Source organism: Caballeronia sp. LZ062, from assembly GCF_031450785.1.
GTDB lineage: Bacteria > Pseudomonadota > Gammaproteobacteria > Burkholderiales > Burkholderiaceae > Caballeronia.
Genome location: NZ_JARTWB010000002.1, coordinates 1,479,740 through 1,595,082 on the forward strand (window position 1 = coordinate 1,479,740; position 115,343 = coordinate 1,595,082).

87 protein-coding genes, 1 tRNA gene, 1 pseudogene and 1 riboswitch (2 of these 90 running past the window's edge) are annotated in these 115,343 nt (G+C 64.2%); of the genes and pseudogenes, 38 read left to right on the forward strand and 51 right to left on the reverse strand.

Annotated elements, in window-relative coordinates; all coding sequences use genetic code 11:
• Both P9239_RS13085 and uvrB read right to left on the reverse strand, forming a co-directional pair.
• Positions 1–93 carry the 5' end (the start) of an iron transporter gene (locus tag P9239_RS13085; RefSeq protein ID WP_404980012.1) on the reverse strand. The gene continues 453 nt to the left of window position 1, outside the view, so 93 of the gene's 546 nt are visible here — the first part of the coding sequence; the start codon lies at positions 91–93; the stop codon falls past the left edge of the window.
• A 279-nt stretch (positions 94–372) separates the two neighbouring features.
• Positions 373–2,469, reverse strand: a complete 2,097-nt coding sequence (uvrB, locus tag P9239_RS13090; RefSeq protein ID WP_309751455.1) for an excinuclease ABC subunit UvrB — start codon at positions 2,467–2,469, stop codon at positions 373–375.
• 409 nt (positions 2,470–2,878) lie between these two features.
• Between uvrB and P9239_RS13095 the strand changes: the two genes are divergently transcribed.
• On the forward strand, positions 2,879–4,078 hold the full coding sequence (locus P9239_RS13095) for an amino acid aminotransferase (protein ID WP_309751458.1): 1,200 nt from the start codon (positions 2,879–2,881) through the stop codon (positions 4,076–4,078).
• A gap of 98 nt (positions 4,079–4,176) precedes the next feature.
• Here P9239_RS13095 and P9239_RS13100 read toward each other — a convergent pair whose 3' ends face one another.
• Positions 4,177–4,395 carry a hypothetical protein gene (locus P9239_RS13100; protein WP_309751460.1) on the reverse strand — a complete coding sequence of 73 codons (219 nt, stop codon included), beginning with the start codon at positions 4,393–4,395 and terminating at the stop codon, positions 4,177–4,179.
• Positions 4,396–4,653: 258 nt separating this feature from the next.
• Between P9239_RS13100 and P9239_RS13105 the strand changes: the two genes are divergently transcribed.
• On the forward strand, positions 4,654–5,154 hold the full coding sequence (locus tag P9239_RS13105) for a hypothetical protein (protein ID WP_309751462.1): 501 nt from the start codon (positions 4,654–4,656) through the stop codon (positions 5,152–5,154).
• An 89-nt stretch (positions 5,155–5,243) separates the two neighbouring features.
• Here P9239_RS13105 and P9239_RS13110 read toward each other — a convergent pair whose 3' ends face one another.
• Positions 5,244–6,656 (reverse strand): lactate utilization protein B, encoded by a 1,413-nt coding sequence (locus tag P9239_RS13110; RefSeq protein ID WP_309751465.1) that lies wholly within the window; start codon positions 6,654–6,656, stop codon positions 5,244–5,246.
• Between the two features lie 31 nt (positions 6,657–6,687).
• Positions 6,688–7,422 (reverse strand): (Fe-S)-binding protein, encoded by a 735-nt coding sequence (locus tag P9239_RS13115; protein ID WP_309751467.1) that lies wholly within the window; start codon positions 7,420–7,422, stop codon positions 6,688–6,690.
• A 134-nt stretch (positions 7,423–7,556) separates the two neighbouring features.
• Here P9239_RS13115 and P9239_RS13120 point away from each other — a divergent pair, with 134 nt between their 5' ends.
• Positions 7,557–8,348, forward strand: a complete 792-nt coding sequence (locus P9239_RS13120; RefSeq protein WP_309751470.1) for an IclR family transcriptional regulator — start codon at positions 7,557–7,559, stop codon at positions 8,346–8,348.
• 87 nt (positions 8,349–8,435) lie between these two features.
• Here the strand turns inward: P9239_RS13120 and pbpG are convergent, their stop codons facing one another.
• Positions 8,436–9,614, reverse strand: coding sequence for a D-alanyl-D-alanine endopeptidase (gene pbpG, locus P9239_RS13125; RefSeq protein ID WP_309751472.1), 1,179 nt, complete (start codon positions 9,612–9,614; stop codon positions 8,436–8,438).
• 724 nt (positions 9,615–10,338) lie between these two features.
• Between pbpG and P9239_RS13130 the strand changes: the two genes are divergently transcribed.
• Complete coding sequence (locus P9239_RS13130; protein ID WP_309751474.1) at positions 10,339–10,917, forward strand: phasin family protein; 579 nt, start codon at positions 10,339–10,341, stop codon at positions 10,915–10,917.
• A gap of 171 nt (positions 10,918–11,088) precedes the next feature.
• Here P9239_RS13130 and lpdA read toward each other — a convergent pair whose 3' ends face one another.
• From lpdA to aceE, 4 genes and pseudogenes are all read right to left on the reverse strand, one after another.
• Positions 11,089–12,831, reverse strand: a complete 1,743-nt coding sequence (gene lpdA, locus P9239_RS13135; RefSeq protein ID WP_404980094.1) for a dihydrolipoyl dehydrogenase — start codon at positions 12,829–12,831, stop codon at positions 11,089–11,091.
• 153 nt (positions 12,832–12,984) lie between these two features.
• Positions 12,985–13,176 (reverse strand): annotated as a pseudogene (locus P9239_RS23395) (biotin/lipoyl-containing protein); the annotation flags it as partial.
• A gap of 110 nt (positions 13,177–13,286) precedes the next feature.
• Complete coding sequence (gene aceF, locus P9239_RS13140; RefSeq protein WP_309751478.1) at positions 13,287–14,951, reverse strand: dihydrolipoyllysine-residue acetyltransferase; 1,665 nt, start codon at positions 14,949–14,951, stop codon at positions 13,287–13,289.
• Between the two features lie 79 nt (positions 14,952–15,030).
• Positions 15,031–17,724 (reverse strand): pyruvate dehydrogenase (acetyl-transferring), homodimeric type, encoded by a 2,694-nt coding sequence (aceE, locus tag P9239_RS13145; protein WP_309751480.1) that lies wholly within the window; start codon positions 17,722–17,724, stop codon positions 15,031–15,033.
• Positions 17,725–18,006: 282 nt separating this feature from the next.
• Here aceE and fixL point away from each other — a divergent pair, with 282 nt between their 5' ends.
• The 6 genes from fixL (at position 18,007) to P9239_RS13175 (ending at position 27,210) form a co-directional block, all read left to right on the forward strand.
• Complete coding sequence (gene fixL / locus P9239_RS13150; protein ID WP_309751482.1) at positions 18,007–20,544, forward strand: oxygen sensor histidine kinase FixL; 2,538 nt, start codon at positions 18,007–18,009, stop codon at positions 20,542–20,544.
• Entirely contained in the window at positions 20,541–21,179 is a 639-nt protein-coding gene (gene fixJ / locus P9239_RS13155) for an oxygen response regulator transcription factor FixJ (RefSeq protein ID WP_159835767.1), read from the forward strand. Before fixL ends, fixJ begins: the two co-directional genes overlap by 4 nt.
• A gap of 466 nt (positions 21,180–21,645) precedes the next feature.
• A complete protein-coding gene (locus tag P9239_RS13160) occupies positions 21,646–22,929 on the forward strand; it encodes a DUF3300 domain-containing protein (protein WP_404980093.1) in 1,284 nt (427 codons plus the stop codon).
• A 55-nt stretch (positions 22,930–22,984) separates the two neighbouring features.
• A complete protein-coding gene (locus P9239_RS13165) occupies positions 22,985–23,899 on the forward strand; it encodes a DUF2950 domain-containing protein (protein ID WP_309751486.1) in 915 nt (304 codons plus the stop codon).
• A gap of 173 nt (positions 23,900–24,072) precedes the next feature.
• Positions 24,073–24,927, forward strand: coding sequence for a bifunctional methylenetetrahydrofolate dehydrogenase/methenyltetrahydrofolate cyclohydrolase FolD (gene folD / locus P9239_RS13170; RefSeq protein ID WP_309751488.1), 855 nt, complete (start codon positions 24,073–24,075; stop codon positions 24,925–24,927).
• A gap of 156 nt (positions 24,928–25,083) precedes the next feature.
• Positions 25,084–27,210, forward strand: coding sequence for a M3 family metallopeptidase (locus P9239_RS13175; RefSeq protein ID WP_309751490.1), 2,127 nt, complete (start codon positions 25,084–25,086; stop codon positions 27,208–27,210).
• Between the two features lie 44 nt (positions 27,211–27,254).
• On the opposite strand, the gene P9239_RS13180 is transcribed toward P9239_RS13175, so the two are convergent.
• Positions 27,255–28,529, reverse strand: a complete 1,275-nt coding sequence (locus P9239_RS13180; protein WP_309751492.1) for an amidohydrolase family protein — start codon at positions 28,527–28,529, stop codon at positions 27,255–27,257.
• Between the two features lie 210 nt (positions 28,530–28,739).
• On the opposite strand from P9239_RS13180, the gene P9239_RS13185 reads away from it, so the two are divergent.
• Positions 28,740–29,186 (forward strand): hypothetical protein, encoded by a 447-nt coding sequence (locus P9239_RS13185; protein ID WP_309751494.1) that lies wholly within the window; start codon positions 28,740–28,742, stop codon positions 29,184–29,186.
• 314 nt (positions 29,187–29,500) lie between these two features.
• On the forward strand, positions 29,501–30,850 hold the full coding sequence (locus tag P9239_RS13190; RefSeq protein ID WP_309751496.1) for an O-antigen ligase family protein: 1,350 nt from the start codon (positions 29,501–29,503) through the stop codon (positions 30,848–30,850).
• Here the strand turns inward: P9239_RS13190 and P9239_RS13195 are convergent.
• The 6 genes from P9239_RS13195 to kdpF all read right to left on the reverse strand — a co-directional run bounded on the left by P9239_RS13195 (position 30,803) and on the right by kdpF (position 39,516).
• Positions 30,803–32,041, reverse strand: coding sequence for a hypothetical protein (locus P9239_RS13195; RefSeq protein WP_309751498.1), 1,239 nt, complete (start codon positions 32,039–32,041; stop codon positions 30,803–30,805). The two genes, P9239_RS13190 and P9239_RS13195, sit on opposite strands and share 48 nt — an antisense overlap.
• A gap of 71 nt (positions 32,042–32,112) precedes the next feature.
• Positions 32,113–34,836, reverse strand: a complete 2,724-nt coding sequence (locus tag P9239_RS13200) for a sensor histidine kinase KdpD (protein ID WP_309751501.1) — start codon at positions 34,834–34,836, stop codon at positions 32,113–32,115.
• A gap of 49 nt (positions 34,837–34,885) precedes the next feature.
• Positions 34,886–35,464, reverse strand: a complete 579-nt coding sequence (gene kdpC / locus P9239_RS13205) for a potassium-transporting ATPase subunit KdpC (RefSeq protein WP_309751503.1) — start codon at positions 35,462–35,464, stop codon at positions 34,886–34,888.
• 11 nt (positions 35,465–35,475) lie between these two features.
• Positions 35,476–37,605, reverse strand: a complete 2,130-nt coding sequence (kdpB, locus tag P9239_RS13210; RefSeq protein WP_309751504.1) for a potassium-transporting ATPase subunit KdpB — start codon at positions 37,603–37,605, stop codon at positions 35,476–35,478.
• 13 nt (positions 37,606–37,618) lie between these two features.
• Positions 37,619–39,424, reverse strand: a complete 1,806-nt coding sequence (kdpA, locus tag P9239_RS13215) for a potassium-transporting ATPase subunit KdpA (protein WP_309751507.1) — start codon at positions 39,422–39,424, stop codon at positions 37,619–37,621.
• Positions 39,421–39,516, reverse strand: a complete 96-nt coding sequence (gene kdpF / locus P9239_RS13220; protein ID WP_244848349.1) for a K(+)-transporting ATPase subunit F — start codon at positions 39,514–39,516, stop codon at positions 39,421–39,423. Before kdpF ends, kdpA begins: the two co-directional genes overlap by 4 nt.
• A gap of 289 nt (positions 39,517–39,805) precedes the next feature.
• On the opposite strand from kdpF, the gene xth reads away from it, so the two are divergent.
• Positions 39,806–40,585 (forward strand): exodeoxyribonuclease III, encoded by a 780-nt coding sequence (xth, locus tag P9239_RS13225; RefSeq protein ID WP_309751511.1) that lies wholly within the window; start codon positions 39,806–39,808, stop codon positions 40,583–40,585.
• Positions 40,586–40,599: 14 nt separating this feature from the next.
• On the opposite strand, the gene ntrC is transcribed toward xth, so the two are convergent.
• The 3 genes from ntrC to glnA form a co-directional block, all read right to left on the reverse strand.
• Positions 40,600–42,084, reverse strand: coding sequence for a nitrogen regulation protein NR(I) (gene ntrC / locus P9239_RS13230; protein WP_309751513.1), 1,485 nt, complete (start codon positions 42,082–42,084; stop codon positions 40,600–40,602).
• 136 nt (positions 42,085–42,220) lie between these two features.
• Positions 42,221–43,363 (reverse strand): nitrogen regulation protein NR(II), encoded by a 1,143-nt coding sequence (gene glnL, locus P9239_RS13235; protein ID WP_309751515.1) that lies wholly within the window; start codon positions 43,361–43,363, stop codon positions 42,221–42,223.
• 168 nt (positions 43,364–43,531) lie between these two features.
• Complete coding sequence (gene glnA / locus P9239_RS13240) at positions 43,532–44,947, reverse strand: type I glutamate--ammonia ligase (protein WP_175939973.1); 1,416 nt, start codon at positions 44,945–44,947, stop codon at positions 43,532–43,534.
• A gap of 359 nt (positions 44,948–45,306) precedes the next feature.
• On the opposite strand from glnA, the gene P9239_RS13245 reads away from it, so the two are divergent.
• Positions 45,307–45,771: a rhodanese-like domain-containing protein gene (locus P9239_RS13245; RefSeq protein ID WP_309751519.1), complete on the forward strand. Its 465-nt coding sequence runs from the start codon at positions 45,307–45,309 to the stop codon at positions 45,769–45,771.
• 16 nt (positions 45,772–45,787) lie between these two features.
• Here the strand turns inward: P9239_RS13245 and P9239_RS13250 are convergent, their stop codons facing one another.
• The 6 genes from P9239_RS13250 to hrpA form a co-directional block, all read right to left on the reverse strand.
• Positions 45,788–46,477: a copper homeostasis protein CutC gene (locus tag P9239_RS13250; RefSeq protein WP_309751522.1), complete on the reverse strand. Its 690-nt coding sequence runs from the start codon at positions 46,475–46,477 to the stop codon at positions 45,788–45,790.
• A complete protein-coding gene (locus P9239_RS13255) occupies positions 46,474–47,286 on the reverse strand; it encodes a molybdopterin-binding protein (RefSeq protein ID WP_309751523.1) in 813 nt (270 codons plus the stop codon). The genes P9239_RS13250 and P9239_RS13255 overlap by 4 nt, the downstream gene beginning before the upstream one ends.
• A gap of 30 nt (positions 47,287–47,316) precedes the next feature.
• Complete coding sequence (locus P9239_RS13260) at positions 47,317–48,153, reverse strand: EI24 domain-containing protein (protein ID WP_309751525.1); 837 nt, start codon at positions 48,151–48,153, stop codon at positions 47,317–47,319.
• Between the two features lie 86 nt (positions 48,154–48,239).
• Entirely contained in the window at positions 48,240–49,256 is a 1,017-nt protein-coding gene (locus P9239_RS13265; RefSeq protein ID WP_309751527.1) for a sterol desaturase family protein, read from the reverse strand.
• A gap of 109 nt (positions 49,257–49,365) precedes the next feature.
• Positions 49,366–50,388 carry a beta-propeller fold lactonase family protein gene (locus tag P9239_RS13270; RefSeq protein ID WP_309751529.1) on the reverse strand — a complete coding sequence of 341 codons (1,023 nt, stop codon included), beginning with the start codon at positions 50,386–50,388 and terminating at the stop codon, positions 49,366–49,368.
• A 157-nt stretch (positions 50,389–50,545) separates the two neighbouring features.
• Positions 50,546–54,988, reverse strand: coding sequence for an ATP-dependent RNA helicase HrpA (gene hrpA, locus P9239_RS13275; protein WP_309751531.1), 4,443 nt, complete (start codon positions 54,986–54,988; stop codon positions 50,546–50,548).
• A gap of 934 nt (positions 54,989–55,922) precedes the next feature.
• Here hrpA and argA point away from each other — a divergent pair.
• The 3 genes from argA to proP all read left to right on the forward strand — a co-directional run bounded on the left by argA (position 55,923) and on the right by proP (position 59,727).
• Complete coding sequence (gene argA, locus P9239_RS13280; RefSeq protein ID WP_309751533.1) at positions 55,923–57,293, forward strand: amino-acid N-acetyltransferase; 1,371 nt, start codon at positions 55,923–55,925, stop codon at positions 57,291–57,293.
• Between the two features lie 88 nt (positions 57,294–57,381).
• Complete coding sequence (locus P9239_RS13285) at positions 57,382–57,654, forward strand: oxidative damage protection protein (RefSeq protein WP_040048806.1); 273 nt, start codon at positions 57,382–57,384, stop codon at positions 57,652–57,654.
• Between the two features lie 597 nt (positions 57,655–58,251).
• Positions 58,252–59,727, forward strand: a complete 1,476-nt coding sequence (gene proP, locus P9239_RS13290; RefSeq protein ID WP_309751538.1) for a glycine betaine/L-proline transporter ProP — start codon at positions 58,252–58,254, stop codon at positions 59,725–59,727.
• Between the two features lie 57 nt (positions 59,728–59,784).
• On the opposite strand, the gene P9239_RS13295 is transcribed toward proP, so the two are convergent.
• Complete coding sequence (locus P9239_RS13295) at positions 59,785–60,246, reverse strand: metallophosphoesterase family protein (RefSeq protein ID WP_309751540.1); 462 nt, start codon at positions 60,244–60,246, stop codon at positions 59,785–59,787.
• Positions 60,247–60,250: 4 nt separating this feature from the next.
• The gene (locus P9239_RS13300) at positions 60,251–60,835 is read right to left on the reverse strand and encodes a TMEM175 family protein (protein ID WP_309751541.1); all 585 of its coding nucleotides are present in this window, start codon (positions 60,833–60,835) and stop codon (positions 60,251–60,253) included.
• Positions 60,836–61,020: 185 nt separating this feature from the next.
• Between P9239_RS13300 and P9239_RS13305 the strand changes: the two genes are divergently transcribed.
• Together P9239_RS13305 and P9239_RS13310 are read left to right on the forward strand one after the other, a co-directional pair.
• Positions 61,021–61,105: transfer RNA gene (locus P9239_RS13305), tRNA-Leu, on the forward strand.
• Positions 61,106–62,387: 1,282 nt separating this feature from the next.
• A complete protein-coding gene (locus tag P9239_RS13310) occupies positions 62,388–63,257 on the forward strand; it encodes a phytanoyl-CoA dioxygenase family protein (protein WP_309751543.1) in 870 nt (289 codons plus the stop codon).
• Between the two features lie 220 nt (positions 63,258–63,477).
• Here the strand turns inward: P9239_RS13310 and P9239_RS13315 are convergent, their stop codons facing one another.
• Positions 63,478–63,663 carry a hypothetical protein gene (locus P9239_RS13315; protein WP_309751545.1) on the reverse strand — a complete coding sequence of 62 codons (186 nt, stop codon included), beginning with the start codon at positions 63,661–63,663 and terminating at the stop codon, positions 63,478–63,480.
• A gap of 645 nt (positions 63,664–64,308) precedes the next feature.
• Between P9239_RS13315 and P9239_RS13320 the strand changes: the two genes are divergently transcribed.
• Positions 64,309–66,291 (forward strand): hypothetical protein, encoded by a 1,983-nt coding sequence (locus tag P9239_RS13320; RefSeq protein ID WP_309751547.1) that lies wholly within the window; start codon positions 64,309–64,311, stop codon positions 66,289–66,291.
• Positions 66,292–66,442: 151 nt separating this feature from the next.
• Here P9239_RS13320 and P9239_RS13325 read toward each other — a convergent pair whose 3' ends face one another.
• The 3 genes from P9239_RS13325 to P9239_RS13335 form a co-directional block, all read right to left on the reverse strand.
• On the reverse strand, positions 66,443–68,410 hold the full coding sequence (locus P9239_RS13325) for an acyltransferase family protein (protein ID WP_309751549.1): 1,968 nt from the start codon (positions 68,408–68,410) through the stop codon (positions 66,443–66,445).
• 214 nt (positions 68,411–68,624) lie between these two features.
• On the reverse strand, positions 68,625–68,891 hold the full coding sequence (locus tag P9239_RS13330) for a hypothetical protein (RefSeq protein ID WP_309751550.1): 267 nt from the start codon (positions 68,889–68,891) through the stop codon (positions 68,625–68,627).
• A 479-nt stretch (positions 68,892–69,370) separates the two neighbouring features.
• The gene (locus P9239_RS13335) at positions 69,371–69,562 is read right to left on the reverse strand and encodes a hypothetical protein (RefSeq protein ID WP_309751552.1); all 192 of its coding nucleotides are present in this window, start codon (positions 69,560–69,562) and stop codon (positions 69,371–69,373) included.
• A gap of 74 nt (positions 69,563–69,636) precedes the next feature.
• On the opposite strand from P9239_RS13335, the gene P9239_RS13340 reads away from it, so the two are divergent.
• On the forward strand, positions 69,637–69,984 hold the full coding sequence (locus P9239_RS13340) for a hypothetical protein (RefSeq protein WP_309751553.1): 348 nt from the start codon (positions 69,637–69,639) through the stop codon (positions 69,982–69,984).
• 101 nt (positions 69,985–70,085) lie between these two features.
• Complete coding sequence (locus P9239_RS13345) at positions 70,086–71,357, forward strand: MFS transporter (RefSeq protein WP_309751556.1); 1,272 nt, start codon at positions 70,086–70,088, stop codon at positions 71,355–71,357.
• Between the two features lie 847 nt (positions 71,358–72,204).
• On the opposite strand, the gene P9239_RS13350 is transcribed toward P9239_RS13345, so the two are convergent.
• The 5 genes from P9239_RS13350 to P9239_RS13370 all read right to left on the reverse strand — a co-directional run bounded on the left by P9239_RS13350 (position 72,205) and on the right by P9239_RS13370 (position 74,577).
• On the reverse strand, positions 72,205–72,648 hold the full coding sequence (locus tag P9239_RS13350; RefSeq protein ID WP_309751558.1) for a response regulator: 444 nt from the start codon (positions 72,646–72,648) through the stop codon (positions 72,205–72,207).
• A 20-nt stretch (positions 72,649–72,668) separates the two neighbouring features.
• The gene (locus tag P9239_RS13355) at positions 72,669–73,301 is read right to left on the reverse strand and encodes a response regulator transcription factor (protein ID WP_309751560.1); all 633 of its coding nucleotides are present in this window, start codon (positions 73,299–73,301) and stop codon (positions 72,669–72,671) included.
• Between the two features lie 103 nt (positions 73,302–73,404).
• Positions 73,405–73,980 (reverse strand): ferritin-like domain-containing protein, encoded by a 576-nt coding sequence (locus tag P9239_RS13360; protein ID WP_309751562.1) that lies wholly within the window; start codon positions 73,978–73,980, stop codon positions 73,405–73,407.
• Positions 73,981–74,147: 167 nt separating this feature from the next.
• Positions 74,148–74,309 (reverse strand): DUF1328 domain-containing protein, encoded by a 162-nt coding sequence (locus P9239_RS13365; protein ID WP_040048814.1) that lies wholly within the window; start codon positions 74,307–74,309, stop codon positions 74,148–74,150.
• 91 nt (positions 74,310–74,400) lie between these two features.
• Complete coding sequence (locus tag P9239_RS13370; protein ID WP_159835737.1) at positions 74,401–74,577, reverse strand: DUF1328 domain-containing protein; 177 nt, start codon at positions 74,575–74,577, stop codon at positions 74,401–74,403.
• A 161-nt stretch (positions 74,578–74,738) separates the two neighbouring features.
• On the opposite strand from P9239_RS13370, the gene P9239_RS13375 reads away from it, so the two are divergent.
• Complete coding sequence (locus tag P9239_RS13375; protein ID WP_309751567.1) at positions 74,739–76,202, forward strand: sensor histidine kinase; 1,464 nt, start codon at positions 74,739–74,741, stop codon at positions 76,200–76,202.
• 155 nt (positions 76,203–76,357) lie between these two features.
• Positions 76,358–76,492, forward strand: a complete 135-nt coding sequence (locus P9239_RS13380; protein WP_040048920.1) for an entericidin A/B family lipoprotein — start codon at positions 76,358–76,360, stop codon at positions 76,490–76,492.
• A 137-nt stretch (positions 76,493–76,629) separates the two neighbouring features.
• Here P9239_RS13380 and P9239_RS13385 read toward each other — a convergent pair whose 3' ends face one another.
• Positions 76,630–77,412 (reverse strand): DUF4397 domain-containing protein, encoded by a 783-nt coding sequence (locus tag P9239_RS13385; protein ID WP_309751571.1) that lies wholly within the window; start codon positions 77,410–77,412, stop codon positions 76,630–76,632.
• 318 nt (positions 77,413–77,730) lie between these two features.
• A complete protein-coding gene (locus P9239_RS13390; protein WP_309751573.1) occupies positions 77,731–78,678 on the reverse strand; it encodes an EamA family transporter in 948 nt (315 codons plus the stop codon).
• A 305-nt stretch (positions 78,679–78,983) separates the two neighbouring features.
• Positions 78,984–79,126, forward strand: a riboswitch (TPP riboswitch).
• Between the two features lie 126 nt (positions 79,127–79,252).
• Between P9239_RS13390 and thiC the strand changes: the two genes are divergently transcribed.
• The 6 genes from thiC (at position 79,253) to P9239_RS13420 (ending at position 85,690) form a co-directional block, all read left to right on the forward strand.
• On the forward strand, positions 79,253–81,184 hold the full coding sequence (thiC, locus tag P9239_RS13395; RefSeq protein ID WP_309751575.1) for a phosphomethylpyrimidine synthase ThiC: 1,932 nt from the start codon (positions 79,253–79,255) through the stop codon (positions 81,182–81,184).
• Between the two features lie 254 nt (positions 81,185–81,438).
• Positions 81,439–81,651 carry a glycine zipper 2TM domain-containing protein gene (locus P9239_RS13400; protein WP_309751577.1) on the forward strand — a complete coding sequence of 71 codons (213 nt, stop codon included), beginning with the start codon at positions 81,439–81,441 and terminating at the stop codon, positions 81,649–81,651.
• A gap of 207 nt (positions 81,652–81,858) precedes the next feature.
• Complete coding sequence (locus tag P9239_RS13405) at positions 81,859–82,398, forward strand: hypothetical protein (protein ID WP_309751579.1); 540 nt, start codon at positions 81,859–81,861, stop codon at positions 82,396–82,398.
• Positions 82,399–82,666: 268 nt separating this feature from the next.
• Positions 82,667–82,810 (forward strand): hypothetical protein, encoded by a 144-nt coding sequence (locus P9239_RS13410; RefSeq protein ID WP_309751582.1) that lies wholly within the window; start codon positions 82,667–82,669, stop codon positions 82,808–82,810.
• 205 nt (positions 82,811–83,015) lie between these two features.
• Positions 83,016–84,617, forward strand: coding sequence for an L-lactate permease (locus P9239_RS13415; RefSeq protein ID WP_309751584.1), 1,602 nt, complete (start codon positions 83,016–83,018; stop codon positions 84,615–84,617).
• Positions 84,618–84,751: 134 nt separating this feature from the next.
• On the forward strand, positions 84,752–85,690 hold the full coding sequence (locus P9239_RS13420; RefSeq protein ID WP_309751586.1) for a DMT family transporter: 939 nt from the start codon (positions 84,752–84,754) through the stop codon (positions 85,688–85,690).
• A 43-nt stretch (positions 85,691–85,733) separates the two neighbouring features.
• On the opposite strand, the gene arfB is transcribed toward P9239_RS13420, so the two are convergent.
• Genes arfB through recC form a run of 6 tightly spaced genes read right to left on the reverse strand, consistent with a single transcriptional unit; the run spans position 85,734 to position 96,133 of the window.
• Positions 85,734–86,141 (reverse strand): alternative ribosome rescue aminoacyl-tRNA hydrolase ArfB, encoded by a 408-nt coding sequence (arfB, locus tag P9239_RS13425; RefSeq protein WP_309751588.1) that lies wholly within the window; start codon positions 86,139–86,141, stop codon positions 85,734–85,736.
• A 30-nt stretch (positions 86,142–86,171) separates the two neighbouring features.
• Positions 86,172–88,670 carry an AAA family ATPase gene (locus P9239_RS13430; protein ID WP_309751591.1) on the reverse strand — a complete coding sequence of 833 codons (2,499 nt, stop codon included), beginning with the start codon at positions 88,668–88,670 and terminating at the stop codon, positions 86,172–86,174.
• Positions 88,667–88,840 (reverse strand): hypothetical protein, encoded by a 174-nt coding sequence (locus tag P9239_RS13435; RefSeq protein ID WP_309751593.1) that lies wholly within the window; start codon positions 88,838–88,840, stop codon positions 88,667–88,669. Before P9239_RS13435 ends, P9239_RS13430 begins: the two co-directional genes overlap by 4 nt.
• The gene (locus tag P9239_RS13440) at positions 88,837–89,010 is read right to left on the reverse strand and encodes a hypothetical protein (protein WP_309751595.1); all 174 of its coding nucleotides are present in this window, start codon (positions 89,008–89,010) and stop codon (positions 88,837–88,839) included. The genes P9239_RS13435 and P9239_RS13440 overlap by 4 nt, the downstream gene beginning before the upstream one ends.
• A complete protein-coding gene (recB, locus tag P9239_RS13445; RefSeq protein ID WP_404980092.1) occupies positions 89,007–92,735 on the reverse strand; it encodes an exodeoxyribonuclease V subunit beta in 3,729 nt (1,242 codons plus the stop codon). The genes P9239_RS13440 and recB overlap by 4 nt, the downstream gene beginning before the upstream one ends.
• Positions 92,736–92,740: 5 nt before the next feature.
• Positions 92,741–96,133 carry an exodeoxyribonuclease V subunit gamma gene (gene recC / locus P9239_RS13450; protein ID WP_309751599.1) on the reverse strand — a complete coding sequence of 1,131 codons (3,393 nt, stop codon included), beginning with the start codon at positions 96,131–96,133 and terminating at the stop codon, positions 92,741–92,743.
• 184 nt (positions 96,134–96,317) lie between these two features.
• Between recC and P9239_RS13455 the strand changes: the two genes are divergently transcribed.
• Positions 96,318–98,873 carry an FUSC family membrane protein gene (locus P9239_RS13455; protein ID WP_309751601.1) on the forward strand — a complete coding sequence of 852 codons (2,556 nt, stop codon included), beginning with the start codon at positions 96,318–96,320 and terminating at the stop codon, positions 98,871–98,873.
• Between the two features lie 11 nt (positions 98,874–98,884).
• On the opposite strand, the gene P9239_RS13460 is transcribed toward P9239_RS13455, so the two are convergent.
• Both P9239_RS13460 and P9239_RS13465 read right to left on the reverse strand, forming a co-directional pair.
• A complete protein-coding gene (locus tag P9239_RS13460) occupies positions 98,885–99,103 on the reverse strand; it encodes a hypothetical protein (protein ID WP_206468213.1) in 219 nt (72 codons plus the stop codon).
• A gap of 298 nt (positions 99,104–99,401) precedes the next feature.
• Positions 99,402–99,869, reverse strand: a complete 468-nt coding sequence (locus P9239_RS13465) for an Lrp/AsnC family transcriptional regulator (protein WP_309751604.1) — start codon at positions 99,867–99,869, stop codon at positions 99,402–99,404.
• A gap of 125 nt (positions 99,870–99,994) precedes the next feature.
• Between P9239_RS13465 and P9239_RS13470 the strand changes: the two genes are divergently transcribed.
• The gene (locus P9239_RS13470) at positions 99,995–100,573 is read left to right on the forward strand and encodes a cysteine dioxygenase family protein (protein WP_309751606.1); all 579 of its coding nucleotides are present in this window, start codon (positions 99,995–99,997) and stop codon (positions 100,571–100,573) included.
• Positions 100,574–100,587: 14 nt separating this feature from the next.
• Here P9239_RS13470 and P9239_RS13475 read toward each other — a convergent pair whose 3' ends face one another.
• On the reverse strand, positions 100,588–103,233 hold the full coding sequence (locus P9239_RS13475) for a mechanosensitive ion channel family protein (protein ID WP_309751609.1): 2,646 nt from the start codon (positions 103,231–103,233) through the stop codon (positions 100,588–100,590).
• A 103-nt stretch (positions 103,234–103,336) separates the two neighbouring features.
• Positions 103,337–103,807 carry a hypothetical protein gene (locus P9239_RS13480; protein WP_309751611.1) on the reverse strand — a complete coding sequence of 157 codons (471 nt, stop codon included), beginning with the start codon at positions 103,805–103,807 and terminating at the stop codon, positions 103,337–103,339.
• A 264-nt stretch (positions 103,808–104,071) separates the two neighbouring features.
• Here P9239_RS13480 and P9239_RS13485 point away from each other — a divergent pair, with 264 nt between their 5' ends.
• The 6 genes from P9239_RS13485 to P9239_RS13510 all read left to right on the forward strand — a co-directional run bounded on the left by P9239_RS13485 (position 104,072) and on the right by P9239_RS13510 (position 114,519).
• Positions 104,072–104,380: a hypothetical protein gene (locus P9239_RS13485; RefSeq protein WP_309751613.1), complete on the forward strand. Its 309-nt coding sequence runs from the start codon at positions 104,072–104,074 to the stop codon at positions 104,378–104,380.
• A 428-nt stretch (positions 104,381–104,808) separates the two neighbouring features.
• On the forward strand, positions 104,809–105,651 hold the full coding sequence (locus P9239_RS13490; RefSeq protein ID WP_404980011.1) for an IclR family transcriptional regulator: 843 nt from the start codon (positions 104,809–104,811) through the stop codon (positions 105,649–105,651).
• Positions 105,652–105,942: 291 nt separating this feature from the next.
• The gene (locus tag P9239_RS13495) at positions 105,943–107,310 is read left to right on the forward strand and encodes an MdtA/MuxA family multidrug efflux RND transporter periplasmic adaptor subunit (RefSeq protein WP_309751616.1); all 1,368 of its coding nucleotides are present in this window, start codon (positions 105,943–105,945) and stop codon (positions 107,308–107,310) included.
• Between the two features lie 16 nt (positions 107,311–107,326).
• Complete coding sequence (locus P9239_RS13500) at positions 107,327–110,452, forward strand: MdtB/MuxB family multidrug efflux RND transporter permease subunit (protein WP_309751618.1); 3,126 nt, start codon at positions 107,327–107,329, stop codon at positions 110,450–110,452.
• A gap of 3 nt (positions 110,453–110,455) precedes the next feature.
• On the forward strand, positions 110,456–113,791 hold the full coding sequence (locus tag P9239_RS13505; protein ID WP_309751620.1) for an efflux RND transporter permease subunit: 3,336 nt from the start codon (positions 110,456–110,458) through the stop codon (positions 113,789–113,791).
• Positions 113,792–113,859: 68 nt separating this feature from the next.
• A complete protein-coding gene (locus P9239_RS13510) occupies positions 113,860–114,519 on the forward strand; it encodes an SDR family oxidoreductase (RefSeq protein ID WP_309751622.1) in 660 nt (219 codons plus the stop codon).
• Between the two features lie 6 nt (positions 114,520–114,525).
• Here P9239_RS13510 and kdpE read toward each other — a convergent pair whose 3' ends face one another.
• Positions 114,526–115,224 carry a two-component system response regulator KdpE gene (gene kdpE / locus P9239_RS13515; protein WP_309751624.1) on the reverse strand — a complete coding sequence of 233 codons (699 nt, stop codon included), beginning with the start codon at positions 115,222–115,224 and terminating at the stop codon, positions 114,526–114,528.
• Between the two features lie 50 nt (positions 115,225–115,274).
• Positions 115,275–115,343: the end of a quinone oxidoreductase gene (locus P9239_RS13520; RefSeq protein WP_309751626.1), read on the reverse strand. 906 nt of this gene lie beyond the right edge of the window; 69 of the gene's 975 nt are visible here — the last part of the coding sequence; the start codon falls outside the window, past its right edge; the stop codon is at positions 115,275–115,277.

Sequence of the window (115,343 nt, forward strand, 5' to 3'; positions counted from 1 at the left end):
CTGTTTGCCGATCGGATATTCGGCAGCCGAGGCCGCCATCATCGCCGTGAGACCAGCGGCGGCGACGAGGCCGCGCATCAACGTTGAAACCATCAAACACACTCCTTCTTGTTATCGGTCGGCGCGTGCGGCGTTGCTTCGCGCTGCCATGCCACGAGACAGTCGCATCGGCGTTTTCCGTGAACCCGCTGGGTCACGGCGTAACGTTAATGCGAACCATTCTCAATGTTTGTCAGTTTAGCATCGTTTGATGCGGCGAACAATTTGACGGAGTGAATGGGACTAACGCTGGTAAGGGTTTTCGGCTGTCGGGCGGCTTTCACGGACGGTGATGAACGGCGGCGACTTTCCCGTCCGCCGCCTTCCGCACGGTCACTTGCCGCCGATTCCGCTCACCTGATCGCTTACGCTCGCGCCGAACACGCGCTGGCGAAGGAGCGCCAATTGGTCGCGGGTCTGCGCCGCCTTTTCGAATTCGAGATTCTTGGCGTGGTCCATCATCTGCTTTTCGAGGCGCTTGATTTCCTTCGCGATCTGCTTCTCGCTCATGTCCTCGAACTTGGCGCGCGCCTGCGCTTCCTTCAGCTCGGCGCGCGCTTCGTCGGCGCTGTAGACGCCGTCGATGATGTCCTTGATGCGCTTTTCCACGCCGCGCGGCGTGATGCCCATCGCCTGGTTATGCGCGATCTGCTTCGCGCGCCGCCGCTCGGTTTCGTCGATGGCGCGCTTCATCGAATCGGTCATGTTGTCGGCATAAAGAATCGCCTTGCCGTTCACATTGCGCGCCGCCCGGCCGATGGTCTGGATCAGCGAACGCTCGGCCCGCAGGAAACCTTCCTTGTCGGCGTCGAGAATCGCGACGAGTGACACTTCCGGGATATCCAGGCCTTCGCGCAGCAAGTTGATGCCGACGAGCACGTCGAACGTGCCGAGGCGCAAGTCGCGGATGATTTCGACGCGCTCGACCGTATCGATATCGCTGTGCAAATAGCGCACCTTCACGCCGTGATCCGAGAGGAATTCGGTGAGCTGCTCTGCCATGCGCTTGGTCAGCACGGTGACGAGCACGCGCTCCTGTGCGGCCACGCGCGCGTTGATTTCCGAGAGCACGTCGTCCACCTGCGAGCGCGCGGGACGCACTTCGATTTCCGGATCGACGAGACCGGTCGGGCGCACGAGCTGTTCGGCGACCTGCCCTGCTTTCTTTTGCTCGTAATCGGCGGGCGTCGCGGACACGAAGATCGCCTGACGCATCTTGCGCTCGAACTCGTTGAACTTGAGCGGCCGGTTGTCGAGCGCCGACGGCATGCGAAAGCCGTAATCGACGAGATTTTCCTTGCGCGCGCGGTCGCCGTTGTACATGCCGTTCAACTGGCCGATCAGCACGTGCGATTCGTCGAGCAGCATCAGCGCGTCGGGCGGCAAGTAATCGACGAGCGTCGGCGGCGGCTCGCCGGGCGCCGCGCCCGAAAAGTGCCGCGAGTAGTTCTCGATGCCCTTGCAGAAGCCGAGTTCCTGCAGCATTTCCAGGTCGAAACGCGTGCGCTGCTCCAGGCGCTGCGCCTCGACCAGCTTGCCCTCACTATGAAAGAACTCGAGGCGGTCGCGCAGTTCTCCCTTGATCGTCTCGATGGCGCGCATGACGGTGTCGCGCGGCGTCACGTAATGCGACGACGGATACACGGTGAAGCGCGGAATCTTATTGCGCACGCGTCCGGTGAGCGGATCGAAGAGTTGCATCGCCTCGATCTCGTCGTCGAAAAGCTCGACGCGCACCGCCATCTCGGCATGTTCCGCCGGAAAGATGTCGATGGTGTCGCCGCGCACGCGGAACGTGCCGCGCTGGAAGTCCGCTTCGTTACGGTTGTACTGCATCGCGATCAGCCGCGCGATGATGTCGCGCTGGCCGAGCTTGTCGCCCGTGCGCAGCGTCAGAATCATCTTGTGATACTCCGACGGATTGCCGATACCGTAGATCGCCGACACGGTCGCCACGATCACCACGTCGCGCCGCTCCAAGAGGCTCTTCGTGGCCGAAAGCCGCATCTGCTCGATGTGCTCGTTGATCGACGAATCCTTCTCGATGAACAGATCGCGCTGCGGCACGTACGCTTCCGGCTGGTAGTAGTCGTAGTACGAGACGAAGTACTCGACCGCGTTACGCGGAAAGAACTCGCGGAATTCGGCGTAAAGCTGCGCGGCGAGCGTCTTGTTCGGCGCAAAGACGATGGCCGGCCGGCCGAGCCGCGCGATGACGTTGGCCATCGTGAACGTCTTGCCGGAGCCCGTGACGCCGAGCAGCGTCTGGAACGACAAACCGTCCTCGACGCCTTCGACGAGCGTCGCGATCGCGCCCGGCTGGTCGCCTGCGGGCGGATACGGTTGATAGAGCTGAAACGGCGAGCCGTCGAAGGTGACGAACTTCGACTCGTCCAGTGCGTCGGGCGCTTCGATGAGGGTATCGGACATGGGAAACGGAGTCTTCGCCGGGACAAACACTTATTCTAGCGGCTGCCGGAAAACCGGCGCTGCGCCCGGACGGGTGCGGAATCGGGCGTCGGGATGACGCGCATGGAAAAACACATTGGGTTCGCGCGGCCTATCTCAAGCGCCATTTGCGGCGCAGTCGCCGTCCCTCTCAGGCGAACCGGTAAAAAGCACGCGCGTGCAAGCAATGGCGTGTGATCGCACGCCGAAAAAATGCGACGGATTCGATACAATGTGCGACTGGGCCGAACGCCACGCGAGGGTTTCAATCCACGCCGCGCCATCGAAGCCCGCGCGCCGCGCCGCTTTTCGTCACCGGGGCGCGACCAAGCTCCGCACGTTAGCCGTCCGCTTTTGCCGCAGCCTGTCCTTTCAACACTGCCGATAGATCATGTCCCTATTCTCTGCCGTCGAACTCGCCCCCCGCGACCCGATTCTGGGCCTCAACGAAGCCTTCAACGCCGATCCGCGCCCGACCAAGGTCAATCTCGGCGTCGGCGTCTACACGAATGAAGAAGGCAAGATTCCGCTGCTGCGCGCCGTGCGCGAAGCGGAAAAAGCTCGCGTTGAGGCTGCGCTGCCGCGTGGTTATCTGCCGATCGACGGCATCGCCGCCTATGACGCCGCCGTGCAGTCGCTCCTGCTCGGCAAGGAATCGCCGCTCGTGGCCGCCGGCCGCGTCGTCACGGCGCAGGCGCTCGGCGGCACGGGCGCGCTCAAGATCGGCGCGGACTTCCTGAAGCGCGTGAACCCGAACGCGGTCGTCGCGATCAGCGATCCGAGCTGGGAAAACCATCGCGCGCTGTTCGAAGGCGCGGGCTTCGAGGTCGTCAACTATCCGTACTACGATGCCGCGACGCACGGTGTGAATTTCGAAGGCATGCTGGCCGCGCTGAACGGCTACGCGGCGGGCACGGTCGTCGTCCTGCACGCGTGCTGTCACAACCCGACCGGCGTGGACCTGACGGATGCGCAATGGGCGCAGGTCGTCGAAGTCGTGAAATCGCGCAACCTGGTGCCGTTCCTCGACATCGCCTATCAGGGTTTCGGCGAGAGCATCGAGGCCGACGCCGCTGCCGTGCGCCTTTTCGCCGCGGCCGATCTGAACGTGTTCGTGTCGTCGTCGTTCTCGAAGTCGTTTTCGCTCTACGGCGAGCGCGTCGGCGCATTGACGATCATCACGGCGAGCAAGGAAGAGTCGGCGCGCGTACTGTCGCAACTCAAGCGCGTGATCCGCACGAATTACTCGAACCCGCCGACGCACGGTGGCTCGATCGTCGCAGCGGTGCTGGCGTCGCCCGAATTGCGCGCGACGTGGGAGCAGGAACTCGGCGAAATGCGCGACCGCATCCGCGCGATGCGCAATGGCCTCGTGCAGCGTCTGAAGTCAGCGGGCGTCGACCGTGATTTCTCTTTCGTCGACAAGCAGCGCGGCATGTTCTCCTACTCGGGCCTGACCGCCGCTCAGGTCGACCGCCTGCGTGAAGAGTTCGGCATCTATGCGGTGAGCACGGGCCGTATCTGCGTGGCTGCGCTCAACACGCGCAATCTGGATGTCGTGGCAAATGCTGTCGCGAGCGTGCTGAAGTAAGCGTAAGACGTACTCGCGCGCATCTCTGCAAATGAAAATGGCGTCTTTCGGCTGAAAGACGCCATTTTTCTTGTGCGCAAGTTTGCTGCTGCGGACGACTACAGCGCGCGGGACGCGGTTCCCACGACAGGCGCGCCCTCGTCCGATTCGACGAGACCATAGGAAATCGCACGCGCCAATTCGGCGCTCACGCTCGCGACGCCCGTCTCTTTATGACGGACGGCAGCGGATTCTCGCTCCTTCGCATGCATGCAGAAGGTCAGCGCGGCCAGCAGTAGGACCGCGAGAGGCCAGTAGGTCGATATTTTGTTTCTCATGGGACTACCTTCGTTGGACGCCGGAGCAAGCGGATCGCCCACTTGTCGACACTCGGGATGTTACGGAATCGGCCATCTCTTAAAAAGCCGCCTGCAAGCGAAAGTCCGTTGCGCAGAGAACAACAAGCAAGGCGCCGGCCTGACTCAAACGCCGACTGAAATTGTGACGGCGGTCATAAAACCTTACAAACTTCTTGGGGACATTGACGTCAAGCTGATGTCTCATGAAACATGCTTGCAACGAAACGCCCAACTGTCATGAAAGTCGCTGGATTGCTCGTTTTCTCCTCTGCGTTGCTGCTCGGCGGCTGCGCAGCCTATCCCGATGGACCCGCATACGGCGGCTATCCCGCGCCCTACGGCGAACCTGGTTACGACGCTTATGGCTATGGCGGTCCGGTGATGCAGCCGGGCGTCGTGATCCAGGGCGGCTACTACGGCGGCGGCGGATACTACCCCGGTCCTGGGCGTTACTGGGACGATGGTCCCGGCTGGCGCCACGCGCCTCCTCGCGGATGGAACGAGGGCCGCCGCGGCGGACCTCCGCCCGGTCATGACGGAGACGGTGGCCGGCCGCAGCATGGCGGAGGGGGAAATCCGCAGGCCGGCGGCCCGCCGCACGGCGGTGGCGGCGGACCGCTGCCACAAGCGGTCGGCGGCGCGCGGCCGCGGCCGCCACAGGCGGCGCCTGCGGGCGGCCACGGCGAAGGCGGTCACGGGGGCGATCAACGGGGCTTTCTCGGGCGCACCGGCGGTTAACGCGCACGCATTCGAATCACGCTGTATCGAAAAGGCCGCGCCGGATCACGCGATCCGGCGCGGCCTTTTTTCGTTTCGCAGGCGATCGATCAGCCGATGTGCGACTGCTGCGCCTTATACAGTTCCCGGAACGTGCGCCCAACCGGCGCCGGCATATCGCGCGTGGCGGTCCATCCCGAGCCGAACGGTAGCCGCGAGATCGCTTTCCGATCGCCGCCCGCCCGCTCCAGCACCCGCACCGCCAGCTTGGTCAACAGCGCGTAGGCTGCGGGCCGCATCGCCAGATAGCCCCAGGCGGCGAGCGCCGCCCGCTCCGTCCAAGGCCGCAGGCGCCGCTCCATTTGCTTCTCTCGCAGCTTCCGAAGCAGGTCGGAAATGGGAATCCCGACTGGGCAGACGCTGTTGCATTCGCCGCAGAGCGTCGCGGCCTGCGGCAGATCGAGCGCCTTGTCGATACCGACATACGCCGGCGTGAGCACCGATCCCATCGGTCCTGGGTACACCCAGCCGTACGCATGTCCGCCGATCTTCTGATAGACGGGGCAATGATTCATGCACGCGCCGCAGCGGATGCAGCGCAGCATCTCCTGAAAGTCGCCGCCGATCAGCCCGGTTCGCCCGCCATCGACGAGCACGAAGTACATGTGTTCCGGCCCGTCCGTCTCGCCGGGCGCACGCGGGCCGGTGAGCAGCGAGAAATAGTTCGAGATGGTCTGGCCGGTCGCGGAACGCGGCAGAAGGCGCATGGCGGTGGCGAGATCCTCCAGCGTGGGCAGGATCTTTTCGATGCCCGTCACCGCCACGTGCACGCGCGGCATGACGGTGCACATGCCTTCGTTGCCTTCGTTCGTCACGACGGCGACCGATCCCGTCTCCGCGATCAGGAAGTTGCCGCCCGTCACGCCCATGTCCGCGGTCATGAAGTGCGGACGCAGGACTTCGCGGGCTTCACGCGTCATCGCGGGAATCTCAGTCAGGCGCGGCTTGCCGTGCGTCTTCGCGAACAGGTCGGCGATCTCGTCCTTATCCTTGTGCACCACCGGCGCGATGATGTGGCTCGGCGGCTCGTTGTCGTTGATTTGCAGAATGTATTCGCCGAGATCCGTCTCGATGGACTGCACGCCCATCTCGCCGAGCACGCGGTTCAACTGCATTTCCTCCGAGACCATCGACTTCGTCTTGATGACCTTCTTCACGCCGTGCTCACGCGCAATCTCGGCGACCAGGCGCGCCGCGTCCTGCGTCGATTCGGCGTAGAGGACGGTCGCACCGCGCCGCGCCGCCTCGCGCTCGAAGGTTTCGAGCCACACGTCGAGGTTCTCCAGCGCGCGGTTGCGCCGTTCCTTGAGCGCCGCTCGCGTGGCGTCGAAGTCGATGTCGCGCACCGCGCTCGCCCGCGCGCTGACGAACTTCGTCGAGAGCTTGGTGAGGTTCTGCTGGAGCCGCTCGTCGGCGAGCTTGCTGCCGGCGCGCGCCTTGAAGTGCATCGTCTGGACTTGCATGGCTTCGTCTCGTGGTTGCGTCGCGTGCGGATCAGGTGCGGCGCTGCGAATCGCCAGCGAGCACCTGCGCGATATGCAGCACGCGCGTCGTCGTGTCGCCTGTGCGGCGCAGACGCCCTTCGATATTCAACATGCAGCCGAGATCGCCGAGCACGACCGCGTTCGCGCCGCTCGCCTTGATATTCGCGCATTTCTCGTCGACGATCGCCGTCGAAATAACGCCGTACTTCACCGCGAACGTGCCGCCAAAGCCGCAACAATGCTCGCAGCCGGGCATCTCCGTGACCGGCACGCCCGCCTGCGCGAGCAGTTCGCGCGGCTGCGACTTCACGCCCAGTTCGCGCAGGCCCGAGCAGGCGTCGTGGTAGGTGACGAGACCGTCGAACACGCCGGGTTCCATGCGCGCTTTCGCGACGGTGACGAGAAAATCGGTCAGTTCGAAGACGCGCGGCTGCATGCGCGAATAGCGGTTCATGAGTTCGGGATCGTCGCGAAACAGATCGCCGTAATGGGCGCGGATCGTGCCGCCGCACGAACCCGACGGCACGACGACATAGTCGAACTGCTCGAATTCACGCAGTGTTTTCTCGGCAAGATCGCGTGCGAGCCGCCGGTCGCCGGAGTTGTACGCAGGCTGGCCGCAGCACGTCTGGGCAGGCGGCACGCTCACCTGAAAGCCGGCGCGTTCGATCAGCTTGATGACCGAGAAGCCGATCTCCGGTCGCATCGTGTCGATGAGACACGTGACAAATAAGCCGACTCGCATGGCGTTCCCTCGTTGTTGTTTGTGCGGAGCGCGTCGATTATCCGCCAAAGCGGAGCCGTTTCGAATGCGCCGGCTTTTCACATTATGAGATACAATCGCCATTCCGCTGTTTGACGCATCAACCGATTCAGACGATGAGCGATACGAACCCGGAATCAAAGACATCCATTCAGGTCATCGAGCGCATGATGAGTCTGCTCGACGCCCTCGCCGATCACACCGATCCGGTCAGCCTGAAAGAACTCTCGCACAATACCGGTCTGCACCCTTCCACCGCGCACCGCATCCTGAACGACATGGTGCTGTGCCGCCTCGTGGATCGCTCGGACCCGGGCACGTACCGGCTCGGTATGCGTCTACTCGAACTCGGCAATCTCGTGAAAGCGCGGCTGTCGGTGCGAGAAGCGGCAATGTCGCCGATGCGCGAGTTGCACCGCCAGACCGGGCAGACGGTGAATCTTTCCGTCCGTCAGGGCGATGAAATCGTGTATATCGAGCGCGCCTATTCGGAACGCTCGGGCATGCAGGTCGTGCGGGCCATCGGCGGGCGCGCGCCGCTGCATCTCACATCGGTCGGCAAATTGTTTCTCGCCGCCGACGAAGCGGCCCGCGTGCGCGCCTACGCCATGCGGACGGGTCTCTCGGGCCACACGCAGAACAGCATCACCGATCTCGCCAAGCTCGAACGGGAGCTGGCGTTCGTGCGCCAGCAGTCGTGCGCCCGTGACAACGAGGAACTGGAGTTGGGCGTGCGCTGCATCGCGGCAGGCATTTACGACGACACCGGGCGGCTCGTCGCGGGTCTGTCGCTTTCCGCGCCGGCCGACCGGCTGCAGGACGCCTGGCTCAAGCAATTGAGCCATACCGCGCTGGAGATTTCGCGTTCGCTCGGCTATCACGAAGAACAGCCGAACGGGGCGCATTAGCCGCAACGTTGAGGGCGCAAAACGAAAAAGCCGGATTCGTCGCTCGACGAATCCGGCTTTTGCTTGCCGGCAACTTCGGGAAGGCGGTTACGGGTTCGCGCCGCCGCCCATGTCGGCGCTCATGATGCGCGGCTCGCCGAGCGTATCGAGATACGTGCGCAGGCGGGTTGCATCCGCGAAACGCGAGTACTTCCCGTACGAATCCAGCAGCACGATGATGACCGGCCGGCCATGCACGTTCGCCTGCATCACGAGGCATTCGCCCGCTTCGTTGATGAAACCCGTCTTTTGCAAGCCGATATCCCACGATGCGTTGCGCACCAGCGCATTCGTGCTGTTGTAGGCGAGCGTGCGCTTGCCCGTGAACACGTCGTAGCTGCGGTCGGTGGAGAACTTGCGGATCAGCGGATACTGATACGCCGCGTTCACCATCTTCACGAGATCACGCGCGCTCGACACGTTGAGGCTCGTGAGTCCGGTCGAATTCTCGAAGTGCGTGTCGGTCATGCCGAGCGCCTTCGCCTTCGCATTCATCGCGGCGATGAACGCGGGGCGGCCGCCGGGGTAATAGCGCGACAGCGCGGCCGCGGCGCGGTTCTCCGATGCCATCAGCGCGATATGCAGCATGTCTTCGCGATTCAGCACCGAGCCGACGGAGAGGCGCGAGCCCGTGTACTTCTCGTAGTCGCGGTCTTCGTCCGTCACCGCGATTTCATCGGTGAGCGGCATGTGCGAGTCGAGCACGACCATGGCCGTCATCAGCTTCGTGATGGACGCGATCGGCACGACGGCGCGCGAATTCTTGTCGAAGAGCGTCTCGGACGTGTCCTGATCGACCACATACGCGACGCTCGAACGCAGCGCGAGGCTGTCCGCGGTCTCATGCAGGCCGAACGCCTGACCGACCGATGTGGCGCGCGGCTGATACGCCACCGCGTGCACCGCCGCGCGACGCGCGTGCGGATCCATCCGGTAGTTCACTCGACGCTTACGCGACGCCTTCGGTGCGTCTTCGTCGTCGGCGGCTGCGGCCACTTTGGCCGGGCGAGCCGCTTTGCCGGCCTTCGCGACGCGAGCAGGCCTGGCGCTCTTCTCTTCGGTATCGGACTTCTTGGCGTGTTTGGTGACGGTGGCGGTTTTGGCAAGGGCTTCAGCCGGAGCCGCTGCAAACGACGTCGCTACAGCCAGTGATACGGCGAAGGACAAAGCCGAGCGCAATGCCACGCCGTGCACCAGCTTTAGCGACGAAAACATTTCGGTTTTCATTAGTGTTCTATTGGGCGGCTGGAGTACCGCCAAGTGTAGTGAAGCTACGAAATTTAAGCAATATTAAGCACTTATCGGCGCTCGTTAAACCGAGTTGTAAGCGTCGATTGGTTGTTTCTGACATGCTGTGCGCAACGATCGGAAAAAACGATCGCTTTTCCGCAGACGGAACGCCGCCGACGGCGCGCTTTTGTACGACACGACTCACGCGTTGTCGGCAAAAAGTTCTGGAACTTAAGTGCTGACTGAAAAAGAGCGAACGTGGCAGTCGCCGCATCGGCCGGGAAAACCGCCGAGCGTCGCGGCGCTGATTGAGTGTGCGTCGGATCAACAGTCGAAATGTTAACGGTTCTTCAACAATTTGGTGTACGGCGATGTCCGAAAAATAGGACGGCCGCAAGAATCGTCCTAATGCGTCACAGTCCGAACGCAGCTTCTTGCGGGCCGCACCATGACTGGACTGCGCTAAACGTCGCGATCCACACCGGTGCAAAGCAACTCATCCCAATGCTTGGGACCGATGCGCTCGATTACTTAAGCCCATGATTAATCGAGCTTTCCAGTTCATTGTGCAATGCACAAAAACTGCTTGACATCACTAAGAATCTCTCTAAAATGGGCTTCATGTTGCGACGCACCAATAGAAGTAGCACCAACTAGCAGCACTTCGCTGCATCAACCAAGCCACGACCCGCCATGATGGGTCGGCAATCAGGAGCCTGAGATGACCCTACTGACCCCCGAACAAATCGCCGCTGCACAGAAAGCCAACTTCGACACGCTGTTCGGTCTGACGAACAAGGCGTTCGAAGGCGTGGAAAAGCTCGTTGAGCTGAACCTGCAAGTCGTCAAGTCGACGCTCGCCGAAGGCCAGGAAAACGCCCAGCGCGCACTGTCCGTGAAGGACGCGCAGGAACTGCTCGCGCTGCAAGCCAGCCTGACGCAGCCGGTCGCGGAAAAGGTGCTGTCGTACGGCCGTCATCTGTATGAAATCGCGTCGGCCACGCAAGCCGAGTTCGCCCGTGTCGCCGAAGTGCAATACGAAGAGCAGAACCGCAAGGTGCAGGCACTCGTCGACAACGTCGCGAAGAACGCGCCCGCTGGTTCGGAAACGGCCGTCGCCGTGATGAAGTCGGCCATCACCGCCGCCAACACGACGTACGAGACGGTTCACAAGGCAACGAAGCAAGCTGTCGAAATCGCGGAAAGCAACTTCAACGCCGCCGCCACGGCCGCGACGAAGGCTGCCACGCAAGCGACGGAACAGGCTGCCCGCGCCACGAAGCGCCCGACGGTCGCCTAAGTCTGAATCGACTGTCCTAAGCTGTACGCGTTGTGCGAAAGCCCGGCTGCGGCCGGGTTTTTCTTTGCGCTCGCTGCGGCCGCGCTTCTCTTCGCTGGCTCGCCGCGCCATGAAAAAAGGCGCGTTTCCCTTGCGGGAAACGCGCCTTTCTCACATCTGCCGCCAGACTGCTTACTTCTTGCGCTGCGGCGGCAGGTCCGTGCAGACCCCTTCGTACAACTCAGCCGCCATACCGATTGACTCGCCGAGCGTCGGGTGCGGGTGGATCGTGCGGCCGATGTCGGTCGCGTCCGCGCCCATCTCGATTGCGAGACACACTTCGCTGATCAGGTCACCCGCATTCAAGCCGACGATACCGCCGCCGATCACGCGGTGCGTTTCTTCGTCGAAGATTAGCTTGGTGAAGCCTTCGTCACGGCCATTGGCGATTGCGCGGCCCGACGCGGCCCAAGGGAACACCGCCTTCCCATACTTGATGCCTTCGGCCTTGCACTGGTCTTCGGTCTTGCCGGCCCACGCGACTTCCGGATCGGTGTACGCCACCGACGGAATCTGCATCGCGTCGAAGTACGCCTTCTCGCCGTGCGCCGCTTCCGCCGCGACGTGGCCTTCGTGCACGGCCTTGTGCGCGAGCATCGGCTGGCCGACGAGATCGCCGATGGCGAAGATGTGCTCGACGTTCGTGCGCATCTGCTTGTCGACGTTGATGAAGCCGCGCTCCGTCACCGCGACGCCCGCCTTGTCCGCGCCGATCTTGCCGCCGTTCGGCGTGCGGCCGACCGACAACAGCACGAGGTCGTAACGTTGCGGTTCCGCCGGCGCCTTTTCGCCTTCGAAGGTCACATAGATGCCGTCTTCCTTCGCTTCGGCCTTCGTGGTCTTCGTCTTTAGCATGACGTTGGCGAAGCGCTTGGCGTTGAACTTCTCCCACGCCTTTACCAAATCGCGGTCCGCGCCCATCATCAGGCCGTCGAGCATTTCGACGACATCGATTTCCGCGCCGAGCGTCGAATAGACGGTCGCCATTTCCAGACCGATGATGCCGCCGCCGACCACCAGCATGCGCTTGGGCAACTGGCGCAACTCGAGCGCGCCGGTGGAATCGACGACGCGCGGGTCAGTCGGGAAGAACGGCAGCTTCACCGCCTGCGAGCCGGCCGCGATGATCGCCTTCTGGAACTTGACGACCTTCTTGCCATCCGCGCCCTGCACTTCCATGTGATGCGGATCGACAAACGTTCCGACGCCCGTCACCACCTGCACCTTGCGCGCCTTCGCCATGCCCGCGAGGCCGCCCGTCAGCTTCTTGACGACGCCTTCCTTGAAGCCGCGCAGCTTGTCGAGATCGATAGTCGGCTTGCCGAAGCTGATGCCGTGTTCGGCCAGCTCGTGCGTTTCATCCATCACGAGCGCCGTATGCAGAAGCGCCTTCGACGGAATGCAGCCGACGTTCAGGCACACGCCGCCAAGCGTCGAATACCGTTCGACGAGCACCGTCTTCATGCCGAGGTCGGCGGAACGGAACGCCGCCGAGTAGCCGCCGGGGCCGGCCCCGAGCACGAGCATCTCGCACTCAATATCGGCCGAGCCGGAATAGCTGCCCGCTTGCGGCGCCGGTGCGGCAGTCGCTTTCTCGGCGGGCTGCGGCGCGGCGGCCGCCGGATTCGTCGGCACATAGGTCGTGCCGCCGCCCTGGCCTTCGAGCGTCAGAATCAGCGTGCCTTCGGAGACGTTGTCGCCGACCTTGACCTTCAATTCCTTGACGGTGCCGGCTGCGGGCGAAGGCACGTCCATCGTGGCCTTGTCGGATTCCAGCGTGATGAGCGACTGTTCCTTTTCGACCGTATCGCCCGCCTTCACGTGAATCTCGATGATCGGGATGTCTGTGAAGTCGCCGATATCCGGCACCTTCACGTCCTGCGTGCCGCCGCCCGACGCAGCGGGCGCTGCTGCAGCGGGTTGCGAAGTGGACGCTTCCTTCGGTGCACCGCTCGGAGGCGCGCCCGAAGCCGCCGCCGCGCCTTCCGTTTCGATCATCGCGATGACCGATCCTTGCGAGACCTTGTCGCCCTGCTTGACCTTCACTTCCTTGATGGTGCCTGCCACATCGGCGGGCACTTCCATCGTCGCCTTGTCGGTTTCGAGCGTGATGACGCCCTGTTCCCTTTCGATGACGTCGCCGGGCTGGATATTGACTTCGATGACATCGACATCGGAGAAGTCGCCGATGTCGGGTACTTTTAGTTCGACGAGACTCATGGTGTCCCCTAAGAGAAGAGCGGATGGAACCGCCGCGCATCACGGCGCGCGCGGCTCCGCCGTCGGCTGGGCTGCGCGTTCGGACTCGCAAGCCCGAACGCGCGCCTCGATCAAAGAATCACGCGACGGAAATCCGCCAGAATCGCCGACAGATAAGCGTTGAAGCGCGCGGCCTCCGCGCCGTCGATCACGCGATGGTCGTACGACAGCGACAGCGGCAGCGTGAGACGCGGCACGAACTGCTTGCCGTCCCACACGGGCTTCTGCTGGCCGCGCGACAACCCCAGGATCGCCACTTCCGGCGCGTTGATGATCGGCGTGAAATGCGTGCCGCCGATGCCGCCCAGCGACGAAATCGAGAAGCAGCCGCCCTGCATCTGGTCCGGCTTCAGCTTGCCTTCGCGCGCGAGCTTCGACAGCTCGGACATTTCCTTCGCGATATCGACGAGGCCCTTCTTGTCCGCATCGCGGATCACGGGAACGACGAGGCCGTTCGGCGTGTCGGCCGCGAAACCGATGTGGTAGTACTTCTTGAAGACGAGGTTGTCGCCGTCGAGGCTCGCGTTGAAGGTCGGGAACTTCTTCAGCGCCGCGACCACGGCCTTGATGACGAACGCGAGCATCGTGAACTTCACGCCCGCTTTCTCGTGCTCCTTGTTCAGCTTGACGCGCAGCTCTTCCAGTTCCGTGATGTCCGCTTCGTCGTTGTTCGTGACGTGCGGGATCATGACCCAGTTGCGGTGCAGGTTAGCGCCCGAGATCTTCTTGATGCGCGAGAGCGGCTTGGGATCGACCGGACCGAACTTCGTGAAATCGACCTTCGGCCACGGCAGCAGTCCCAGCTCGCCGCCGCCACCGCCCGCCGGCGCGGCTGCCGCGGCGGGCGCCTTGGCCTGCCCCGTCATCACGCCCTTCACGAACGCGGTGACGTCCTGCTGCGTGATGCGTCCCTTCGGACCGGTGCCGTTCACGCGCGTCACGTCGACGCCGAGTTCACGCGCGAACTTGCGCACCGAAGGCGATGCGTGGCTCGACGTGCGCGTGCCGTCGCCGGCCGGCATCACCGGCGCCTGCGCGAGCGCGGACGGCGCTTCCTTCGCGGGCGCGGGCTTCGCGGGCGCATCGGGCGGCGCGGCGGTCGGCGACGGCGCTTCCTGCTTCGGCGCCGCTGCCGCTGGCGCTGCGGCAGCACCGCCTTCGCCGCCTTCCAGAATCAGAATCAGCGATCCTTCGGACACCGTATCGCCGATCTTCACCTTCAGTTCCTTGACTGTGCCGGCCGCCGGGCTCGGCACGTCCATGGTCGCCTTGTCGGATTCGAGCGTGACGAGCGACTGTTCCTTTTCGACCTTGTCCCCGACCTTGACGGCGATCTCGATGATCGGAATGTCCGTGAAGTCGCCGATATCCGGCACCTTCACCTCCACCGATCCGCCGCCGCCCGAAGCCTGCGCGGGCTGCGAGTGCGTCTGCGTCTGCGCGGGCGCTTCCTGCTTGGCAGGCGCAGCGGGCGCCGACGGCGCAGCGGCCGCCCCGCCGCCTTCCAGCACGACGATCAGCGTGCCTTCGGAGACGTTGTCGCCCACCTTGACCTTGACTTCTTTCACCGTGCCCGCCGACGAACTCGGCACGTCCATCGTGGCCTTGTCGGATTCCAGCGTGACGAGGGACTGTTCCTGCTCGACGACATCGCCCGGTTTGACCAGCACTTCGATCACCGGAATGTCCTTGAAATCGCCGATGTCCGGCACTTTGACTTCGATCGCTTGACTCATTATTAGTGTCTCCTGGGTTGCACGCGGCCTCTTCCCGCTTCGGAAAGAGGCCGCGTCACAACGCTCGGGGGCGATGCCTTTAGACGGTCATCGGATTGGGTTTGGACGGGTCGAGGTTGTACTTCTTGATCGCCTCAGCGACGACGTTACGCTCGATCGTGCCTTCGTCGGCGAGCGCGTTGAGCGCCGCCAGCGTGACCCAGTAGCGGTCGACTTCGAAGAAGTGGCGCAGCGCTTCACGCGTATCCGAGCGGCCGTAGCCGTCGGTGCCGAGCACCACGAACTTGTTCGGCACGTAGCCGCGAATCTGGTCGACGAGCGCGCGGATGTAGTCCGTCGACGCGATCACCGGACCTTGCGCACCCTTGAGCAGGTTCGTCACGTGCGGCACGCGCTTCTCTTCGGTCGGATGCAGCAGGTTGTAGCGCTCGCACGCCTGACCTTCGCGGGCCAGTTCGGTGAAGCTCGGCACGCTCCAAAGGTCGGCGGACACGCCCCAGTCGTTCTTCAGCAGATCGGCGGCGGCGATGACTTCGTTGAAAATCGTGCCCGCGCCCATCAGCTGGACGTGCGCCTTGCCTGCGCTCTCGGCCTTGTTGAACGCGTACATGCCCTTGATGATGTCGGCCGCAACCGACTCACCTTGCGGAATCGCCGGATGCTCGTAGTTCTCGTTCATCACGGTGATGTAGTAGTACACGTCCTCCTGCTCCTGCACCATGCGGCGCAGGCCGTCTTGCATGATGACGGCGAGTTCGTAGCCGAAGGTCGGGTCGTAGCTCACGCAGTTCGGAATCGACGCCGCCCACAGCAGCGAGTGGCCGTCTTCGTGCTGAAGCCCTTCACCGTTCAGCGTCGTGCGGCCCGCAGTGCCGCCCAGCAGGAAGCCGCGCGAACGCATGTCGCCCGCGGCCCACGCGAGGTCGCCGATGCGCTGGAAGCCGAACATCGAGTAGAAGATGTAGAACGGGATCATGATCTCGCCGTGCGTCGAGTACGACGTCGCGGCCGCGATCCAGTCACACATGCCACCGGCTTCGTTGATGCCTTCCTGCAGGATCTGACCCGTCTCCGATTCCTTGTAGAACATCAGCTGGTCGGAGTCTTCCGGAATGTACTTCTGGCCGTCCTGATTCCAGATGCCGATCTGGCGGAAGAGGCCTTCCATGCCGAAGGTACGCGACTCGTCCGGCACGATCGGCACGACGCGCTTGCCGATGGCCTTGTCCTTCAGCAGGATGTTCAGCACGCGCACGAACGCCATCGTCGTGGAGATTTCGCGGCCTTCGCCCGTGCCCTTCAGCAACGGCTCGAACGCGGACAGCGCCGGCACCGGCAGCGATTCCGCCTTTTCGCGGCGCGCCGGCAGATAGCCGCCCAGATCCATGCGCTTCTGGCGCATGTACTCGAGTTCCTTCGAGCCTTCCTCGAACGTCAGGTACGGCACGTCGACGATCTGTTCATCGGTGATCGGCAGGCGGAACTGGTCGCGGAATTTCTTCAGCGTCTCGATCGGCAGCTTCTTCTGCTGGTGCGTGATGTTCATGGCCTGACCGTGCTCGCCCATGCCATAGCCCTTGATGGTCTTGGCGAGGATGACGGTCGGCGCGCCCTTCGTCTTCGTGGCGGCGTCGAACGCGGCGTAGATCTTGTGCGGGTCGTGGCCGCCGCGGTTCAGGTTCCAGATGTCTTCATCGGACCAGTCGGCGACGAGCGCCTTGAGTTCCGGCGTATTGAAGAAGTGCTCGCGCACGAACGCGCCCGACTCGGACTTGTACGTCTGATATTCGCCGTCCACCACTTCCATCATGCGGCGCATCAGCGCGCCGGTCTTGTCGCGGGCGAAAAGCGCGTCCCAGCGGCTGCCCCAGATGACCTTGATGACGTTCCAGCCCGCGCCGCGGAACTCGCTTTCCAGTTCCTGGATGATCTTGCCGTTGCCGCGCACCGGGCCGTCCAGGCGCTGCAGGTTGCAGTTGATGACGAACACGAGGTTGTCCAGACGCTCGCGGCCGGCCATGCCGATCGCGCCGAGCGATTCCGGCTCATCCGTTTCGCCGTCGCCGAGGAACGCCCAGACCTTGCGGCCCTCCGTCTTCGCGATGCCGCGCGCCTGCATGTACTTCATGAAGCGCGCCTGGTAGATCGCCATGATCGGGCCGAGACCCATCGAGACGGTCGGGAACTGCCAGAAGTCCGGCATCAGCCACGGATGCGGATACGACGAAATGCCCTCGCCGCCCACTTCCTGGCGGAAGTTGTTCAGTTGCTTCTCGGTCAGGCGCCCGAGCAGGAACGCGCGCGAGTACACGCCCGGCGACGAGTGGCCCTGCACGAACACGAGATCGCCGCCATGCTCTTTCGAGGGCGCGTGCCAGAAGTGGTTGAAGCCGACGTCATAGAGCGTCGCGGCCGACGCGAACGAGGCGATGTGCCCGCCGACGTTCGTGTCCTTGCCCGCGCGCAGCACCATGGCGATGGCGTTCCAGCGCGTGTACGAACGGATGCGGTGCTCGATGTCCTGGTCGCCCGGAATCTTCGCCTGCGACGCGACCGGGATCGTATTGATGTACGGGGTGTTCGCCGAAAACGGCAGATGCTCGCCGTGCACGCGAGCGAACTCGATCTGTTTTTCGATCAGGTAATGCGCGCGGTCAGGTCCGACCGCGGAAATCACGCCATCCAGTGCTTCGAGCCATTCGGCGGTTTCCTGCGGATCGTCGTCCTTGGCATTGGCGACATATTTGAGAACTTCGTCGGGTACAGCGGACATGCTCGTCTCCTGATGTGAGGAACGCTCTAAGAACAGCCGAAAACACACGCCCGCACGGATTCGGGCACTGGCCGCGTGCCGGCATTCTAAAGAGGGTCCAGACCTAGTAGCAAGGGATTTTTCGAATCATGGGAGTTCATCTCATGATGTGAAAAAATGCTGCAATGCACCGTCCGGTATCGTTTTTCTCTCAAACGTTTTGCCTCCTTTTCCCGCAAATGAGCCGTCTTTACCGTCTTTTTACGCCAATTAACAATCGGGCGCTGCGTTACAATCGCTTCCATGTTGACTGACCGGCTGATCAAACGCTCGGCGCGAGTCGGTAAGAAACCGACCGACTCTTCGCCCTCCCGCTGGCACCACGGCCCGTGGTGGTCGAACTCCTATTTACTGACGCCGCTCATCTCGATCATCGTGTTTCTGGTGGTCATGAGTCTGATTCTCTGGAGCCTCAACCGGCGCGAGCAGCAGCAGCAGGAAGACACGCTGTATCGCAACGTGGCGTGGGCGCAGCAGCAAATCCGTCTCTCCATGACGGGTGCGCAAGAACAAATCCAGGCCCTTGCGCGCGACATCGCGGGCGGCCACGGCGACTCGCAGAACTTCCAGACCGCGTCCACCGACATCATGCAGGGGCATCCCGAGATCCTCTACATGAACTGGTACACGAGCGAGCACAAGCCGCGCTGGCCCAATTCGCCGCTGCCGGTGCTCGGCTCCCGTCTCGCGAAGCCGAACGACACGCAAATGGACGAAGCCGTACAGGCCGCGTTCGACGAAGCGCGCACCACGCGCCGCCAGGTCTACTCCCCTCTTCTCTACGACGATCTCGGCAACGGTTACATCACGCTGCAAACGCCGGTCTTCCGCGACCGCGAATTCCTCGGCTCGATCGCGGCGGTGTTTTCGATCGAAGGCATTCTGAAGCGCGACATTCCGAGCGAACTGTCGGCGAAGTACAAGATCTCGATTACCGATCTGAACAATCGCGAACTCGCCACCACGTCGAGTCGCCCGCGCCTTCCGCGCGACATGTTCTACGACCTTCCGCTCGATCCGCCCGGGCAGGGGCTGTCGGTGCGCGTCTATTCCTATCCGCAGCTCACGAATTTCACCAATAACACGCTGGTGTGGCTCGTCGCGGGCTTGTCCTGCTTCGTGCTGTGGAGCCTCTGGAGTCTGTGGAAGCACACGCGCCAGCGCTTCGAGGCGCAGCAGGCGCTCTACGCCGAAGCGTTCTTCCGCCGCGCGATGGAAAACTCGGTGCTCATCGGCATGCGCGTGCTCGACATGCACGGCCGCATCACGCACGTGAATCCGGCGTTTTGCCGCATGACGGGCTGGGACGAGAGCGATCTCGTCGGCAAGAACGCGCCGTTTCCGTACTGGCCGCGCGACGCGTATCCGGAAATGCAGCGCCAGCTCGACATGACTTTGCGCGGCAAGGCGCCCTCGTCCGGCTTCGAATTGCGCGTGCGCCGCAAGGACGGCTCGTTCTTCCACGCGCGGCTATATGTTTCGCCGCTCATCGACAGTTCGGGCCGCCAGACGGGCTGGATGTCGTCGATGACTGACATCACGGAGCCGAAGCGCGCCCGCGAGGAACTCGCCGCCGCGCACGAACGCTTCACGACCGTCCTCGAAAGCCTCGACGCGGCCGTGTCCGTGCTCGCCGCCGACGAAGCGGAACTGCTCTTCGCGAACCGCTATTACCGGCATCTCTTCGGCATCCGCCCGGACGGGCATCTGCAACTCGCGGGCGCGGCCTTCGACGGCAACGCGCAGAGTTCGTCCGACACGCTCGACATGATCGACACCTACGCGGGCCTGCCGACCGCCGCGCTCACCGAAAGCTCGGCGGACGCGCAGGAGGTCTACGTCGAAGGCATCCAGAAGTGGTTCGAAGTGCGCCGCCAGTACATTCAGTGGGTGGACGGCCACCTCGCGCAAATGCAGATCGCGACCGACATCACGCAGCGCAAGCAGGCGCAGGAACTCGCGCATCAGCAGGAAGAGAAGCTTCAGTTCACGAGCCGCCTGATGACCATGGGCGAGATGGCCTCGTCGCTCGCGCACGAACTGAATCAGCCGCTCGCGGCCATCAATAACTATTGCTCCGGCTGCGTCGCGCTCGTGAAGTCGGGACGCATGACGCAGGAAACGCTGCTTCCGGTGCTCGAAAAGACCGCTCAGCAGGCCGTGCGCGCGGGCATGATCATCAAGCGCATTCGCGAGTTCGTGAAACGCAGCGAACCCAAGCGTCAGGCCACGCGCGTGGCGGATATCGTCGCCGACGCGGTCGGTCTCGCCGAGATCGAAGCGCGCAAGCGCAAGATCCGCATCGTCACCGAAATCCGTTCGCGCATGCCGGTGATCTACGTCGATCCGGTTTTGATCGAACAAGTGTTGGTCAACCTGTTGAAAAACGCCGCCGAAGCAATGCATGATGCAAAGCCGAACGCCGTCGATCCGGTGATTCGCGTGGTCGTGCAGCGAAACGATGGCGGGTTCGTGTGCATCAGCGTCGTGGATCAGGGTCCGGGCGTCGACGAAGCCACGGCCGAGCGTCTTTTCGAGCCCTTCTACAGCACGAAATCCGACGGCATGGGCATGGGCCTGAACATTTGCCGCTCGATCATCGAATCGCATCGCGGTCGGCTGTGGGTGGTGAACAACGTCGAGGCGGACGGCCACGTGACCGGTGCGACCTTCCACTGCAGCCTGCCTATCGGCGAAGCGGACGGATCGACGGGACCGGGCGCCGACGCGCGCGACGAACATACCAATACGAGACAACATACCGTTACGGGAGAACTATGAGCAGTCCAGTCACCACTCAGGAAACCGTCTTTGTCGTCGACGATGACGAGGCCGTGCGTGATTCTTTGCGCTGGCTGCTCGAAGCGAACGGCTATCGCGTGCAGTGCTTCTCCAGCGCGGAGTCGTTCCTCGACGTTTATCTGCCCATCGCGCATTCCGGCGCCATCGCGTGCCTGATTCTCGACGTGCGCATGGCCGGCATGACCGGCCTCGAATTGCAGGAAAAGCTGATCGCGGACAACTCGGTGCTGCCGATCATCTTCGTCACGGGTCACGGCGACGTGCCGATGGCAGTCTCGACCATGAAGAAAGGCGCGATGGACTTCATCGAGAAGCCGTTCGACGAAGCCGAATTGCGCAAGCTGGTCGAGCGCATGCTGGAAAAGGCGCGCAGCGAGAGCACGAGCGTCCAGCAGCAGCGCGCGGCGGCCGAGCGGCTCGGCAAGTTGACGGCGCGCGAGCATCAAGTGCTCGAGCGCATCATCGCGGGGCGGCTCAACAAGCAGATCGCGGATGACCTCGGCATCAGCATCAAGACGGTCGAAGCGCATCGCGCGAACATCATGGAAAAGCTTTCGGTCAATACCGTCGCCGACCTGCTGCGCCTCGCGCTGTCCAACAAGCCGCAGCAGTAACACGTCTTCGCTGCTTCGTTGCGTGGCCGGCTCTCGTGCCGGCCACGTTCGCATGGACTGCCCGAACGCGCACCGGCCGGTCGAATCGACAAGTGCGAAACGTGAAATTTCGTGTTTCGCGTTGACACCAAAGAGCGCCCGCCCGTAACTTGATCGTGCCCTAACAACGGAGTCGATCATGCGCGACAAGGCAACCGGTGCACGCCCAGGCAAACGTTTCCACAACCACCTCAGACGCGCGCGAACGTCTTCATCCTTTGCCGCTTCGGCCGGCAACGCCGCTTTCTTCCGCAGTTCCTTTTGCACTTCTTCTTGCAGTTCCACGCCCCCGCCTGACTTCTCCGCTTTGCATCCGTCCACTTGGCGATGGGTGACGAAAACGCCGGACACACGCCTCGCGCCTCCAGTTGCAGGCTCCGCGTTGACTCAAACGCTATGCCTGTCGCTCGTCGAGCGCCTGCATGCAATGCGCGTTCTGCTCCTTGCCACCATGCTCGCTGCGCCGCTCGCCGTGCTTCACGCGCCGCCCGCAATCGCTCAGGCGCAGCCTGCCGCAGCCGCCGGCCAGAAGCTCTCGAACCAGCAGATCGATGCACTCGTCGCGCCGGTCGCGCTCTATCCCGATGCACTGCTCGCGCAGGTGCTGATGGCTTCGACGTATCCGCAGGACATTCAGGCGGCCGCGCAGTGGTCGAAGGCGAATCCGAACATCAAGGGCGACGACGCGGTGAAGGCCGTTCAGTCAGAACCGTGGGATCCGAGCGTGCAATCGCTGGTGGCGTTCCCGCAGGCATTGGCGACGATGGCCTCCAAGCCGGACTGGGTCACGCAACTCGGCAACGCATTCATCGCGCAATCCGGCGACGTGATGGATTCCGTGCAGCGGCTGCGGCGCGCGGCACAAAGCGCGGGCAATCTGCAGACGACCGAACAGCAGAAGGTAGTCGTCGAGCAAAGCACTATTCAGATCGTGCCTGCCAATCCGCAAGTGGTGTATGTGCCGACCTATAACCCGACCGTGGTCTACGGCGCGTGGCCGTATCCGGCGTATCCGCCGGTGTACGTGCCGCCGCAGCCCGGTTATGCAATCGCGTCGGGTTTCGCGGCCGGGCTCGCGTTCGGCACGGGCGTCGCGGTCGCCAACGCGCTGTGGGGCAATTGCGACTGGGGCCGCCACGACGTCAACGTCAACGTGAACCGCTACAACAACATCAACGTCAACAACCGCATCAACGCGAACAGCAACAGCGTACGCTGGAATCGCAACGACCCGCAGTTCAACCGGAACAACGTGGCGAACCGGCAGAACTTTGGAAACCAGAATCTCGGCGCGGCGAACCGCGACCAGTTCCGCGGACGCGATCAGGCGCGGGCGCAGGCAGCGCAAACGCTGCAGCAGCGCACGGGGCAGAACCTCAATCAGTCGGCGAGTCAGCGCGTGCAGAACATCCGGCAAGGCGGCGAAGCGCGCGGCGTCGGCAACAACGACTTACATCAGCGCGCGCAGAGCGTGAACCGTGACAACGCGCTGCGCGGCGCAGGCGACGGCAATGCCGCGCGGCAGGACATCCAGCGCGGGCAGGCGAGCCGCGAGTCATTCGCGAGCGCGCATCCGAATGCGGGCGGCGGCGTGCAACGGCAAGGCGGCGGCCTCGGCAGCGGAGGTGGCGGCATTCAGCGCAGCGGCGGGTTCCAAGGCGGCGCGGGCGGCGGGTTCCATAGCGGCGGAGGCGGCTTTCATCGCCGCTGAGCCGCTCAATGCGCAAGCCCATGTCCATTCCATGCCCACGATTCAGGAGTCCGATATGACCTGCAAGAAAACACTCGCCTCGTCCCCCCGCTCGTTCCTTCGCGCGGTCATCGCCAGCGCGTCGCTCTGTCTCGCCGCTCCGCTCGCGCACGCGCAGGCTCTTTACTCGACGCCGGAAGCCGCAGCGCAAGCCCTCACCGACGCCATCGCCTCGAACGACGAAGCCGCGCTCTCTAAGGTGCTCGGCAAGGACCACGCACGCTATGTTCCGACCGACAACATCGGCGCAGAAGACGTCTACGAATACCTCGGCTCGTGGGCGAAGGGACACCGGATCGTCGAGGAGACCGGCGCCGCCGGCGGCCCGAAGCGCGCGCACATCGAAACCGGCGACAGCGGCTGGACCCTGCCGATTCCGCTCGTCGAGACGGGCAAAGGCTGGCGCTTCGACATGCCAGCCGCACGCGACGAAGTGCTGACACGGCACATCGGCCGCAACGAGCGTTCGGTGATGCGCGTCGCGCTCGCCTACGCGGATGCGCAAAACGATTATCGCAAGCTCACGAACCGCTACGCGGACCGCTTCGTGAGCACGCCCGGCAAGCACGACGGCCTCTACTGGGACAGTGCGCCCGGAGAGCCGGAGAGTCCACTCGGCCCGCTCGCGGCGGCCATGCCCAACAAGGCGACAGCGTCGGGCGGCTACTACGGCTATCACTACCGCATCCTCACCGCGCAAGGTCCGCACGCTAAAGGCGGCGCGAAGAATTACATGGCAGGCGGCGCGCTGAAGGACGGCTTCGGCTTGATCGCGTGGCCGGCAAAATACGGCGAAACCGGCGTCATGTCCTTCATGATCGATCAGGACGGGCAGCTTTATCAGAAGAACCTGGGGCCGGCGTCGGCGCGCGTGGCAGCGTCGATCAAGACGTTCGATCCCGATTCGTCCTGGCAGTCGGTCTCGCCGTAGATCAAGCACGAGGAGCACCGTGGCGCAGCGCGCCGCCGGACGCCCGAAAGCGCCCGGCGGTATAATTTCGCCCTTCTTCGAGGGCGCTTCGCGCGCCCTGGCACGCCCGGCAGCAACACGTCTCGCCTGCGCGCCGTCCTCGCCACACCGCCCATTCTCGATTCCGATTCGCCATGACTGCCCAACTCATCGACGGTAACGCCCTTTCCAAGACCCTTCGCGCCGATGTCGCCGCCCGCGCGGCCGCGCTCACCGCTCGCGGACACAAGCCGGGCCTGGCCGTGGTGCTCGTCGGCGACAATCCGGCGAGCGAAGTCTATGTGCGCAACAAGGTGAAGGCGTGCCAGGACAACGGGCTGCATTCGGTATTCGACCGTTTTCCCGCGACGTTCGCCGAAAGCGAACTGCTCGCGCACATCGAGAAGCTCAACGCCGATCCGGCTATCCACGGCATTCTGGTGCAACTGCCGCTGCCCGCGCATATCGACAGCCACAAGGTGATCGAAGCCATCGCGCCGGAGAAAGACGTGGACGGCTTTCATGTCGCGAACGCGGGCGCGTTGATGACGGGCAAGCCGCTCTTTCGCCCATGCACGCCGTATGGCGTGATGAAGATGTTCGAGGCGCACGACATCGACCTTACGGGCGCGAACGCGGTGGTGATCGGCCGCTCGAACATCGTCGGCAAACCGATGGCGCTCCTGCTGCTCGAAGCCGGCGCGACCGTCACGATCTGTCACAGCAAGACGCGCGATATCGCGCGCTATACACGCGACGCGGATGTCGTCGTCGCGGCGACCGGCCGCCGTAACATTCTGACGGCGGACATGGTGAAGCCGGGCGCGACGGTGATCGACGTCGGCATGAATCGCGATGAAGCGGGCAAGCTGTGCGGCGACGTCGACTTCGCGGGCGTGAAGGAAGTCGCGGGCTACATCACGCCGGTGCCGGGCGGCGTCGGCCCGATGACAATCACCATGCTGCTCGTCAATACCATCGAAGCCGCCGAGCGCGCGGCACAGGCGTAAGCCGCCGGGGACGCGCCTGATCGTCCCCTTAGAAACAATCCATTGGATTTTGGCCCTGCCGCCCCAATAATGCTCCAATAGCATTCGCACACGAGCGGCGCGGCCCGGCATGACCGGCCCGTTCCGCGCTTCATTGATCAGAGAACCGGGAGAGTCATGAGCGATACCACCGCAGCCACGCCGACCACGGCAGCATCCAACCCGCTGCTCGATTTTTCCGACCTGCCGCGCTTCGGCGAAATCAAGCCCGAGCACGTCACGCCGGCGCTCGACGTGCTGCTGGCGGCGGCCAAAAGCGCCGTCGATCGCGCGAGTGCGCCCGAGACGCCTGCCACGTGGCAAGACATCGTGGAAACGGTGGAGCGTGAATCGGAGAAGCTCTCGCGTGCGTGGGGCATCGTCGGGCATCTGAACGCCGTGGCAGACACGCCGGAATTGCGCGCCGCCCATGCCGAAAACCTGCCGCGCGTCACCGAGTTTTCGGCAAGCGTCGGCCAGAATCTCGCGCTGTACGAGAAGTACAAAGCGATCGCCGCAGGCGACGAGTTCGCCGGGCTTTCCGCCGAGCGCAAGAAGATTCTGGAAAACGCGCTGCGCGACTTCCGTTTGTCCGGCGCTGAGTTGCCCGAAGACCGCAAGCCGCGCTTCGCGCAGTTGCAGGAAGAACAAGCCGCGCTTGCAAAGGCCTTTTCGGATCACGTGCTGGATGCGACCAACGCGTACTCGTACATCGTCACGCAGCAAAGCGACCTCGCCGGACTTCCCGACGACGTGATCGAAGCCGCCCGCGAAGCCGCGCAAAAAGAAGGCAAGGACGGCTGGAAGTTTACGCTGCACTTCCCTTCGTATTTCCCTGTGCTGCAATACGCACAGCATCGCCCGATGCGCGAGGCCATGTATCGCGCGTACGTCACGCGTGCGTCGGAACTCGGCGAGACCTACGGGCACGGCAAGGCCGAATGGGACAACACCCAGAATATCGTCGAGCAACTGAAGCTGCGTCAGGAAGAAGCGCGCACGCTCGGCTATCAGAACTTCGCGGAAGTCTCGCTTGCGCCGAAGATGGCGGAGTCGCCCGCTCAGGTCATCGCGTTTCTCGAAGACCTCGCGAAGCGCGCGCGCCCCTATGCTGAAAACGACTGGATGGAACTGCGCGCGTTTGCTGCCACCGAACTCGGCATGCCCGAACTTCAGCCGTGGGACATCGCCTACGCGGCCGAAAAGCTGCGCCAGAAACGCTATTCGTTCTCCGAAAACGAAGTGAAGCAATACTTCCCGCAGGAAGCGGTGTTGAAGGGCCTTTTCAAGGTGACCGAAACGTTGTTCAACGTCTCCATTCGCCGCGACGAAGCCGCCGTGTGGAATCCGGACGTGCGCTTCTTCCGCGTCGAGAACAAGGACGGTTCGCTCGTCGCGCAGTTCTATCTGGACCTGTACGCGCGCGAAGGCAAGCGCGGCGGCGCCTGGATGGACGACGCCCGCGCCCGCCACAAGCGCACGCAAGGCGACGTGCAGACGCCGGTCGCGTATCTCACGTGCAATTTCTCCGCGCCGGTCGGCGGCAAGCCGGCGTGCTTCACGCACGACGAAGTCATCACGCTGTTCCACGAGTTCGGGCACGGCCTGCATCACATGCTCACGCGCGTCGAGGAACTCGGCGTGTCGGGCATCAACGGCGTCGAATGGGATGCGGTGGAACTGCCATCGCAATTCATGGAGAACTTCTGCTGGGAGTGGGACGTGCTAACCGACATGTCTGCGCACGTCGAAACGGGCCAGCCGCTGCCGCGCGAACTGTTCGACAAGATGCTCGCCGCGAAGAACTTCCAGAGTGGTTTGGGGACGCTGCGCCAGATCGTTTTCTCGATGTTCGATATGGTGCTGCACACGTCCTACGATCCGGCCAACGGCACGCAGAACGTGAACGATCTCGCCCGCGAGATCAACGAGAAGTTTCACGTCATTCCGCAAACGCCGTTCTCGCGCTGGCCGAATACGTTCAGCCACATATTCGCGGGCGGTTATGCGGCGGGCTACTACAGCTACAAGTGGGCCGAAGTGCTGTCCGCCGATGCCTACGCCGCGTTCGAAGAAGCCGCGAAGGCCGCCAACGGCTCGGTGCTGGATGCGCAAACGGGCATCCGCTATCGCCGCGAGATTCTGGAGGTGGGCGGGAGCCGCCCGGCGATGGACTCGTTCAAAGCGTTTCGTGGACGCGAGCCGAGCATCGACGCGCTATTGCGCCACAACGGCATGAGCGAGCACACACAGACGGTGCACTAATCCACTGATCCGACACCCCGGCCGCCGAGCCGGGGTTTTTATTGTCAGCGCTTGATTCTGAAGTCCACCTCCGCAGGCCGTCCTTCGAGCGCCAGCGTCGCGCGCACGGCCGGGCTGCGGCTCACCACCTTCCCTCTTCTGATCACCGCCGTGCGCGCCGCGCGCAGACGGATCGCTTCGATCGGATCGCGAGCATCGAGCACGACGCAATCCGCATGGCAGCCCACTTCCACGCCGTAGCCTTCGAGCCCGAGAATGCGCGCGGGCGTTGCCGTGACCGCATCGAAGCACGCGCGCATCGCGTCCACGCCGGTCATTTGCGCGACGTGCAGGCCCATATGCGCGACTTCCAGCATGTCGCCGGAACCGAGGCTATACCACGGGTCCATCACGCAGTCGTGGCCGAACGCGACGTCGATGCCCGCCGCCATCAGTTCGGGCACGCGCGTCATTCCGCGCCGCTTCGGGTACGTGTCCGATCGTCCCTGCAGCGTGATATTGATGAGCGGATTCGCAATCGCGGAAACGCCCGCTTCGCGCATCAGCGGAATGAGCTTGCTCACGTAGTAGTTGTCCATCGAATGCATGGACGTGAGATGCGAGCCGGTCACGCGTCCATGCAGTCCCAGCCGATGCGTCTCCGCCGCAAGCGTTTCGATGTGCCGCGACAGCGGATCGTCGGATTCGTCGCAGTGCATGTCCACGCGCAAGCCCTGCTCTGCAGCGTATTCGCACAGCAGGGTGATCGATGCCGCGCCGTCGGCCATGGTGCGCTCGAAGTGCGGAATGCCGCCGACGACATCGACGCCGAGCGCAATCGCACGCTTCAGGTTCTCGAACGCGCCCGCGCTGCGCAATACGCCGTCCTGCGGGAACGCGACAAGTTGCAGGTCGAGATAAGGCTTCACGCGGCGCTTGACCTCGACCAGCGCCTCGACGGCGAGCAACCGCGGATCGCAGACATCGACGTGCGAGCGGATCGCCAGCAGCCCGCGCGCGACGGCCCAGTCGCAATACTGCAGCGCGCGCTCGACGATGGCTTCCTGCGTCAGTTCGGGCTTCAGTTCGCCCCACAACGCAATCCCTTCGAGCAGCGTCCCCGACGCGTTCACGCGCGGCAGCCCGTACGAGAGCGTCGCGTCCATGTGAAAGTGCGCATCGACGAAAGGCGCGGTGACGAGCGAACCGTTGGCATCGATTTCCTCGCGCGCGCTTGCGTTCAGATGCGGCTCGATGGCGACGATGCGGCCCGCTTCCATGCCGATATCGACAAGCTCAGTGGAACGCACGAGCGCGGCGCGACGAATGATGAGATCCATGTGCAAACCCTCGTACTTAAGGCATTCCGACGATTGTAGCGAGTCATAAAAGCGCCGCGCGGTAGGCGCCATACTTATCAAATTGATCAGCAATTGGGAAGAAACGTTTGCTTATCGACAATGGCGGATGCGTCGGCACATTTGGCGGCGTCGCATTAAACGCATCCTTACAATCGGTTGCAACTCAAGCAAAAGATACGGAGACCCCACTTGCTGACCGCAAATCTTGCCTGGCGAAAGAACCTTATGTTGTCTCGGAGGCTTCGGGAATTGGCCGGACGGTTAGTGCGCGGCAGGATTCGACAGAACCGCCAGACCCAGCCGCAGGTCGCCTTGCCGAGCGCCGAGGTGCTGGCCCTCGCACTTGCTGCGGAAGGCGGTTTGCGCCGGCACGCATCGTCGCATTGGGGTGAACGCGGGGCGAGCAACTACTATGATCTCGCCGTCTTCGAGATCGTCGTGGATCAAACGTCTCGCGGCGCTGCACAGGCGAGCGCCACGCGCGGCAAGATCGTCATCGCCGCGACGTCGGAAGCGGGCGCGCTGAGCGTACTGCGCGCGCAACTGCGGGGCGACGCCCGCTGCTATGCGTTCCACTGGAACGGCCGGACCATTCCCGTGCACTATCTGCTCGGCGCATCGGGGCTTTATCTGTAGTCATCTCGCGGGACGGTCTCCAGCCGTCTTCGCGTCCGTCGGGCCTCTAACGCTGCACTGCGGCGTTCGACCCAGGTCCCTGTCGTACCGCTCTATTCAATCTGCCTTCGAAGATGAACGTGACTGGCGTCGCATCGTTGCGCCTCGCTCACGTGCTCATGACGCGCATGAGCCGGCATCGGAAGGACTCCGACGCATCAATCGTTTGCGTCTCGCGGCGCGCTCGCCTGCACGATCCGTAGGTTGGAGCCGTCCGCTGCATTCCCGCGTCGCATAGAAGAAAAACGACTGACAAACCATGCAGAGACCCAACGATGCTTTCCTTCCGAAACCAATTTTCGGTCCGGCGCCTGATCAGCCTCGGGCTCGTGCTGAACCTGTTCGTGATGCGGCCGTCCGCGCTCGGCGAACGCTATACGGCCATCGGCGTGCTGATCGCGCCGCTTCTCACCTGCCTGTATCTGTTCCATACGCATCGCGAGGTTCGCTATACGACGCCGCGCCTGCGCGCGGAAACCGCGTGCCTGCTCGTTCTGATGGCCGTGTACTGGCTCTATGTCGCGCCGATTTCCATCGTGAACGAACGCTCGCAGCTCGAATGGACGCTGTATGAACTCGTGACCACTGGCGTCATCGGCTTGTCGTACAGCGCGTTCCTGCTGGACGTCAACGCGAACCGTGTCTTCTTCCGGCAGCTTTGCACGGCCGTCGCGCTGCTGAGCCTGTCGAGCGTCGTCACCGAGCTGCTGACTGTGTGGCTTGGAAACAAGGACGGCCTCTATCTTTTTAGTCTGCCCGTGAAAGGCTATGCCGATTACACCGACGACCCGCGCGCCGCGACGGGCGCGATCTACTTTCCGTTCTCCATGCTGTACAGCGACTTCGCGTCGGGCACCGTGAAGTTCGACCGCTACTGCGCCTTCTTTCGGGAGGCCGGCATCTATCAGGCGGTGGCGTGCTTCTGCCTGATCTACGAGGCGCTCACGCGGCGCTCGAAGTTCCTGCTCGCGTGCATGGTGGGCGGCATTCTGTGCGCCTTTTCGACACTCGGCGTCGCGCTGCTCGCCATGTCGCTCGGACTCGTGTTCCTGCTCTCCGGCCGCTCGCGCCGCTTGTTCATGCCGCGTTTGCTCGTCACCTGCGCGATCGTGCTGATGGCGTGGCCCATTGCGCTTTATACGCCGTACATCGGGCTCAAGGACAAAGCGCGCACGCACGGCGAATCCATCAGCGACCGCGCGCGCTCCATCGACCGTGGTCTCGCGAACTTCGCCATGCGCCCGCTCGGCGTCGGGCTTTTCAGCGGCAAGGAGCACAACGACGGCATCTCTCTCCTGGCGCAGATCGGCATGATCGGGCTCTTCGGCTTCGCTTGTCAGGTGGTCATGCTGTCTGCATGGCGGCCGGGAACGAAAGCGAACTGGCCGAAGATCGGCGCATGTGCGCCCTTGCTGATCACCGCGCTTTTCGCGCAGCCGATCGCCGGTGCGCCGACCATCTACGTCATTCTGCTGGCCTATTTGCCGCGTCTGCGGCATGCGCCGCGTGCGCTCCCGCCCGCACGCGCTCCCGATCTCGCGCAGCCGTTTGCTCCAGCCGCGATGTCAGCGTCAACGTCAGCCGACGAGGTTCCCCGCCTGCAGACTGTCGCGCGAAACGCGTAGCGGCACGCCGCACGCCGAGATGACGTTGCCCTGCACGAGACAGCGCGACACGACCGTGATGCCCTCGGCGAAGCGGTGAATCGCGTTGTTCGCGATGACGGCATCGACCGTCTCGACATCGGGAATCAGGATACCGGCGCTGTCCTTCGAAGCGCCGCTTCCTTCGATGTGATTCGCGCTGATGACCACTTTGCGTTTTTGCGGCGCGTCGCCGCTCACGCTCGCCCGCGTGCCGACCTGAATGCCGTTGTTGCGCGCGAGCACGCTCACGACATTCCCGTCGATGGTAATCGCGCCGGCCGCGTCTTCGACATGCAGCGTACCGTTGGCGCTGGACACGTTCGACGCCACGGTGTTGCCGGCGACCGCGATATCCGTCACATGCGCGATGTTGAGCGGCAAATCCATGGCAAGGCTGCGTGCGGTGATCGTGTTGCCCTGCACGACCACGTTCGAGCACGCGATATGCGGTGTGTTCACGCCGATGCTCGCGTCGATACACACGTTGCCCGCGATATGAATATGCGACGAGGCGCGTCCGAGCGGCGCGCGCCGCACGTCGCCCGTCATGCCGCGCTGGTTGTTGATCTGCACGCCGTACGAGCAGGACTCGAACTGGTTGTTCAGCACGAAGAGGCCGGTTACGCCCGTGCCCATGAACCACGCGCCGAAAATGTTCGACTGACGCGGCGTCGCGCCGATGGTTCGTCCGACGATGCAGTTGTTCTCGAAACGCTGATTGCGCGCGTCGTCGACGGCGTTGAGCACGCCGTGCATATCCGCCTTGCTCGTGTTCGACAGGTCGAAGGTCACGTCGCGCACGAAGGTGCCGCTGCCGCCCCATTCGAACGCCGCGCCGCCGCGCGCGCCGTCCAGCGTCGCGATGAGCGTCGCGCCCTCGCCGTTCGTCGATATGCCGCGCGCATAGACGCCGCGCGTCACGCGATACGTCGCGCCGCAGAGCGATACCGCCAATATGCGCTGCTGGCGCGCGTGTTCATAGGCGGCGTTGAGGGCGGCGGTGTCGTCGGCGCGGCCATCGCCTTTTGCGCCGAACGCAAACGGAGTCAGGGCGTCGCCATTCGAACGGGTCGCCGGGAATGCCATGCGCGGATACGCATACACGTGCAACGCGCCCAGTCCGAGCGCGGCATCGACAAGAAAGCGTCGGCGGCTGAAGGAGGAAGTCATGCGAGCAAATCTACCGCCCCCGCGCGTTCCCGACCGTGCGATCGCGCATGAATGCCCTACATGCGCTCGCTCTACTCGATTTCCGGCGGCGCTTCATCCGCCGGCAGCGTGAACCAGAAGCGCGCGCCGCATACGCGCCCTTGCGCGTCGACGCGATTCTCCACGCCGATGCGCCCGCCATGCGCCTCCACGATCGCGCGGCAAATCGCCAGCCCGAGCCCGATGCCCGGCTGCGCCGATTCCTTCTCGCCGCGCGTGAACTTCTCGAACAGGCGCGTCTCCATGCCGGCGGGCACGCCCGGCCCTTCATCGTCGATGACGACGCGCACATCGCCCGATGTCTCTTTTTCTGCCGCGATGGTGATCGGCGTTAGCGCGGGCGTGTACTTGGCCGCGTTCTCCAGCAGGTTCGCGAAGAGGCGCTCCATCAGCACGGCGTCGAGGCGCAGCAGCGGCAGGTCATGCGGCACGCGCACGTGTACCGGACGGCCCGCGAGCGTGCGCCGGAGCGTCGCGAGCGCCGCGCCGACGGTTTCTTCGAGCATCGACCATTGCCGGTTCAGGCGGATCGCGCCCGCCTGCAAGCGCGCCATGTCGAGCAGATTCGTCACGAGCCCGCTCATGCGCAGCGCTTCCTCGTGGATCGCGTGCACCAGTTCCTGCGATTCGCCCGGCAGACCGCCGATGCCCCGCGCGTTCTCTTCCAGCACCGACGCGAAGCCGACAATCGACGTCAACGGCGTGCGCAAGTCATGCGATATCGCGGAGAGCAGCGAATTGCGCAGCCGCTCGGACTCCATGTTGACGAGCGCGTCTTGCGCGATATCCACGTAATGCACGCGTTCGAGCGCCAGCGCGATCTGCGCCGCGAAGGTTTCGATCATGCGCCGCTGCTCCGGCACGGCCAGCTCCGCCTCGCGCTCGACGAGGATCGCGAGCACGCCGCGCGTGCGCATCGGCGCGCGCAGCGGCAAGTAGAGCGCGTCGGCGGCGGGCAGCGTGTCGGTGCCGCGGCCCGCGGGTTTCTGCTGCTCGTAGACCCACTGCGCGATATCCAGGTCGATGCGCGCCGTATCCAGCATCGCGTCCGCGTTCGGCTCGTCCACTTTCTGGCGCACGCGTTCGCTCGCATCGGGCAGCAGCATCGCGACTTTTGCGTGGAAGACTTCCGCTACGTGCCGCGTGCCGATCTCGATGATCTGCCCGGTCATCAGCGCGGCGGCGAGTTCCTTGGTCATCGCGTACATGGCGCTGGTGCGCCGCTCCCGCTGCGACGCGATGCGCGCCTCGCGGCGCAGGCTGGACGTGAGATGGCTGATCGTGAGCGACGTCAACAGCATCACGACGAACGTGAGCACGTATTGCGTGTCGGTGACGGAAAACGACAGCGCGGGCGGCACGAAGAAAAAGTCGAACGCCGCGACCGACACGAACGACAGCAGCACGCCCGGCCCGCGCCCGAGCCGCGCGGCGGTAAAGATCACGCCGAGCAGATACAGCATCACGAGATTGGTGAGCGCGATATGCCGCGCCGCCAGCAGATCCGCGACCAGCGTGATCGCTGCGCCTATGCCGATCGCGTAGCAGTAAGCACGTGCCGGCGAATGCTCGCCGTCGGGCCACGCCCCGGCTATCGATGCCCGCCGCGCTCGCGACTCGTCGCGCGAGTTGGCGGAAACGAGCGTGACGTCGATATCCGCCGCATGCCGGATGATGCGTTCCGCGACCGGCTTTCGGACCATACGCCGCCAGCTTCGCGCGCCCGGCGCGCCCGCGACGAGCTTCGACACGTTGCGCATCCGCGCGTAGTCGATGAGCGTCGCGGCGGCATCGGCGCCGTCCAGCGTCACGGTTTCCGCGCCGAGTTCCGAGGCGAGCTTAAGCGCATCGAGCGTGCGGCGGCGGTCATCGTCGGAGAGGCGCTGGAGCTTCGGCGTTTCGACATAAACCGCGAGCCAGTCCGCCTTCAGCGCCGCCGCCAGCCGCGCCGCCGCGCGCACCAGCACCGCGCCTTCCGGTCCCGGCCCGACGCACACGATCAACCGCTCGCGCGCTTGCCAGATGCGCTCGATCGACTGATCGGCGCGGTACTCGCGCATCTGCGCATCCACGCGGTCGGCGGTGCGGCGCAGCGCGAGTTCGCGCAGCGCGATCAGATTGCCCTTGCGAAAGAAGTTGCGCACCGCGTGCTCGGCCTGCTGCGGCAGATAGACCTTGCCTTCGCGCAGACGGTCGAGCAGTTCCTCGGGCGGCAGATCGACGAGCGTCACTTCATCGGCGAGATCGAACACGCGGTCGGGCACCGTCTCCCACACGCGAATGCCGGTGATGCGCCCGACGATATCGTTGAGGCTTTCCAGATGCTGCACGTTGACGGTCGTGTACACGTCGATGCCCGCGTCGAGCAGTTCGTGCACGTCCTGCCAGCGTTTGAGGTGGCGCGAGCCCTGCACATTCGAATGCGCGAGCTCATCCACGACGATGAGTTGCGGCTTGCGCGCGAGCGCGCCGTCGAGATCGAATTCCGCGAGCGTGCGGCCGCGATAGTCGATCTGCGCGGGCGGCAGCGTCGCCAGGCCCGCGCATAGCGCGAGCGTCTCCTTGCGGCCATGCGTTTCGACGACGCCGATCACCACATCGACCCCTTCTTCGCGGCGGCGTCGCGCAGCTTGCAGCATGGCAAGCGTCTTGCCGACGCCCGCCGACGCGCCGAAGAACACCTTCAGCCTGCCGCGCTGGCGCTTTGCTTCCTCGCGTTGCAGCTTGTCGAGGAGTTCATCGGGGGTCGGGCGCATGGGCTCCTGTGCGGGGTCTCGTCATGTTGCGCTTGGGGAATGGCGGCGCTCAGCGAACGCTCGCCCGGTCCAGCGCGAGATTCAATTTAAGCACATTCACCGCAGGTTCCCCGATGACGCCGAACGCGCGCGCGGACGTCGCCTGGACGACGAGCGCATTGACTTGCGCGACGGACAGCCCACGGGCCCGCGCCACGCGTGCGATCTGATACGCGGCCGCCGCCGGGCTGATGTCGGGATCGAGCCCGCTGCCCGATGAGGTCACGAGATCGACGGGCACGGCGGCGTCGTTCGAAGGATCGGCGGCATGGAGCGCGGCGATGCGCGCTTTGACGGCATCGGCGAGCGCGGGATTGGTCGGGCCGAGGTTCGATCCGCCGGAGCTGCCCGCGTTATAGGGATTCGGCGTCGTAGCCGACGGGCGGCCCCAGAAATAACGCGGCGCGTCGAACTGCTGCCCGATCAGTTCGGAGCCGACGATTTTCCCGTCAAGCTCGACGAGGCTGCCGTTCGCCTGATGCCTGAACACCGTCTGCGAGACCGCCGTGACGACAAGCGGATACAGCAGACCGGTCACAAGCGTCAGTGCAACGAACAATACAACGGCGGGACGCAATGCATTCTTCACGTTAGGTTCCTCTAGTTCCAGCCGAGCGCGGTGATGGTCATGTCGATGACCTTGATAACCGGAAACGGCAGCACGATGCCGCCGAGCCCATAGACGAGCAGATTGCGCCGCAGCAACGAAGCCGCCCCGAGCGCGCGATACTTCACGCCCTTCAGCGCGAGCGGAATCAGGAACACGATGATGAGCGCGTTGAAGATGACCGCCGAGAGAATGGCCGACGACGGCGACGCGAGATGCATCACGTCGAGCACGCGCAATTGCGGATACGTGGTGGCGAAGGCGGCAGGAATGATCGCGAAGTACTTGGCAACGTCGTTGGCGATGGAGAACGTCGTGAGCGAGCCGCGCGTCATCAGCATCTGCTTGCCGATCTCCACAATCTCGATGAGCTTGGTCGGGTTCGAATCGAGATCGACCATGTTGCCCGCTTCCTTCGCGGCCTGCGTGCCGGTGTTCATCGCGACCGCGACGTCGGCCTGCGCGAGCGCGGGTGCGTCGTTGGTGCCGTCGCCGGTCATCGCGACGAGCCGCCCTTCGGCCTGATGCGCGCGGATGGTCGAGAGCTTCGCCTCGGGCGTCGCTTCGGCGAGGAAGTCGTCCACGCCCGCTTCCGCCGCGATGGCCGCCGCCGTCAGCCGGTTGTCGCCCGTGACCATCACGGTCTTGATGCCCATCTTGCGCAGCTCGGCGAAGCGTTCCTTGATGCCGCCCTTCACGATGTCCTTCAGTTCGATCACGCCGAGCGCGCGCGCCTTGCCCGCGACGCATTCGGCGACGACCAGCGGCGTGCTGCCGCGCCGCGCGATCTCGTCGACGCCGTGCTGCACTTCCTGCGCGAAGCGCCCGCCGCGTTCTTCGACGTACTTCCTCACCGCATCGGCCGCGCCCTTGCGAATCTCGCGATCCGGCACATCGACGCCGCTCATGCGCGTCTGCGCGGTGAACCCGATGAACGTTGCGCCGAGCGTCGCCATATCGCGTTCGCGGATGTCGAAGCGCTGCTTCGCCAGCACGACGATGCTGCGGCCTTCCGGCGTTTCGTCGGCGAGCGACGCGAGCTGCGCGGCGTCGGCGAGCTCGCGTTCGCTCACGCCCGGCGCAGGCACGAACGACGACGCCTGCCGGTTGCCGAGCGTGATGGTGCCGGTCTTGTCGAGCAGCAGCACGTCCACGTCGCCGGCGGCTTCCACCGCGCGGCCCGAAGTCGCGATCACGTTCGCCTGCATCATCCGGCTCATGCCCGCGACGCCGATGGCCGACAACAGCCCCCCGATGGTCGTCGGAATCAGGCAGACGAGCAGCGCGACGAGCGCGGTGATCGTGACGACGTGCCCGGCTTTCGCGGCTTCGACCGAGAACATGGAGAACGGCAGCAAGGTCGCGGTCGCGAACAGCAGCACGAGCGTCAGCGCGACGAGCAGGATGGTGAGCGCGACTTCGTTCGGCGTCTTTTGGCGCTTCGCGCCTTCGACCATCGCGATCATGCGGTCGAGAAACGCCTCGCCGGGATCGGCCGTCACGCGCACGACGATCCAGTCCGACAGCACGCGCGTGCCGCCCGTCACCGACGAGAAATCGCCGCCCGACTCGCGGATGACGGGCGCGGATTCGCCCGTGATCGCGGATTCATCGACGGACGCGACGCCATCGATCACTTCGCCATCGGCGGGCACCGCGTCGCCGGCTTCGATCAGCACGACATCGCCCTTGCGCAGATCACTCGACGCGACGATGCGTATCGGCGACTTCGGATGCGGCTCGTTGAGCTTCTTCGCCATCACGTTGTGCTTGGCGCTGCGCAACGATGCTGCCTGCGCCTTCGAGCGGCCTTCCGCGAGCGCCTCGGCGAAATTCGCGAAGAGCACGGTGAACCACAGCCACAGCGCGACGGCAAGGATGAAGCCCGCAGGCGCTTCCGCCTGGCCCGCGAGCGCGGCGATCCAGAGCACCGTCGTCAGAATGCTGCCGACGTACACGCAGAACATCACCGGATTGCGCAACTGCGTGCGCGGCGCGAGCTTCGCGAAGGAATCGGCAATCGCGGGTTTCAGGAGCGCGGGATCGAACATCGAACGCGCCGCCGTGCGCGCTTGCCCGAGATTCTCCGGGCGATGCAGCGGCGCTTGATTCAGTTGAGTCATCTGTTCCTCGAAATCAGTGGGCGGCGATCATCGTCAGATGCTCGACGACAGGCCCGAGCGCGAGCGCCGGCACATACGTCAGCGCGCCGACGAGCAAAAGCGTGCCGAGCAGCAGCACCACGAAAAGCGGTCCGTGCGTCGGCAAGGTCCCGGCGGTGACGGCGAGGCGCTTCTTCGCGGCGAGCGAGCCGGCAATCGCCAGCACGGGCACGATCGAGCCGAAGCGGCCGAGCCACATCGCAATGCCGAGCATCACGTTGTAGAACGGCGTGTTCACGGAGAGACCCGCGAACGCGCTGCCGTTGTTGTTGGCCGCCGAGCTGAACGCGTACAGCACTTCCGAGAAACCGTGAGCGCCGGGATTGGCGATGCCCGCCGTGCCCGATGCCGTCAGCACGGCCACCGATGCGCCCGCGAGCACGAGCAGCGGCGTAAGCAGAATGGCGATGGCGACCATCTTCATCTCGAACGATTCGATCTTCTTGCCGGCGTATTCGGGCGTGCGGCCGATCATCAGCCCCGCGACGAACACCGCGAGCAGCGCGAAGACGAGCATGCCGTACAAGCCCGAGCCGACGCCGCCGAAGATCACTTCGCCTAGCTGGATCAGGAGCATTGGAATGAGGCCGCCCAATGGCGTCAGCGAGTCGTGCATGGTGTTCACCGCGCCGCAGGACGCGGCTGTCGTCGCCACCGTGAAGAGGCCCGACTGCGCGATGCCGAAGCGCGTCTCCTTGCCTTCCATGTTGCCGCCCGCTTGCAGCGCGCTCGCCGCCGTATCGACATGTAGCGACGCGAAAAGCGGATTGCCCGCCTGCTCCGCCGATACCTCGCCGACGCACGCCGCCGCGAACGCGACGGTCATCGCCGCGAGCACGGCGTAGCCCTGCCGCCTGTCGCCGATCATGCGGCCGAAGACGACGCACAGCGCAGCCGGAATGAGCAGCATCGCGATCATCTGCATGAAGTTGGAGAACGGCGTCGGGTTCTCGAACGGATGCGCCGAATTCGCGTTGAAGAAGCCGCCGCCGTTCGTGCCGAGCATCTTGATCGCTTCCTGCGACGCGACCGGGCCCATCGGCAGCGACTGCTTGTCGGCTTTCATGTCACGCATGACCGGGTTGCCGTGGGCATCCTTCACGGCGGTGCCTTGCGCATCGGTCTGCGGTGCTTGGTACGTCGTTACTTGCAGCGTCGACACGTCCTGATACGGCTTGAAGTTCTGAATCACGCCCTGGCTCACGAAGACGAGCGCGAAGACGACGGCGAGCGGCGCGAGCACGTAGAGCGTCGTGCGCGTGAGATCGACCCAGAAGTTGCCGATGGTCTGCGCGCTATGCCGCTTGAAGCCGCGAATCAGCGCGATGACGACCGCCATGCCCGTCGCCGCCGACAAGAAGTTCTGCACCGTGAGCCCGAGCATCTGCGCGAGATAACCGAGCGTGCTTTCGCCGCCGTAGTCCTGCCAGTTCGTGTTGGTGACGAAGCTCACCGCCGTGTTGAACGCGGCGTCCGGCGTCATCGCGGCCATGCCTTGCGGGTTGGCGGGCAAGACCTGTTGCAGGCGCAACAGCGCGTACAGCGCGAGCGCGCCGAGCGCGTTGAAGAGCAGCACCGCGAGCGCGTAATGCTTCCACGACATTTCGGCATCGGCATCGACGCCTGCGATGCGATACAACGCGCCTTCGAAACGCCGCATCCTGCGCACGACGACCGACGAGCCGTCGAGCACGTTCGTGATGTATCGCCCCAGAGGAATCGCAAGCGCGATCAGGACGACGATGAACAGGGCCGTCTGCGTGAACGTGTTGGCGTTCATTCGAGGTCCTCCGCGCGCAGAAGCGCGTACACGAGGTAGGCGAAAAGCAGCAGCGTCGATGCGGCCGCGAGCCAGATCATCCATGCAGTCATGCGCGCGCTCCCGGCAGACGGCGGCGCAAACGCTCGCAGCCCACGGTCAGCGCCGCGCACAGCCCCCAGAACAGGGCGATGCCGGCGACGTAAAGCAGGTCCATTGTTGGCTTCTCCTCTTGTGCATTGGACGCCTGCAAGAGTAGAAGGACCGGGATAAAGGGCGCGGCAAGAGTTCGCGCGGCGGCGTAAAAATCGCGTAAATGAGCGAGCGACGGTGCGCAGGCGTCGTGGCGTTATCATTCCGGCTTCGATCGCTAATCAAGAAGCCGCAGGCATTCGCCGTCACATGAAAATTGCCACCTGGAACGTCAACTCTCTCAAGGTCCGTCTTCAGCACGTCACCGACTGGCTCCAACTCTCGCAAGTCGACGTGCTGTGCCTTCAGGAACTGAAGCTGCCCGACGAGAAATTCCCCCGCGCCGAACTCGAAGCCGCCGGATACAGAAGCTGGTTCGCGGGACAGAAGACGTATAACGGCGTCGGCATTCTGGTGCGCGAAGGCATCGAGGTGCACGACGCCACCGTCGTGCGCAATATTCCCGGCTTCGAGGACCTGCAGCAGCGCGTGATCGCCGCGACGGTCAACGGCGTGCGCGTGGTGTCGGCGTATTTTCCGAACGGGCAGGCGCCCGGCTCCGAGAAGTTCGCGTACAAGATGCGCTGGCTGGACGCGCTGCGCGAATGGCTGCGCGAAGAGATGATGCAGTATTCGAAGCTCGCGCTGCTCGGCGATTACAACATCGCGCCGGAAGACCGCGACGTGCACGACCCCAAGGCGTGGGAAGGCCAGAATCTGGTCTCGCCGGAAGAGCGCGCACATTTCATGCAGCTCGTCGGACTCGGCCTGACGGATGCCTTCCGCAAGTTCGAGCAGCCCGAGAAGCTCTTCACGTGGTGGGACTACCGCATGATGGCGTTCCGGCGTAACGCGGGCCTGCGCATCGATCACATTCTGCTGTCGTCGGAACTGTCGGCGCTCTGCACGTCATGCGAGATCGACAAGGTGCCGCGCAAGTGGGATCAGCCGTCCGACCACGCGCCTGTCGTGGCGACGGTCGGCTGCTGATCCGTCTCATGGCATCACGCGTCGAGATGCAGTTCCTGAATTTTGCGCGTGATCGTATTGCGGCCGATGCCTAAGCGCTCCGCCGCTTCGACCTTGCGCCCGCGCGTGAAGTCGAGCGCCTCGCGAATCACGGCGGCTTCGAAGCGGCGCGCGAGTTCGTCCATGACATCGGCGGAATTCTCGCGCAACAGGCGCGCGACTTCCGTGCGCAAGCCGCTCTCCCAGATGCTGACCGGCACGCCTGCTGGCGCCGACGATACCGGCGCGGCGGCGTGCGCGGCCGAGCCGTTCGTTGCGACCGCGCCGTCGGTCGAGACTGCCATGCTTTCCGGCGCGGCGTCCTGCCGGGGCGTGAGATCCGGCGGCAAGTCCTTCTGCTCGATCACCTGCGCGGGCGCCATCACGGTGAGCCAGTTGCAGAGGTTTTCGAGCTGGCGCACGTTGCCGGGAAACGGCAGCGACGCGAGATACGCGAGCGCGCTGTCGGACACGCGCTTGGGCTCCACGCCCAGATCGCGCGCGCTCTTTTGCAGGAAGTGGCGCGTGAGCAGCGGGATATCCTCGCTGCGTTCGCGCAGCGCCGGCAGACGCAGCCGGATCACATTCAGGCGATGGTACAAGTCCTCGCGAAACAGGCCCTGCCGCACGCGCGATTCCAGATTCTGATGCGTCGCCGCGATCACGCGCACATTAGCGCGCAGCGGATTGTGCCCGCCCACGCGATAGAACTGCCCGTCGGACAACACGCGCAAGAGCCGCGTTTGCAGATCGAACGGCATGTCGCCGATTTCATCGAGAAAGAGCGTGCCGTTCTCGGCCTGTTCGAAGCGGCCCTGCCGCATCGCCTGCGCACCCGTGAACGCGCCGCGCTCGTGACCGAATAGTTCGGACTCCAGCAGATCTTTCGGAATCGCCGCGGTATTGAGCGCGATGAACGGCCCGTTCGCCCGCGGGCTATGTCGGTGCAACGCGCGCGCGACAAGCTCCTTTCCGGTGCCTGATTCTCCCGTGATGAGCACGGTCGCCGCCGAATGCGACAGCCGGCCGATTGCGCGGAACATGTCCTGCATGGCGGGCGCCTGGCCCAACATCTCGGGCGTCTCGGTCACGCGCTCGTCGTAAGCGGCCTCGCCGCGCATACTCTCGTCGACGGCGCGGCGGATCAGCTCCACCGCCTTGTCGATATCGAACGGCTTGGCGAGATATTCGAACGCGCCGCCCTGAAACGCGGCGACCGCGCTATCGAGATCGGAGAACGCCGTCATGATGATGACGGGCAGTCCCGGCAGCCTGTCGCGCACCGTTTGCAGCAGTTCGAGGCCCGAGCCGCCAGGCATACGGATATCGGAGACCAGCACTTGCGGGCTTTCGGTTTCGAGCGCGGCGAGCGCGTCGCGCACGCCCGAGAAACTGCGCGTCGTGAAGTTCTCTCGTGCGAGGGCTTTTTCGAGCACCCAACGGATGGATTGGTCGTCGTCTACTATCCAGATCGGCTTCATATCGTTCGGCGAGAAGTCTTCGTGTGGTTCGGTGTATGCCCGTCGAAACGGTCAGGCTTCGTGGCTTCGCGCGAGTTTCGCGGCCCGCAGTCTGGTGAATGTCGATGTTGGTCGATTCGCGTGTCAGTTCCCGGTGTCAATTCCCGAAAGGCAGCAAGATGGCGAACTCCGTGCAGCCCGGCTTGCTCTCCACTTCGATCAGTCCATCGTGCTGCTGCACGAACGACTGCGCGAGCGTGAGGCCGAGGCCACTTCCGTCTTCCCTGCCTGACACGAGCGGAAAGAAGATGCGGTCGCGGATGTCGCTCGGAATGCCGGGACCGTTGTCAGTGATATGCAAGTCCAGTGCCAGTTTGTGCAGGCGCTTGCCGATCGTGACCTTGCGCGCGATACGCGTGCGCAGCTCGATCTTCGCGTCGCCTTGCGAGATGCGCTCCTTGAGCGCCTCCGCCGCGTTGCGCACGATGTTGAGCAGCGCCTGAATCAGTTGTTCCTTGTCGCCGCGCAGGTCGGGCACGCTCACGTCGTAGTCGCGCTCGATGGTGAGGCCGCGCGGAAACTCCGCGAGAATCACCGCGCGCACGCGCTCGCAGACTTCGTGAATGTTGACGTCGCCGACGATATGCGGATGCCGGTGCGGCTCCAGCAAGCGATCGACGAGCGTCTGCAGACGGTCCGATTCCTTGATGATGACCTGCGTGTATTCGCGCAATTCGTCGCGTTGGCGCGCGCCGAGCTCGAATTCCAGTAGTTGCGCCGCGCCGCGAATACCGCCGAGCGGGTTCTTGATCTCGTGCGCGAGATTGCGGATCAGTTGCTTGTTCACCGCCGTCAGATCGTGAATGCGCTCTTCGCGATCCGTGCGCAAATGGCGCTCGTTCTCGAAGAGTTCGAGCAGCACGTAGTCGGGCGCGGCTTCGAGATACGCGACGATCGCGTGCACGTGAAGCAGTTCGCGCCCCGCGCGCTCCAGCGCCGCGTCGAGCCGCGTCGCGTTGAAGCGGTTCTCCGCGATGGACGCGATGGTCGTCGCCAATTCTTCCGCGTTCGCGAAGAGTCCGGACCAGTGCGTCTGCATCAGTTGCTTGCGCGACATCTCCAGCATCGACTCCGCCGACGGGTTCGCATACGCGATCCTCAGACTGCGTTTGTCGAGCACGAGCACGACGGTCGGCAACGCTTCGAGGCCGGGCAAGAGGCCGGTCGCGGCGAGTTGCGTATCGTCGGAGAGCGTGTCGGCGTGGCCCTTTCGCGCCTTGATCAGATTCTTGAGCACCATCGTGCAGTGATTGAGGTCGTTCGTGCTACCGATCTTCTTCTCGTTGCGTGAGACCGCGAGCGATTAAAAAAGGGACGGCGCGCCGTCCCTTTTCGTCGTTCTTCATTGCAGGGCAAGAAGCGCGCGCTTCATCGAACCGAGATCAATGAAACGCGCAGCCGTCATGCCTTACAGCGAGTAGTACATTTCGAACTCGATCGGATGCACCGCCTGACGATAACGCTGCAGCTCGTTCGTCTTCAGTTCGATGTACGCGTCGAGCATCGAATCCGTGAACACGCCGCCGCGCGTCAGGAACTCGCGGTCGCCGTCCAGTGCGTCGAGCGCCTGATCCAGGCCCGCGCAAACGGTCGGAATCTTCGCGTCTTCTTCCGGCGGCAGGTCGTACAGATTCTTGTCCGCGGCTTCGCCCGGATGAATCTTGTTCTGCACGCCGTCGAGACCCGCCATCATCAGCGCGGAGAAGCACAGGTACGGATTCGCGAGCGGATCCGGGAAGCGCGTTTCGATACGGCGGCCCTTCGGGTTCGACACGTGCGGAATGCGAATCGACGCCGAGCGGTTGCGAGCGGAGTAAGCCAGCTTCACGGGCGCTTCGAAGTGCGGCACGAGACGCTTGTACGAGTTCGTACCCGGGTTCGTGATCGCGTTCAGCGCGCGCGCATGCTTGATGATGCCGCCGATGTAAAACAGCGCGAATTCCGACAGACCTGCATAGCCGTTGCCCGCGAACAGGTTCTGGCCGTCCTTCCAGATGGACTGGTGAACGTGCATGCCCGAGCCGTTATCGCCGACGATGGGCTTCGGCATGAACGTCGCCGTCTTGCCGTACGTGTGCGCGACGTTGTGGATGATGTACTTCATCTGCTGCAGCCAGTCCGCGCGCTGAACCAGCGTCGAGAACTTCGTGCCGATTTCGTTCTGGCCCTGGCCCGCCACTTCGTGGTGATGCACTTCGACCGGAATGCCGATCTGTTCGAGCAGCAGACACATTTCCGAGCGGATGTCCTGGAACGTGTCGACAGGAGCCACCGGGAAGTAGCCGCCCTTCGTGCCCGGACGGTGACCGGTGTTGCCGCCTTCGAATTCCTTCGCCGACGACCACGGCGCTTCTTCCGAGCCGATCTTCACGAACGTGCCCGACTGGTCCGTGTTCCACTGCACCGAGTCGAAAATGAAGAATTCCGGCTCCGGACCGAAGAACGCGGTGTCGCCGAGGCCCGAGCTCTTCAGATACGCTTCCGCGCGCTTCGCGAGCGAACGCGGGTCGCGCTCGTAGCCCTTGCCGTCGGCCGGCTCAACCACGTCGCAGGTCAGAACCAGCGTGGATTCTTCATAGAACGGGTCGATGAACGCGGTGTCCGCATCCGGCACGAGCAGCATGTCCGACGCTTCGATACCCTTCCAGCCGGCGATGGACGAACCGTCGAAAGCGTGGCCGCTTTCAAATTTGTCTTCGTCGAATGCCGAGACCGGCACGGAAACGTGTTGTTCTTTGCCGCGCGTGTCGGTGAAGCGAAAATCGACAAACTTGACGTCCTCGTCCTTGACGAGTTGCATGACGTCGGCCACGGATTTACTCATTACCTATCTCCTGATTAACAAAAGTCGGCGAATCGCTTCGCCGCCTCGACCAATTCTGCACTGCCGTTTCAATCGAGGGTGGGAAAAGCAGCTTCTATGCCATCTGCACCAAGCACGCCCTAAAGCACTGACGCGGCGTGCTTTTTTGCTTCGTCTTTGCGCGAGACCGGTTCAGGCGAAACAGACGGCACGGTCGGGAAAGCACCAAACATGTGCGTGCGTCCTAGCATCGGTTTCGTCGCGCACTGCTTCTGTGCCTGCGCGCCGATTTGCACCATTCTCGTGCTTCCACTATCTCGGAACCTCGTGCCCGAGGCCACGCTAAAATCACTTTTTCACGCGAACGGAGACACGCCGCCATGAGCACGCTCGAACAACTGTACGGCAAAGCCTCGAGCCGCGCCGCCGAAAACAGTCTCTTTTATGCGGGCGCCCTGCTGCCCGCCGAAGCCTTCGAATTTCTCCAGCTCGAACCGCGCGCCCGGCTCGTCGATGTCCGCACCCGCGCCGAACTGGATTGGGTCGGCCGGCCGGCAATTAACGGCGAACAGTACGCGCATATCGAATGGATCCGCTATCCCGGCTCCGTGCCGAACGCTGAGTTTATCGAACAATTAAGACAAATCGCCACTCCCGATACGCCGGTCCTGTTCCTGTGCCGCAGCGCCGCGCGCTCGAAGCTGGCCGCCGTCGCCGCGCAGAACCATGGGTTCAGCAACGCCTACGACCTGCTGGAAGGCTTCGAAGGCGACAAGGACGGCCAAGGACATCGCAAGACGGTGTCGGGATGGTGTTATCGCGGATTGCCGTGGATCGGGGCGTGACGCCGCTTCTCGCGCGCTAGCGGTCGAGCAGCGCCCGCGCGCGGGCGACCGCGGCCTCGTCCACCAGCGCGAGTCCCTTGCCGCCGACTCGCACGCCCGAGCCGAAGTGCACCGCTCGCACGCCCGTCGCAGCGACGAAGGGCGCGAGCGCATCCACGGTCAGCCCGGCACCCGCGAGCACGGTGCAGCGCGTGCCTTCCGAGCGCTCGACGAGCGACGCGATCTGCGTTTGCGCCTGCAACACGGACGGCGCGCCGCCGGACGTCAGAACGTTCGTGACGGCGTCGAAGCCGAGCAGCGTGTCGAATGCGGCGGCCAGATCGCGCGCCTCGTCGATTGCGCGGTGGAACGTGAGCGGCAAACCGCCGGCGGCGTCGATCACGCGTGCGAGCCCTTCCGTATCGATATCGCCGTTTTCGCGCAGCATGCCCACGACGATCGCATTGGCACGCGTCTTCGCGATGGCACGCACGTCGCGCAGCATGACGGCATAGTCGTCGGCATCGTAGACAAACGACCGGCTATGAGGCCGCACGATCACGTTCACCGGAATGCCGACGGCTTCCACGACCGCCTCGATCAGCCCGATGCTCGGCGTCAGGCCGCCCTCGCCCATCGCGGTGATCAGTTCGATGCGGTTCGCCCCGCCGCGCTCGGCGGCGCGCGCGTCCGCAACAGTCGTCGCGATGACTTCGAGCAGAATCAACGCCCGTCCTCCGGCGGCACTTCGACGACCTCGCCGCCCAGCGCCGCCACGCCTTCGCGCAGCGCCTCGAACGCTGCGTTCGCGCGCTCGGGATCGCCCTTCACGCCCAGATCGATGTGCGGCCGCGCGTAGAGCGCACCGCGCGCCGCGTCGCCGACGCTCGGCAGACTGAAAGCGCGCACGCCCGCGAAATCGCGCTCGATGGCGACCATGAGCGGCGTGATGCGCGATTCCGGCAAGCCAAAGACGAGAAGCGAACGCTCGACGTAGGGCGTCGCGTGATGCAGATGCGCGTACTTCGTATCGAGCACCCATTCGATCATCGGCCAGGCCATCACCGGAAAGCCCGGCACGAAATGATGATCGCCGACAGAAAAGCCCGGAATCTTGTTGTAGCTGTTCGGAATGATCGCAGCGCCCTTCGGAAACATGCCCATGTTCAGCCGATGCAGGTTTTCCGGCGAGTCGAGATCCGCAGGCTGGTCGCCCGCCATGTCGCGAATGCGCGTGCGGATCAACTCTGCCGCTTCGGGCTGCAATTCCAGCGGCACGCCGAGCGCCTTGGCCGCGGATTGCCGCGTGTGGTCGTCCGGCGTCGCGCCGATGCCGCCCGTCGAGAAGACGATATCGCCCGATGCGAACGTGCGCGCGAGCGTCGCGGTGATGCGTGCGGGATCGTCGCCGACGTATTCCGCCCAATCCAGCGCCAATCCCCGCGCGCCCAACAGTTCGATGACTTTCGGCAGATGCTTATCCGTGCGACGCCCGGACAGAATTTCATCGCCGATGATGATGACGCCAATGCCCATGAGTGCCTCTTCCTTTTGTGCTGACCGCTTTCAGGATTGCGCCGTGATGGCCGGGTAGCGCGGCTCGTTCGCGCGCAGGCGCTCCAGCGCATGCAGGCAGTAATGCGCGAACCACAGCGCCGAAAACACGAGGATGAACGCATACGCCCAGATCGTCGCCGCCGCCACGACCGGAAACAGTGGCAATAACCAGACCGACCACGCCCATAGGAGCGTCGGAACGGAACTCAAAAGCCCGCTCACGATGCCGATGGCGAGCAGCGGCCAGCGCGATTCGCGCACGATCGCGCGCCGTTCGTCGGGGCTCGCGTGCACGGCGAGCGCGTCGTAGGTCATCACGCGATACGTGAGCCAGCCCCACAGGAGCGGCGGAATCAGCGCGAAGAAAGGCGGGATCAGCCAGAGCGGCAAGGTCACGACGAGCGCGACGAGGCACACGATGGTCGTCACGATCGAATGCCCGAGGCTGCCGTACCACGAGCCGCCGCGCCGCGCTTCGAGCGCCGCGTAATGCCCCTTAGGGCGGCGCGTCAGCAGTTTGATAACGCCCGGCATCGAAAGCGTGGCGATCAGAAGGAGAACCGTCACGACGATCAGCGGAATCGTCATGATGACGACGAGAAACGGCGCGATGACCGCGTGCAGCGACGAAAAGCCGACAGCGTCGAACAGGCGGTACATCGCTGAAGTCAGCGCCCAGCCGTCGAGCCAGCCGTTGGCGGCGCCGGTCAGCGTCTGCCAGAAGAACCAGAGGATTGCGCCCCAAACGGCGGTGGCGACCGCGAACGGCATCAGCGTGAGCCAGAGCATGCGCGGATGGAAGACGTTCGCCAGCGCGCGCACGAACGAACGCAGCAGATCATTCATGCGTGATTCGGTGAAGGAGGAGTAAGCGACAGGATAAACCAGCGCGCGTTCGGCGCGCTGGCGAGCACAAAAAGGGAAGGGAAGGTCTAGAGCGCGGCCGACCGCTTGCCGGAATCCGCCGCGCGCCGCGCCGCGAGACGCGCGCCGATGCGCTTGAACGCGAGCCAATGCTGCTCGAAGAAGCCGTCGCCGTAACTGACGGGCGCGGTGCCGGGCGCGCCGATCTGATCGCGGATGCCGGTCGGCTCGACGGTGCGGTCGAACGACGCCGAGCGGAACAGAATGTCCCAGAACGAAAACAGCACGCCGAAGTTGCAGCCGTACGCCGTGCCTTCGTGACCATAGCCGATGGCGTGATGACGCCGATGGAACGCCGGACTCACAATCAGGCGATCGCCGAGCCAGCCGAAATGCAGGCGGATGTTCGCGTGCTGCACGCTTTGCATCAGGTTCGTGATGGCGACGAGCACGACGAATTGCGACGGTTCCACGCCAATCACGAGCGCAACTGCTGCGAAGAAGCTGGCCTGGAGAATGTCGTCGAGCAAGTGATTGCGGTCGTCGGACCAGAGCGACATCTTCTGCTGGCTGTGATGAACCGCGTGCAATTCCCACCAGATGCCGAAGCGATGCTCCAGCCGGTGATACCAATACCCGGCGAGATCAAGCAGAATCAGATAGATAACGAACGTGACGAGCGGCTGCGTGGTCACGCCCGGCCACAGATTGTCGATTTCCAGCGTCGGCACGCTATGAATGCGCAGCCAGCTTTGCACGGAATCGAAGATCGGCTGAAACGTGAAGAAGAAGAACAGATTCAGGATGCCGAGCTTCACGATCCACGTATAGAGCACGTCCACGCGCACGCCCTTGCGGTCCTGCCACGTTTCGGCCGGGCGCAGCGCTTCCAGCGGACGCAGGATCGCGTACATCGCGATGACTTCCAGCACGCCGACGATGACCCAGTACAGCGCGTCGTACGTGTCTTCGTCGTAACCCATCATGCCGAGCTTGAACAGCAGCGGCTGCACGACGTCCACGTACAACGCGGTCTGCACCGAAGAAACGAAGCTGTCGAGAGACGAGAGGATGACGTGAAACATGGTGCTCCGTGGAACTCGAAACCGGTCGCGAGGAACGGACAGAAGCGGTCCGTGACTCAATCGTAGTACAGGGCGCCCGCGAGCGCCCTTCACTTACCGTTTGCCGCGTTCAGGCGCCGTTGGGCGCGGTGACCGGCGCGCGGTCGAGGAAATAGATGCCGTGCGGCGAACGTCCCACCGCGATGGTCTGGATGAGCTTGCGGTTTGCAAGGTCGATCACGCCGACATGCTTCGCGAAGCGGAACGTCACCCAGAGATACTTTTTATCGGCGGAAAGTTCCATGTCGTCCGGTCCCGGCAACAGGCCGGTGATGTCGCCGACGTTCGTGAGCGTGTCTTCGTCGATGATGCTGATGGTGTTCGCCACCCGGTTCGACACCAGAACGTGCTTGCCGTCCACCATCGACCGGAAGTTGTGCGCGCCCTTGCCGGTCGTGATGGTCTTCACGACCTTCTGGTTGCGCCAGTCCACCACGGCGACGTAGTCGGCGCCCGTCATGCCGACGAGCAGGAATTTGTCGCCCGGCGTGAGCCAGACGCCCGCCGGCACCTTGCCGACCTTCATCTTCCACTTCACCGTCTGCGTCGCCAGGTCGATGGCCGCGATCTCGCCCGAGACCTGAAGCGAGATGAACGCCGTAGCGCTGTCGTTCGAGAACGCGATATGGCTCGGCATGGTCGCGAGCGGCAGGCGCTTCGCGAGGCTCAGATTCTTGCCGTCGAAATGATAGATATCGAGGCGGTCGAGGCGCAGGCCGGTCGAGACGAACCACTTGCGGTCCGGCGAGAAACCGATCTGATACGGATCTTCGATGTCCTGCACCCAGCGCTGCACCGTGCCCGTTTTCGGATCGACGAACATGAGGTTGTTCGACACCGAATTCGCGACAATCAGCGACGCATTGTCGGGCGTCGGCATCAGGTGATGCGGCTCCTTGCCGGTCGGCACGGTGCCGACGACCTGATGCGTGTTTTCGTCGATGAGGCTCAGCGTGGCTTCCGCCGAATTGAGCACGATGACGTTGTTGGCGAATGCCGCGGTGGCGGCGAACGCGGCGACTGCCGGAACCGCGAAGCGCGCGGCGCGGGCGGCGGCCGCGCGCAGGCGGCCGGAGAAGAATGTGGAGCGCATGAATGTACACGTCGGAAAGCAGGCGTCATTGTAGAACGTTTGCATGCTCCGACGCGTTGACGACGCGGCTCTTTTTGCGCAATTCGGTGCGCGTGCGCAAGAAATGCCGCCTGTTCGCGCGGCTTTCCGCCACGTTCGCGCGAGAACGCGGCACGCGTCACCGCTGCATGGATTCCCAGACCTTGTGGAGGCGTTTCACGGAAATGGGCATCGGCGTGCGCAATTCCTGCGCGAAGAGCGACACGCGCAGTTCTTCCAGCAGCCAGCGATACTCCGAGAGCCGCGCATCCGCGACGCCGCCGCGCTGCGACAACGTCCGCTGATACTGCTGCGCGAGCGGCAGCAACTCCGCCATCAGGCGTGCGTCGCGGGCGGCGTCGGCCTTCAGCTTGTCGATGCGCAGCGCGATGCCCTTCAGATAACGCGGGAAATGCGCGAGTTGCGCATACGGCGTATCGATCACGAAGCGTTTGCCGATCAATCCGTTCAACTGCGCCTGCATGTCGGCGTAGGCGGTGGCGAAGGGCTTCGCCTGCGCGAGCTTCTTCGTCAGCGCGGCATATTCCGCGAGGATCGTCCCGGCGAGGCGCGCGATTTCGTTCGCGAGCAGCGTAAGGCGCCCTTTCGCGGCGTCGCGGCGTGCGTGAAAGCTCGCGTCGTCGTCGGGCAGCGGGTCTTGCAGACACGCGCGGTCGAGCGCCGTCTCCACGATCTGGTCGCGCAGTTCGTCGGCGGTGCCGAGCGCCATGTATTGCATCGACATTTCGCGCAGGCCCGGCAGGTTCTTCTCCAGATAGCGGATCGGCTCGCGCAATTGCAGCGCGAACAGCCGCCGCAAGCCCGCGCGATGAATGCGCGCCGCTTCCTCGGGCGAATCGAAGACTTCGACGTCGCAGTGCGTGATGCGATCCACGAGCGCCGGATAGCCGAAAAGCGTCTGCCCGCGCCGGCGAATTTCGAGCAACTCGGGCAGCTTGCCGAAGTTCCACGTCGTCAGGTTTTCGTAGAGCGCGGTGCTTTCAGCGGGCGCGGCTTGCGCGGCGGGTGCGCTCGAATCGCCTGAATCGCCTGAAAGCGCGTCGAGCGCAACGCTCGCCGCTTGCGCCGTCAGTTTCTGAAAGTGCTGCTGCGCCTGTCCGCCGAGTTCCCCGCGCAGTTGCGCGAGATTGCGGCCCATCGCGAGTTGCCGGCCGTGCTCGTCGATCACCTTGAAGTTCATGAACAGGTGCGCAGGCAGCGTTTCGAGCTTGAAATCCGCGCCTTTCACGGCGATTTGCGTCTGTTCGCGTATATCCGCAATCAGCGCGTCGATGAGCGCGCCCGCGCCGAACTTTGGCCCCGCGTGACGCTCGGCGAAGGCGGCCGCGTAGTCGGGGAGCGGCACGACATGCCGGCGCAGCTTTTGCGGCAGCGACTTCAGGAGCAGTTGCGTCTTCTCCTTGATCATGCCCGGCACGAGCCACTCGACGCGGCGCGCGTCGATCTGATTCAGCCCGTAGAGCGGCACCGTGAGCGTCACGCCGTCGCGCGGCGCGCCCGGCTCGAAGTGGTACGACAGCGTCATTTCGATGCCCGACATCGTCATGCGCTTCGGGAACAAGTCAGTCGTGACGCCGGCTGCTTCATGACGCATGAGGTCGTCGCGGGACAGGAAGAGCAGTTGCTGCCTGCCCTCTTTCTTCTGTTCCTCGCGATACCACCGCTCGAACGCCGCGCTCGTCCAGATGCCTTCGGGCACGAGCGAGTCGTAGAACGCGTAGATCAGTTCGTCGTCGACCAGCACGTCCTGGCGGCGCGACTTGTGTTCCAGTTGCTCGATGTCGGCGACCAGCTTGCGGTTATGCGCGAAAAACGGCAGGCGCGTGTCGAATTCGCCTTCGACCAGCGCGCCGCGAATGAAAAGCTCCCGCGCGTATTTCGGGTCCTGCTTGCCGAAGCTCACGCGCCGCCGCGCGTACACGGTGAGCCCGTAAAGCGTCGCGCGTTCGAACGCGACGACCTGCGCCGCCTTCTTCTCCCAATGCGCGTCCGAAAGCGACTTCTTCAGCAGATGCGCGCCCACCGTTTCGAGCCATTCCGGTTCGATCTTCGCGATGGTCCGCGCGTAAAGCCGGCTCGTCTCGACAAGCTCGCCCGCCATCACCCAGCGCCCTGCTTTTTTCAGCAGCGCCGAACCCGGCCACAGATGGAACTTGATGCCGCGCGCGCCGAGATAATGCGGCTCGTCGTCGGCTTTCACGCCGATGTTGCCGAGCAAGCCCGTCAGCAGCGACAGATGCACTTGCTCGAAGGTCGCATCGGATTCGTTCAGGCGCCAGCCGTGCTCGCGCACGACGGTCAGCAGTTGCGAATGCACGTCGCGCCATTCGCGCAGCCGCACGTGCGACAGGAAGTTGGCGCGGCAGGCATCGGCGAGCTGCTTGTTCGATTTCTTGTGCGCGACGGCTTCCTCGAACCACTTCCAGATGCGCGTCCATTGCAGGAATTCGGAGCGCTCGTCCACGAACTGTCGATGCTTCTCGTCGGCCTGTTCCTGCGCTTCGATCGGCCGGTCGCGCGGGTCCTGCACCGAAAGCGCGGACGCAATCACGAGCACTTCGGTCAGCGCGTGATGATCGCGCGCGGCGAGAATCATGCGCCCGACGCGCGGGTCGAGCGGAAGGCGCGCAAGCTCGCGGCCGAGCGGCGTCAACGCGTTGTCGTCATCGACCGCGCCGAGTTCGTTCAGCAACTGATAGCCGTCCGCGATCGCGCGGCCCGGCGGCGGCTCGATGAACGGGAAGGTCTCGATGTCCGTCAGATGCAGCGACTTCATGCGCAGAATCACCGCCGCGAGCGACGAGCGCAGAATCTCCGGATCGGTGAAACGCGGGCGCGACTGGAAGTCGGCTTCGTCGTAAAGCCGGATGCAGACGCCGTCCGCCACGCGCCCGCAGCGGCCCGCGCGCTGGTTCGCGGCCGCCTGCGACACCGGCTCGACCTGCAACTGCTCGACCTTATTGCGGTACGAATAGCGCTTCACGCGCGCCGTGCCCGTATCGACGACATAGCGGATGCCCGGCACCGTCAGCGACGTCTCCGCGACATTCGTCGCCAGCACGATACGCCGCGCGTTCGACGGCTTGAACACGCGCTCCTGTTCCTGCGCCGAGAGACGTGCGAAGAGTGGCAGGATTTCCGTGTGCGGCGGATGGTGCTTGCGCAACGCCTCTGCGGCGTCGCGAATCTCGCGCTCGCCGGGCAGGAACACGAGCACGTCGCCGGGACCTTCGCGGCAGAGTTCATCGACGGCATCGACGATGCCTTCCATCAGATCGCGGTCGGTCTTGCGGTCGCTTCGTTTCGCCGACGTGCCTTGCGCGTTTTTGATCGCCTCGCTTTCCTCTTCGATCGGGCGATAGCGGATTTCGACCGGATACAGCCGCCCGCTCACTTCGATCACCGGCGCGGGCTTCTCTTCACTGCCGAAGTGGCGCGCGAAACGCCCGGCGTCGATGGTCGCGGAGGTGACGATCAGCTTTAGATCCGGGCGTCTGGGCAGTATCTCTTTGAGATAGCCGAGCAGAAAGTCGATGTTTAGGCTGCGCTCGTGCGCCTCGTCGATGATGATCGTGTCGTAGGCCTCGAGCAGCGGATCGGTCTGCGTTTCCGCGAGCAGAATGCCGTCGGTCATCAGCTTGACGGACGCGCCGGGCGCGAGATTGTCCGTGAAGCGCACCTTGTACCCGACGACTTCGCCGAACGGCGTGCCGAGTTCTTCCGCGATGCGCCGTCCTGTCGCCGATGCCGCGATCCGGCGCGGCTGTGTATGACCGATCAAGCCTGCGCCGCCTGCGCCCAGGCCGCGTCCGAGCGCGAGACAGATTTTCGGAAGCTGCGTGGTTTTGCCGGAGCCGGTTTCGCCGCTGACGATGACAACCTGATTCGACTGAATCGCACGCGCGATCTCTTCGCGGCGGCCAGAGACGGGCAGCGCCTCGGGGAACGTGATCGGCGGGACGGGATTTGGCGTGACGGTGCGGGGGCTGTGCCGATTTCGATCGCTGCGGGGCGCGGTGTCGGCGCGGCGCGGATCGCGCTGGGCCGGCGTTGCGCTTTGCGTCCCGGTGCGGTCGTCGCGGGCGGGGGCGGAGGTATGCGCGTGCCCGTCCGCTTTCGCGCGGCGCGCGTTGCGCTCGGATGCGCCGCCGTCCGCACGCGGCGCGGCGCTGGCTTCGCCGCCCAGCGACACCGACTTCTTGGCTGCGCTTTCCGCTTCCGTGCGGCCGTCTTGTGTGACGGTAGCCGTGTGCATGCGCCGGTCCGGTTTCGCGTGGCGCTCGTCACGCTCGGATGCGCCGCCTTCCGCACGCGGCGCGGCGTTCCCGTCGCCGCGCGGCGATGCCGACTTCTTGGTCGCGCTTTCCGCTTCCGTGCGGCCGTCTTGTGTGACGGTGGCCGTGTGCATGCGCCCGTCCGACCTCGCGCGGCGCTCGTCGTGCTCGGATGCGCCGCCGTCCGCACCCGGCGCGGCGTTCCCTTCGCCGTGCGGCGATGCCGACTTCTTGCTTGGGTTCAGCGCTTCCGTGCGGCCGCCTTGTGTGACGGTGGCCGTGTGCATGCGCCCGTCCGGTTTCGCGCGGCGCTCGTCTCGCTCAGATGCGCCGCCGTCCTCACGCGGCGCGGCGCTCGCTTCGCCGCCGGACGACAGCGGTGCGCCTTCTTGCAAATGAGCGGACGCCGCATCGCCGCCTCCGCGCCGCGGCTCTTGCTGGTGCGATTGTCCGCGTCTCACCGGATCATCTGCCCGCGGAACAGCGGCCGTTCGTTCCGCGCGATGCGGCTTTGGCGCGCCCGACGCGTGTCGGTTCGACTGCGCCGGCATCGCGCCATCACCTGCTTTCGTCACCGGAGCAGGCAAATCCGTACGAGTTGGCTTCGCCGCGCCCGGTCCGCGCTGAGTCGATTGTTCGGGCTTCGCGGCGGCGTCTCTGTTGGATGCGGCAGCAGCCTGTTCCGCCCGATGCGGCTTTCCAGCCGCCGCGCGCCGTTGCGGTTGCGCCGCGTTCGCGGCGTTTTCGGCGCCTCGATCAACCGGCGACTGCGTCGCGCGGTCAGGCTTCCCCGCTTCCGATCCACGTGGGCTCGGCCGTGCGGGGTGTACTGCGTTTCCCGCGCCCGAGTGCGTCCCGCGGTGCCGTTCCGCCGCGTCCGACCTGCGCTCGCCGCTCGCGACTTGCTTTCCTGGACTCCCGTCGCCAGACGGCTTCGTCGCGCGCGCTTGATGCGCGTCACGCGATGTCTGCGTTTGCTTCGATTCACCACGAGGACCCGCCGCTTCCTGCGCCCCAGCAAACCGCCGCGCCGCCAACTCCTTCTTGCTGAGCCCGGCTGATTCGCCCGGCGCCTCGCTCGGCCGCGCGTCGCGCAGCAAGTTATCGCGCAGTTTCTTCAACTGCTCCTGAGCGGTGAGGGTCTTATCGGCGGATTGCGGCTGGCCCGGCTGAACGGGGCGTCTGGAAACATTCGGCATAGCGTCGCATTATAATCCCGGCATGAATTCCCAAACCGACCTCACCCTCGCGTCGCAGCCGGCCGCAAGCGAAGCCGACGCGCCGACTTCCCTCGGCCAGTTCGTCGACTGGATGCGCTCCGTGGCGCCCTATATTCACGCGTTCCGGAACAAGACGTTCGTCGTCGCGTTCGGTGGGGAACTCGTGCAGGAAGGACGGCTGAACGCGCTGGTGCAGGACGTCGGTCTGCTGCATGCCATGGGCATCCAGATCGTGCTCGTGCACGGTTCGCGTCCGCAGCTGGACGAACAGTTGAGCCTGCACGGCGTCGAGTCGTCGTTCTCGCATGGACTGCGCATAACGGATGCCCGCGCGCTCGAATCCGCGAAGGAAGCCGCTGGCGAAGTACGTCTCGACATCGAGGCCGCCATCAGCCAGGGCCTGCCGAACACGCCGATGGCGCACGCGCACATCAGCGTCGTGTCCGGCAACTTCGTGACGGCGCGGCCGGTCGGCATTCTGGATGGCGTCGATTTCCAGCACACGGGCGTCGTGCGCAAGATCGACGGCGACTCGGTGCGCCAGTCGCTCGCCAGCAACAAGATCGTGCTGCTGTCGTCGCTCGGCTTCTCGCCGACGGGCGAAGCCTTCAATCTGTCGATGGAAGACGTCGCGTCCGCCGCCGCCATCGCGCTGCGCGCCGACAAGATCATCTTCGTGACCGAGATTCCGGGCCTCGTCGATCAGGAAGGCGCACTGGTCCGCGAAATGTCGCTCGACGACGCGTACCGGCTGCACGAATCCGGCGAGTTGCAGGGCGACACCGCGTTCTATCTGAAGCACGCGATTCGCGCGTGCCGCGGCGGCGTGGCGCGCGCGCACATCATTCCGTACACGCTCGACGGCAGCGTGCTGCTCGAACTCTTCCTGCACGACGGCGTCGGCACGATGATCTCCTACGAGAACCTCGAAAGCCTGCGCGAGGCCACGCCTGACGACGTCGGCGGCATTCTCACGCTGATCGAGCCGCTCGAAGCCGACGGCACCCTCGTGCGACGCGGGCGTCACCAGATCGAGCGGGACATCGATCACTTTTCGGTCATCGAGCACGACGGCGTGCTCTTCGGCTGCGCGGCGCTGTATCCGTACACGCAGGAGCGCATCGGCGAGATGGCCTGCCTTACGGTCGCGCCTGAAGCGCAAGGTTCCGGGGACGGCGAGCGGCTTCTGAAGCGCATCGAGCAGCGCGCCCGCGCACGCGGTCTCACGCGCATTTTCGTGCTGACGACGCGCACGGAGCACTGGTTTCTGAAGCGCGGCTTCGTGAAGGTGACTGTGGACGACCTGCCGGAAGACCGCCGCCGCCTTTACAACTGGCAGCGCAAATCGCTCGTCTTGATGAAACAGCTTTGAACTGACAACGGACGCGCGCCGCGCTTCCAAAATCGGAAATCATGGAACCGGAAGGCGAAGCCGACACCGGTCGATACAGGAGAAACAGATGGCCCGAATGATTCAATGCGCAAAGCTCGGCAAGGAAGCCGAGGGACTGGACTTCCCGCCGCTGCCCGGCGAACTTGGCAAGCGCATCTACGAGACGGTCTCGAAGGAAGCGTGGCAAGGCTGGCTCAAGCAGCAGACGATGCTCATCAACGAAAATCGCCTGAACATGGCCGACCCGCGTGCGCGCCAGTATTTGATCAAGCAGACCGAAAAGTACTTTTTCGGCGAAGGCGCCGATACGGCGTCGGGCTACGTGCCGCCGCAAAGCTGATTCCTCGCTTGCGATCATCGAAAAACCGACCCTTCGCGGTCGGTTTTTTAATGCCCGGACGTACCGTTTAGAACATCCAAGACGTCGGACAAGACTAGGCGCAATCCTAAGCCCAGTAAGGGATAGCGCCGCTCCCGGGCCGGCTCGATCTTGGGTCCGTTTGCAGATCGTCTGTCATCGTGTTATCATCTTGCTCGTTATCAACAGCACTTCACCATCATTCACGCGCGGCTTGCCCGGCGCACCGTTCATCGGGTAACGCGTGGTAGTGACAGTTTTTATACAAAGAGGCTTGTCGGTTTAGCAGTACGCCGGCCTTTTTCGTCCCAAGCCTTGGTTTTTCGCCGACGTTGCGGTTCCACCCGCGGCAGCCTCCCGGCTCGCCGTCCGCGCGTCAAATTCGTTTGTTTTATCCGAGTGCAATTTCGCGACTTTCGCCGCGAGGCACCGGCACCGCCCTTTTCTTCCGATCGTCGGCTTCGGGCGTTTTAGTCCGACGCCCGGCGAAGCCATTCGCTCGCGTTCCCACGTGGCGAACGGCTGGCGGCGCCGTCGCGAAACTGCACTATCCGGCATTCGACACGGAGTCTTCAACACATGACCGCCATGAACGACGGCCTTTGGCGCAAGCGCCACTCATCGAATCAAACTACCGGCCTTTCCCTCGACGACATCACCATCGTCGATCAATCGCTGCTCAAGCGCGCAGTCGGCGCCATGGCCATCGGCAACGCGATGGAATGGTTCGACTTCGGCGTGTACAGCTACATCGCCGTGACGCTCGGCAAGGTGTTCTTCCCCTCGTCCAGCCCGACTGCGCAGTTGCTCGCGACCTTCGGCACGTTCGCGGCCGCGTTTCTCGTGCGCCCCCTCGGCGGCATGGTGTTCGGCCCGCTCGGCGACCGCATCGGCCGCAAGCGCGTGCTCGCGATGACCATGATCATGATGGCCATCGGCACGTTCTGCATCGGCCTGATTCCGAGCTATGGAAGCATCGGCGTGATGGCACCGGTGCTGCTGCTCGTCGCGCGCCTCGTGCAGGGTTTCTCGACCGGCGGCGAGTACGGCGGCGCGGCGACGTTCATCGCCGAATTCTCGCCGGACAAGAAACGCGGGTTCATGGCGAGCTTTCTGGAATTCGGCACGCTCGTCGGCTACGTGCTGGGCGCGGGCGTCGTCGCGGTGCTGACAGGCGCGCTCTCGCAAGACGCGCTGTTGAGCTGGGGCTGGCGCATTCCGTTTCTCGTCGCCGGGCCGCTCGGGCTGATCGGTCTTTATATCCGCATGAAGCTCGAAGAGACGCCCGCGTTTCAGCGCGAAGCCGACAAGATGGAAGCGACCGCGCACGAAACGACCAAGGCGCAGTTCCGCGAAACGCTGCTCGCGCAATGGAAGCCGCTGCTGCAATGCGTGGGTCTCGTGCTGATCTTCAACGTGACGGACTACATGGCGCTTTCGTATCTGCCGAGCTACCTGTCCGCCACGCTCAAGTTCAACGAGACGCATGGGCTTTTCATCGTGCTCGTGGTGATGGTGCTGATGATGCCGCTCACGCTCCTGGCCGGACGCCTCTCCGACAAGATCGGCCGCAAGCCGGTGATGCTCGCGGGCTGTGTCGGGCTGCTGGTGCTGTCGATTCCGGCGCTCTCGCTGATCCGCATGGGCACGGTGCCGTCCATCTTCGCCGGCATGATGATTCTCGGCGCGCTGTTGTCTACGTTCACAGGCGTGATGCCGTCGTCGCTGCCGGCGCTCTTCCCCACGAAGATCCGCTACGGCGCGCTCGCCATCGGCTTCAACGTGTCGGTGTCGCTCTTCGGCGGCACGACGCCGCTCGTCACGGCATGGCTCGTCGACAAGACCGGCAATCTGATGATGCCCGCGTACTATCTGATGGGCGCGTCGGTGATCGGCATCGTCTCCGTGCTCGCGCTGCACGAAACCGCCAAGAAGCCGCTGAAGGGCTCGCCGCCCGCGGTCGCGACGCACTCGGAAGCGCACGCAATCCTGCGCGGCCATCGCGAAGCGGCCGACATGGATGACGGCTTCCCCGAAGGCACGGTGCGCGCGTAAGCGACTGCCTTGATGTGAGCCGCGAAAGGCCGGCGTCCGCAACGGACGCCGGCTTTTTTATGCGACGAGCGTGACGATGCGCGCTTCGATGCTCGCGTTCGCACCGATGTCGAGCAAGCCGACACTGATCGGCAGCTTGAAGCGGCGCCGCCCCGCGCTGCCCGGATTCACGAAGAGCACGCCGCCGCGCCGCGCGATGACCGGTTTGTGCGAGTGCCCGGTCACGACGACATCGACGCCATCGAGCTGCGCGGGCACATCGGCGATATCGTGCACGACGTGGATCGTCGCGCCGGCCAGCTCGATGCGTGCGTGCTCCGGCAAATGCGCGACGCTTTCGGCGACATCGTTGTTGCCGCGCACGACGGTCAGCGGCGCGAGTTGCGCGAGCGCGTCGAGCACTTCGCGCTTGCAGATATCGCCTGCATGAATGATATGGGCGCAGTCGCGCAGCGCATAGAGCGCCTCGGGGCGCACCAGATTGTGCGTGTCGGAGATGAGGCCGATGCGCGTTGTCATCGATTCAATGCCCTTCGCTCGCGAGCATGCGCTCGATGCGCCGGTCGGGCACGAGCCACACGGCGGCGACGAGCGTATAGATGAGCGCCGCGACCCACGGCTGCCAGAACGACACGGCAATCGCCAGCAGATACAGCAGCACGGACAGCTTGCCCTTGCGGTCAGCGCCGACCGCGCGTTCGAGCGGCGAGTTCTCGCCGTGCATGGCGATGAGCACGCGCGTGAGGATGTACCACGCGACCGCTGTCATGAAGAGTACGAAGCCGTAGCAGGCGGTCGGCACGGCGCTGATGTGGCTTTCACCCATCCAGTTGGTCGTGAACGGAAAGAGCGAGAGCCAGAAAAGCAGATGCAGATTCGCCCACAGCGCGGACCCGTTGACGCGCCCGATGGCGTGCAGCAGATGATGGTGATTGCTCCAGTAGATGCCCACGTAGATAAAGCTCAGCACATACGCGGCCAGCACGGGCACGAGCGGCGCGAGCGCGGACAGGTCGTGGCCGTGCGGCACCTTGAGTTCCAGCACCATGATCGTGATGATGATGGCGATGACGCCATCGCTGAACGCTTCGAGCCGGTTTTTGCCCATCCTGTGTCCTTGCGTGATCGACGGCCTGCCGTTGCGCGCGTTCTCTGGCGCGCCGGTCCGTCGGCGATTATGCGTGAGGCGTGCGGGGTTGTCGAATGGCTTTCAATAGACGCGCGTGTGCGGCGGATCGCGCGTCGAGGCGGTTTTGGCGCGCCCCGGCGCAATGGTAGAATCGCGTCCGCCCTGCCGGGGTGATGAAATTGGTAAACATAGCGGACTTAAAATCCGCCGCCTAACGGCTTGCCGGTTCGAGTCCGGTCCCCGGCACCACTGTGCCAATAAGCCTTGTTGGGCTCACGGCGGTGACGCGTCAAAATGGCAGTGTGTATTTTTTGTGCCAGAGTCAATTCTGACGACACTCCTGGAGCCATCCATGTCGAGGCATCCGCGTGTCTGCGGCGGGCCGAGAACAGCACAGATGAACCGCGTGCGTAGCATCCGGCGTTACATGGCGCAATATCTTATGGAAGACTGAAGCGATAGCAGACGCCGCACTACTTGGAACCATTGCTGGTGGCGTCATCGGCTTCCTCAGCGCGGCCGGAAAGGACCTACTGGACAAACAACGGAAGTCGCGCGCTCTCGCACTGTCGTTTCGAGGCGCCATCGACTCGCTCGTTGCAATCGTGGATCGTCGACAGTTTCCGGAAATGATCGAGGCCTACGCCGCAGCCGTAGAAGCGGGTCACCAAAAGCAGATTTTCAAGGTAAAGGCGTCTGCGGACGATCAGGAGATCTACAACAAGAACGTCGGGAGACTGGGGCTCTTGCGCGGCCGACTGCCGGAATCGATACCAGCGTTCTACACGGTCACTAACTCGATGTTGGCGGACTTCGAATGTTTTTACGACGCTGTTTGGGACAAGGAGCCTAACGAGTTCTCATTCGGCTCTACCGGGACAGGGGCGGCCTCCCGAGGACGCTCGCGAATGCGCCGACGAGATAAATGCGCAAGTTAGCGAGCACTGCAGTTCTTCTTCACTGCTAGCTCGTGAGCGAGCAGTTGCCGCTTCGTTTCAACAGAATCGTCAGGGGAGACCGTGATCGGTTTCACCCAGTCGCACGCCGCGCACACTTCTAACTGCTGATGTGGCCTCGGCAAAGCGTTTCGCCCGGCCCCGCCGGGCTTTTACTATTCTCCTGTGCCACCAATGCGCACGCACGCCCACAGGTGATGCGCGTTCTGGGTGCGGGCGATTGCGGCGGATGATGAGGATGATGGGAATGCGCCGCCTCGCCTAACAATTGCGGTCAGACCGGGTGAAATCGCGCTTTCATCGCCTCGATGATTGGGCGGACGCTCAACCGGCCGAAGACGCTCGACGACCGCATCGGCTTGAAGACCGGAGCCGATGACTCGAAAAACGACGTGTTTCTCGCGTAGTTCGACAAATCGAAGATGTCTCCATGGGTTATCTTTCAAACTCGATGGGATACGCTCCCGCGTGTCCGTTTGCAGTGTCGAATTGGAATACGAAGATCAGCGATAAAAAGTTGCTGGCCAATTTCAGTTCTCTCACGCATTTCTTGTCTGATTTCTGAAGGAGGGAGCTTGGATCCTTGGGTGTTTTCGGGACTTAAGCCAGATGACGTGGCCAGCCATCTCGATGAATTGAGTGAATGCTATGCTGAGCATGGACTCGTCGTGATGCCGGGCCTACTCGCCGGCAATGAGGACTTTGTTCGTTACCTTGACGCAATTCGGTTCATGTTCGGCCAAATCTTCGCGCGATATGGCGAGCGTATTGCGCAAGGTGAGGATATTGGTGACATCCTTGTCAGGCTAAAACGGATTGCGCCGCTGGACGGTCGCATTGTCGCCGATATGGGGACACAGCCGAACAAGTTCGCGGCGGGGAATCGAATTAAATTCGCCGACTTCGTCACTCGATTGCTGGAAAAAATCTTTGGCAACGATGCGGTGATTGCAACACCCCAAGCGGGCGACACGTTGCATCTCTTCATGCCGGGGGAAGAGTTCCACCGATATAATCTGCCGATTCACCAAGACTATCAATACCTGATGCAATCTCCGCGACAAGCGACGCTTTATCTCGGGCTATCTCGTCCGTACGGAGATGCGGGGGGACTCGAGTACTGGCCGGGATCGCACAAACTTGGCGTACTGCCTTGCGAACGAAACGAAAACGGAGCGTTCCGGGTAATGAATGGCGACGAGTTGATGAAGCAGTTCCGACACGAACGCTACTTGTGGGAAGTCGGAGACGTATCCTTATTCGATAGTCTGATGTGTCATCGCTCCATACCGAACACCTCGGCCGATCGGGGCAGGTCAGTCCAGATCTTTCGATTCTCAGATTTGAACAATGTGGTCGGCGAGAAGTACGACTGGCGGTCAACCATATACGAACGTCGAGGAGCGCGGTTCGAAGCTGAACACGCGGAACTCTTCAAGGAATAGCTGTCCCGACCGTCGGCCATGATTTGGCCGATTCCTCTCGCCTGTATTGGCCTTGCTAGCCGTTCCCGGCTTCGCTCGGTTGCACCCGCAGCGCCGGTGCCGTATGAGTGCATGTCGAACGGCTTACCGCTCGCCGTCACTCTCCCGGCCACTTGCCGTGCGCAATCGTCCATACCACACCGGCCACTGTGAGCAACGGAGCCAAGGCCATGGCTGTGCTTCAAAGGGAGCGCGCGGTGCGCGCGAAGAACGTCGCGCTTTGCCTTGCCCGGTTGCATATGCCGACGAGCGCCCAAGTGTTCGTCTCGATGCGTCGAGACCGCTCATCGGCCGCCTTCGTCAGCGCTGTGCTCTCTTCGATCGACTCGTGGACACCGGCAAATCGGCTGTCGATCTGTGCCTGCATATCCTCGCATCTCTGATCGTTCTTGGCGAAGCGCTCATCAATGTCGAGTTGTCGTTCTACATGCTCAGGTGGATTCAAAAAGTGGCTTCGGCAATAGAAACCCCGTACAAGGCGGGGTTTGGAGACGGATGACCGGTAATCTATTGCCATCCACCCTGCCCGCATGATCTGGTCGCGATACGCGTACCAATCACGCAGATGGGAAGAGCGTTAGCCGATCGAACTGGCGATGCAATTCGCCGACGTTTGAGAAGTGTTGAGAAAGCCCGCTCCGGGCGAGCAGCCATGGCTCGGTCGATCAGGCAGTTAGAATGGCAAACCGCGCAGTATTTCTCAAGTAGCAGCAAGAAACCCTGCTGCATAGGTCGGCAAGCCGCGTAGCATGCACTCAGCACATTGCACTCAATGCAACAATCAAATCAAACGAGTAGGAACCGTTCGTACGCATGGGTCGCATTCTTGGCGGCTCTGGCTTCCATTCTGACGCTTCTCTATGTGCTCCCCCGCGCCCCATCCGGAAATCTGACGGTCGTTGTACTGCATGATCGATCAGCACACCTGCCAAAGCTAACCATCAACCTTGATGCAGGACACGGATTCAGGCCACGCCTTGCCTTCCCTTTTCCCTCGGGTCAGACTAGCAACATGGTCGATCTACCAGGTGCCAAGGTCGACCAGATTACCTTTGACACCGCCCCGACGAGAATCTGGCAGATAGCGAATGGCGATCCAACCTCCATCCGGTTGGTCGAATTTGATAGCGGAGCCAGGCCAAGTGCCCATGTCAAGGAAGGCGATACAGGCACAATTGTTCAAGCTACTGCCGCTCCAGAAAACCCATCCGGTGGAACAGCGCGCCTATTCTTCATCGCTATAAAGACGGTGACGGGCGTACGCGCCGGCTGGTCACGCGCCTACCTTCAGATTCCGTCCTGGCAGGCGCCAACCCACTCCGTGCGACGTATTGCCTTCCCAGATTTGCAGGGGCACAAGTTAGACGTTTTCCGTCTTGCGCCTGATTCCGGGGCTTTCCTTCCGCTCGCAGAGACCGAGACTGGGGTCTACAAGTATTCATCGATTGCCGAACCTGATAGCCGGGCGGAAATCGCCCGCAAGCTCAGCACGGCAATCATGGCAGGCTGTATTGTGCTGCTTGCTCTCCCGCTCATTAAGATCAAGCAGTTGGCCAATTCCATTTTCAAGCACGCGCAGGGAGCCGCGGTCACTTCTGTCTTCTGCATTGCTGCAATCTGGTCTGCCTTCATGCTGCTATTTTCTTGGCCGACCGTTCTCGGTTGGGATGCATTTTCTCCCGTAGTACAGCATGGAAGCCCTGGAATGTCTCTCTGGTATGGCCTGGGGTATCCCCTCATCACATCGGCATCAATAAACCTAGGCGGACTAGAGGTCGCCCTTGTTCTACGCATGGTCGTTTTCTTCATTGTCCTGATATGGGTCGCCTTGACGGCGATGAAGAGCGGTTCGTCGCCTTCCATCATCGCTGCCTGGATCTTGCTCTGTGCTGGCCTGACATCTACGTCCATAGTCGTAGTTACCGAACTACGGGACTCGGTCAACGCAATCCTGCTCACCGCCTACAGTGTACTGGCGTACACGACCATGAGAGGCGCGCCAAAGCCTTCGTTTGCGAGCACGTTGGGGCTGGTTCTGGGAGGTTTCGCCCTTGCTTTACTGCGTGTGGACAATATTCCCTTCGTATTCGTATTGCTGGTGGGATTGGTGACACTTCAGCGTTCGTCGCGCAGCCTCCTATGCGCGCTGGCTACAGCTATGGCGTGCTTGGCAGCTAATCCGGCGTTGGAATACTACCTGTTCCGGGGGGACAGTTATGTGCAAGGCGAAAAGCGTCTCTATGAGGAAGCGGCACTGATCAACCCTCTTGTCGGATACCTGAATGCGAATTCGGTGAGCGACACCGACAAGGACGAGCTGACTCAGGTTCTAGACAATGTCATTGACGTGCCATACGCCAAAGAGCACTGGAATCCATTTGGAATTGTCTACTGGCATGAGAAAAACAAGGGGGCTCCGTCACCACAGTCCTTGTCGCAACTCAAATCAGTCTACCTCCGCATGCTGCTTCGGTATCCCGCGACATACTTGAAAATGCGAGGCGCCACCATGCTGATGCTGCTGAATGAGGAGCGTGCAGCGTTACGGCTCACCGGCGGCTTCAAGTCCGCGATGCCTACTGAAAACTACAATTTCCGCGATCACCTCTTCAGCACGAGACCTGATCATGTGCTTCTTCGCGAACTCTCGGGCCTGTCGCGCCTCGATCATCTATCGCAGAGCGCAACGAAGCGGATCATCGATTTGTACGCGTCGATCGCGACTCACCTGCCTCCGCTCATTCTGGCCGGCATCCTGGCAATGATGACGCGCCGAATCCCGGCTACGGGAATATTGGCGCTCGCAGCTGTAACGCGCGCCGGCGTGTTCTTTCTGCTCGCGCCAGCTACCATGTTCGCGTACCTGTCAGAACTGCAACTGTTCATGATCCTGCTGCCCCTCCTGGCAATCGCAGAATGGAGGTCCCGCAACGCGCCAAACTCAATCAGCCGATCGACACAGGTTTATCCGTCCAGGCGATCGGAAATGCGTTGATGTCAACACTATTTACCGACACCGTATCGCTTCCAGGCAAGCAGGGCTCGAAAGAAGAGCCACCCGAAGGTGACTCAAACAAAAAGCCGCCCGAAGGCGGCTTATCGCACTAACCAAGCGACACCGGATAGGCCCGCGTCGAAACTCAGGCCTATTTGGATGGCAGGATCTCGCCTGCCATTTTCTGTGCTACATATCGCGCCCCTGCCAAAGAGAGGTGGCCGAAATCAATCGCGGTCAGGTCAGTCGCTTGTGAGCCGACTCTAGTCAAGCAGCCGGACTGATTGCAGAGCAAGTCGAGCAGAGAAATGTACTCAACGCCGCTCGCTTTGACAGCCTCGCGAAGAAGTGGATCAAGCTCTTGCGGGCGCGGGATTCTTCCGTAGAGCATATATTGCGGAGGCGCTGGATGGCCCGGCGTATCCGTGTAGTACTTGAGCATTACGTCCTGGAGCCTGCCGTTCCACATTGGAGCCGGTCCCACGACCACAATCTTGGTGTTTGGCAGAGTCGCTTTGACCGCTCCAAGCGTTTCACCGACCTTCTCGACAATCGCCGGATACTCCATCCAATAGTCACCATGCGTCCACGCAGAAACCATAACGAGCACCTGCGGCTGCAGCTCCTTGAGCGACTCGAGCACCGATTTATTGATGTCGGCGCAGTTCTTTCGGTATTCGAAGCTGACATTCAACAACGGCGGGCACGCCGACTGAGTGAGTTGTGCAACCCCGAAGCTGTGATTCTCCTGGAGCGAATGAAGACCTTGATAGAACGCGCCGCCGAAAGAATCGCCCCACAGCGCTACGAGAGGCCGCTGCTTCTCGATGCAGTAGGAAGGACGTGTGCTGACGCTGACTTCCTGAATAAAGCACGTACCCGATCGAACGTCCGCCTGCCATTGAAAGTCGATCGGCGTCGCGAATGGCCTCAGGTCCGCCGGCAATCTGACGAGAAATCCGTTGGACATCACCGCTGCTCCGCTGATCGAAGCCATAACCATCATAGACGCGGCGAGACCAGACACCGCATAGCGGGGCCGGATAGAAAACCGGAGTGGCCGCTCGACGACCTTGAATGTGAGCCAAGCGAGGATGACCGCCACGACCAGTGCGCCGCCTCGCAACCTCCAATCGGCATCAAATGTCGGAATGCGCCGCCCTAAAACAAGAAGCGGCCAGTGCCACAGATACAGCGGATAACTGATCGAGCCGATCCATACCATCGGTCGGGATCCGAGCACAAATCGGTTCAGCAACGCTTGCGGACCCGCTGCAATAACAAGGCATGCACCGACGGTTGGAAGCAACGCCCAATATCCCGGAAACGCCCTGTGCTCGTCTAGAACAACGAAACCGACTGTGAACAGAACCAGTCCAGTCGCCCCGACAACAGTGCCGAATCGCTCTACGAGTCGGCGAGCCGAGTGCACGCTCGTCGAGGACATGAAGAACGAGAGGAGCGCCCCGATCATCAATTCCCAGAATCTTGAGACGGGCGAATAGAATCCCGCAACCGGATCATGCATGGTAAGGGCGACACACGCGACGAATGAGAACACCGTCGCCACGACCGCCATAACGGCGAGTCGTCGATTCCACTTCCAGACTAAGAATAAAGCCACCGGCCATACCACGTAGAACTGCTCTTCGATCGCCAACGACCAAAGGTGCAGGAACGGCTTCGTGACAGATGCAGCATCGAAGTATCCTGCTTGGTGCCACAGAACGAAGTTCGATACAAAGGCCGCTCCAGCCAGCATCTCTGTGCCGAACTGAATAAAGTCCTGCGGCAACAGCATGGTCCAAGCAGCAACGAAGCTAGCCAGGAAAACAACAATGAGAGCCGGAAAGATTCGGCGGATTCGACGCGAATAGAATTCCGTGATACTGAAGCGGTTCAATTCCAATGACCCGACGAGGATTGTCGTAATCAGGAACCCCGAGATCACAAAGAAGATATCGACGCCGATGAATCCACCGGGTAACAAGCTGGGGAAAGCATGAAAAAGCAACACTGAGGCAACGGCGATAGCACGCAACCCGTCAATGTCCTTTCGATACGCCGGATGGCCGTCGTTCAAAAGCGGACGGCTTAACTTCTTGATCTCGTTCTTCATTTCGCGTCAAGCCGGAGCTAAGGGTGATATCGAACGCGCCATTATAGGCGCTCTCGCATAAGCCCCCCGAACGACATCAGCTTACTTAGTGCACCAGTTTCGCAATCGGGGTGCGGCTCTTTTACCTTTGCCGACGGGCGCGTCCGGCACTCAGCACCGCCCGCCTTAGGTACTGTTTCCATTGCTCTGAAAGCACCACTTTCGAGCGGTAGCCTCACCGATATCTATTGCGTCTCGCAGCGGAGCAATCACCGCACGCCTGGGCGAGTACCACGTTACGCGTCGCGGTGTTCTCCGCGAGCACTGCGGTCGCAGACTTCGGAGGCTCAATGCACTCCAAGAATGACGTTCCGTCGTAGACCATTCCTGCGACTACGTTGTCGTCGCATTGAACCAGCGACTGGCGGAACTCTCCGGTGAAGCGCCCTTCGATAGGAACCTCGTTCCGGTCATCGCCCAGCATCGGCTCGATGATCTCCATGAGCCGGTCTTCATTCAGATACCGTGTAAGCCCAGCGCAACAACTGTTCATGCATAGAGTGCGTTGAGACCGAAAATCCGCCGCCTAACGGCTTGCCGGTTCGAGTCCGGTCCCCGGCACCAGGTGTGAACCGCGTATTCGTTGCACGAACTCTTCACGGCGGCATCAGCACAGACTGCGGCGCTCATCGAGCAGTCCGCACGCGGCGGCGAGTTATTTAGCATCCCTCATGCTTGGATGCACGCCAAAGTCCCTGCCCGCATCAAGCGCTACAGCCCATGCTCCACTATCCGCGACATGTAACGCCGGCCCACGCCTCGCCATGCACGAGCGCTTTAGCCACCGTCGCGAAGGGACCGTGGTCGCCCTTCATCTCGCCTGAATCCGTCGCGCGCGTCGAACTGTGGAGCGGCCGCACATCGGCGCTCGTCACGTGCACGCGCACCGCATAGCCTTCGCCGGGCGCATCCGCTCGGGCATCAGCGGGCATCAGCGGGCGGCGGTGAGGGAGTCGTGTCCAGCGTGAGCACGTAAATCCCTGCTTCGACTTCCTTTTGCATGGCGGACGCCTCCGTAATCAGCGCCTCTGCCGATTGTGCTACCGTGCCGACCCGCCCGACAAGCGGCCGCGAGCGCAGGCGGTGCGTCGTCATCCGCTTGCCGCCGCGCATGTTATAAAGCTTCGCCGCACACTTACATCACGCTCCGATGCGCGCGCCGCGTCGGACATCGACCGATTTCTTCGATGAACATCCGCTCTCGTCTGCTTCTCGTTTTCTCGCTTCCGCTCGTGTTCGCGACGGGCTGCACGTCCTATTACCGCAATACCGAAGCGTGCAAGGACAAGGTGCGCGCCGATTATCCGGACGCGGCGAGCGCGCCGCTCAAGATCACCGGCTCGAACGCCGCTTTCCACGGTTCGCGCGTCGTCGTGCGGGGCGTCATCGCGACACCGCCGAAGCCGCCCGCGACAAAAACAGCAGAGGTGCCCGCCGCAGCCGAATGCACGTTCAGCGACGCGACGCTCACCGGCTTCCAATGGCTCGCGCCCGCGAACCTCGCACCCAAGCCGCCGGCGGACGACGATGAGTGACGCGCGCCGTGCCGACGGTGCGCTCGGCAGACGTCGCGCGTCTCCAGTATGATCGGCGGCTGGCCGCACGCCGCCTTCCCGCCGTCCGACGGAACGATCTCATGTCCGCGCAATCGCAACCATCGCATCAGCCGCATTCCTCCTCGTCGCACACGCACACGCCTGAACCGCATCCGCCCGAACCACATCCGCATTATTCGCGCGCCACGCTCTGGCTGCTTGCGACCATCGCGGGCGTCTCGGTCGCCAATATCTATTTCAATCAGCCGCTGCTCGGCGACTTCCGGGCGTCCTTTCCGCAGCACGCGTATCTGATCGGCGCCGTGCCCACCGCGACGCAGTTGGGCTACGCGCTGGGCATGCTCGTGCTCGCGCCGCTCGGCGACCGGTTCGACCGGCGCATGCTGATCCTGCTGCAGCTTGCCGCGCTCGGCGTATCGCTCGTCGCCGCGAGCGCCGCGCCGACGCTCGCGGTGCTGATCGCGGCGAGCCTCGCGATCGGCGTCGTATCGACGATCGCCCAGCAGGCCGTGCCTTTCTCCGCCGAACTCGCGCCGGCGGCCGAGCGCGGTCACGCAGTCGGCACCGTGATGAGCGGCCTGTTGCTCGGCATTTTGCTCGCGCGCACGGTGTCGGGCTTCGTCGCGCAGTACTTCGGCTGGCGCGCGGTGTTCGGCGCATCGGTGGCGGCGACCATCGCGCTCGCCATCGTCGTGATGATGCGGCTGCCGAAAAGCCGCCCGACGTCCACGCTGTCCTACGGCAAGCTGCTCGTCTCGATGTGGCATCTCACCGTCGAGAACCCCGGTCTGCGCGAGGCCGCGCTGACGGGCGGCGCGCTCTTCGCCGGATTCAGCGCGTTCTGGTCCATGCTCACGCTCCTGCTCGCGGGCGAGCCGTTTCACATGGGGCCGCAGGCGGCGGGACTCTTCGGCATTGTCGGTGCGGCGGGGGCGCTCGCCGCGCCGCTCGCGGGAAAGTCGGCGGACAAGCGCGGACCGCGCGCGGTGATCTCGCTGTCGATTGCGCTCGTCGCACTGTCGTTCGTCGTCTTCGCGCTGTCCGCACGCAGCATCGCGGGGCTCGTGGTAGGCGTGATCGTGCTGGACATCGGCGTGCAGGCCGCGCAGATCTCGAATCAGTCGCGCATCTACGCGCTTAAGCCCGACGCGCGCAGCCGCGTCAATACGGTGTACATGGTGGCGTATTTCATCGGCGGCGCGGCGGGCTCGGCGCTCGCGTCAGTCGCATGGCACGCGATGGGGTGGACGGGCGTCTGCCTCGTCGGTCTCGCGTCGACAGGACTCGCCGGCTTCAGTCACTGGCGGGGCCGCGAGCGGCGGCTGGTATCGCGTCAGGTTCGCGAGGAGTGAGGAAAGCCGCATACGTTCGCGTGGATTCGAGCGGCGGTGCATCGCGAATGACGTCCGCGACAAGTGAGTCAAGCCGCATGTGCACGCTCGCATCTGCGTCGAACTGCGGCTGATTCACGGTCGGACCCGCCGAGTCCTGAAAGCGCAGCGGCCACGCGTCCGCTCAAGCCGCAGCTGCTCGAAGATGAGGTCCGCGAGAAGCGCGACGAGCGTTACATCGACGCAAGCCCGAACCCTTTCCTCGCGAATCAGACGGCCCGCGCCCTGCTTCAGCGCGATGACCGCCTGCGGCAACTGACGCACGGGAACGGCTGCAACTCGCGCGCACGTCGCACGAGCGCCTGAAGCGATTCCGCCCGCTGGGCATGACCACAACGCGGCCGCGAGCGCATCGGAGAGCGGATGCCCGTCCGGAAGCGCGTGGTTCCGCGCGAATCAGACGGCCCGCGCCCTGCTTCAGCGCGATGACCGCCTGCGGCAACTGATGCACGGCGAACGGGATGCAACTCGCGCGCACGTCGCACGAGCGCCTGAAGCGATTCCGCCCGCTGGGCATGTGACCACAACGCGGCCGCGAGCGACTCGAAGAGCGGATGCCCGTCCGGAATCGCGTGGAAGCGAAGTCGGTCAACGCGTTTCCGCCAGCCTGCGGCAGCGATCTCACCGCGTACGGCTTTCGTGTCTACGAGCAGAGCAACGCGATGTTCGTGCCGGGCGATTTTGCTTGCGGCGTCGTCGCGCGAATCGAAAGCGAGCTAAACCGAAACGGTACGCGTAGACCGGCGGTCGATCGCCTATACGCACCCCGACGAATCAGCCAACCCGCCGCAGGCACGACGCCACACGCTCACGCACGTTCCCGCGCATAGTCGTCCAACGCGTCGAGCACGCGGTCGAACTCGAGCGACTTGTCGAAGAAATGCCGCGCGCCATACTGCAAACACCGCTCGCGATACGCCGGCAACGCGTGATTGGTCAACACGACGACGAAAGCGCCCTTCGCCGCGCTCGACTCGTCGGCGTTCCTGAGCCACGCGAGGACATCGATACCCGAGCCGCGCTTGAGCTGCAGATCGACGATGACCGCATCGAACCGCTGCGACGACAAGAGCGCGATGGCCTCCTCGGGTGCATCGGCGAAAGCGGTTACGCGCCACGGACCGAGCGCCTCGATCGCTTCGGTGAGACTGCGACGAATCAGCGGCGAATCCTCGATCAGGAGCACCGCGAGCGGCCCGCCGCGCGGCTCGTGTTGCTCGTTCGAATGGTCGGTGATGATGTGGTCGCCCACGGCGGCATCCTCCGCAAGCACTATTCGATCAAGCCGTTCTTGATCGCGTAATAGGTCAGATCGGCGTTGTTCGAGAGTCGCATTTTCTCCAGCACACGCGCCCGATACGTGCTCACCGTCTTCACCGAAAGATGCAGTTCCTGCGCGATCTCCGTCGGAATGCGGCCGCCCGCGAGCTTGCAGAAAATCTGGAATTCGCGCTCCGAGAGCAACTCGTGCGGGCGCTCGGCTGCAGGCTTGTCGAGCTTGTCGGCGAGCGCATCCGCAATGAATTCCGACAGATAGCGATGCCCGCGCGCGACCGTGCGAATGGCGCGCACGATCTCGTCCGGCGCGGCGTCCTTGTTCAGGTAGCCGTTCGCGCCCGCCTTCAGCAGGTTGATCGCGTACTGACTCTCCGGAAAGCCCGACAGCATGAGCACGCCCTGCTGCGGCCGTATCTGCTTGATGACGCGCAAGGTGTCCACGCCGTTTTTATCCGGCATGGCGATGTCGAGCAGCACCACGTCGAAGGCGTTTTCGCGCACGAGCGCGATGGTTTCATCGCCAGTCGATGCTTCCGCCGCCACTTCCATGTCCGGCTCGTCCGCGACGAACTGCCTGAACCCGCTGCGCACGATCGCATGGTCGTCGGCTATCAAGACTCGAATCATTCACGCCGTCCGCACTGCTGTAATAAGTGAACGGTGATTGTACCGAGGCGGCGTCCGGCCGATGCGCGGTGCAGCACGCACCGCGCTTTCAAGCCCGGGACGCTCAGCCGTTGCGGCCTTCCAGCAGGTCGGCCATGTCATCCGCGTGCTCTTCCTCGACGGCGAGAATCTCTTCGAAGATGCGGCGCGTCGTGACATCCTTGTCGCCGAGATAGCGAATGATTTCGCGGTACGTGTCGATCGCGATGCGCTCGGCGATCAGGTTCTCGCGAATCATGTCGATCAGGTCGGCGCCTTCCTTGTACTCCGAATGCGAGCGCGACTTGAGGCTGTCCGGCGCAAAGTCCGGCGAGCCGCCCAGTTGCACGATGCGCTCGGCGAGCATGTCGGCGTGTTCCTGCTCTTCGGTCGCGTGCTCGGCGAACTCCTTCGCCACCGCTTCCGAATGGATACCCTTCGCCATGAAGTAATGGCGCTTGTAACGCAGCGTGCAGACCCATTCGGTCGCAAGCGCGTCGTTCAGCAGTTTGAGTACGGTCTCGCGGTCGGCGGAATAGGTCGACGTGACCGGGCCCTCGTCCATGTGCTGCCGCGCGTCGTTCCGGATTTTTTCCACATCGAGGACGAAAGCGTCCGTGGACTGGCCCGGCGCACTCGATACAGCAGACGAATTGGACATGTGTTTGCTCCTGTTAAATGGGGATTGGACGGACGCTTCGAGCGAGTCCGCCAGGTGGCGTCATAGCGTTCCGCTATTCGATCGTCGTCTCCGATGCACGGGGCGTGCCCGCTCGCTGCGCGCTCGTGCGCGACTCGAGCGAGCAAAGGCACGACGCAAAGGCGACGTTACGTCCTGAAGACGCCGAGCAGCAGCGTCACGACGAATACGACGAGGAAAATATAGAACAGGATCTTGGCGATTTCAGCGGCGCCGGCCGCGATGCCCGTGAACCCGAACACCGCCGCGATGATCGCGATGACGAAGAAAACGGCTGCGTAGTGAAGCATGGGACCCTCCTCGTGATTGTTCTCAGGTCGGGCCGGGCATGGCGGCAACCGCCATCCCGGCGTGGCGAGCGTGCGTTGCAGTCAGACGCCGCTAATCGACCGCTTTCTTGGTGATGACGAACCCGAGCACCAGAAACACGACGCACAGAATCAGGAACAGCACGAACAGGAACTTGGCGATGGTCGCGGCGCCCGCGGCAATGCCCGTGAAGCCCAGCAACCCGGCGATCACAGCGACGATCGCGAAAAACAAAGCCCATCTCAGCATGATCGCTCCCCGCAGAATGAATGACGCACTCATGCTAGCCGCTCGTCTTCCCCCGCGCATTCGGGCTGGCTCCTTTTTTGCTGTGAGAATCCACCGACATTCGCTTTCAAATCGGCTGCGCGATGCGGCCATCTGCCTCGTCGTTGCCAAAGAACCACGCCATGAGCCACTCGCCCAACGCCGCGCTGCCCGGCATCACGCCGGACCACCCGCCGCCCGCACCGGAGACGAGCCCGTCGAAACGCGCGGGCATCACGCGCTTTAACGAATGGATGCATCGCTATAGTTGGGCCGTCGCGATGACGGTCGCTATCGTCATTACTGTCGGCGGGCTCGTGATTCTGGAATCCGGGCGCATGCGCATCGCTGCCGAATACGAGACGGCGCTCGACGCGAAGAGCGCGACCGCGCAGCTTTCCGCGCTGGCGGCGGACATCGCGACGCTTTCCGCGCAGGGACAAGCCCTCGCGCTGAAACCGGACGCCGCCTACAAGGCGCAGTTCGATGGAACCGCAGCGCACGTGAAGCGCGCGCTCGCCACGCTCGACGCCTACTACCGCCGTATCGGCGACGACACGGCGCTCGCGAGCTTCGCGCAGATCCGCGCGGCGGCGAACGAGGCGATCGAGCGAAACGCGTCGCCGTCGTCGCAAACGTCCGCCGATGCATCCGCCGGTAACGACACGACGCTCGATGCCGCGCTCTCGCTCCTGCGCCTGAACGAAGACCAGCGCGCGCAGCACGCGCTCGACGCAAGCCGCGCCGACCAGCGAATCTCGACGCTGTGCGTCGCCGCGTTGTGCGCGCTCAACATCGTGTTGTTTCTGCTGCTGTTTCGTAATCTCGGCATTCAACTCGATAAACAGGACCGCGTGCAGAAGGAACTCATCACGCAGCAGGAAGAACTGGATCGGCTCGTTTTCGAACGCACGCGTCAACTGGAGGCGCTTGCCTGGCATCTGCAATCCGTCAGCGAAGACGAGAAAACGCAGCTCGCGCGCGAACTGCATGACGAACTCGGCTCGATTCTGACGGCGAGCAAGATGGACGTCGCGTGGGTGCGCGGCAAGCTGCGTGAATCGGAACCGGCGATGGCCGAGAAACTGTCGCGCGCCATCGGCAATCTGGATCAGGGCATAGCGCTCAAGCGCCGCATCATCGAGGACATGCGGCCGACCGTGCTCGCGAACTTCGGTCTCGTGACCGCGCTGCGTTCGCTCGCCGACGAAGCCGCGCAGCGCAACGGCTGGACGCTCGAAGCCAGGCTGCCGGAGGACGACGTCAAGCTCGGCGAAGCCGTCGAGATCGCCCTCTTTCGCGTCGCGCAAGAAACGCTCACCAACGCCGCGAAGTACGCGCGTGCGAGTCGCATCTGTATTGCGTTGACGCTCGATTCGGCGAATGTGGCGCTCGATATCTCCGATGACGGCGTTGGCATCCGCCCGCAGGATTTGAAGCGCACGCAGACGCACGGACTCGTCGGCATGCGGCAGCGCGTGTCGGCGCGCGGCGGGCGCTTCGAGATAGAGCGCGCGACGCCGCACGGCACGCGCATTCGCGTGTCGATGCCGCGCGATCGCGTACACGGCGACACAGCGGCAGCGCCGACGCGCGCCGCCGCGTAGGACGATGCTGACGTCAAATGCGGAGTCCGCCGACAAAAAAAACACATCAGTGCCTACAGCGCGCGCTCGGGCGCTTTTTTAAGATTATTCACACCGGTGAGGCCCATCGAACATGCAGCGGCCAATCCAGACACTTCACTTCAAGGGGATTGAACATGACTCGAATCATCGCTTTGCTGCTGATCGCGGGCACCGCTGCGCTGGCAGGTTGCAACACCATCTCGGGCGCAGGTCAGGACCTTTCGAAGGGCGGCCAGGCTATCTCGAACTCGGCGGAAGAGCATAAGTAAGCCGACGGGTTCACAAGAAAGAAGCGTAGTCTCCTGTCTCCCGCCGCGATTCGCGGCGGGATTTTTTCGTGCGTGCGAAAAGAAGAAACCCGCCCGATAGCTCGGGCGGGTTTCTTTTCGGCTCGACGAAATGTTTCTTACTGCGTGTCCGGCAACTCCAGCGCCGGCGTTTGCGTGTTGCCGCCTTGCGCGACCAGCACGCGAATCTTGTCGGGCACAACCTGCGACAGCGCATTGCCCGAAGGCAGCGTCGTCACGAGCCAGTCCGCATTGTTGCCGAGATCGAACGAAGCGGACTTGTACACCGGCGTCTTCGAACCCGGCAGCGTCGCGATCAATTGATACGTGCCGCCCGAGACGTAGATCGAGTCCTGCGTGCTCGCCGGCACCGCGCTCTTGAACGCGACGCCCGCCATCGTCGGGCTGACGGCCGTGATGTCCGTGCCCGGCGCAACCAGATACAAGTCGAGATTCTGCGCGTTCGCCGATGCGTTGAAGCCGCGCACGCGCGCGCTCGTCGAGAGCAGGCCCTTGTCGAAAGGATCGTCGATGACGGCGATCGACGGCACAAGGCCCGCGTCCGGCAATGCGACCACCGTATATTCGTGGCCTTTCGCCGCGTTGCTGATGCTCGAATCCGAGGCGAGCGTGGTGGTCGTGTTCACGGCCGCATACGCGAAGTTGTGCTGGCCCGTGCCGATGTTCGCGAAGTTGGTCACGGTCTTGTAGCCGAGGTTCGGTTGCAAAACGTTGCCGTTGTCATAGAAGTCGACGTTCGGACCGCTCGGAATCGCGTGGATGAAATGAACCTGTGCTTGCGTGAGGCCGAGTTCCTTGCCGACGTCGTCCGAACTTCCGCCGCAAGCGGACAGGATCGAAGCAACAGCGGCGAGTGCCGTAACGGTGCGGATGGGCTTCATGTGCCACCTTCCTTTTTCTGATCGTTGATGGTGTGAAGAAGGTCGCGGGCGTCGGGCGTGTCCCTGTGGCGCCGCTTCCTCGCCGCGCGTCACGCGTCTTTGTTTCATCGGAATGACGCGTGCGCGGGTGGCGGGAAAAGAGCAACGCCTGTGCCCTGTCGCGGTGCATGAGCGGCGTTGGCGGGACGCGAAGCCTTGCCGCGCAAGGCGCAAGCTTTCGTTAGAGGAATTGCTCGGGATGAGTGGGAAGACATGTGCGAACGATGCTCGCACCGCGACGTGGGCGCGTTTCCTACAAACGGCAGGAACGCGAGGCGCTCAGACCAGCCCCCGCCGCCGATAATCGAACCAGAAAGAAAGCCCCACGCTCAAGAGAATGACGACCGTTGCAATCACGGTCCAGCGCGTGATCGCCTCACCGAGCAGCAACGCGCCGAGCAAAACAGCCACGACCGGATTCACGTACATGCAGCTGCTCGCGATAATCGGGCTCGTATGCCGGATCAGAAAGCCATACGCGACATACGCGGCCATCGTCCCGATCAGCATCAGATACAAGAACGACAGCCCCGGCACGAAGCCGATGCTCGCTAGCCGCTCGCCCGAGAGCAACGCGACCGCCGTCGAAATGGAACCGCCGAGGCCGATTTGCAGCGCCGTCGACAGGAAGAGATCCGACGGCAGCTTCACGCGGCTCGCAAGATGCGCCCCGCCCGCCCAGAAAATCGCGCCGCACAGAATGGCGATGCTGCCCGCCGTCGAGCCGGACGCCGAATCGCCGTGGTTGAGCAACACGATGCCGACGAGCCCGAGCCCGACCGCGACCCACTCGCCCTTCGCGATGCGCCGGCCCGTGAGCGCGGCGATGATCGTCGCGAAAAGCGGCACGGTGGCGACCATCACGGCGGCGGTCCCGGTCTCGACGGTGCGCATGCCGTAAGCGAGCATCCCGCTCGACAAGCCGACGAGCAGCGTGCCGACGAGCGCGGCGTTGCGCACTTCGGCCAGCGTCGGCCAGACGGGTTTGCGGCGCGCCGCCAAAACAAAGAGCCCGATGCCCGCGAACAGATTGCGCAAGCCGGAAAGCAGAAGCGGCGGAAACGACGCGAGCGAGAGATGCACGGCGAGGTACGTCGATCCCCACACCAGATACACGACCGCCAGCGCGAGCGCGACTTGTCCCTTGTGCGAACGCGGCGCGCGGAACGGAAAGCGATCGGGAAGCGTGACGGGGAGACGCGGCGGCTTGAGCGGCGGATTGGACATGCGTTATCCGGCGACCGCGCAAGACTGAGCCGTGCTTTCTGCCCGACAGACGGCAATTAAACGGGCGGAAGCTCCGGCGCGACAAACGAAACAGGACGACATGGCGAAACGGTTGGAGTGCGAACGCGTGCGCAGGGAAGAACAGCGGACGACGCGGGGCGTCGATTGCGGCCGCGAAGCGGTCAGGGAAAACACGCAGGCCGCGGCGAGCGACATTATGCAGTAAGCGCCCCGCGCGATCGACGAATCGCCGGACGAATTTTCTGATGGTTGCCAACACGCCACGGTGCGGTGTAATGTGGCGGCTGCTAACGCGGGGGTCCTGCGTTGCACATCGCGATTGCGGCCGGTTTCATCGTGCGTAATCGCCTCGTGCGGCGCGGGTGAGAAATACCCTTTGAACCTGATCTGGATAATGCCAGCGCAGGGAAGCGTTCGAGTTCGACGGTCGCGCCGCATCAGACCACTTCTTCCGGACTCGTACCTTTCCGTCTCGTTCCTCCCTGTTTAGCTCCTGAGTCAGCCGAGCGCGGCAACGCTCGCATGTCAAAACGTCCCACAGGAGAGACAGCACATGAATGCCAATCCCAAGTTTCTGTCGGAAAACGCCGTCGTCGACGCCGCCGCCATCGCGCCGCTGCCGAACTCGCGCAAGGTCTACGTGACCGGTTCGACGCCGGACATTCGCGTGCCGATGCGCGAAATCACGCAGTCGGATACGCCCGACGGCTTCGGCGGCGAGAAGAATCCCCCCGTGTACGTGTACGACACGTCCGGTCCGTACACCGACCCGGACGCAAAGATCGACATCCGCTCGGGACTGCCCGCGCTGCGCGCCGGCTGGATCGAGAAACGCGGCGACACGGAAGAACTGGCGGGCCTGTCGAGCGAATTCGGCCGCGAGCGCGCCGCCGACCCGAAGACGGCAGAACTGCGCTTTCCCGGCCTGCACCGCAAGCCGCGCCGCGCCGTCGCGGGCAAGAACGTCACGCAGATGCACTACGCGCGCGCGGGCATCGTCACGCCGGAGATGGAATACATCGCGATTCGCGAGAACCAGCGCCGCGCCGAATATCTCGAAAGCCTGCGCAAGAGCGGCCCGAATGGCGAAAAGCTCGCGCAGATGATGGGCCGCCAGCATCCCGGACAGGCGTTCGGCGCGGCGGCGTTCGGCAAGGACGCGCTGAAGGAAATCACGCCCGAGTTCGTGCGCGAGGAAGTGGCGCGCGGCCGCGCGATCATTCCCGCGAACATCAATCACCCGGAAAGCGAGCCGATGATCATCGGCCGCAATTTCCTCGTGAAGATCAACGCGAACATCGGCAATTCGGCGGTCAGCTCGTCCATCGGCGAGGAAGTCGACAAGATGACCTGGGCGATCCGCTGGGGCGGCGACACGGTGATGGACCTGTCCACCGGCAAGCATATCCACGAGACGCGCGAGTGGATCATCCGCAATTCGCCGGTGCCGATCGGCACGGTGCCCATCTATCAGGCGCTGGAAAAGGTGAACGGCAAGGCCGAAGACCTCACGTGGGAAATCTTCCGCGACACGCTGATCGAGCAGGCGGAGCAAGGCGTCGATTACTTCACCATTCACGCGGGCGTGCGCCTGCAATACGTGCCGCTGACGGCGAACCGCATGACCGGCATCGTGTCGCGCGGCGGCTCGATCATGGCGAAGTGGTGCCTCGCGCATCACAAGGAGAGCTTCATCTACGAGCACTTCGAGGACATCTGCGAAATCATGAAGCAATACGATGTCTCGTTCTCGCTCGGCGACGGCCTGCGCCCCGGCTCCATCTACGACGCGAACGACGAAGCCCAGCTCGGCGAGCTGAAGACGCTCGGCGAACTCACGCAAGTCGCATGGAAGCACGACGTCCAGGTGATGATCGAGGGCCCGGGCCACGTGCCGATGCAGCTCATCAAGGAGAACATGGACCTGCAGCTGCAATGGTGCGACGAGGCGCCCTTCTACACGCTCGGGCCGCTCACCACCGACATCGCGCCGGGCTACGACCACATCACCTCGGGCATCGGCGCCGCGATGATCGGCTGGTTCGGCACTGCGATGCTCTGCTATGTCACGCCGAAGGAGCACCTCGGCTTGCCGAACAAGGACGACGTGAAGGAAGGCATCATCACGTACAAGCTCGCGGCGCACGCGGCGGATCTGGCCAAAGGCCATCCCGGCGCGCAGGTTCGGGACAACGCGCTTTCGAAAGCGCGCTTCGAATTCCGCTGGGAAGACCAGTTCAATCTCGGCCTCGACCCGGACAAGGCGCGCGAATTCCACGACGAGACGCTGCCGAAAGACTCCGCCAAAGTCGCGCATTTCTGTTCGATGTGCGGTCCGCACTTCTGCTCGATGAAGATCACGCAGGACGTGCGCGACTTCGCGGCGAAGCAAGGCGTGAGCGAAACCGACGCGCTCACGCACGGCATGCAGACCAAGGCGATCGAGTTCGTGAAGAAGGGCGCGGAGATTTATCAGCCGACGTGATGCGCCGTCTCTGACGCACTGAAAGCCTGACCCGAAACGGCCTGTCGCGCGGCGAGTGCGACAGGCCGTTTTCGAGTGCGCCGCTCCCCCCCAGTGTTACGTGGCAAGGCTGTGAGCTCATTCAGACGATTCGGGCATCTTTCCTGCTGGTCTTTGGACGAACCGGCGAAAAAAGCGCGGCATGCGCGCCGGACCGTCGTTTCGTCCGGAGTCACGCCGCAGCCGATTCATTCCATCATCACTGGAGAGTCGACATGAAAAACATCAAACAAATCGGCGCCGCAGCAATGCTCGTAGCTCTTTTCGCCGGAATGACCGGCTGCGACAACATGAGCACGCGTCAGCGCGATACCGCCATCGGCGCGGGCGTCGGCGCAGCGGGCGGGGCTGTGATCGGCGGCAGCGCACTGTCGACGCTGGGCGGCGCGGCGGTCGGCGGCGTGATCGGCAACCAGGTCGGCAAGTGACGCAGTAGCCCATCGGCGTGCGGCAGTCGACAGTCGGCGCCGCGCGTTGTTTCATGTCTGTTACAGGAAGCGACTCCGGCCATCGTTCCACACAGGGCGCCGCGACGCCCGTCACGCATCGATCGACTAAGCTACTCTTTAACGGACCGGTTCTCTCGAAATAATCGAACCCGAAGAGTCCAGAAGGTCATGCCAAGGAGCAGCATCATGATTTCCGCACGCAAGATGCCCGCACGGAGCGCCGTTGCCGCGCTGGCCACGGGGCTCATCGTCAGCGGATGTTATTACCCGCCTTATCCGGACTATCCCGCTGCGTCTTACCCGACTGTGAGCGCCGTCTATGCGCAGCGTGAATTCGCGTTGCCGGCGCAGGGTGCGTCGGGCGCATCGGGCGCATCGGCGGTCCCGGGGACCGGCACCGTCTATACGACAGAACAGGTGCCCTACTCCGCCGTGTCGCCATACGCCGAGTACTACGGCGCTTATCCGGCCTACGGCTATCCCTATCCTTATCCCCCGTACTACGCATATGGCTATCCGGCGATTTCCGTCGGTTTCGGCTACTGGGGCGGCGGGTGCTGCTGGGGCCACGGCTGGCATGGCGGAGGCTGGCACCACGGCGGTGGCTGGCACGGCGGCGGTGGCTGGCACGGCGGCGGTGGCTGGCACGGCGGCGGCACGTGGCAAGGCGGCTACGGCGGCGGCTGGCACGGAGGAGGCGGTCACGGAGGCGGACGCGGCCGCTGACTCACGCGGCATCTGTTCGTCCGCGTTACGAAAATCGGCGCTCCGTAGCCGTTCATTCGGCGTCCCGTAACGAACCTGAAACATTTTCCGATGCCGCGCGCCGCCTCAGGCACTGCGTTCGTCGCGTGCGATCCCTCACTTTCCTTTTCCGACAAGGCTTTGGCGGAATTGGACAGACAATTGGCACGATTCTGGCTATCTACCGTCCCTAAATGCCGCGATGCGACGGCGCGCAGCCGTCGCCCACTTCGTTCTCGGGGAACAGGACATGATGGCCTTCGTATTTTTTCTGCTCTGGATGCTCGCATCGATTGCGCTTCTGACCGTTTGGGTATTCCGCGGGCAAACGCCGCCTGCGAACCGCGACAGCGGCGCGACGGCGGCGGCAACCGCCGCGGCCGTCGAAGGTTGATCCACGGCTGACGGCCCGCGCCGACGCGCAGGTACGCGGGCTTTCACCGCTTGACGCGGTTCATCTGTCACATATTCTTAGTGGGCGTGTTACGCCGGCGCTTAAGACGGCGCACGTCGCCTGCGTCCGCGACTGAAACATCGAACTCCGCGCGCATGGCGGCAGCGGCCGCCGCTTCGCCACCACAGAAAAAAAAGGAGACGCGATGTTTCATCAGCTACTCACCCCGATTGCCAATTCACTGGCGCTGTCGTTCATCGTCGCGGCGCTGCCGATCATCATCGTGCTCGTGCTGCTCGGCTGGGCGCGCCGCCCGGCGTGGCAGGCGTCGCTGGCGGGGCTGATCGCCGCGCTCGTCATCGCGATCGCCGGCTGGCACTTTCCCGTCGGGCTCGCGCTGAACTCGGTCGCGGCAGGCGCGGTCTTCGCGCTGTGGCCGGTCATGTGGATCGTGTTCGCGGCGATTCTGCTCTATAACGTCGCGCAGCGTTCCGGGCGCTTCGAAGCCTTTCGCCTGTGGATGGTCGATAACCTGCCGAACGACCGGCGCATCGTGCTTGTCGTGATCGGCTTTTCGTTCGGCGCGCTGCTCGAAGGCATCTCGGGCTTCGGCACGCCGATCGCCATCACCAGTTCGCTTCTGATCCTGCTCGGCTTTCCGACGCTCGAAGCCCTGACCTTCACGCTGATCTTCAACACGGCGCCGGTGGCGTTCGGCGCGCTGGGCGTGCCGATCACCGTGCTCGGCGCGGTCACGCATCTGCCGACGGACGCACTCGCGAAAATGGTCGGCCGCCAGTTGCCGCTCTTCGCGTTCTTTCTGCCGTTCTACGTGATCGCCGTGTACGCGGGCTTTCGCAACATGATGCGCGTGTGGCCCGTGCTGCTCGTTTCGGGCGGCGCATTCGCGCTCACGCAGTTCGTCACGTCGAACTACATCAGCTATGCGCTGACGGACGTGCTCTCGTCGCTGATCTCGCTGATTTTGACGATTGCGTTCCTGTGCGTCTGGAAACCCGCGCCCGACGAACGCTTCGCGGTGAACGTCGACCGTGCGGGCGACACGCGCGCGGCGCTCTCGGGCGGGCAAGGATGGCTGCCGTGGATCGTGGTCTCGGTGGTCGTGATCGTGTGGACGGTGGCGAAGATTTTCCTGATCGGCGACGTCAAGGTCGCCTGGCCGGGGCTCGACAAGGCCGTCTACATCACGCTCTACAACCAGCCTTACGGCGCGATCTGGGACTTCCAGCCGCTTGCCACGGGCACGGCGATTCTGGTCGCGGCGATCATCACGGCCGCGCTCGTGAAACTGCCGGCGCGTGAATTCGGCGCGGCGATCGTCGATACGTGGGTGCAGACGCGCATCGCTATCTTGACGGTGGCGACCATCGTCGGGCTCGCCTATCTGATGAACTACTCGGGCATGAACTACACGCTTGGTCTCGGCGTGGCGTCGGTCGGGCCGCTGTTTCCGCTCGTGTCGGCGTTTCTCGGCTGGGTCGCGGTCTTCCTCTCGGGCAGCGACACGTCGGGCAATGCGCTCTTCGGCAATCTGCAAGTGGTGGCCGCGCATCAGCTCAATCTGAATCCGGTGCTGATGGCGGGGACCAACTCGTCCGGCGGCGTCATGGGCAAGATGATCTCGCCGCAGAACATCTCGACGGGCGTGGCGACGACCGAACTCAAGGGCAAGGAAGGCCTCGTCTTCGCGCGCACCTTCAAGCATTCGATCCTTCTCACCATCATTCTCGGCGTGCTCGTCTGGCTGCAACAGAATGTGCTCACGTGGATGATTCCCCCGCACTAACGACGCCCGCGCCCCCGGTCGGTGCCGGGGCGCACTCCTGCTTCTTGCGGTCTCGTTGGGCAATCGCTGCGCGGCGCGCGGCACGGTGTAACATGCGCGGACTTTCACAAGCAGGCTCGAAGTCCGCAATCGTCATGTCCATCGTCAATTTGTTTCAATTAGTCATCCTTGCCGCCATGTGGGGCGCGTCGTTCCTGTTCATCCGCGTGGGTGTCGCCGAGTTCGGCGTCGCGCCGCTGATGGCCGTGCGCGTGGGCATCGGCGCGCTCTTTCTCGTCGCGATGCTGCTCGCGCGGCGCCCGTGGGCCGGCACGCTCACGACGATGCGCAAGCGCGCCGTGCCGCTTTTCGTCGTCGGCATTCTGAATTCGGCCGCGCCGTTCTGCCTCTTCGCCTTCGCCGAACTCACGCTGTCGGCGGGCGCCACGTCCGTCATCAACGCGACGACGCCGCTCTGGGGCGCGCTCGTCGCCTACATGTGGCTCAAGGACCGCCTGACGACGATGCGCACCATCGGCATGGCGATCGGCTTCGCGGGCGTGCTGCTGCTCGTGTGGAACCAGATCGCGACGCAGGGCGCACACGACGCGGGCGCGACGGCGTTGCCCGCGCGCGGGCTGCTGGCGGCGGCCGCGGCGCTGGCGGCATCGGCGCTGTACGGCGTCGCGGGCAACTTCGCGAAGAAGTACCTGATGGACGTCGACGCGACCACGAACGCCGCCGGCAGCATGATCGGCGCGACCGTGGCGCTTGCGCCGCTCGCCGCAATGACATGGCCCGCGACGCCCGTCTCCGCCCACGCGTGGGAGGCCGTGATCGCGCTCGGCGTGTGCTGCACGGGCATCGCCTATTTTCTGTACTTCAAGCTCGTGGCATCCGCCGGCCCCGCCCGCGCGATGACGGTCACTTTCGTCATCCCGCTCTTCGGCATTCTGTGGGGCGCGCTGTTTCTCGACGAGCATGTCTCGCTCGTCATGCTGGAAGGATGCGCTGTCGTGCTCGCAGGAACGGCGCTGGCGACGGGCGTCGTGAAACGCGTGCCGTTCGTCGCGCGGAAGTCGCTTGCGCGGTAGCTGCCCTTGCCCCTCCGACTGGTCCGGCTCTGCTCCGTTCGTCCTACTCGTCCCTCACGCGCCCGCGCCCTGCCTTCACAGCGCCGCGCTTCACTTTCCCTTCCACCCGGCGCACCTGCGATGCACGCGTGGGCTTTGTCGCGATGCGCTTGCGGCGGGTGACGCTCACGCTGCGAATCAGTTCGTCGAGACGCGCGAGCGCCGCCGCACGATTCATGTCCTGCGTGCGATGCTCCTGCGCCTTGATGACGATCACGCCGTCGCGCGTGACGCGGCTATCGGCGAGCGCGAGCAGACGCGCCTTGATGTGCTCCGGCAGCGATGACGCGCGGATATCGAAGCGCAGATGAATGGCGCTCGACACCTTGTTGACGTTCTGCCCGCCCGCGCCCTGCGCGCGAACGGCCGTCAACTCGATTTCGCCCGGCGCAATCGCGAGGGTATCGATCATGAAAGTGACTCCTTCGAACACACACGCCGTCTACGCTGCGCCGCCCGCGCGCATCAACCGCATCATTCTCGCCGCGAGGCCGGAGTCGCGGCGCGTCGGCGCAGTCACCGCCTGCGCGAAAATCTCCGCGGAGCCGATCACCTCGACTCGGCGCTTCGCCCGCGTGATGGCCGTGTACACCAGTTCGCGCGACAGCACGCGCACGAAAGTCCCCGGCAACACCAGCGCCGCGTGCTCGAACTCCGAGCCCTGCGACTTGTGGACCGTGAGCGCAAAAGCCGTGTCGTGCGGCGGAAGCGCAGCGGGCGAGACGTAGCGGAGCGACCCGTCGGCCATGCGGAACGCGACGCGCAGCGCGCCGTCCGCGCCCGGCAGCGCAATGCCGATATCGCCATTGAATAGCCCGAGCGCGTAGTCGTTGCGCGTGACGATGATCGGTCGCCCGGCGAACCATTGAGCACCGAGCGCAAGCGGGATGCCCGCGTGCTCGCGCACTTTCGCCGCCATGCGCGCGTTCACCTCGTCGACGCCGCGCGGACCCTTGCGCATCGCGCAGAGCACGCGGAAGCGGTTCAGCGCGTCGAAGAGACGCGTTTCGTCGGATTGCATCCCGCTCAACGCCGCGCGCCGCGCTTCGAGAACGGACGAGAGCGCGTCCGCGTAGGGTGCGAATCCCTTCGCCAGATGCGCGAGCGTGCGGTCGGACAGCGCGGCGTGCGCGTCGTCTAGAAGCACGGCGGCGCGGGCGTCGAGAGCGGCGGCGCCGTTCGCTGCGGGCGATTGCCTGATTTCGAGCGCATCCAGCGCGGCTTGGGCATGGCCGTCGCGGATCGCAATCGACAAGCGGCCAATCGCCGAATCCAGCCCGAAGCGATAGTTGCGCGCGAGCCAGACGACGCTGTCGGTGAGCGGGACGTCGGTTCGCCCGAGGGGGTGGTGCTGTTGGTGCGCGTGGTGCGCGTTCGGGTACTGGATGCGCTGGTTTCGCAGGTTGTGCCGGTTCTGCTCGTCGGCTTGATCCGGCTCGTTGTCGTGATTTCGCTCTTGTTGCGAGTTACGCTCGTCGCGCTGATTGGCCTGGTCGCGCCGGCTACGCTCGTCATGCTGCCTACGCTCGCCTTGTCCGCCCTGCTCCATGCGCGCGTCCAGCGCGTCCCGCTTGCCGCGATCGTCGTTCTTGTTGTCCAGCGCAATGCCGCTGCCTTCGTCTTCCGGATACCACTCCGTGTCGATGGTCGCGAAAAGGTCGGCGTAACCCTCGTCATCGAATACTGCTTGCGTTCGTGACGCCGATGCCGCGCGCAACGGCGCAGCGCTCCGGTTCGACACAACCGGAACCTCGGGTTCATCGCGTCGCACGTCTCCCGACGCAGACAGAGCGCCCTCGCCTGCGCTTTGCGTCGCCTCAGGCGCCATGTCGAATGCTTCGTCTTCCAGGTCGTCGTCCGTTGAGTAATCCGAACGAGAACCGTGCGGCAGCGCCGCCCGCAGACGCGCGTAGTCCACGCCGAGCGACTCGGCGATCCGCCGCGCGCCCGCCTCGCTGAACGACGGCTGCGCGCTCAGTTCCGCGAACACCGCGCCCGCTTCGACCGCCGATAGCTGATCCTTGTCGCCGAGCATCACGAGCCGGCTCGTCGGTGCGACCGCTTCGAGCAAATGCGCTGCGAGCGCGACGTCGATCATCGACGCTTCGTCGACGACGATCACGTCGTACGGCAACGGATTGTCGCGATGATGCCGAAAGCCGCCGTCCGGCAACACGCCGAGAAGGCGCTGCAACGTGAACGACGTGCGCGGCAAGCGTTGCGCGAGTTCGGGAGGCAGCTTGTCCGCGCGCTCGATCAACGCCTCCTGCATCCGCTGTGCGGCCTTGCCGGTAGGCGCGGCGAGCGCGATCCGCAGATTCGGATCCGCATCGAGCAGACAGGCGAGCACGCCGACCACCGTCGTCGTTTTGCCCGTGCCCGGACCGCCGCTCACGATGGTCAGTCTTCCCGCCAGCGCGACGAGCGCCGCGACGCGCTGCCAGTCGATCTCATCGCCCGCGCCCGGCCCGAAATAACGGGCGACGCGTGCAGCATGGGCCGCAAGCTCACGTCCGGATACCGGCACGCGCGCCGCGTTCGCCCGCTCGACGAGCGCGCCCGCGAGCCGCCGCTCGTAGTCGAAGTAGCGCGCGAGATACAGGCGGCCGTCTTCATCGATGACAAGCGGCAGCAAATCCGCCGCCTGCATGGCCGGCTGCGTGCGGGCGAGACAGGCGACGCCGCTTGCGAGCAGCGCCTTGCGTGCGTCGCTCGGGCGTTCGCCGTGGCGGCGCGCGAGCGCGGCGAGCGGCATACACACGTGCCCGAGCGCCGTCGCACGGCTGATCGCGACTGCCGCGCGTTCGGCCCAGGCCACCGCGTTCGCGCTTGCGCCCGAACGCCGCGACAGTTCGCCCATGCGCCGCGCGAAACCTTCGGCGAGCGCCGCGCTTTCGTCCGCGACGCGCGATGCCGGAGGATTGACGACCATCGTGCTCATGCCGCGCCTCCGGACATCAGCCGGTCGAGCGCCGCGCTTTCCGCCGCGACGCGCGATGCCTGCACATTCATGTTGCTCGTGCTCATGCCACGCCTGCGCGCATCAGCCGGTCCGGCGCGGCTTTCGTCCGCGAAGCGCGATGCCGGCGAATCCAACTCCTTCGTGCTCATGCGGCGCCTCCGGACATCAGCCCGTCGAGCGCCGTGCTTTCGTCCGCGAAGCGCGATACCGGCACATCTACGTGCATCGTGCTCATGCCACGCCCGCGCACATCAGCCGGTCGAGCGCGGCTTTCGTCCGCGATCCGCGATGCGTGAACGCCCACGTTAATCGTCCTCATGCCGCGCCTCCGGACATCACCCGATCAAGCGCCTCGACCAGCGCGAGCGGCGGGCGTCCGCTATGCACGCCGCTCGGCCCGTCGCCGTCGCGCCAGTCAGGGCGCACGCCGCGCACGAACAAATACAGATAGCCGCCGACGTGTGTCTCGTAGTCGTAAGCCGCAAGCCGTGCGCGCAGATACCGGTGCAATGCGACGACATACACGAGCGCCTGAAGGTGATACGCGTGGTGCGCCATCGCGTCGGCGAGCGGCGCGGCGCTGTAGTCCGCGGGGCGCTCGCCCAGATGATTCGACTTCCAGTCGATGATCCAGTAGCGCCCCTCGTGCTCCACGATCATGTCGATGAACCCCTTGATAAAGCCGCGCAACGCGCCCGCTTCGAGCGCGACGTCCGGATAGCCGTGCGCGGCGAGAATCCGCCGCAGTCCCGCAAAATCCAGCGACGGCGCGGGAAACAGAAACTCCAGTTCATTCATGCGCCGTGTCGGCGGAATTTGCGAAAGACGCAAGCCCGGCGCGATTTCAGTCGAGACGGTGTCCGCGAGCAGGCGCTGCATCATCGGCTTCAGGCGCCTGGCAAGCGGCTCGGGCGCGGGCGTCGGATGCTCCCGCAGCGCGCGATCGATGGCGCCGGGCCACGTCGCCGGCTGCGTGAAGTCGGCGAGTTCGTACATGCGATGCAGACATTCCCCCGCCGCCGCCCCGCGCGGAAACGCGAGAATGTCGTCGTCGGCGAGCGCGGTTTCGTCTCGCGGCGCGGCTTCCGGCGCGAGCGGCACGTTCAGATCCGCGAGTTCGTCGTGATCGGGCCGCGCTTCGACCGGCTGCGGCTGGTTGGCTTCGTCGCGGGCGCCGGCTGCGATCAGCGAACTGAAGCTCGCCATGCGCCAGCGGTCCCGCAACAAACGCTGATTGGTGCGCGCGGTCATCTCATGCGTGCCGGCAGCATCGGCGGCAAGCGGCTCTCGCGTGCCGATGACGGGCAACGGCGACACGCCGATTGCGCCATCGGCCTGCGCTTCCAGCGCGTGCCACGCGGCGACGATGCCCGCTTCGTCGGGCGGCTCCTCGCAGAACGCGTCAAAGTCCTGCCCGGCGCCCGCCACGAGCCAGTTGAGCACGCTTCGTCGCGATTCCTTCGTCGACTTGTTCGAGACGTTCGACATATACACGCCCGCGACCACGTAGCAGCGATAGACCGCCCGCGTCAGCGCGACATAGACGAGGCGCGCGCGTTCCGCCGCCTGCTCGCGGGCGATGGCAGCGCTCACCTCCTTCGACTCGTCCTCGTCGATGCCATAGTGCAGCACCGCTTCGCCCGCCTCGTCGTGGTACTCCTTCGCGTCGGGCAAGCCGGATTTCGCCGCGTCGCGCGATGCGCCGTCGTTGAGAAACGGGCAGAACACGACCGCGTACTCCAGCCCTTTCGACTTGTGGACCGTCACGATCTGCACGAGATTGCGGTCCGACTCCAGCCGCAGTTGCGCGTCCTCGCCGCCGCCCTGCTGCGCGCGCTGTGCGGCGAGCCAGCGCAGCGTCGGCGCGATGCCGGGCTGCTCGACCGAGCGCGCCTGCAACAGTTCCGCGAGATGATTGATGTTCGTAAGCCTGCGCTCACCATCCGGACGCGTGACGAGGCGCGCCGCAATGGATAGCTCGCGCGTGAGCGTGCGCCACATCACCGCGAAGCCGCGCTCGTGCCAGATCGTGCGATAGCGTGAGAAACGCTCGACCCAGCTCGTCGAGTCGTTCGCGTTGTCGTTTGGATCGTCGTGCGCATCCGCTATGGAAACCGCATGTTCGAGACGCCAGAGCGCGGCCGCATCGAGCCCGAACCAGTCGGTCGCGAGCGCGGCGCGCAAGCGGCGCAAGTCGCCCGGCGTGTCGATGGCCGCGAGCACGCGCTCGATCTGCTCGGCGTCGAGCGAGCCGAAGACCGACGCCTGCGCCAGCTCCACGCTGCCGACGCCCCACGCCGCGAGCACGCGCTTCACCATGCTGCCCTGCCGGTGCGTCTGCACGAGCACGGCTATATCGCCCGCACAAAGCGGCGCGTCGCCGATGCGCACTTCGCCACGCTGCGCGCCGCGCAGAAGCCGCGCGATTTCGGCGGCGCACGCCTCGGCCGCGTCGCGCTGCGCGTTTGTCTTCGAGAGCGCCTCTTCGCCGTGCGGCAACATCCACACGCAGAAATCCGCAGTATCCGAATACGCGGCGGCAGGCGTCGCGTCGACGAACGGACCGCGCGAGCGCGTGCCCGCGCGCACCGGCTGATAGTCGAGCCCGTCGAGGATGAACGCCGACGGATTCGCGCCGAACACGCGGTTGCACGCCTCGATGATCCGCGCCGTCGAGCGCTGGTTCACCGCGAGCGTATAGCGCGCGCTCGCGCCGTCGCGCGCCGCGAGATACGTGTGCAGGTCGGCCGCGCGAAAACTGTAGATGGCCTGCTTCGGATCGCCCACGAGGAAGAGCGGCCCGTGCGGCGCGAACACACGGTTGAAGATGGCGTACTGCAGCGGGTCGGTGTCCTGGAACTCGTCGATGAGCGCCGCCGGATAACGCTCGCGCAGCGCCTGCGCGAGCCACGCATGTTTGACGAGCGCGTGATGCAGGTTCGAGAGCAGATCGTCGAAGGACACGACGCGCCGCGCGCGCTTTCTGGCTGACAACTCCGCCGGCGCGTATTCAAGCCATTCCCGCACGATATCGAGCCACAGCGCGCGCTGCGTGGCCTCCGCGGCAGCCGCCGCCGCAGCAAGCGTCTCGGCATGCTCGAAGAACGGATGCGCGGGCGGCGTGTGCTTGACCTTGGTGCCCTTCGCGAGCGCCGACGCGGTGATCTTCAGCGCGTCTTTCGGCGGCGGCGCGTGACAGTCGGCATCGGCGAAATACTCGGCCCACGCGTCGATGGCGGCTTCGATCATCGACCGCTTGTGCGACGTCTGCTTAAGCATGGCTTCGGCGTCGAAGAGCAGCCTGGCGATCGCGTCGCGCTCCGCATGCCATAGGGCGCAAGCTTCGTCGAAAAGCGCCTGCGCGTCTGCGCTTTCTGCGGCTTGTGCAGAAACCAAGTCGCCCCAGCGCAGCGCCGCGAGCGGCTTTTTCAGACGGCGCGCAAGCTGCGCATCGAGCGATGCCGGCCCCGCGCCCTTAGCGACGAGCCACGCCGCGAACGATGGCACGCGCGCCGCCGCCGGCTCGACGCGCTCGCGCCAGAAGTCCGCAGCAAGTTCGAAGCGCAGCGTGCTGTCGTCGGCTTCCATGTCGAACGCGAACGGCATCGCGGCGGCGAACGGCGCTTCCTGCAGCGCGCGCTGGCAGAACGCGTGGATCGTGTGGATAGCGGCCTGATCGAAGCTATGCAGCGCGATGCGGATGCGTTGCAGCGCCTCGTCCTGGTCCATCTGTTCGAGCGTGGTTTCGAAGAGCCGCTCGATGAACGGATCGCCCGCCGCGTCGCCGTTTTCGATGGCATGCGCGACGCCTGCGAGCCGCGTGCGGATGCGCTCGTGCAGCTCGGCGGTCGCGGCCTTCGTGAACGTGACGACGAGAATGCGCTCGACGCTCAACTGTTTTTCCAGCAGCAGGCGCACGTACAGCGCGCAGATGTTCCACGTCTTGCCCGTTCCGGCGGACGCCTCGATCTGGTTGACGCCATCGAGTTCACAGGCGAAGACGTCGAGTTCCTGCACGGTTTCGTTGTTCACAACGTCAGTCATGGTGGTCATGCGCCGCTCCGCAAATGCTGCCGAAGCGGTTCGAATACGATGCGCGCGAGCGCGGCGAAACGTTCGTCGAGCGACAGAGATTCACCGCGAAAGGCAATGCGATACGCCGGATCGTCGGACTCGGCCCGCGTGCGATCGGACTCCCAAGCGGCGTGCGCTTTGGCATCGCCTTCGGCCAGCTTGAGCCACGCGCTCTTTGGAAAGAAGCGCAGCGGCATGCGTCGTCCGGCGCGATACAGCGCCGCAAGGGTGCCGAGATGCGCAAGCGGATCGGCAACGGGCGCCAGTTCGAAATCCGCCGACTGCCCGCCGCGCCCGTGCCAGACCGTGCGGCGCGGACCGTCCGGCAGCGCCGCGCAATACGCCAGGTGCGTGAGCCACGCCGAGAGATAGTCGCGGGCGCGCGGCTGGTCGTAGCGGTAGATCACCTGCCCTTGCGGCGTCAGGCGATTCAGCGTGCCGGCGAGCGTGAACGGCCGCTCGTCGATGAGCGTGTCGTCGTGTGCGGCGAAGAGCGCCACGCCATCGCTGTCAGGCCAGCGCGGCGCGATATCGAGCGCGAACGGCAGCCGCGTCACGCCTTCTGCCACCGACACGCGGATGCGGTCCGCCAGATGCGCGAGCGCGTGCATCTCCCGCGCCTGCCAGACCGCGCCGGTCGCGCCGCCGGGCATTTCAGGGCTCGTGCGCGCGACGTGGCGGGCGCGTTCGCGCACGCGCGCTGCCGTCTCGTCCGCCGCATCGAGCAGCGACGGCAGCACGCGCGCCGCCAGCGCATCGCGGCCTGCGAAGCCCAGTTCGAACGGCTCGGTGATGTCGAGTTCGGCGTCGGCATCCACGAGCGCAATGCCCAAACGGTCGCGCAGCAGCGCGCGCGCCGGGTGCCGCCAGAAACGCACGAAATCGTCGAACGCGACGATGTCTTCATCTTCTTCGGGCGGCAGCGGCGTGGCGAAGAACGGCGGACTGCCGTGCGTGCGCCCCGCCGCGAGCGCGCGCGCCAGTTCTGCCCGCTCGGGCTCGTAGGTGAAAAGCCGGCCGCCCGGCTCGAAATACTCTGGCGCGAACGGCTGAAGCGGATGCTCGTGAACGAACAACGCGCGCGCCGCCCGCAGCGCCTCGGGCGCGGCATGCTTGCCCGCCACGGCCTGCCCCAGATAATCGAGCAGTTCGTCGATCAGCGCGGCGGGCGGCAGCACGGCGTTGTCGCGAATGCTGCGGCCCGTGTACGCGATCATCAGCCGGTCGCGCGCGGCAAGCAGCAAGTCGAGAAAGAGATTGCGCTCGTCGTCGCGCCGCTGGCGGTCGCCGAGCTTGCCGAAGCTCGCCATGAGGTCGAATTCGTCGGCGCGCGTGAGACTCGGCAGCATGCCGTCGTCCATGCCGAGCAGGCACACGACGCGATACGGCAAGCCGCGCAGGCTCGTGAGCGACGAGAACGTGACGCCGCCCCACGGCACGCCGCCGCGCGCGGGATCGTCGAGCGTGTCGGTGAGCGCGGTGCGGATCACGGCGGCCGGCACCTCGGTGTCGCGCGCCCCTTCGTCGATGGCGACGACGAGCGCGTCGATGGCGTGGCGCACGTCGCCGATGGTGTCGTTGAACGCGACGCCGCTATCGAAGAAACGCGCGAGCGCATCCTGCAGCAGATCGCCCCACGCACGCGCTGTGCGCGGCGCTTCGATTTCCTTCGCGAAGGCGTCGATATCGTCGATGAAGTGCGTGAGGCGCCCGAGCAGTTCCGCCTCCGAGCCTTGCGCGCCTTCCACCGGCAACCAGTCCGCGACGGGCGCGCCGCCGCCGGGCAGCGCATAGCCGAGAAAGAGGCGCGTGAGCGCATCGGCGAAGGTGTGGCGCGCGGCGGGCACGTGCTCGCTCGTCACTTCGTCGGGCCGCAGCCCGCGCCGCGCGCCTGCCTGCGCGAGCCATTCCTGCGCCGTTTCGAGCGATGCGGCGTCGATGCCGTAGCGCGCGGCGATCGCATCGACGCGCAGCCACTCGATCAGCTCGGGCGCGCCGACGCCGCGCTCGGCGAGCGCGAGCCAGTCGAGCATGGCACGCGCGACGGAATTCGCCTGCGACGGCGGCAAGCCCGTGATGCGATACGGAATGCGCCGCCGCTCGTTGCTCGCGCCCGCCGGCGCCGTGCCGAAGATGCCGTCGATCAGCGGGCCGGCCACCGCCAGGTCCGGAAACGCGACGAGCACGTCGGACGGCTCCAGCCCTTCTATCGAGTCGAACCAGTCGAGCAGGCGGTCGTGCAGCACTTCGAGTTGCCGCGAGAGGCTATGGCAGACGTGCACTTCCACGCCCGTATCGACGATCTCTTCCGGCTGCGGCCAAGCGTTGTCCTCGTCCAGCGTGAGAATGCCGTTCTGCACGCGCGCGAGCCACGTCGGCGCGGGGTTCTCCTCGAACAGTTCGCGTTCGCTGGACGCGGCGCTCTCCGTCAGCTCGTTGAGCATGTGAAGCTGCGCCTGCGTTTGACGCCCCCACTCCGCGAGCAGCGGATGCCCGACTTCCTGAAAGTCCGCCTCGCCCTTCAACTGCAATTGCTCGACGCGCGCCTCGCTCACGATGTCGAACCAGAACTCGCGGCACGGATTGAGCGCGTAGATGCGCACGTCGATCCAGCGCGACAGTTCGCGCAGCAGCGCGATGTGCAGCGGCGGCATCGTCGGCAAAGCGAACACGCTGATGCGGCGCGGCCACTCGGCGCGCATCACGGTATCGAGATCGAATCGCGGCACTTCCGCGAGAAAGCGGTACGCGGGCGGCGTCGGATCATGATCTGCATCCGGCGATGCGAGGTCTTGCAGCAGCGCGCGCCACAGCGCCGCCTGCCAGTGTTCGTCCTGGCGCTGGATGTCGCTCGCGCCGGGCAGATGCGGCCCGCGCGCCTCGGTTTGCGCGCCGCCGCCCGCGAGAATCGAGCCGCCCGCCTGCCAGTGCGTGAGCCATTCCGGGCGATAAGTCAGATAGTGATCGAACACAGTGGCGATGCGGCGCGCGAGTTCGTAGCGCATGGAATCGTCGGCGGCGTTCAGATACGTCGACAGACGCGGCGCTTGCCGGAACGCGGGTTCGTCGAACAGGCGATAGCAGCGCCACGCGAGCCGGTCCGGCGCGAACGGCGAGTGCGCAGGCACCGGCAGCACGCGGCCGATCTGCGCCCACAGCCACTGCGCGAGATAGCAGAACTGCACGTTGGCGCAGATGCCGAAACGCTCGGCCATGTCGAGTTCCAGCCGGCGGCGCACGGCCGCGCTCGGCACGATCACGGCCTCGCTCGCGAAGGGATCGCTCTCGCGCATGGCGAAGGCGTCAAGGTCTTCGAAGAGCGCGGCAGCAAGCGTTTCGTGGCGATTCGAGTAGAAGAGTTCGAGCATGGAAGGCGGTCGGGATGCGCTCAGAAAGCCGCGAAAGGCAAAGCTTTGTCAAATCAAGCGCCAGCATAACAAAGGGGCGTGCGTGCCGAGAACTCGGCCATTCGGCCGAGGTCCGAAGGCTCGGTGAGTTGGGTTAGACTCGACAACGCCCTTGCCCGCCCCCGAGCATCCAGACAGGAAGTCGATGCGTTATTCGTTCGAAATCAGGAAGTTCATTTACAGCCAGTACTTCTTTGGCGGCTTGCGCTGCGCGCTCGGCATCTCGCTGCCCGCGGTGCTCATGCTCACGGTGTTCCACAACCGCGAGCTCGGCTTCACCATCGCGACGGGCGCGCTCGGCGCATGCGTCGTCGACATGCCCGGCCCGCTCAAGCACAAGCACAACGAGATGCTGGCGTGCACGTTCATCGGCTTCTTCTCGGCCCTTGCCACCGGCATCGCGACGGCGAATCCGCTCACGCTCTGGCTGACCGTGGTGCCGCTCACGTTCGTGCTCTCGCTGATCGTGGTCTACGGCAACCGCTGGCCGCAGATCAGCTTCGCCACGCTCTTCATGATGATCGTGACGCTGGAAGAGCATTTCACGCCGATGCAGGCGCTCATCAATGCGTCGTGGATTCTGCTAGGCGGGCTCTGGTACACGTACTGGGCCACGCTCGTGTCGCATTTGCTCGTCTATCGGATCGAGCGGCAGGCGCTCGCGCAGAGCATCTTCAGCTGCGCCGAATACCTTCAGGCGCGCGCCGAGTTTTATGACAGCGACGCCGATCTCGACGAGTGCTACAGAAAGCTGATCGAAAAGCAGATTGCGGCGGTCGAGCAGCAGGAAGGCGCGCGCGAGATCGTGCTGCGCAATCTGCCGAAGGTGAAAACCGGCAAGCTGGATGCGCGGCGCGCGCGGCTTTTCAACCTCTTCATCAACGTCGTCGATCTTCACGAGTTTTTTGTCGGCGCGCATACGGACTATCCGCTCGTGCGCAAGACGTTCGCGGGCTCGGACGTGCTCGTGTTCTATCGCGACCTGATGCGCAAGGCGGGCGAAGACTTGCAGGAGATCGGGCTCGCGGTGCTGCAGAATCGTCCCGCGCCCAAGCAGATCAGCACGAAGGCCGAGTTGCGCGCGATCGAATACGAACTCGAACTCATGCGCAAGCACGCGCTGCCGGAAAAGAATCCGGAGGCGTATGCGGCGGCGGCGGCGGTGTTCCGGCGGCTCTGGAGCGCGACGCGTCTCATCGACAAAATGCGCCGCCGCACACGCGACGACGCGAGTCTGACCGAAACCGAATTGCAGATCGACCACGCGCTCTCGCGTTTCATTTCGAGCCGCCGCGTGCCGTTCAGGCAGATTTTCTCGAACCTCACCATGGCATCGCCCAGCTTTCGCCATGCGCTGCGCGTGACGATCGCGGTGGGTGTCGGCTTCTGGCTCGGCAGGCTCTTGCCGCTCACCAACGCGTACTGGATCGTGATGACCACGGTCATCATCCTGAAACCCGGCTATTCGCTCACCAAGCAGCGCAACACGCAGCGGATCATCGGCACGGCAATCGGCTGCGCGGTCACCATCGCGCTGATTCTGCTCGTGAAAGATCCGCATATTCTGCTCGTCGCCATGTTCGCGTCCATGGTGATGAGTTACAGCCTGCTGCTGTTCAACTACGCGGGCAGCGTCGTGTTCACGTCCAGCTATGTGCTCCTGATGTTCCACCTGCTCGCGCCCGGCAGCTTGCGGCTGATCGGCGAGCGGGCCATCGACACGGTCGTCGGCTGTGCGATCGCCATTGCGGCGAGCCACCTGTTCCCGTACTGGGAATATCGGCTGATGGGCAAGCTCGTGAAGGACTTGCTCGCCGCGACGCGCAATTATCTCGAAGCAAGCTGGCGCTGGAAGGCGAAGACGGCGGCGGGCGCGGCGCGGACGGCGGCGACCGCAACCACGGCGGCCTCGGCGGCCACCGCGGCAAACGCAGCCACGATCGGCGTGCCGAACGCCGTCTTTGCCGACGGCCAGGCGCGCGCCGCCTTTGCCTCGGCGATGCAGGCGGTGTCCGCCGCCGACGCGGCCAGCGAAGCATCCGCAGCGGCGCCGAGGCAGGCCGAAGCCGAAGCCCACGCCGTCGCGGCAAACGCCATCAAGGCCGCGAGCGTCACAGCCGAGCGGCTATCGCCTGCGGGCATCGGAGAGAGCACGGCGGCGACCGCGAGCAAGGGCGCATCCGCTGCCGCGACCGTCGTCGCTACCGCGCTCGACCGGGACTACGGCTACCGCCTCGCGCGCAAGAACGTGCATGTGGCGTTCGCCAATCTCGCGCAGGCGTTCCAGCGCATGATGCTCGAACCGAAGGCGCAGCAAAGGTACGTCGCCGAACTCAACGATCTGCTCGTGCAGAGTCACGTGCTCGCCTCGCAGATCACGGCGGCAGCACCGCTCTTGCAGGCGCTCAACGACGCGGACGGTCAATCGTTCGAGCCGGTGCAGCGCGCGTTCGGCATCGTGCGCGACAACTTGTCGGAAGCGCAGGCGGTGGTGTCGGAGGAAGACGGCGCGGCGTCGTTCGATGCGATCAAGGCGCTGCGCCGCGATCTGGATTCCATGGTCGCCGCAGCGGAACGCGCTCAAAGTCTGCCTGCGGATGCGATACAGGATCTGAAGCTGCTCGCGCATCAATGCAAGCAGATGCTGACTGCGTCGGCGCTCATCCGCAAGGACGCGACGCAGATCCACCTGCCCGCGTGATACCGAGCGCGTTACTGTGAGGCGCCGGTGGCCGGCAGTGCCGGACGCGCATCGCTCGCGGCGGCGGGCGGCGCGTTGTGCTCGTCGAACTCGCGCTTGTCGCGGATCGCGTTGAAGAGCAGCGTAAAAATCACCAGCAGCACCACGACCACGATGAACACGGTAATGCCCAAGGTCGGATTCTTCTTGCGCGGCAGGTTCGGGCGATCTTGGCGAGGGTTGTCGGTCATGGCGGCGCAGCGGCTCGTTGCGAATTTCGAGATAAAGCCAGCATCGTACCCGCACTGGTTTTCAGTTGGATTGCGCCCGGCTGCGGCCGTTTCGCCACGCGAACGAAGCCCGCGAAATTCTCTGCTGCATCGCCCGGCTTGAACGCGGTGCGCCTCATTGGCCATACTCAACGCGATTCCATGCGCGTCCGATTCCGGCGAGGGCTGCAAGGGGCAAGACCGGAATACCTAGTGACCGGACGTGTTGCGCCGCCCTCCCCGGGCGGCTTTTCTTTATCTTGCGCGTCTCGATGCAAGGTCAGGCGTCGGCGGCGGGCCGCACCGGCAGCGCCGTCGAGTACTTGATCTGCTCCATCGCGAAGCTGGAACTGACGTCGTAGAGCGGCACCGCGCGAATGAGCTGCTTGTAGACGCGGTCGTAGTCGTCGATGTCGGACACCACGACGCGCAGCAGATAGTCGGTCTCGCCGCTCATCCGGTAGACCTCGACCACTTCCGGAATGTCGCGCACGGCGCGCGTGAACTCGTCGGCCCAGCTTTGCGTGTGCTGATTCGTGCGCACCGCCACGAAAACCGTAGTGCCGACGCCGAGTTTCTTCGGATCACAAAGCGCCACTTGCGCGCGAATCACGCCGGTTTCCTTGAGCCGCTGCACACGCTTCCAGCACGGCGTTTGCGACAGATTCACCCGCGAAGCCAGCTCGGCGATAGGCATTGTCACGTCGCTTTGCAGGAGTTCCAAGAGCTTGCGGTCGATGAGGTCCATTCCCATACTGCATCCCCGATAGGAAAATTTTCTATTTTTGCTTCTCCGAGCGGAATTATATGGAAACCATTTTCGGATGCAAGCCGGTATAAATTCATGATCGAAATCACCGGCGCGCACGCAACATGGAACTCGAACTGGCCACCCAACGCAACATGCCATTCCCGGCTGACCCGAATGTTGCCGTCAGCCGCCTGTGTCACGAAATCAACGCCGCGCTCGATGCGGCGCAAGCCGATGGCGGCATGTCGTTCGGCATCCGCGTGCATGCGGCGCTTTCCCGCGTGATCGCCGATCCGGGGCTTTCGCGTGCCGACCAGCGCTCGGGCAGCCAGCAGGGCTACCAGCGTCATCTGCTCGCCGCCGATCCCCTCGGCCTCGGCCGTTTCGCGATTGCCGCGCTCGTCTGGGAGCCGGGGCAGTTCAGCCCCGTCCATGCGCATCGGACCTGGTGCGGCTATGCGGTCATCGAGGGCGCGCTCGCCGAGACGCTGTATCGCTGGGACGTGGATGCGTGTCGCGCCGTCGAAACACGACGTCACTCACGCGAAGCGGGCGCGGTGTCATATGCCGATGCGGGACGCGGCGCCATTCATCGGCTCGGCAATCTCGCGGATGCGACAGCGCGCGCCGTATCGATCCATGTCTATGGCGTGGCAAGCGAGCACATCGCCACGCACGTCAACGATCTTCTCGTCGCCTGAGCAAAGCGGTCCGGTCAACTCTTGCCGGGCTCGGGCGCGGTCGTGATCTGCGGCGGAATCGGCACCGAAAGATCCGTGGCGGGCGGTGCCGGGCGCGGCTCGTGCGAGACATCCACGGCCTTCGCCATTGCCGCCGGCTCGGGCTCGTCGTCGGCGAGCGGCGGCGCTTCGTCGACCCAAATGCGCTTCGTCTTCGCAGCGTGGGCCGCATCGTCCGGGCTACTCACGCCGCCTTTTGACATTTGCACGTGCATTTGCGGCACCGGAATCTCCATGCCGGCTTCGTCCATCTTGCGTTTGATGCGCAAGTTGAACGCGCGGGCGACGCTCCATTGCAAGAGCGGCCGCGTCTTGATCTGTCCTTTCACCACCATCCAGTTGGGATCGAAGCGGTCCAGCCCCCACACCTCGACGGGGCCCAGCATTTCGCGCCGGTGACGCACGTCGTCCATGAGCTCGGCGCCCACTTCGCGGATCATTTCCGTCACCTCGTCCACGTCTGCCGAGAACGGCACGCGCACTTCGAACACCGCGTAGGCGAAATCGCGCGACAGGTTCTTCACCGTCTTGATCTGCGAGAACGGAATGGCGTGGATCGCGCCCTGCCCGTCGCGCAGACGCACCGTGCGTATCGTCAGGCTCTCGACGATGCCCGCGTGCCCGCCTTCCACCTCGATCGAATCGCCGACCGAAATGGTGTCCTCGATGATGATGAAAAGCCCAGTGATCAGATCCGCCACCAGCGATTGCGCGCCGAAACCGACCGCGAGACCGATCACGCCTGCGCCCGCGAGCAGCGGCGTCACGTTCAGGCCAAGGTTGGCCGCCGTCACGATCCCGGCGATCAGCAACAGCATGACGAACACCACGTTGCGCACGAGCGGCAGCATCGTGCGCGCGCGCATACTCGGGCCGCGCCCGCTGCGCCGCGCCGAATCGGGCTTGAGCGCCTCCTGAATGCCCGTGTCGATCAGAATCCACACGAGCCACACTACGAAGAACGTCAGCACGATCATGCTGACCGCGTGCGCGATGCCGCGCGCCGTCACGCTGCGCTCGACCATGTCCGCGAGCGAAAAGCCCCAGAAACGCGACGAGAGTTCGAGAAACCCGAGCCATATGGCGACCACGATCATCGTGCCGACGAACTTCACGAGCCGCCGCACGTACGCGGATTGCCGGCGCGGCTTGCGCGACTTCGGCCGCGTGATGCGGATGACGATGGCGGAGAGAAAGAACGCGACGACGAGCAGGCCCGCCGTGGCAATGGCCATTTGCAGCACGTTCTCGGATGTGCCGATGCCCGCGAGCGTCGCCACCACCGAAGCGGATGCCAGCAGCAAGAGCGGCAATTGCCACAGCGACGCGACGACTTCGAACGTTTCGGTCGCGGCCTTGCGCGTGTTGCGCTGCTCGTAGGTGCGGCTTCGGATCAGATGCGCGACGGGCCTCTGAAACGCCAGCGCGAAGTAAGCGGTGAGTCCGGCCGCGCCCATGTTCGCGCACGTCGAGATAAGGGCGGACAGATTCGTGCCGAGTTGCTGCGCGACATCGTAATTGGCGGCGGCATCGCCGAGCGCGCCGAACGTGCCGATGGCGAACAGGAGCCGCCGCGCGTGGAGGATGAGCACGTTGACCGCAACGCGCCGGTGCGCCGAGCCGAACAACGAGAACATGATGAGGCAGATGGCCGAGAACACCGCGCCCGCGACGATGGCGTAAGCGGTGACCATCGCGAGCGTGCGGCCGAGCGACTGCGGCATCATGTGCACGAAGGTGAGCGCAGCGACGAACGCGAAGACATACGGCGCCACGCGCCGCATGGTGAAGACGAACAGTTCGCGCGTCGTCGGATTCGAATGCAGGCCGGCTTCTATGCCGTAGCGCCTGTGCATGCGCCGCTGCAAGCTCACGAGCACGAAGGCGCACGCGCCCCAGCCTGCGAGCGTCGCGAAATAGTTGAAGAGCGTGTGGCCGAACGGCTCGCGGCTCTGGCTCGTGACAATGGTGAACAACTCGTTGCCCGCCGCGTTGAAGCGCCCGCCCCAATAGGCGAGCGGCGTTTTGCCGCGCTTCACGTCCGCTTCGATGCTCGTCAGAGCCGACGCGATCGCGCCGAGCAAACCCGCGTTCTGCGCGATCGCCGCCACCACGGATGAGGCGGCGGTCGCCGTTGCGGTCGGCGGCGGCGCGGCAGCCTCCGTCGATGCCGGCTGAGCGGCCGCCGCGGTCGATGGCGCGGGCGCGGCGGCTTCGGCCGCGCGCTTGGCGTCGCGCAGCTTCTTCAGTTGCGAAACGAGCGCGCTGCGCTGGCGGTCGCTGTCGAGCGTCGAAATGACGGTGTCGAGCGAGCGCAGCATGTCGGCATCGGATGGACCGGGCGCGGACGCACCCGACGCCGCATCCGGCGAGGACGCTGCGGGCGCGGGCGGCGGCGCGATCAATTCCTGCAGCGAAGGGAGATTGAGCGCCTGGGCGGCATGCGCCGGCGGGCTCGTCAGCGAGAAAAGCGCGGTCAGGACGAGCGTCGTCAGGAACGCTATCGCACGGATTGCCGGGATGGCCGCCGGCTGAAGGCCGCGCCGACGCGCGCGAGCGGAGATCCGGGATATCGCGACGAACGCCAGCGCGCCGCGATGCGCGAGCTTGCGTGGTTTCATAACGGTCTCGATTTCCGAAAGACCGCCAGTTTAGCGGCTGGCCTGCGCGCGCCGCGCATTGTCCAGGTAACCGATTGTTAAGCGCGTCATAGGAAACGCGTGCTTACTTGTCCATGTCGGTGCGCGTGTCGGCGGAATCGCTTGCCGAGCCCGATCCCGATGCCTGCGCACCCGACGCGCCGCCCTCTTTCGCCGACCACTGCTGCAACTTGCGGCCCGCCGTCTGCAAGCCTGCGCCGGTTGCGCTCGCGGCGTCCGCAATGGCGGCATTGGTCGCGCTCGCCGCGCTCTGCAGGTTCGCACGCGCCGACGCGGCGACGTCGCTCGCCGACAAATCCGGCATCGAGCCGGCGTGATCGAAGCTTTGCTGTGCCGACTGTTTCGCCGCATCGACCTTCTGGCCGACGTAGCTCGCCGCCTGATCGAACTTCTGCGTCGTCTGACTGGCCAGATTGTTATAGGCGCTCGCGGCCTGACCGGCGGCGGCATCGTGCTTCTCGCATGCGGCGAGCACGCCGAGCACCGTGAGTGCGACTGCGATGCGAGCGATCGGGGTCATCGATTGGATATGCATGGTCCTGCCTCCTGCTTCTTGCGTGTTGCGGGTTACGTGATGCTTGCGTGCGCTTTCGCATCCATGAACGCGCAGCCATCATACGCCGCGCGGCGGCTCCCAAAGCTTGCATCACAAGCGAACTGCGACGACTCCAGCACGAGGCTCGCGACGTCCGCGACAGCCAATAGAAGGTTTCCTCTACATTTCGGAGAGTTCTGGTTTTGGCTTCGTCCGGGCGGGACTATAGTCGCCGCAGTCTCGCCCTCCTACCGAAGTCCCACCATGATTTACATGAATCTCGCCGTCGCCCTCGTCGCAGGGTTGATGCTCTTCGAGCCGTTTACCCGCCCGCCCGTCTCCCGCTTCACCACTCACCGCATGCGCCGCATATTGGCGAAACGCTCGTACTATCAGGCGGCCGGCGCGTTCTTCGCCGCGCTCGTCGTGGCGACAAGCCAGCCTGCGCCGGAACGCGTTTCGCCGGTTTTCGTGTTCGGCGTCGCGCTCGCGTTGCTGGCGGCGAGTCTGTATTGGATCGTGCGCGGCAAAGTGCTGCTCAGGCATCGGCGCGTCTTTACGGAACTGCATTGAATCCCCGCACCGCTAGTCCGCTGATTTCAGTAAACGCTGCATGTGATTCAGGCGTATATTCGCCCAAAGCGAAGCAGAATCGTTGAGCAAAAAAAAGGCGCTACGTATCCGTAGCGCCTTAAAAGTTCTAGCCATTCCGAGGGCCGTGCTAGAACCTGAGAGCCTGTGTTCGAAAGCTGAAGCGGAAAGCGGTCGCGCACGTCGTCCAGCCCTTTCGAAATCGGGTTCCATTTTTTCCGGGATCACTGCCCAAGTCAAGCAAAATTTCAGCGCCCGGGCATCTGCCCAACGGCCGGTCACAAAACAGACGCGCGTCAAAGCGCTATGGCTGGCACAGCTTATCATCGGGGCTTGCATCGCTTGCAAGCTTCAGGCATCGCCTGACTGCAATCGCCCACTCAGCATTCGAAACGACGTTTCACAAAACAATGCCTACGATGAGCGACCGGTTGCCGAGCCGGGACAAATCCAGAGAAAAAGACAGCGAAGAAGTCACGGCACTCGCGCGCGGACTCGACGTCTTGCGCCGCATTGCCGCCGCCGATGCGCCGGTGAGCAATCGCGAATTGACGGAATGGACCGGCATTCCCAAGCCGACGGTCTCGCGAATCACCGCAACGCTCGTCGGCGCCGGGCTGCTGCTGCGTCTGCCTGACAGCGAGCGTTTCGTGCTCACCGCCTCCGTGCTCGAACTCAGCAACGGCTTTCTACGCAATTTCGACATTCGCGCGCGGGCTCGTCCGTTCCTGATCGCGCTCGCTGAAACGACGGGACTGAGCGTGCATCTGGCCGTGCGCGACCGGCTCGAGATGGTGGTCATCGACGCTATCCGGCCGCGGTCCGCCGTGCTCGTTTCGCGGCTCGAAGTCGGCGGCAGGATGGACCTGAGCCGCACGGCGGTCGGGCGCGCGTATCTCTCGGTACTGTCGGACGCGGATCGCCACGCGCTGATCCGCAGCCTGCAGACCGCATCGGGCGATGACTGGCCGACTATCTCCGACGGCTTGCAGCGCAGTCTCGAAGACGCACGCCGCCGGGGCTTCGCGATTTCGCTCGGCGAATGGCACCACGGCCTGAACGCGGTGGCGGCGGGCTTCGTCGGGCCGTCGGAAGAACGCTACTCCGTCAACTGCGGCGGCGCGGCGCACCAGTGTCCGCACGAGACGCTCATCACGACGGTCGTTCCCGCGCTGCTCGAATGCGTCGCTCACATTGCGCGGGAAATCGGCGGCACCGCAGGCGGCGCCGCGCCGTCCGGCGCAAACAAGTAGACTTACGCCCTCTACGACTGCCCTCACGCGCCCGTGCGGCTCGCGTGTAACACTCGTAATCATCCGAAAGAATGCCTGGTGGACGGGCATGGGCGCGGGACGTAGCATCATGCTTCGCGCGCACCGGGGCCGCGCGGCGCTCGTGGCCGGCAGGCTGTCCAGCCTCGGCTTCGACGTCCCGAATGGACGGCTACGGCCGCCGCCACACGACCCGGCCCCGCCGACTGCATCGCGAGATGCCGCCCATCCGCGCCCCGTACGACAGACTTGGAAAGACCCAGCCACCACACGATGGACGACCGAAAGAATCCTCCCGCCGAGCCGCGCCCGACGCCCGCGCGCCCCGCCGATCCCGCTCCGCCCGTCACCGCCGCACCGGCGCGCCGCCGCAGTCTCGTGCCGCTCGTCGTGGCCGTGTTGATCGTCGCAGGGGCCGTCGCGTGGTGGCATCCGTGGAATCGCGGCGGGACAGCGGGTTCGCCGCAGCAGGCGCAACAGGGCGGACGGCGCGGCGGCGCGAATGCGATGAACCAGCCTCAGCCCGTGCATGTGGCGACCGTGTCGCAGGGCGAGATGCCGGTCGTCATCAATGCGCTCGGCACGGTCACGCCGCTCGCGAACGTAACGGTCAAGACGCAGCTCAACGGCACGCTGATGGAAGTGGCGTTTCGCGAAGGCCAGATGGTCAAGAAGGGCGATATGCTCGCGCAAATCGACCCGCGTCCTTACGAAATTTCGCTGCGTAATGCGCAGGGCACGCTGGCCCGCGACCAAGCGCTGCTGCAAACCGCGCGGCTCGACTTGCAGCGGTATCAGACGCTGCTTTCGCAGGACTCCATCGCGAAGCAGCAGGTGGATACGCAGGCGTCGCTCGTCAAGCAATACGAAGGCGCGGTCAAATCCGATCAGGCCAACGTCGATACGTACAAGCTCGACCTCGCCTACGCGCGCATCACCGCGCCCGTGTCCGGGCGTGTGGGCTTGCGTCAGGTCGATCCGGGCAACTACGTGACGACGGGCGACACCAACGGCGTCGTCGTCATCACGCAGCTGCAGCCGATCAGCGTGATCTTCACGACCTCCGAAGACAATCTCGCGGCGATCATGAAACCGCTGCGCGCGGGCGTGAAAATGTCGGCGACGGCGTATGACCGCGCGAACACCACCGCGCTCGAATCCGGCTATCTGGAAACGGTCGACAACCAGATCGACACCGCAACGGGCACGGTCAAGCTGCGCGCCACTTTCGACAACAAGGAAAGCCGGCTCTTCCCGAATCAGTTCGTGAACACGAAGCTGCTCGTCGACGTCATTAAGAACGCGGTCATCGTGCCGACGTCGGCAGTGCTTAACGGGTCATCGGGTTCGTTCGTGTACGTCGTGAAACCGGACAACACGGTGACGGTGCGCAATGTGAAAACCGGCCCGGTGGATGGCGAGCGCACGAGCATCAAGTCCGGCCTGCAAGCGGGCGAGCGCGTGGTCATCGACGGCTCTGACCGCCTGAAAGAAGGCGCGAAGATCACGATTCCGGCCGAACGCGCGAAGGGGGCGTCGGGGGCTTCCGGTGCGTCGGCCGCGTCGGGTGCAGCGGCGGCCTCAGGTGCATCGGGTGCGCAGCACGGCGGGCATCGTCACCGTCAGCAACAGCAGCAGTGATCTTTAAGCCTCGCGCATGAATCCCTCCCGCTTATTTATTCTGCGTCCGGTCGGCACGGCGCTTCTGATGGCGGCGATCATGCTCGTCGGCCTCGTCGCGCTGCGCTTTCTGCCGCTGTCCGCGCTGCCCGCCGTCGATTACCCGACTATTCAGGTGCAGACCTTCTACCCCGGCGCCTCGCCGGATGTGATGACTTCCAGCGTGACCGCGCCACTCGAGAAGCAGTTCGGGCAGATGGCGAGCCTGAACCAGATGTCGTCGCAGAGTTCGGCGGGGGCATCGGTCATCACGTTGCAGTTCAGCCTCGACTTGCCGCTCGATATCGCCGAGCAGGAAGTGCAGGCCGCCATCAACGCGGCGGGCAACCTGCTGCCGTCCGACCTGCCCGCCCCGCCGATCTACGCGAAGGTCAACCCCGCCGACGCGCCGATCATGACGCTCGCCGTCAGTTCGAAGACGCTGCCGCTCACGCAGGTACAGGATCTCGCGGACACGCGGCTCGGGCAGAAGATTTCGCAGGTCGCGGGCGTGGGCCTCGTGTCGGTGAGCGGCGGCAACCGCCCGGCGGTGCGCATTCAGGCCAATACGCGCGCGCTCGCCTCCTACGGGCTCAATATCGACGATCTGCGCACCACGATTTCAAACCTCAACGTCAACACGCCGAAGGGCAATTTCGACGGCCCGACGCGCGCCTACACCATCAACGCGAACGATCAGCTCACCGACGCGAACGCGTACAAGAGCGCGGTCGTCGCGTATCGCAACGGGCGGCCGGTGATGCTGACGGACGTCGCGACCATCGTGCAGGGACCGGAGAACACGAAGCTCGGCGCGTGGGTCGATTCCACGCCCGCCATTATCCTGAACGTGCAGCGTCAGCCGGGCGCGAACGTCATTCAGGTGGTGGACGGCATCAAGAAGCTGCTGCCGCAGTTGCAGCAGTCGCTGCCGGCCGCGCTCGACGTGCGCGTGGTCACGGACCGCACCACGACCATTCGCGCGTCGGTTCGCGACGTGCAGTTCGAGCTGGCGTTGTCCGTCGTGCTGGTCGTGCTCGTCATTTATCTCTTCCTCGCCAACGTCTACGCGACCATCATTCCGAGCTTGTCCGTGCCGCTCTCGCTCGTCGGCACGCTCGCGGTCATGTACCTGTGCGGCTTCTCGCTCGACAATCTCTCGCTGATGGCGCTCACCATCGCGACAGGCTTCGTCGTCGACGACGCCATCGTGATGATCGAGAACATCGCGCGTTACGTGGAGGAAGGCGAATCTCCGCTCGAAGCCGCGCTGAAAGGCTCGCGGCAGATCGGCTTCACGATCATTTCGCTCACGGTGTCGCTCATCGCGGTGCTGATTCCGCTGCTCTTCATGGGCGATGTCGTCGGGCGGCTCTTCCACGAATTCGCGATCACGCTCGCCGTGACCATCGTCATTTCGGCGATCGTGTCGCTCACGCTCGTGCCGATGATGTGCGCGAAGCTGCTGCGCCACACGCCGCCCAAGGACAGCAAGCGTTTCGAGGCGCGCGCGCATCGGTTCATCGATTACGTCATCGGCCGTTACGCGGTGGCGCTGGAATGGGTGCTCGACCGGCAGCGTTCGACGCTCGTGGTCGCGCTGCTCACGCTCGTGCTCACGGGCGTGCTGTACGTGTTCATTCCGAAGGGCTTCTTTCCGACGCAGGACACGGGCGTGATCCAGGCGATCACGCAGGCGCCGCAGGCCGCGTCGTATCAGGCGGTCGCGGAGCAGCAGCAGGCGCTCGCGGCGAAGATTCTGCAGAATCCGGACGTCGAAAGTCTCACGTCGTTCATTGGCGTGGACGGCACGAACATCACGCTCAACAGCGGCCGCATGCTCATCAACCTGAAGCCGCGCGACGACCGCAGCAATACGTCGAGCGAAATCATCCGTTCGATCCAGAACGAAGTCGCGGACATTCCGGGCATCAAGCTCTACATGCAGCCGGTGCAGGATTTGACGATCGACTCCACGGTCAGCCCGACGCAGTATCAGTTCATGCTGACGGACCCGAATCCGTCCGAGTTCGCGCAATGGGTGCCGAAGCTCGTCGACCGGCTGCAACATACGTCGATCCTGACGGACGTCGCGACCGACCTTCAGCAGAACGGCCAATCGGTGTACGTGGAAATCGACCGCGAAACGGCGGCGCGCTTCGGCATCACGCCCGCGACCGTGGACAACGCGCTTTACGACGCGTTCGGCCAGCGCATCATTTCGACCATCTTCACGCAGTCGAATCAGTACCGCGTGATTCTGGAGAGCGAGCCGACCGACGCGCACTACAGCGAGACGCTCAACGGCATCTACCTGCCCTCTTCCACCGCGACGAACGGACAGGTGCCGCTCTCGGCCATCGCCAAGTTCCACGAGCGCGCCGCGCCCTTGCTCGTCACGCATCTCGGGCAGTTTCCGGCGACCACCGTCTCCTTCAACCTCGCGAAGGGCGCGTCGCTCGGCGCGGCCGTCAAGGCCATCGAAGAGGCGAAGAACGAGATCGGCTTGCCGGCGTCGTTCCAGATCCGCTATCAGGGCGCGGCGCTCGCGTTCCAGGCGTCGCTCTCGAACGAACTGTTCCTGATTCTTGCGGCCATCGTCACGATGTATATCGTGCTCGGCGTGTTGTACGAGAGCTTCATCCATCCGATCACCATTCTGTCTACGCTGCCCTCGGCGGGCGTCGGCGCGCTGCTTTCGCTGATGATCACCGGGCACGATCTCGACATCATCGGGATCATCGGCATCGTGCTTTTGATCGGCATCGTCAAGAAGAACGCGATCATGATGATCGACTTCGCGCTCGAAGCCGAACGCGAGCAAGGCAAGCCGCCGCGCGAGGCGATTTTTCAGGCGTGTCTGTTGCGCTTTCGCCCGATTCTCATGACGACGATGGCCGCGCTGCTCGGCGCGCTGCCGCTGATGCTCGGCTGGGGCGCGGGTTCGGAGCTGCGCCATCCGCTCGGGATTGCGATTGTCGGCGGGTTGATCGTGTCGCAGTTGCTCACGCTCTTCACGACGCCCGTGATCTACCTCGGCTTCGATTCGCTCGGGCGCAAGCTGCGCGCGCGCTTCGGCGGCGATGGCATGAGCGCGCCGCGTCCGGCGGGCGACGTGGAGTAAGGCATGAACCTGTCGCGCCTATTCATCGACCGGCCGGTGGCCACGACGCTGCTCGCCGTCGGCATTGCGCTCGCCGGCATGTTCGCGTTCGTGAAGCTGCCCGTCGCGCCGCTGCCGCAAGTCGATTTCCCGACCATCTCCGTGCAGGCGTCGCTGCCGGGCGCGAGCCCGGAGACCGTGGCGACAAGCGTCGCGAGTCCGCTGGAGCGGCATCTGGGCAGCATCGCGGACGTGAGCGAAATGACGTCGATGAGTTCCGTGGGCAGCACGCGCATCACGCTGCAATTCGGCCTGAATCGCGACATCGACGGCGCCGCGCGCGACGTGCAGGCCGCGATCAACGCCGCGCGCGCCGATCTGCCTACTTCGCTGCGCAGCAATCCGACGTACCACAAGGTCAATCCCGCCGACGCGCCCATTCTCGTGCTAGCGCTGTCGTCGCCCACGCGCACGGCGGGCTCGCTCTACGATTCCGCCGCGACCGTGTTGCAACAGACGCTTTCGACGGTGCCGGGCGTCGGCGAAGTGGACGTGAGCGGCTCGGCGAACCCGGCGGTGCGCGTTGAACTGGAGCCGGGCGCGCTCTTCCACTACGGCATCGGGCTGGAGGACGTGCGGGCGGCGCTCGCGTCGGCGAACGCGAACAGCCCGAAAGGCGCAATCGAGTTTCAGGGCACGCACGTCCAGCTCTACACCAACGATCAGGCGAGCAAGGCCGCGCAGTACAAGGACCTCGTGGTCGCATACCGCAACGGTTCGGCGGTGAAGCTCTCGGATGTGGGCGAAGTGGTCGATTCGGTCGAGGACCTGCGCAATCTCGGCCTCATCAACAACAAGCACGCCGTGCTGGTCATTCTGTACCGGCAACCGGGCGCGAACATCATCGAGACCATCGACCGCGTGAAGGCGATGGTGCCGCAACTGCAGGCCGCCCTGCCCGCCGACGTGGAGATCACGCCGACGGCGGACCGCTCGACCACCATCCGTTCGTCGCTGCACGACACCGAACTCACGCTCGTGATCGCGGTCGCACTGGTCGTGATGGTCGTGTTCCTGTTCCTGCGCAACTGGCGCGCGACGCTCATTCCGAGCGTCGCCGTGCCGATCTCGATCATCGGCACTTTCGCCGCGATGTACCTGCTCGGCTTCTCGCTCGACAACCTCTCGCTAATGGCGCTCACCATCGCGACGGGCTTCGTGGTGGACGACGCCATCGTCGTGCTCGAAAACATCGCGCGTCATGTCGAAAAAGGCGTGCCGCGCATGCAGGCGGCGATCATCGGCGCGCGGGAAGTCGGCTTCACGGTGCTGTCCATCAGCGTGTCGCTCGTTGCCGTGTTCCTGCCGATTCTGCTGATGGGCGGCATCGTCGGGCGGCTGTTCCGCGAATTCGCGCTGACGCTCTCGCTCGCCATCGCGGTGTCGCTCGTCGTGTCGCTCACCGTCACGCCGATGATGTGCTCGCGCCTGCTCGAAGAAGCGCACGAGAAGCGCGAGGAAGGACGCGTCGCGCGCTGGCTCGAACGGCAATTCGAGCGCATGCAGCGCGGTTATGCGCGCACGCTTGGCTGGGCGCTCGGACATCCGCGCACCATCCTGCTGATTCTGATCGCGACCATCGGCCTCAACTTCTATCTGTACGTGATCGTGCCGAAGGGCTTTTTCCCGCAGCAGGACACGGGGCGCATCATCGGCGGCATTCAGGCGGACCAGAGCACGTCGTTTCAGGCCATGAAGGTGAAATTCTCGGAGATGATGCGCATCGTCGAGGCCGATCCCGCCGTGGATAGCGTCGCGGGTTTCACGGGCGGCCGCTCGACCAATTCGGGCTTCATGTTCATTTCGCTCAAGCCGAAGAGTGAGCGCAAGATTTCGGCGGATCAGGTCATCAACCGCCTGCGCCGCCCGCTTGCGAATGTCGCGGGCGCGCGCACCTTCCTTCAGGCTGTGCAGGACATTCGCGTGGGCGGGCGGCAGTCGAACGCGCAGTATCAGTTCACGCTGCTCTCGGACACGACCTCCGACCTCTACACGTGGGCGCCGAAGATCACCGAGGCGCTGCAACACCGGGCCGAGCTGACCGATGTAAACTCGGATCAGCAACAAGGCGGCCTCGAAGCGATGGTGACGTTCGACCGCGCGACCGCCGCGCGCCTGAACATCAAGCCCGCGCAGATCGACAACACGCTCTACGACGCGTTCGGCCAGCGGCAGGTCTCGACCATCTACAACCCGCTGTCGCAGTATCACGTCGTCATGGAAGTCGCGCCGAAGTACTGGCAAGACCCGGAAATGCTGAAGCAGATCTACATCAGCACGTCGGGCGGCACGGCGAGCGGCGCGGCATCGACCAATTCCACGACCACATCCAGCGCGACGAGCACGGCATCGACGTCCGCGACGGGTTCGACCGGCGCGGGCGGATCGTCGACCAGCACGGCCGACACGACGGCCGCGCTCGCGCTCGAATCCGTGCGCAATTCCGCGACCAACGCGATCGCGGCGAGCGGCAAGTCGGGATCGTCGTCCGGCGCGGCAGTGTCCACGTCGAAGGAAACGATGGTACCGCTTTCGGCCATCGCGAAATTCGGCCCGGGCAACACGCCGCTTTCCGTGAATCACCAGAGTCAGTTCGTCGCCTCGACCATCTCGTTCAACTTGCCGCCGGGCAAGTCGCTCTCGGAGGCGACCGCCGCCATCTACGAAACCATGGCCGAACTGGGCGTGCCGCAGACCATCCACGGCAGCTTTCAGGGCACGGCGCAGGCGTTTCAGCAATCGCTCAACGACCAGCCGCTGCTGATTCTCGCGGCGCTCGCGGCGGTGTACATCGTGCTCGGCATTCTGTACGAGAGCTATATCCACCCGATCACGATTCTTTCCACGCTGCCGTCGGCTGGCATCGGCGCGTTGCTGGCGCTGCTGCTCTTTCATACGGAGTTCAGCATCATCGCGCTGATCGCGGTGATTCTGCTGATCGGGATCGTCAAGAAGAACGCGATCATGATGGTGGACTTCGCCATCGACGCGACGCGCAACGGCGGGAAGAGCTCGCGCGATGCCATCGAGGAAGCGTGCCTGCTGCGCTTTCGCCCGATCATGATGACGACCGCCGCCGCGCTGCTCGGCGCGCTGCCGCTCGCGTTCGGCACGGGCGAAGGCTCGGAGATGCGCGCGCCGCTCGGCATCGCGATTGTCGGCGGCCTGATCGTGAGTCAGATGCTGACGCTCTACACCACGCCTGTCGTCTATCTGTACATGGACCGCATCCGCGTGCGCGGGGAAGCGCGGCGGGCGCGCCGCAAGGGCGGCGCGCGTCCTGCAAGCGCGGTCGAATGACGTTACGCTGGCATGGGCCGCGAAAATGGCCTACGGTGTTCTGACCGTCCACGCAAGGAGCGTCTCGAATGAAGGCGATGAAAGTCCTGCTGATCGGCGCGCACGGCCGCACGGGCCGTCATGTCGCGCGGCGCTTGCATGAAGAAGGCATTCCGTTTCGCGCGCTGTTGCGCAAGTCGGCGCACAAGAGCGAGTTCGCGGCGCTCGGCGCGGAAATCTTGCTCGGCGACCTGACGCACGACTTCTCGCACGCGCTGGACGACATCACGCACGTCGTGTACGCGGCGGGTTCCGCCGAATCGGAAGGCGTGAACGAGGAGCGCGACATCGACCGCGATGCCGTCATGCGCACCGCCGATTACGCGAAACGCCGCCGCGTGCGGCAACTGGTCGTGGTGAGCGCGTTGTCCGCCTATCAGCCGCAGCGCAGTCCGCTCGCGCTGCGCCACTATTCACGCATGAAGCGCGACGCCGACGACTACGTTGCGCGCCGCGGCGTGCCCTTCGCGGTTCTGCGGCCCGGCCCGCTCTCGGATGCGCCGGGGCGCGGGACCATCGCGCTCGCCGACGAACGCGTCGAACAGATGCCGGCGGTGTCGCGGGAAGACGTCGCGGAAGTGGCGGTGCGATGCCTGCTGCTCGGCGTGACGAATCGCACCATCGGCTTCGTCGGCGGCGACGAGCCTATCGACGATGCGCTCGTTGCGCCCGCTGCTGCAACGGCGTAAGCGCAATCAGCCCACACCGACCAGCCGATAGCCGACGCCGGTTTCCGTGACGATATGCTCGGGCTGCGCGGCATCGCGTTCGAGCTTCTGCCGCAGATGCGCCATGTAGATGCGCAGGTAATGCGGACTCTCGACATGCGACGGTCCCCAGACTTCGCGCAGCAAATGCCGATGCGTCAGCACCCGGCCCGCATCGCGCACGAGCGTCGCGAGCAGGCGGTATTCGATGGGCGTCAGATGAACGCTCTCGCCGTTTCGCGTGACGCGCCGTAGCGCGAGATCGACCGTGACATCGCCGAAGCTGACCACGGGCGTTTCGCTCGCCGCCGTCTGATTGCGCCGTCGCAAGTGCGCGCGGATACGCGCCATCAATTCGGAGACGCCGAAGGGCTTGGTCAGATAATCGTCCGCGCCCGCATCGAGCGCGGCGACTTTCTCTTCTTCCTGCGTGCGCGCCGAGAGCACGATCACCGGCACTTCGGTCCAAGTTCGCAATTCGCGAATCACGTCGATGCCGTCCGTGTCCGGCAAGCCGAGATCGACGATCACGAGATCGGGCTGGCGCGTGGCCGCCGCGATCAGCCCTTGCTGACCGGTCTCGGCCTCGAATACGGTCATCTGCTGCGCTTCGAGCGACACGCGCACGAAGCGCCGGATCTGCTTTTCGTCTTCGATCAGGACGACGGTGAAGGACGGCTCGCTCATCGTTTGTTATGGGGTTATGGAGTCGAGCCGGCCGCGCGGCGTTCTCGCGCTCAAGGCAAAAGAATGGTCGAGCCGGTCGTCTTGCGCGCTTCGAGTTCTTCGTGCGCGCGCGCCGCGTC

What these genes read in the sequence shown, in the direction of transcription:
- proP (WP_309751538.1), top strand. Translation starts at nt 58,252, where the DNA reads ATGACCGCCATGAACGACGGCCTTTGGCGCAAGCGCCACTCATCGAAT.
- P9239_RS13375 (WP_309751567.1), top strand. Translation starts at nt 74,739, where the DNA reads ATGAGCCACTCGCCCAACGCCGCGCTGCCCGGCATCACGCCGGACCAC.
- P9239_RS13430 (WP_309751591.1), bottom strand. Translation starts at nt 88,670, where the DNA reads ATGAGCACGATGGTCGTCAATCCTCCGGCATCGCGCGTCGCGGACGAA.
- P9239_RS13495 (WP_309751616.1), top strand. Translation starts at nt 105,943, where the DNA reads ATGGACGACCGAAAGAATCCTCCCGCCGAGCCGCGCCCGACGCCCGCG.
- P9239_RS13260 (WP_309751525.1), bottom strand. Translation starts at nt 48,153, where the DNA reads ATGAATGATCTGCTGCGTTCGTTCGTGCGCGCGCTGGCGAACGTCTTC.
- P9239_RS13475 (WP_309751609.1), bottom strand. Translation starts at nt 103,233, where the DNA reads ATGAAACCACGCAAGCTCGCGCATCGCGGCGCGCTGGCGTTCGTCGCG.
- P9239_RS13380 (WP_040048920.1), top strand. Translation starts at nt 76,358, where the DNA reads ATGACTCGAATCATCGCTTTGCTGCTGATCGCGGGCACCGCTGCGCTG.
- folD (WP_309751488.1), top strand. Translation starts at nt 24,073, where the DNA reads ATGACTGCCCAACTCATCGACGGTAACGCCCTTTCCAAGACCCTTCGC.
- kdpA (WP_309751507.1), bottom strand. Translation starts at nt 39,424, where the DNA reads ATGAACGCCAACACGTTCACGCAGACGGCCCTGTTCATCGTCGTCCTG.
- P9239_RS13385 (WP_309751571.1), bottom strand. Translation starts at nt 77,412, where the DNA reads ATGAAGCCCATCCGCACCGTTACGGCACTCGCCGCTGTTGCTTCGATC.
- P9239_RS13335 (WP_309751552.1), bottom strand. Translation starts at nt 69,562, where the DNA reads ATGCGCGGCGGCAAGCGGATGACGACGCACCGCCTGCGCTCGCGGCCG.
- hrpA (WP_309751531.1), bottom strand. Translation starts at nt 54,988, where the DNA reads ATGCACACGGCCACCGTCACACAAGGCGGCCGCACGGAAGCGCTGAAC.
- P9239_RS13500 (WP_309751618.1), top strand. Translation starts at nt 107,327, where the DNA reads ATGAATCCCTCCCGCTTATTTATTCTGCGTCCGGTCGGCACGGCGCTT.
- aceF (WP_309751478.1), bottom strand. Translation starts at nt 14,951, where the DNA reads ATGAGTCAAGCGATCGAAGTCAAAGTGCCGGACATCGGCGATTTCAAG.
- kdpE (WP_309751624.1), bottom strand. Translation starts at nt 115,224, where the DNA reads ATGAGCGAGCCGTCCTTCACCGTCGTCCTGATCGAAGACGAAAAGCAG.
- P9239_RS13440 (WP_309751595.1), bottom strand. Translation starts at nt 89,010, where the DNA reads ATGAGGACGATTAACGTGGGCGTTCACGCATCGCGGATCGCGGACGAA.
- P9239_RS13110 (WP_309751465.1), bottom strand. Translation starts at nt 6,656, where the DNA reads ATGCAAGTCCAGACGATGCACTTCAAGGCGCGCGCCGGCAGCAAGCTC.
- P9239_RS13390 (WP_309751573.1), bottom strand. Translation starts at nt 78,678, where the DNA reads ATGTCCAATCCGCCGCTCAAGCCGCCGCGTCTCCCCGTCACGCTTCCC.
- P9239_RS13105 (WP_309751462.1), top strand. Translation starts at nt 4,654, where the DNA reads ATGAAAGTCGCTGGATTGCTCGTTTTCTCCTCTGCGTTGCTGCTCGGC.
- P9239_RS13300 (WP_309751541.1), bottom strand. Translation starts at nt 60,835, where the DNA reads ATGGGCAAAAACCGGCTCGAAGCGTTCAGCGATGGCGTCATCGCCATC.
- P9239_RS13340 (WP_309751553.1), top strand. Translation starts at nt 69,637, where the DNA reads ATGAACATCCGCTCTCGTCTGCTTCTCGTTTTCTCGCTTCCGCTCGTG.
- P9239_RS13100 (WP_309751460.1), bottom strand. Translation starts at nt 4,395, where the DNA reads ATGAGAAACAAAATATCGACCTACTGGCCTCTCGCGGTCCTACTGCTG.
- fixJ (WP_159835767.1), top strand. Translation starts at nt 20,541, where the DNA reads ATGAGCAGTCCAGTCACCACTCAGGAAACCGTCTTTGTCGTCGACGAT.
- P9239_RS13355 (WP_309751560.1), bottom strand. Translation starts at nt 73,301, where the DNA reads ATGATTCGAGTCTTGATAGCCGACGACCATGCGATCGTGCGCAGCGGG.
- P9239_RS13465 (WP_309751604.1), bottom strand. Translation starts at nt 99,869, where the DNA reads ATGGACCTCATCGACCGCAAGCTCTTGGAACTCCTGCAAAGCGACGTG.
- P9239_RS13345 (WP_309751556.1), top strand. Translation starts at nt 70,086, where the DNA reads ATGTCCGCGCAATCGCAACCATCGCATCAGCCGCATTCCTCCTCGTCG.
- P9239_RS13480 (WP_309751611.1), bottom strand. Translation starts at nt 103,807, where the DNA reads ATGCATATCCAATCGATGACCCCGATCGCTCGCATCGCAGTCGCACTC.
- P9239_RS13120 (WP_309751470.1), top strand. Translation starts at nt 7,557, where the DNA reads ATGAGCGATACGAACCCGGAATCAAAGACATCCATTCAGGTCATCGAG.
- P9239_RS13510 (WP_309751622.1), top strand. Translation starts at nt 113,860, where the DNA reads ATGAAGGCGATGAAAGTCCTGCTGATCGGCGCGCACGGCCGCACGGGC.
- thiC (WP_309751575.1), top strand. Translation starts at nt 79,253, where the DNA reads ATGAATGCCAATCCCAAGTTTCTGTCGGAAAACGCCGTCGTCGACGCC.
- P9239_RS13295 (WP_309751540.1), bottom strand. Translation starts at nt 60,246, where the DNA reads ATGACAACGCGCATCGGCCTCATCTCCGACACGCACAATCTGGTGCGC.
- P9239_RS13325 (WP_309751549.1), bottom strand. Translation starts at nt 68,410, where the DNA reads ATGAAGAACGAGATCAAGAAGTTAAGCCGTCCGCTTTTGAACGACGGC.
- P9239_RS13455 (WP_309751601.1), top strand. Translation starts at nt 96,318, where the DNA reads ATGCGTTATTCGTTCGAAATCAGGAAGTTCATTTACAGCCAGTACTTC.
- P9239_RS13160 (WP_404980093.1), top strand. Translation starts at nt 21,646, where the DNA reads ATGCGCGTTCTGCTCCTTGCCACCATGCTCGCTGCGCCGCTCGCCGTG.
- P9239_RS13420 (WP_309751586.1), top strand. Translation starts at nt 84,752, where the DNA reads ATGTCCATCGTCAATTTGTTTCAATTAGTCATCCTTGCCGCCATGTGG.
- fixL (WP_309751482.1), top strand. Translation starts at nt 18,007, where the DNA reads ATGTTGACTGACCGGCTGATCAAACGCTCGGCGCGAGTCGGTAAGAAA.
- P9239_RS13245 (WP_309751519.1), top strand. Translation starts at nt 45,307, where the DNA reads ATGAGCACGCTCGAACAACTGTACGGCAAAGCCTCGAGCCGCGCCGCC.
- P9239_RS13115 (WP_309751467.1), bottom strand. Translation starts at nt 7,422, where the DNA reads ATGCGAGTCGGCTTATTTGTCACGTGTCTCATCGACACGATGCGACCG.
- glnL (WP_309751515.1), bottom strand. Translation starts at nt 43,363, where the DNA reads ATGGTGCTCAAGAATCTGATCAAGGCGCGAAAGGGCCACGCCGACACG.
- pbpG (WP_309751472.1), bottom strand. Translation starts at nt 9,614, where the DNA reads ATGAAAACCGAAATGTTTTCGTCGCTAAAGCTGGTGCACGGCGTGGCA.
- P9239_RS13180 (WP_309751492.1), bottom strand. Translation starts at nt 28,529, where the DNA reads ATGGATCTCATCATTCGTCGCGCCGCGCTCGTGCGTTCCACTGAGCTT.
- P9239_RS13470 (WP_309751606.1), top strand. Translation starts at nt 99,995, where the DNA reads ATGGAACTCGAACTGGCCACCCAACGCAACATGCCATTCCCGGCTGAC.
- P9239_RS13405 (WP_309751579.1), top strand. Translation starts at nt 81,859, where the DNA reads ATGATTTCCGCACGCAAGATGCCCGCACGGAGCGCCGTTGCCGCGCTG.
- P9239_RS13270 (WP_309751529.1), bottom strand. Translation starts at nt 50,388, where the DNA reads ATGCGCTCCACATTCTTCTCCGGCCGCCTGCGCGCGGCCGCCGCCCGC.
- P9239_RS13130 (WP_309751474.1), top strand. Translation starts at nt 10,339, where the DNA reads ATGACCCTACTGACCCCCGAACAAATCGCCGCTGCACAGAAAGCCAAC.
- ntrC (WP_309751513.1), bottom strand. Translation starts at nt 42,084, where the DNA reads ATGAAGCCGATCTGGATAGTAGACGACGACCAATCCATCCGTTGGGTG.
- kdpB (WP_309751504.1), bottom strand. Translation starts at nt 37,605, where the DNA reads ATGACTCAACTGAATCAAGCGCCGCTGCATCGCCCGGAGAATCTCGGG.
- P9239_RS13460 (WP_206468213.1), bottom strand. Translation starts at nt 99,103, where the DNA reads ATGACCGACAACCCTCGCCAAGATCGCCCGAACCTGCCGCGCAAGAAG.
- recC (WP_309751599.1), bottom strand. Translation starts at nt 96,133, where the DNA reads ATGCTCGAACTCTTCTACTCGAATCGCCACGAAACGCTTGCTGCCGCG.
- glnA (WP_175939973.1), bottom strand. Translation starts at nt 44,947, where the DNA reads ATGAGTAAATCCGTGGCCGACGTCATGCAACTCGTCAAGGACGAGGAC.
- P9239_RS13255 (WP_309751523.1), bottom strand. Translation starts at nt 47,286, where the DNA reads ATGGGCATTGGCGTCATCATCATCGGCGATGAAATTCTGTCCGGGCGT.
- recB (WP_404980092.1), bottom strand. Translation starts at nt 92,735, where the DNA reads ATGACTGACGTTGTGAACAACGAAACCGTGCAGGAACTCGACGTCTTC.
- P9239_RS13265 (WP_309751527.1), bottom strand. Translation starts at nt 49,256, where the DNA reads ATGTTTCACGTCATCCTCTCGTCTCTCGACAGCTTCGTTTCTTCGGTG.
- arfB (WP_309751588.1), bottom strand. Translation starts at nt 86,141, where the DNA reads ATGATCGATACCCTCGCGATTGCGCCGGGCGAAATCGAGTTGACGGCC.
- P9239_RS13370 (WP_159835737.1), bottom strand. Translation starts at nt 74,577, where the DNA reads ATGCTGAGATGGGCTTTGTTTTTCGCGATCGTCGCTGTGATCGCCGGG.
- P9239_RS13400 (WP_309751577.1), top strand. Translation starts at nt 81,439, where the DNA reads ATGAAAAACATCAAACAAATCGGCGCCGCAGCAATGCTCGTAGCTCTT.
- P9239_RS13490 (WP_404980011.1), top strand. Translation starts at nt 104,809, where the DNA reads ATGCCTACGATGAGCGACCGGTTGCCGAGCCGGGACAAATCCAGAGAA.
- argA (WP_309751533.1), top strand. Translation starts at nt 55,923, where the DNA reads ATGAATTCCCAAACCGACCTCACCCTCGCGTCGCAGCCGGCCGCAAGC.
- P9239_RS13505 (WP_309751620.1), top strand. Translation starts at nt 110,456, where the DNA reads ATGAACCTGTCGCGCCTATTCATCGACCGGCCGGTGGCCACGACGCTG.
- P9239_RS13165 (WP_309751486.1), top strand. Translation starts at nt 22,985, where the DNA reads ATGACCTGCAAGAAAACACTCGCCTCGTCCCCCCGCTCGTTCCTTCGC.
- P9239_RS13360 (WP_309751562.1), bottom strand. Translation starts at nt 73,980, where the DNA reads ATGTCCAATTCGTCTGCTGTATCGAGTGCGCCGGGCCAGTCCACGGAC.
- xth (WP_309751511.1), top strand. Translation starts at nt 39,806, where the DNA reads ATGAAAATTGCCACCTGGAACGTCAACTCTCTCAAGGTCCGTCTTCAG.
- P9239_RS13330 (WP_309751550.1), bottom strand. Translation starts at nt 68,891, where the DNA reads ATGGAGATCATCGAGCCGATGCTGGGCGATGACCGGAACGAGGTTCCT.
- P9239_RS13410 (WP_309751582.1), top strand. Translation starts at nt 82,667, where the DNA reads ATGATGGCCTTCGTATTTTTTCTGCTCTGGATGCTCGCATCGATTGCG.
- P9239_RS13285 (WP_040048806.1), top strand. Translation starts at nt 57,382, where the DNA reads ATGGCCCGAATGATTCAATGCGCAAAGCTCGGCAAGGAAGCCGAGGGA.
- aceE (WP_309751480.1), bottom strand. Translation starts at nt 17,724, where the DNA reads ATGTCCGCTGTACCCGACGAAGTTCTCAAATATGTCGCCAATGCCAAG.
- P9239_RS13195 (WP_309751498.1), bottom strand. Translation starts at nt 32,041, where the DNA reads ATGACTTCCTCCTTCAGCCGCCGACGCTTTCTTGTCGATGCCGCGCTC.
- P9239_RS13190 (WP_309751496.1), top strand. Translation starts at nt 29,501, where the DNA reads ATGCTTTCCTTCCGAAACCAATTTTCGGTCCGGCGCCTGATCAGCCTC.
- P9239_RS13315 (WP_309751545.1), bottom strand. Translation starts at nt 63,663, where the DNA reads ATGCAGGCACAGATCGACAGCCGATTTGCCGGTGTCCACGAGTCGATC.
- P9239_RS13175 (WP_309751490.1), top strand. Translation starts at nt 25,084, where the DNA reads ATGAGCGATACCACCGCAGCCACGCCGACCACGGCAGCATCCAACCCG.
- kdpF (WP_244848349.1), bottom strand. Translation starts at nt 39,516, where the DNA reads ATGACTGCATGGATGATCTGGCTCGCGGCCGCATCGACGCTGCTGCTT.
- P9239_RS13095 (WP_309751458.1), top strand. Translation starts at nt 2,879, where the DNA reads ATGTCCCTATTCTCTGCCGTCGAACTCGCCCCCCGCGACCCGATTCTG.
- P9239_RS13485 (WP_309751613.1), top strand. Translation starts at nt 104,072, where the DNA reads ATGATTTACATGAATCTCGCCGTCGCCCTCGTCGCAGGGTTGATGCTC.
- P9239_RS13200 (WP_309751501.1), bottom strand. Translation starts at nt 34,836, where the DNA reads ATGCGCCCGACCCCCGATGAACTCCTCGACAAGCTGCAACGCGAGGAA.
- P9239_RS13320 (WP_309751547.1), top strand. Translation starts at nt 64,309, where the DNA reads ATGGTCGATCTACCAGGTGCCAAGGTCGACCAGATTACCTTTGACACC.
- P9239_RS13365 (WP_040048814.1), bottom strand. Translation starts at nt 74,309, where the DNA reads ATGCTTCACTACGCAGCCGTTTTCTTCGTCATCGCGATCATCGCGGCG.
- uvrB (WP_309751455.1), bottom strand. Translation starts at nt 2,469, where the DNA reads ATGTCCGATACCCTCATCGAAGCGCCCGACGCACTGGACGAGTCGAAG.
- P9239_RS13435 (WP_309751593.1), bottom strand. Translation starts at nt 88,840, where the DNA reads ATGAGCACGAAGGAGTTGGATTCGCCGGCATCGCGCTTCGCGGACGAA.
- P9239_RS13415 (WP_309751584.1), top strand. Translation starts at nt 83,016, where the DNA reads ATGTTTCATCAGCTACTCACCCCGATTGCCAATTCACTGGCGCTGTCG.